We start from the raw sequence: 113,355 nt of genomic DNA on the forward strand, positions 1-113,355 counted from the left end.
GCTTCTTCCTACCCTGAGGCCTCGTCCGGTCCTTACGAATCTCGAAGTCCATCGCATCCCCTGAACTGGGGTGTTGCAACGACTCCTAGAACCCAAGGTTCCCCTCCCCGCCCCTTCCCGAAACCGGGGCTCCGCCCCAGACCCCGCTCCTCAACCGCCGGAGAGGCTGGAAGCTGGGGCTCCGCCCCGGACCCCGACCGGGCGTCCCGGATCCGCGCGAGTGTCGCCCGGCCATCTGGCTGCGCCGGCGTGCCGCGGGAGGGCGAGCTGTTCGCCCCCCCTTCCCGAAGAAACTGGGGCTCCGCCCCGGACCCCGGCCCCGACCGCGTCCCGGGTGACGCGGTTGGCGCCCGGCCGGGGCGACGGTCCGCCCGTGCCCCCCGGGGGTTCGAGGCGAAGCAGAAGAACCGGGGCTCCGCCCAGGCCCCCGGCCGGACAACCCGGATGCGCGCGGGCGTCCACCGATCACCCGCCGCGCCAGCACCCCGACCGCGCTCAGCCCGCCGGTGCGGGCGTTCACGCCCGCGCCCAGGTTCACCGGCCGGCCGCCACCCGACCACCACGTCGCAGGCGGTGCGGTCGGCTCACCGCCCCGGGGCCCAGGGGCGGAGCCCTGCCACGCAGCGGAGCCGCATATCGATGCTGCGGGAAGGGGCGGGGAGGGGAAAGAGGCCCCCGCGGCCAACCCCGTAGGCTCTTGGGCATGGAGAGCCTGCGGATGATCGAGAACTGGCCGGTTCCGACGGCGGCGGCCGCCGTTGTGCGTGCGGACGGCACCCTTGCCGGATCGTACGGCCCGACGGGCCATCGGTTCCCCCTCGCCTCGGTCACCAAGCCGCTCGCCGCCTACGCCGCGCTGGTCGCCGTCGAGGAGGGCGCGGTGGAGCTGGACGAGCCGGCGGGGCCCGAGGGCTCCACGGTGCGCCATCTGCTCGCGCACACCTCAGGGCTCGCCTTCGACGAGCACCGCTCGGTCGCCGCGCCCGGCAACCGCCGGCTCTACTCCAACGCCGGGTTCGAGGTGCTGGGCGACCACATCGCCAAGGCCACGGACATCCCGTTCCCGGAGTATCTGCGCCAGGCGGTGCTCCAGCCGCTCGGCATGGTCACCACCGACCTGCCCGGCTCGCCCGCCAAGGACGGCGTCTCGACCGTGGACGACCTGGTCCGCTTCGCGGCGGAGTTGCAGGCCCCGCGGCTGCTGGCGGCCGAGACGCTGGCCGGGGCCACCTCCGTGGTGCACCCGGGGCTCACCGGTGTGCTGCCCGGCTACGGACATCAGCGGCCCAACGACTGGGGGCTCGGCTTCGAGATACGCGACGGCAAGTCGCCGCACTGGACCGGTGCCTCCTCCTCGCCCCGCACCTTCGGACACTTCGGTCAGTCCGGGACGTTCCTCTGGGTGGACCCGGACGCGGGCGCCGCCTGTGTGGCCCTGACCGACCGGGCCTTCGGCCCGTGGGCGATCGAGGTCTGGCCCACGTTCACCGACGCGGTCCTGGCGGAGCTGTAGCTCCCGAGAGCTCTCGGGAGCTCGGGACCCCTCAGCCGTAGCCCGGCTCCGCGTGCATCTCCCAGATCAGCAGCTCGGCCGGGCCCTCCGCGCGCGCCTCAAGGCCCTCCGCACCGGAGATCCGGGCCGCGTCGCCGGGGGTGAGGGTCTCGTCGTCGATCCGCGCCGCACCGCGCACCGCGTGCGCGTACACCCAGGGCGCGTCCGGCAGCGCGGTGCGCTCGCCGTCCACCAGCCGCCGCACATGCAGCACCGCCTCGGTGCGCTCCAGTGCGTACGGGGTGCCGTCGGCGATGCCGCGCACCACCTCGTACGCCGGGTCCGTGGCTCTACCTGGGCCCGGCATCAGCCACATCTGGACGAAGGTGAGGGGTTCCGCACCCGCGTTGCGCTCGGTGTGACGCACTCCGCTTCCGGCGCTGAGCCGCTGGACGTCGCCGGGGCGCACGACGGTCCGCGCGCCGGTGGAGTCCTCGTGGGTGAGCTCGCCCTCGACGACCCAGGTGACGATCTCCATATCGCGGTGGGGGTGTTCGGCGAAGCCCGCGCCGGGGACGAGCCGCTCCTCGTTGCAGGCCACGAGCGAGCCGAACCGCACATTGCCGGGGTCGTAGTACCCAGAGAAGGAAAAGGCGTGGCGCGTCTCGATGCCCGCGCCCTCCCCGCCCGGATACCGTGCACCGGACCGCTGTATCCACATCACCCGGTCCACGGTAGTGCGCCCCTGACCGTCCCCTGACCGTCCACCCCCGCCCCCGTCCCTACCCCCGCGTACACCTCCCGCCCCCAGCGCTCACCATCCGATAAGGCAGTCTTGTCCTCGTGCCTGAACCAGCCTCGAACACCCCGCATCCGCACAGTGCCACCCTGCGCCGCCTGGAGAAGTCCTCCGGGAAGCTCGCCGCCAACGCCATCGCGCGCATGGACGAGCAGCTGCCGTGGTACCGGGCGATGCCGCCCGAGAACCGCTCCTGGATCGGGCTGGTGGCGCAGGCGGGCATCGCGGCCTTCACCGAATGGTTTCGCCACCCCGAGGCACCCCAGGCGATCAGCACCGATGTGTTCGGCACCGCCCCGCGCGAGCTGACCCGGGCGATCACCCTGCGGCAGACCGTGGAGATGGTCCGCACGACCATCGAGGTCATGGAGTCGGCGATCGACGACGTGGCGGCCCCGGGCGATGAGTCGGTGCTGCGCGAGGCGCTGCTGGTGTACGCGCGGGAGATCGCCTTCGCCACCGCCCAGGTGTACGCGCAGGCCGCCGAGGCGCGCGGCGCCTGGGACGCCCGGCTGGAGTCGCTGGTGGTCAACGCGGTGCTGTCCGGCGAGGCGGACGAGGGCGCGCTGTCCCGCGCCGCCGCCCTGGGCTGGAACTCACCCGAACATGTGTGCGTGGTGCTGGGCACCGCCCCGGACGGGGACAGCGAGCTGACCGTCGAGGCGATCCGGCGGGCCGCCCGCCACGCCAAGCTCCAGGTGCTCACCGGGGTGCTGGGCGACCGTCTGGTGGTGGTCGCGGGCGGCTCGGACAATCCGCTCCAGGCGGCGAAGGCGCTGATCGGGCCGTACGCCCCGGGTCCGGTGGTGGCCGGTCCGGTGGTCTCCGACCTGCTGGCCGCGACCCGCTCGGCGGGGGCCGCGGCGGCCGGGCTGAAGGCGTGCACCGCCTGGCCGGACGCGCCCCGTCCGGTGCTCGCCGACGATCTGCTGCCAGAGCGCGCGATGGCCGGAGATCCGGCTGCCCGTGAGCAGTTGGTGGAGGAGATCTACAGACCGCTGGAGGAAGCCGGTTCGGCGCTGCTCGAGACACTGAGTGTGTACCTCGAACAGGCGAGCAGTCTGGAGGGTGCGGCCCGGATGCTCTTCGTTCACCCGAACACCGTCCGCTACCGGCTACGACGTGTGACGGACGTCACCGGATGGTCACCTTCCGACGTCAGGTCGGCGTTTACTCTGCGCATAGCCCTGATCCTGGGACGTCTCGCCGACGCGAACATATTGCCCTGACCGTTTGTTGGACCCCCACAATTCCCCTGTCGGTTCTTCGTCCTTGTCCTCACGGGCGGGCCGGACCGTCCACAAGAGAGAGTGTGAGAGTGCTCGTACTCGTCGCTCCCGGCCAGGGTGCTCAAAAGCCCGGCTTCCTGACCCCCTGGCTCGACCTCCCCGGCGTCACCGAACGTCTGACCTGGTGGTCGGCCGTCTCCGGGCTTGACCTCATCCACTACGGCACCAAGGCCGATGAGGAGGAGATCCGCGACACCGCGGTGGCCCAGCCGCTGCTGGTGGCCGCCGGTCTGGTCGCCGCCCACGCGCTGTTCGGCGAGGGCGTCGAGGGCGCGACCGGTCTCGCGGAGCTGCCGAACCGTATCGGCGCGGTCGCGGGCCACAGCGTCGGCGAGATCACCGCGGCCGTGGCCTCCGGTGTGCTCACCGACGAAGCGGCCATGGTGCTGGTCCGCCGCCGCGGACTCGCCATGGCGGAGGCCGCGAGCCGTACCGAGACCGGAATGGCCGCCATACTGGGTGGTGAGCAGGACGATGTCGTCGCCCACCTCGACAAGCACGGACTGACCCCGGCGAACGTCAACGGCGCCGGGCAGATCGTGGCCGCGGGCACCGCCGAGCAGCTGGCGGCGCTGGCCGAGGACAAGCCGGAGGGGGTGCGCCGCGTCGTACCGCTCAAGGTGGCCGGCGCGTTCCACACCGCCCATATGGCCCCGGCGGTCGCCGCCCTCGAGGCCCTGGTCGCGGGCGTCCCGGTGGCCGATCCGCGCACCCGTTACGTCTCCAACCGGGACGGCGGGGTCGTGGCGACCGGGGCCGGGGTGATCGAGCGGCTGGTCGCCCAGGTGTCCAACCCGGTGCGCTGGGACCTGTGCATGGAGACCTTCCAGGAGCTGGGCGTCACCGGGCTGATCGAGGTGGCCCCGGGCGGCACGCTCACCGGCATCGCCAAGCGCGCGCTGCCGGGCGTCACCAATGTGGCGCTGAAGACTCCGGACGATCTCGACACGGCCCGTGCGCTGATCGCGGAGCACGCCGTTCCCGTCGACACACCGGCCGAAGAGGAGCTCCGAGAAGCATGACCGCGAAGATCAAGCCCAGTAAGGGCGCCCCGTACGCGCGCATTCTCGGCGTCGGTGGCTACCGTCCCACCCGGGTGGTGCCGAACGAGGAGATCCTCAAGCACATCGACTCCTCCGACGAGTGGATCCGCTCCCGTTCGGGCATCGCCACCCGCCACTGGGCCGGTCCGGACGAGACGGTCGCCGCCATGTCCGTGGAGGCCGGAGGCAAGGCCATCGCCGACGCCGGCCTGACGCCGGAGCAGATCGGCGCCGTGATCGTCTCCACGGTCTCGCACCTGAAGCAGACCCCGGCGGTCGCCACCGAGATCGCGCATCTGCTGGGCGCCGGCAAGCCGGCCGCGTTCGACATCTCGGCGGGCTGCGCGGGCTTCGGCTACGGGCTGACCCTCGCCAAGGGCATGATCACCGACGGCACCGCGGAGCATGTGCTGGTCATCGGGGTCGAGCGGCTTTCCGACCTGACCGATCTGGAGGACCGGGCGACGGCCTTCCTGTTCGGCGACGGCGCCGGCGCCGTGGTGGTCGGCCCCTCCAAGGAGCCCGCGATCGGCCCGACCGTCTGGGGCTCGGAGGGCGACAAGTCCGACACCATCACCCAGACGCTGCCCTGGGACGTCTACCGCGAGCAGAACGCCGCCGACGTGCGCTACCCGGCCCTGCGCCAGGAGGGCCAGGCCGTCTTCCGCTGGGCCGTCTACGAGATGGCGAAGGTCGCCCAGCAGGCCCTGGACGAGGCCGGGGTCAGCGCGGACGAGCTCGACGCGTTCATCCCCCACCAGGCCAACATGCGGATCATCGACTCGATGATCAAAACCCTCAAGCTGCCGGAGCACGTCACGGTCGCCCGTGATGTGGAGACCACCGGCAACACCTCGGCCGCCTCCATTCCGCTCGCCATGGAGCGGCTGTTGGCGACGGGGCAGGCGAAGAGCGGCGACACCGCGCTCGTCATCGGATTCGGAGCGGGTCTCGTCTACGCAGCGACGGTCGTTACCCTTCCTTAGGCTCCATAGTCCATATCCACGCAGCTCCGCAGAAGTCGGACGCTGCGCCACCACCGCAACACACCGAAGAAGGAGCGCCGCAATGGCCGCCACTCAGGAAGAGATCCTCGAGGGTCTCGCCGAGATCGTCAACGAGATCGCCGGTATCCCGACCGAGGACGTCCTGCTGGACAAGTCCTTCACCGACGACCTGGACGTCGACTCGCTGTCCATGGTCGAGGTGGTCGTCGCCGCCGAGGAGCGCTTCGACGTGAAGATCCCGGACGACGACGTCAAGAACCTCAAGACCGTCGGCGACGCCGTCGACTACATCCTCAAGCACCAGGGCTGAGCCCGTATCAAGACCGGTCGTCGCCGCCCGTGCGGTGGCAGGTCCAGCACCTTCTACACGTGGAGTAGGAATTCCTGTGAACTCGACCAATCGCACCGTGGTCGTCACCGGTGTTGGTGCCACGACGCCGCTGGGTGGCGACGCCCCGTCGACCTGGGAGGCCATGCTGGCCGGCCGGTCCGGCGTCCGCCTCCTGGAGGAGGAATGGGCGGCCGAGTTGCCGGTCCGCATCGCCGCGAAGATCGCGGTGGAGCCGGGCACGATCATTCCGCGTCCGCAGGCCCGCAAGCTCGACCGTTCCGCGCAGTTCGCGCTGATCGCGGCTCGTGAGGCGTGGGCGGACGCGGGCTTCACCGCCAAGGCGGGCGAGGACTCCTCGATCGACCCCGACCGGCTGGGCGCGGTCGTGGCCTCCGGTATCGGTGGGGTCACCACCCTGCTCGACCAGTACGACGTGCTGCGCGAGAAGGGCGTCCGCAAGGTCTCCCCGCACACCGTGCCGATGCTGATGCCCAACAGCCCGGCGGCGAACGTCAGCATCGACCTCAACGCCCGTGCGGGCGCGCACACCCCGGTGAGCGCGTGCGCCTCCGGCGCCGAGGCCATCGGCTACGCCATCGAGATGATCCGCACCGGCCGCGCCGATGTGGTCGTCGCGGGCGGCACCGAGGCGTCCATCCACCCGCTGCCCATGGTCGCCTTCGGCAACATGATGGCGATGTCCAAGAGCAACGACGACCCGCAGGGCGCCTCGCGCCCGTTCGACGTCGACCGCAACGGCTTCGTGATGGGCGAGGGCTCGGGCGCCATCGTCCTGGAGTCGGCGGAGCACGCCGCGGCGCGCGGCGCCCGGGTGTACGCGCGCGCCATCGGCCAGGGCATCTCGGCCGACGCCCACCACATCACCCAGCCGGAGCCGTCCGGCAACGGCATCGGGAACGCGCTCCAGAACCTGGTGGAGAACACCGGTATCAGCGGTTCCGAGGTCGCGCACGTCAACGCGCACGCGACCTCGACCCCGCAGGGCGACCTGGCGGAGATCAAGGCGCTGCGCAAGGTGTTCGGCGACGACGTGGACCACATGGCGGTCTCCGCCACCAAGTCCATGACGGGCCATCTGCTCGGCGGCGCGGGCGGTGTGGAGACGGTGGCCAGCGTGCTCGCGCTGTACCACCGGCTGGCCCCGCCGACGATCAACATCGGCTCGCTGGACCCGGAGGCGGACGCGGACATCGTGACCGGCGAAGCGCGGGCGCTCCCGGCCGAGGGCCCGGTCGTGGCGCTGAACGACTCGTTCGGCTTCGGCGGCCACAATGTGGTGCTGGCCTTCAGCACGGTCTGACCGCTCGGCGCCGTGAGGCGCTGAAATGTGGGGGTGGCCCGCCTCCGGCTCCGGCCGGGGGCGGGCCATCGGTGTGTCAGGGCCGCTGCCGCCTCGGGGCCGCTGCCACCTCAAGGCCGCTGCCACCTCAAGGCCGCTGCCACCTCAAGGCCGCTGCCGCCTCAGGGCCGCTGCCGCCTCAGGGGGCTTCGCCGTCGAAGCTGGCGAAGTACGAGGCCACCATGTCCTCGTCGCCGTGGCCCGCCTCGATCGCGCGGCGGAACCGCTCCGCGCCCGCGGCCGCCAGGTCCAGCCGCACTCCGGCGCGCTCTCCCGCCTCCACGATCAGCCGGGCATCCTTCTCCGCGGTCTTGGAGGCGAAGCTGGGCTCGAGGTCGCCCCGGAGCAACTGGGCCGATTTGACCCGCATATAGCCGTTGTCCAGCGGGCCGCCCTCGACCGCGTCCAGGAAGCCCTGCCAGTCCACGCCCAGCCCCTTGGCGAGGGCGGCCGCCTCCGCGGTGGCGTGGGTGACGTTGAGGACCCAGCTGTTGAGCACCAGCTTGAGCCGGGTGGCGGCGGCGCCCTCCGCGGTGTCGCCGACCCACACCGTACGGCTGCCGATGGCGTCGAAAACCGGCCAGACCACCGGGCGGACGGGGTTGGGCCCGGCGGCCAGCACCAGCAGCTGTCCGCTCTCCGCGGGCTGCTTGGTGCCGAGCACGGGCGAGTCGATGAGGGCGAGGTCCTTCTCATGGGCGAACGCGGCGAGCGATTCCAGCGCCTCCAACCCCGCCGTGGTGGCCTGGGCCCACGCGGTTCCGGGGCGCAGCGCGGGGGCGGCCTGCCGCATCGTCTCGAGCGCCACGGCGCCGTCGTAGAGGATGGTCAGGACGACATCGGCGCCGTCCACGGCCTCGGCCGGGGTGTCGGTGACGCGTACGCCGTCCTCGGCGAGCGGTTCGGCCTTGGATCGGGTGCGGTTCCACGCACGGACCTCGAGCCCGGAGCGGGCGAGGTTACGGGCCATTCCGGAGCCCATGATGCCGGTGCCGAGGACCGCGACGGACGTTGCCGGGTGTTGTTCGGTCATGCCGCCACGCTAAAACCCGAAGGGGGCTTCCGGCCAAAGGGACGGCGGCGCGTCAGGCGCTCAGACGACCTGGTGCAGCCAGCGGACCGGGGCGCCCTCACCCGCGTAGCGGAACGGCTCCAGCTCGTCGTCCCAGGGCTTGCCGAGCAGCTTGGCGATCTCCGCCTCGAGGTCGCTCTCGCCGCGGGTGGAGCGGGCGAGGGCGGCGCGCAGCCGGTCCTCGGGGATCAGGATGTCGCCGTGCATTCCGGTGACGGCGTGGAAGATGCCGAGCTCGGGGGTGGAGCTGTAGCGCTCGCCCTCGGCGGTGGCGCAGGGCTCGGCGGTCACCTCGAAGCGGAGCAGATGCCAGCCGCGGAGCGCGGAGGCCAGTTTGGAGGCCGTGCCGACCTCGCCCTGCCAGGAGAACTCGGCACGCCAGGTGCCGTTCGCCGCCGGCTGCTTGATCCAGTCGAGGGTGACACGCACGCCGAGGACGCCCGCGACGGCCCATTCGACGTGCGGGCACAGCGCGCGCGGAGCGGAGTGCACATACAGAACTCCACGGGTCGTCACCGGTGCCTCCTGTGCGGTTCGAGGTGCGCCTTCCCCAGCGGCCTCGCGCCCGTACCGGTCCCGCCCGGGACATCGGATCACATTCTGCCCTAGTGATCACTCCCACACCAGTCTCGACGTCACCTTCAGTGAAATTTATCGTGCAGAATTCTCTAGAAAGCGGACAGGATGTGACGGGGCGTAATGTGTTGGTACCGCATAGCGCGCCATGTCGCCGGGACGACGCTCATCTGGCACAAGAAAAACGTACCGTGCGGGTCGACCGGAGGAGTGACGTACCGTCGGTCCGGATAGATATCACCCAACAGCCGGAGGGGGAACAGCCATGCGGGTCAGCGCGACACGCCGGAAGCGATCGGCGGCCGCTTCCTCGACCACGCGTACGATCGTGCGCCCGTCCCCGCGCACCACGCGCCGCACCGCCGGACGCACCGTCGGGCGCACCGGCATGGTGCTGTTCACCACCGCCGCCGTGCTGAGCTCCGCGGGCTGTTTCGGCAGCTCGGACGACCCCTCCCGGCACGGGCCGACGCGCGCGGGGAAGACGCCGGGCGCCAAGCGGTCCATCGTCTGGAACACCCGGCCGACCTCGATCGCCTCCCTGGGCGACTCCATCACCCGTGGCTTCGACGCCTGTTCGGTGCTCTCCGACTGCCCCGAGGTGTCGTGGTCCACCGGCACCGATGTGCGGAGCCTCGCCCAGCGGCTGCTGCCCTCCGCCACCGCCGACGCGGGGACCCACGCCTGGAACTTCGCCAAGACCGGCGCGGTCGTGGCCGACCTCCCCGGCCAGATCGAGGCGGCCGCGGCCCGCAAGCCGAAGCTGATCACCGTGATGATCGGCGCCAATGACGCGTGCCGGGACTCGGTGGACGACATGACCTCCCCCGAGCAGTTCCGCACCACCTTCACCTCGGCGCTCACCCGGCTGCGCCGCGATCTGCCGAAGACGCAGGTGTACGTGGCCAGCGTGCCGGATCTGAAGCGGCTGTGGTCGGAGGGGCGGAAGAACGTCTTCGGCCGGCAGATCTGGAAGCTGGGCATCTGCCCGTCGATGCTGAAGGACTCCCAGGACCTGGACGCGGCCTCCAACGACCGCCGACAGCGGGTGGCGGACCGGGTGACCGAGTACAACAAGGTGCTGAAGGACGTGTGCGGGCGGGATGTGCTGTGCCGGTTCGACCCGGCGGTGCACGAATACCGCTTCACCACGCATGAGCTGAGCAAGTGGGACTGGTTCCACCCCAGCAAGGCGGGCCAGGCGCAACTGGCCGACATGGCCTACCGCCGCATCACCGCTTCCGCGCCCTGACCCCTGCCCCGTCCCGCGCCCGGTTCCCGGCCAGGCGCCGGGAACCGGGCGCGAGACGGGGGGCGCCCCTCCCTCTATGCGGCTCCGCCGCACGGCAGGGGCTTCGCCCCTGACCCCGGACGCCTGGGGCGCAACACCGGCCCTCCCGGGCCTGGGGCGCAGCCCCGGTCCGCCGGGGTCTGGGGCGCAGCCCCAGGTGCAGGAACGGGCGGGAAGGGGAACAGCCCGCCGCAGGCGCCCCCCTCCACCGGGGCCTGGGGCGCAGCCCCGGTCCTCCGGGGTCTGGGGCAGAGCCCCAGGTTCGGGAAGGGGCGGGGAGGGGAACAGCCCGCCGCAGGCGCCCCCTCCCCCCCGGGGCCTGGGGCGCAACACCGGCCCTCCCGGGACTGGGCCACAGCACCCGCCCCCGGGTCTGGACCACAGCACCCGCTCCCCCGGGCCTGGAGCACGGCACCCGGCCCCCTGGGGACCTGGGGCAGAGCCCCAGGTGCAGGGAACGGGCGGGAAGGGGAACAGCCCGCCGCAGGCGCCCCCTCCCCCCGGGGCCTGGGGCGCAGCCCCGGTCCTCCGGGGTCTGGGGCAGAGCCCCAGGTTCGGGAAGGGGCGGGGAGGGGAACAGCGCGCCGCAGGCGTCGCGATGGGTCGGCCCCCTCTGGCCGGCGGACGCGAGCAGCCCCGCCGCGCGCCGGACCGCGTAACTCAGGCGGTCGGCTGCACGGGCACCGGGACCGACATGCGGCGGTCGGCCACGCTGCGGCCCGCTTCCGCCGTGTAAGTGCCCGGGATCAGGTGCCAGGCGCCCTTCGTCTCGTCCCAGATCTCCGCCGCCCGGCGGGGCACGGGGATGGTCGCCTCGGCCGTCTCCCCCGGGGCCGCGTCCACCGATGCGAAGCCCGCGAGGCGGCGCACCGGCCGCTCCGCCGCGTCGTCCTCGGGCACGGCGAGATAGATCTGCACGACCTCACGGCCCGCCCTGGCACCCGCGTTGCGGACCCGCACGGTCACCGTGCCCAGCGCCTCGCCGTCGTCCTCCGCGGGGGTGAACTCCATCGCCTGATACGCCCAGTCCGTGTAGCCGAGGCCATGCCCGAACCAGTACGCCGGAGCGGCTCCCTCCCGCCGCTCCCACGCGCGATAGCCGATGAACACCCCCTCGTCGTAGACCAGTCGGCCCTCGCTGGGCGTGACCGTGCTGACCGGGGCGTCCTCGAGCCGCTGGGGCCAGGTCGTGGGCAGACGGCCGCCGGGCTCCTCCGCGCCCAGCAGGACGTCGGCGAGCGCGGCCCCCGCCTCCTGGCCCGGGAACCAACTCAGCAGCACCGCGGCGACCTCGTCCCGCCAGGCCATCTCGACCGGGGAGCCCGCGTTGACCACCACCACGGTGGGGGTGCCGGTGGCGGCGACCCGGCGCACCAGCTCGTCCTGACGGCCCGGCAGCCGCAGGTGCCCGCGGTCGAACCCCTCGCTCTCGACCCGCTCGGTGGTGGCGACCACCACCACGGCCGCCTCGGCCGCCGAGGCCGCGGCGACGGCCTCCTGGATCAGCTCCTCGGCGTCCCGCTCCGGGGCCCGGTGCAGCAGGCTGAAGCAGACGGCGTCGAGCAGGGCGTCCTCGGGCCGCGCCACCGCGCAGGTGAGGCTGACCGCCACCGGTTCGCCCGCCGTGAGCTCCACCTGGCCCCGGGGCACCGGTGAGCCCATGAACGCCTCGAAGGGGTCGCCGACGTCCGCCGGGTGCTCCTCCCCCTCGAAGAGCACCTCGCCGCCCACGGCCAGCCGGAGGCCGCCCAGCCCCCTGGTGCCGAAGGAGTGGGCGCCGCTCTCGCGCGGGGTGAAGGTGCCGACGGTCTCGACGCTGTGCAGCTCCTCGAAGCTCACCCCGTCGGGGAAGTCACTGATCCACTGCACCTGCCCACTGGCCAGCCGGGACTCGCCGAGCACCCGCCCGTCGGCGGCCCGGACCACGGCGCGCAGCTCGAACCCCTGGGCGGCGGGGGCGAGTTCATCGGTGGGGTCGGCGCCCACGGCGTAGCTGAGCTCGACGCCCGGCGGGAGGGCGGCCCGCAGCCCGTCGAGCGGTGAGACCACATGGTCGGGGAAGACCACCGCCGAGCCACCGCCCAGCACCCGGGCATCGCGCGCCGCGGCGCCGATCAGGGCCAGCGACGGCACCCCGCCGGGGGCGCCGGGGGCGAGGGGCAGCACGGCCTCCCGGCCGCCCGCGCCCTCGTTCCGCAGCAGCACGAAGGACCGCCGGGCGATCTCGCGGGCCAGCGCCTCCCCGTCGATCGGGCCGGGCCGGTCGACGGGGGCGACGGCCGGGGCCGCGCCGTCCAGGACGCCGACCCGGGCGGCCAGGGTGAGCAGCCGCCGCACCGCCTCGTCCAGCTCCGCCTCGCTCACCCGGCCGTCGCGCACCGCGGCGGCCAGCGCCTCGCCGTAGACGGTCCGCGGGCCGGGCATCGCGACATCCAGCCCGCCCTTGAGCCCCCGCACGGTGTCACGGGCCGCCATCCAGTCGGAGACGATGAAGCCGTCGAAGCCCCATTCGCCGCGCAGCACACCCTGCTGGAGCTCGCGGTGCTCGGTCATGGTCGAGCCGTTGACCCCGTTGTAGGCGGCCATGACGCCCCAGGGGCGGGCCCGCTTGACGATGGCTTCGAAGGGCGCGAGATACAGCTCGCGCAGCGCCCGCGCCGCGATCCGGTTGTCGACGGTGAACCGCTCGGTCTCGGCGTCGTTGGCCACGAAGTGCTTGACGGTGGTGCCCACTCCGCCGTCCTGCACACCCGTCACATAGCCGGTGCCGATCTCGCCGGTGAGATACGGATCCTCGCTGTACGCCTCGAAGTGGCGGCCGCCCAGCGGGGAGCGGTGCAGATTGACCGTGGGCGCGAGCAGCACATGGACGCCCTTGCGCCGCGCCTCCTGCGCGAGCAGCCGCCCCGCCCGCCGGGCGAGCTCCGGGTCCCAGGTCGCGGCGAGCGCGGTGGGGCTGGGCAGGGCGATGGAGGGGTCGTCGGCGGTCCAGTGGACGCCACGGACGCCGATCGGGCCGTCCGACATCACCAGGGAGCGCAGCCCGATCTCCGGCACGGCGGGCAGGCTCCACATGTCCTGCCCGGACAGCAGCCGCGCCTTGGTGTCCAGATCCAGCAGGCCGAGGGCCTTCTCCACCACGGCTTCCGCCGCGCCGCCCCCGTTACCCTCGCCGCCCTCGCCGCCCTCGCCGATCGCGTCCGCCATCGCTCGCCCCTCCCGGTGCGGGTCCCGTCCGGTCCTCGTCCGGGGCCATCGTGGACCCGATACCCTGTCAGCAGGTAGGTACCGTTATCGATTCGTTATCAAACATGCTCTACGGTACGAGCATGGAGAGGGCGACCGAACGCGGTACCAGACGTGGTGAGGAACGACGGGCGGAGATCGTCCGCCGCGCGCTCGAAGTGATCGCCGAGCGTGGCTACCGGGGCGCGACCCTCGGCGCGGTCGCCGAGCGGGTGGGCCTCACCCAACAGGGGCTGCTCCACTACTTCCCCACCAAGGACTCGCTCCTCATCGCCGTGCTCGAGGAGCGCGACCAGTGGGACACCGGCTCCGCGCGGCGCGCCGGGGGGCACATATGGCCGCTGGACCTGCTGGCCTCGCTGGTGGACTACAACGCGATGCGCCCCGGCATCGTCCAGACCTTCTCCGCGCTCCTCGGCGAGAGCGTCACCGACGACCACCCCGCGCGCGGCTTCTTCACCCAGCGCTACGACAGGGTGCGCGCCGACATGGCGGCCATCCTGCGCGGCGAGTTCGGCGACCGGCTCCCCGGCGGGCTCACCCCGGAGGCCGCCGCGCCGCTGCTGGTGGCGGTGATGGACGGGCTCCAGTTCCAGTGGCTGCACGACCGGGACGCGGTGGACATGCCCGCCCTCTTCCGGGCCTTCGTCTCCCTGCTGGGGCAGGGAGACGAAGCGGCCAAGGGGTGACGGCCCGGGTGGGCGGACCGTCTCGTGACGATCGGCTCAGGCGTCGTCGCCCACCAGCCTGATCCCCCGCTCGACTCCGGCCGCGTTCCTCGGCATCGGCAAGAAGGAGCCACCGGTGTCGAACCGCAACAGCGTGACCTCGGCGTCCGCCGGTCCCGGCTCGTACCGCGCCACGTCCACCGCGTCGATCAGCCAGCGGTGCCGCTGTCCGTCGCAGACCGCGTCATAGCCGCCGAGGCCGTGGCGCTCCCGGCCCTGGGCGAGGGTGACGAGCACGCTCGCCCGCGTGTACTCCATCCCTTCCCGGACGCAGCGGTAGCTGCCGTACAGCGTGACGGATCCGTCCGGGGTGACGTCCCCGGTGCGGTCGATGGTCAGATCGTCGGTCCAGGGCAGGGGCAGACGCGGCCGGTCGGGCATGTCGTGCCCGGCGGGCGCGGCGTGGGCGGCCGGCGCCGCCATGAGAAGAACGGTAAGGGCGCCGAGGGCGCGGCGGCGGTTGCGCATGGACGTACATACCTCCAGGGGCGGGGAGCGGATTCCCGCTGCGGGATTCCCGCCGGGGTTCCGCCGCGTCCTCCGAGCGGAGCCGCCGAACGGACGCCCTGAGCGGGAGTTCAGTTGCCCGTACAGCTACCGGGCGCCCGAACCCGTCCGGGGGAACCTCACCCCCTTGCGGCGTGTCCGGCACCGCCCAACGGGTGGCCGCCGAGCGCCCGGTTGACCCCGGCGCACCGCCCACGGCCACCCCCGGTGACGCCCTTACGGTGCTCACCCTCGCCTTACGGTGCTCACCCTCGCCTTACGGTGCCCGCCCTCGTCCTTACGGTGCCCGCCCCTCCCTGGCCGTCTCCTCGACCGTCCCCTCCGCCGGGGCCACATGAGGCCGACGCGCACCGGGATCGCCCCGCAGCCCAGGGGCCAGGGCCAGGGTGACGGCCACGGAGACCGCCGCCAGCGTGGCCATCGCCACCGCCGGTGCGGTGCGCTGGGCCAGCGCGCCCGCGAGGGCGGCGGACACGCCCTGCATGGTGAGCATGCCGGAGGAGTGCAGCCCCAGGGCCTGGCCGCTCATCTCGTCCGGCGTCAGGGCCATCAGCCGCTGCTGGAGCGCCAGCGTGGCCGAGAAGCCGATCGAGGCGAGGGCGACGGCGGCCAGCGCGAGCGGCAGCGGCGGACGCAGGGCGAAGACCAGATACGGCGCGGCGAGCAGCAGCCGCAGGGGCGCCGCGAGCCGCTCCCGCCGGTGCGGCGGCAGCAGCCGCCCGGTGAGCAGGTCCCCCGCCAGCATGCCGAGGGAGCCCACGGCGAAGAGCAGTCCGGCGTGCCGGGGCGCGTAGGGCACGAAGAGGGACTCACAGCCGACGATCAGCCCGTTGGGCACCCAGAGCGCGTAGTAGACACGGCGGCGGGGCGCGGAGGACCACAGCCGCGCGTTGACGCGCCAGGTCTCGGCCACCGAGGGCCGTCCCCCCGCCCGTGCCGGGCGCCCGCTCAGCCCGAACCGGGCGGTCGCCCCTGCCAGCACGTACAGCGCGGCGGCGGTGAGCAGGGTGCCGCGCGCCGAGAGGGCGGTCACGAGGAGGCCGCCGGCCGCGTATCCGCCGATCTGCATGGTGCCGCCCGACATGTTGAGCACCGAACGGCCCAGCAGATAGCCGTCCTTGGGCAGGATCTCGGTGAGCAGCCCGTAGCGGACGGCGCCGCCCAGGGAGGCCGCCGCGCCAAGACCGAACACGATGGCGAGGACGGCCGCCACGGGCAGCCCGGGGAGGGCCAGCGCGGCGGTCCCCAGGGCGAAGAGGGCCGACAGCCCGGACAGCGCGGCGCGCGGCGGCAGCCGGTCGGCCGCCGACAACAGCGCCAGCGCGCCCGCCACCTGGGCGAGCGAGGGTCCGAACATGCTGAGCGCGGAGAGCAGCGGTGAGCCGGTCGCGGCGTAGACCAGGGTGCCGAGGGCGAGGCCGCTCGCCGTCGAGGCGGCCACCTGTGCGGCGGAGACCAGGAACAGCGGGGTGAACTCCGGGACCCGGAACACTTCTCGATAAGTGCGCATGGCGTTCAGGCTCGGGAGTCGCCGCGCGGCGGCGTTAATGTTTCGCGCGGACGCGAAACGACGCGAAATGACGCGGGACGACACACGACGACACGGGACGACACACCGACGACGCGCGACGACGCGGGACGGCACAAGACCACGGGGTGGCGGCGGGAGGCGGCCGGATGGGGCTGTGGCTGGTGGACGCGGATACGCTCGCGGGCGGCCGGTTCGTCCGCTCCGCCCTGGCCGAGACCACCGCCGCCCTGATCACCCTGGAGCGGGCGAGCGCCGCACACCCGGGCGAGCGGGCCTGGCTGGACGCCCATCTGCCCGCCTACCGGGCGCGGTTGGCCGACGACCCGGTGACCGCGCTGCTCGTCCGGGCCGCGCTCGGCCGGACCTGGCTCGCGGACTTCCTCACCCAGGCGCCGCCCGGCGAGGGCGAGCCGTCCTTCGAGGAGGAGCTGGCCCGGATCCGTACGACGGCCCCCGCAGCCGCCCGCTCCGACCTCACGGTCTCCCTGGGCCGCGCCCCGCTCCCGGCCGCGCTGTGCCGCGACGATCTGCCGTGGCTCCTCGCGGAGCTGCTGGAGTGGGTGTGGACGGAGGCCGTACGGCCCACCTGGCCGCGCCGCCGCCGGATCATCGAGGCCGATGTGGTGGCGCGCACCGGCCAGGTGAGCCAGGGCGGCTGGGCGGCCGTCCTGGACGGTATGCGGCCGGGGATGCGCTGGCTGGGCGGCAGCCGGCTCCAGATCAACGCCCATGACAACCCGCCCCGCGCGATCCACGGCGCCCAGCTGCTCTTCGTCCCCGTAACCCCCGCCACCGGATGGGTCTCCTGGGACGCGCCACACCGCTACGCCGTGGTCTACCCCTGCGCCGGTGCCCTCGCCGGGTCCGACTCGCGACCGGCCGCCGGCCCGCTCGGCCGCCTGCTCGGCCCGGCCCGCGCGAGCGTACTGCTCCTCCTCGACACCCCGAAGAGCACCACCCACCTGGTGGCCCTCACCGGCCAGACCCTGGGCTCGGTCGGCCGCCATCTGCGCGTGCTGCGCGAGGCCCAGCTGGTCCGCAGGCGCCGGGCGGGGCGATCGGTTCTGTACGACCGGACGACGGCGGGCGAGGTCCTGGTGAAGGCGCAGCGCGGCGCCGGATAGTGCGGGCTTCGCAAAGAACATCCCGATAGCCATGTTGTCCAGCGAGATGATCGGTCATGATGGTTCTTGATCGGTCATGATGGGTTGTCACGTTCGAACGTCATTCGACGCACAACCATTGACACCTCTGACGGGCACTTACTACCGTCACGTCAACATTTCGAACGAGTGACGAAATCTCGAACACCGTGAAGGGTCGATTGCTGTGCGCATCACCGGTATCAGTACGCATGTCGTCGGCACCCCCTGGCGCAATCTCACCTATGTGCAGGTCCATACGGACGAGGGGATCACCGGCGTCGGCGAGACCCGCATGCTCGGGCGGACCGATGCGCTGCTGGGCTATCTGCGTGAGGCCGAGACCAATCACCTGGCCGGGTCGGACCCGTTCGCGGTGGAGGACCTGGTCCGGCGGATGAAGTACGGCGACTACGGCCGGGCGGGCGAGATCGTGATGTCCGGCATCGCCTGTGTGGAAATGGCCTGCTGGGACATCAAGGGCAAGGCGCTCGGGGTGCCCGTCTGGCAGCTGCTCGGCGGAAAGGTGACGGACCGGGTCAAGGCGTACGCCAACGGCTGGTACACCGTGGAGCGCACGCCCGAGGCGTTCCACAAGGCGGCCTCCACGGTGGTCGAGCGCGGCTACCGGGCCCTGAAGCTGGACCCGTTCGGCACCGGCCACTTCGAGCTGGATCACGCCGAGACCCTGCACTCGCTCTCCCTCGTGGAGGCCGTGCGGGACGCGATCGGCCCGGAGACCGAGCTGCTGGTGGAGATGCACGGGCGGTTCAGCCCGGCGACGGCCGTAAGGATCGCGGGCGAGCTGGAGCGGTTCCACCCGTCGTGGCTGGAGGAGCCGGTGCCGCCGGAGAACCTCAAGGCGCTCGCGAAGGTCGCGGAGAAGACGCGGCTGCCGATCGCCACGGGCGAGCGCATCCACGACCGGATCGAGTTCCGCGAGCTCTTCGAGTCGCAGGCCGCCGACATCATCCAGCCCGACGTCGGCCACATCGGCGGCATCGGCGAGGCGCGCAAGCTGGCCGCCACGGCCGAGACCCACTACGTCCTGATCGCCCCGCACAACGTGGGCGGCTCGGTGCTGACCGCCGCGTCGCTCCAGCTCGCGGGCTGCACCCCGAACTTCAAGATCCTTGAGCACTTCAACGACTTCGCCGACGCGGAGATCAAGAAGGTGGTCAAGGGCGCCCCGCAGGTCGTGGACGGCTACTTCCAGCTCTCCCACGAGCCCGGTCTCGGCGTGGAGCTCGACACCGACGCGGCGGCCGAATTCCCCCAGCAGCAGGCCCACTTCGACCTGTGGGCCGAGGGCTGGGAGAAGCGGGATCCCTCCGGGGGACGTGGCGAATGAGCGCCGTGGGACGTCCCGCCGTCGTCACGGCCGGGCTCGTCACGACCGGGCTCGTCACGACCGGGCTCGTGACGGCCCGGCCCGTCACGGCCGGGCCTGCCCCGGCCCGGGCCGTCGGCATGGTTCCCCCGGCGGGCCGGGTAGCGACGAAACGAACGGAGCAGACATGAGCCGCATGGACGACGCGCTCGTCCTCGAAGGACCCGGCAGCCACCGGCTGGAGACCCGTACCGTGACGGAGCCCGGGCCGGGCGAAGCGAGGGTGCGGGTGTTCGCCTCCGGGATCTGCGGCAGCGATCGCGAGCTGTACCAGGGCAACCGGCCCGAGGGCTATGTCCGCTACCCCGTCATCCCCGGCCATGAGTGGTCCGGGACGGTCGAGGCGGTCGGCGCGGGCGTCCCGGAGGCGCTCGTCGGCCGCAAGGTCGTCGGCGAGGGGTTCCGCAACTGCCAGGTGTGCGACCGCTGCCACGCCGGGGACACCACCTTGTGCACGGCCGGGTACGAGGAGACCGGCTTCACCCAGCCCGGGGCGATGGCCGACACCCTGACCCTGCCGGCCCGGCTGCTGCACCCGCTGTCCAACGACGCCGACCTGGGCGCGGCCGCGCTGCTCGAGCCCGCCGCGTGCGTCGCCGCCGCCGCGCTCAAGGCCCGGACCCAGCCCGGTGAGCGGGTCGCGGTGGTCGGCACCGGCACGCTCGGCATGATCGCCGTGCAGTTCCTCGCCGCCGTCTCCCCCGCGCGGCTGCTGGTGGTGGGCACCCGCCCGGACCGGGAGCAGTTGTCGCTCTCCTTCGGCGGCACCGAGTTCCGCACCCGGGACCAGCTGTCCGACCAGCTCTCGGGCTATGACGTGGTGATCGAGACCGCCGGTTCGGCCTCCGCCGCCCGTACCTCCGCCTCCCTGCTGCGCCGGGGCGGCCGGCTGGTGCTCACCGGCATCCCGGCGGCGGGCGCGGAGGGTCTTGACCCCACCGACCTGGTGGTACGCCAGATCGAGGTGCAGACCGTCTTCGGGGCCCCGCCCGCCGCCTGGTCGCACACCGTACGGGTCTTCGACGCGGGGCTGCTGAGCCTGCGGCCGCTGATCACCCATGAGCTGCCGCTGGCCGACTTCGCCTCCGCGATCGAGCTGGTCGGCAGCGGCGATCCGGCCGTCGGCAAGGTGCTGCTGCGTCCGCAGGGCCTCGGCTAGCGATGGGTGAGACCGCGCCGTGTCAAGTCTCCCGCTCCCAACTCCAGTCGCCCCACCAGCCCTTGGGGCCCGACTCCAGTCGTCCCACCAGTACTCCCGACCGTCTCTAGTCATCACCCCAGCCCCACTAGGACAACGATGTCCTGGGCAGCACCAGCCGGACGCCGAACCACCGGCCATCACTCCACAGGGAGCACCGTGACCGCCGCCTCACCCGCCTCTTCCGGCCCCCGTCGCCCCGCCGACGCGGCCCTCGCGTCGCTCGGCCACGCCGCGCCCGCCCCCGACCCCGCCGACACCTCCGCGCACACCTTCCCCGACGGCGGCACCTGGCGCACCGAGATCCCCTCCGTCGAGGGCCCGGAGGCGCTGGCCACCGTGTTCAAGGAGGCCGGGCGGCTGGATGTGCCGATCCACCGGATCAGCCAGGGCAGCGGCGTCTGGATGCTCACCGATGCCGAGATCACCGAGATGGTGGAGTCCTGCGCCGAGCGGAACGCCGAGCTGTGCCTGTTCACCGGCCCCCGCGGCACCTGGGACATCGGCGCCGCCACCCGCTCCGACTCCGGCGGCGGGGGGCTGCGCGCCCGTGGCCATGACGCGGTGGCCGGCTGTGTGGAGGACGCGCTGCGCGCGGTCTCGCTGGGCGTGAAGTGCCTGCTGGTGGCCGACGAGGGCGTGCTGTGGCTGCTGAACCGGCTGCGGGCGAGCGGCGAGCTGCCCGCGGACACCACCTTCAAGCTGTCCGCGCTGGTCGGTCCGGTCAACCCGGCCTCGTTCGCGGTGTACGAGCAGCTCGGGGCCGACTCCATCAACATTCCGTCGGACCTGACGCTGGAGCACCTCACCGAGATCCGCCGGGTCTCCCGCGCCCCGATGGACTTCTACGTCGAGGCCCCGGACGACCTCGGCGGCTATGTGCGGCTCTATGACGCGGCGGAGCTGATCCGGCGCGGTGCCCCCATCTATCTGAAGTTCGGGCTCAGCAAATCCCCGGGGATCTACCCGTACGGCGCCCAGCTGCGCGACGTGGCGCTGGGCAGCGCCCGCGAGCGGGTGCGCCGCGGGCGGCTCGTGCTCGACCTGCTCACCCGGCTGGGCGCGGACGGCGGGATGTCCCCGCTCGGCTCCCGGCTGCCGGGTCCGCTGCGGCGTTTCACCGCCGACGCGGACCTCCCCAGTTCCTGAAGCAACGACGCCCCAGGGAAGGACCCCAACACCATGCGCACGGTAAGAGGAGCACGAGCCGCGGCGATAGGCGCCGGCCTCCTCGCGCTCTCGCTGACCGCCACGGCCTGTGGCCAGGAGGCGGTCGGCGGCAGCCGGTACAAGAGCAAGGAAAAGGGAGGCACGATCGGCATCGCGATGCCGACCAAGTCCTCCGAACGGTGGATCACCGACGGCCGCAATGTGGCCAAGCAGTTCCAGGCGGCGGGCTACAAGACGGACTTGCAGTTCGGCGAGGACGACGTCCGCACCCAGGTGGCCCAGCTCGAAAACATGATCACCAAGGGCCACCGGCTGCTGGTGATCGCGCCGATCAACGGCGGGGCGCTCAACGACGTCCTGAAGCAGGCCCATGACGCCAACATTCCGGTGATCTCCTACGACCGGCTGCTGCTGGGCACGCCGAACGTCGACTACTACGCGACCTTCGACAACGAGAAGGTCGGCAGGCTCCAGGGCCAGTACATCGTCGACAAGCTGGGGCTGGCCAAGGGCCGCAAGGGCCCGTTCTCCATCGAGCTGTTCGCCGGCTCGTCGGACGACAACAACACCCGGTACTTCTACAACGGCGCGATGAGCGTGCTCAAGCCGTACATGGACAAGGGTGAGCTGATCGTCCGCTCCAAGCAGACGAGCCTCAACCAGCTCTACACCGAGAAGTGGAGCGGCAGCGCGGCGCAGGACCGCATGGAGGACCTGCTCAACAAGTCGTACAGCACCGAGGACGTCGACGCCGTCCTCTCGCCGTACGACGGCATGTCCATCGGCATCCTCTCGGCGCTCAAGAGCGCCGGCTACGGCACGAAGGCCAAGCCGTTCCCCGTGGTCACCGGCCAGGACGCGGAGCTGGCCTCCGTGAAGTCCATCATCCGGGGCCAGCAGACGCAGACCATCTACAAGGACCTGCGCAAGCTGGCGAAGGCGACCGTGCGGATAGCCAAGGCGGAGCTGACCGGCGGCAAGGCCCCGATCAACGACACCAAGTCGTACGACAACGGCAAGAAGGTCGTGCCGACCTATCTGCTCAATCCGGTCAGCATCGACAAATCCAACACCCAGGTGCTGGTGGACCAGGGTTACTACACCGCGTCGCAGCTCAAGTAGGGCGGTACCGGGCCATGAGCACCATTCTCGAATTGCGTTCCATCACCAAGACGTTCCCCGGTGTCAAGGCGCTCTCCAATGTCAATCTCCAGATCCGCCAGGGCGAGATCCACGCCCTCTGCGGGGAGAACGGCGCGGGAAAGTCCACCCTGATGAAGGTGGTCAGCGGGGTCCATCCGCACGGCAGCTACGACGGCGAGATCCTCTTCGACGGCGAGGCGTGCGCCTTCAAGGACATCCGCGCCAGCGAGCAGCGCGGCATCGTCATCATCCACCAGGAACTGGCGCTGATCCCCTATCTGTCCATCGCCGAGAACATCTTCCTCGGCAATGAGCACTCCCGGCGCGGCCTGATCAGCTGGAACGAAACCCTCAGACACGCCACCGCGCTGCTCAAGCGGGTCGGTCTGACGGATTCGCCGCAGACCCGCGTCACCGATATCGGCGTGGGCAAACAGCAGCTGGTGGAAATCGCCAAGGCGCTCTCCAAGGAGGTGAAGCTGCTCATCCTGGACGAGCCGACCGCGGCGCTCAACGACGAGGACAGCGGAAAGCTCCTGGATCTGCTGCTGGAATTCAAGGCGCAGGGCATTTCCTGCATTCTGATCTCCCACAAGCTCAATGAGATCCGCCGGGTCGCCGACTCCGTCACCATCCTGCGCGACGGCCAGACCATCGAAACCCTGACCGTCCGGGAGACCCCCGAGGCCAGCCCCGAGATCTCCGAGGACCGCATCATCCGCGGCATGGTCGGCCGCGACCTCGACCACCGCTTCCCCGACCGCACCCCGTACGAGGGCGAGGACGCCTCCGAGGTGGCCCTGGCCGTCGAGGACTGGACCGTCCACCACCCCATCGACCAGCAGCGCAAGGTCGTGGACGGGGTGTCGCTGAACGTACGGCGAGGGGAGATCGTCGGCATCGCCGGGCTGATGGGCGCCGGCCGCACCGAGCTCGCCATGAGCGTCTTCGGGCGGGCGTACGGGCGGTACGCGGGCGGCCGGGTGTTCCGGGACGGCCAGGAGGTCCGTACCCGCACCGTGCCGGAGGCCATCGACCACGGCATCGCGTACGTCACCGAGGACCGCAAGCACTACGGGCTGAACCTCGAGGACACCATCAGCCGCAACGTCTCGCTCTCCTCGCTCGGCAAGGTGGCGCGCCGCGGTCTGGTCAACGAGCACGAGGAGTCCCGGGTCGCCGAGCGGTTCCGCAAGACGATGAACATCAAGGCACCCACGGTCTTCGAGCGGGTCGGCCGGCTCAGCGGCGGCAACCAGCAGAAGGTCGTGCTCAGTAAGTGGATCTTCGCAGGTCCGGAGGTGCTGATCCTCGACGAGCCGACCCGCGGCATCGACGTCGGGGCCAAGTACGAGATCTACACGGTCATCAACGATCTGGCGGCCCAGGGCAAGGCCGTCATCTTCATCTCCTCCGAGCTGGGCGAGCTGCTGGGGATGTGCGACCGGATCTACACGATGGCGGCCGGGCGGCTGACCGGGGAGGTTCCCCGGGACGAGGCGAACCAGGAAGTCCTGATGCGCCATATGACAAGGGACAGAGGAGACGAAGGATGAGCACGGCCACCCAGAAGACCGAGAGCCCGGCCCCACCGCCGGCCGAGGGCTCGCCCAGCATCGGGACGTTGCTGCTCCAGGGCCTGCGGTCCAATATGCGGCAGTACGGAATGCTGGTCGCGCTCGCCCTGATCATCGTCATCTTCCAGATCTGGTCCGACGACATCCTGCTGCGGCCCGGCAACGTCACCAGCTTGGTGCAGCAGAACGGCTACATCCTCATCCTCGCGATCGGCATGATGATCGTGATCATCGCGGGGCACATCGACCTGTCGGTCGGATCGCTCGTCGCCTTCGTCGGCGCGGCCGCCGGCGCGATGATGATCAAACACGATATGCCGTGGGGCCTCGCGGTCGTCCTCTGTCTGCTGCTCGGCGCGGTGGCCGGGGCCTGGCAGGGGTTCTGGATCGCGTACATAGGCATTCCGTCCTTCATCGTCACCCTGGCCGGAATGCTGGCCTTCCGCGGCGGCACCCAGATCCTGCTGGACGGCCAGTCCCTGTCGCCGTTCCCCGACAGCTTCGAGAAGCTGAGCACCGGCTTCATCCCGGAGATGGGCCCGTACACGCAGTACCACAACCCCACCATGGTGATCGGCCTCATCGTCTGTGCCGCCGCCGTCTGGCAGGAGTGGCGGGGCAGGCAGCAGCGGGCGGCCTATGAGCTGGACGTGGCGCCGATCGGGCTGTTCTTCGTCAAGTGCGCCGCGATCGTCGCCGCCGTGATGGCCTTCACCATGACGCTGTCCAGCTGGCACGGCGCGCCGTACGGGCTGCTGATCCTCGCCGGTCTCTTCGTGATCTTCAGCTTCGTGATGCGCAACACCGTCATCGGGCGCCATGTGTACGCCCTCGGCGGCAACCAGCCGGCGGCCAAGCTGTCGGGTGTCCGGGACAAGCGCGTCACCTTCCTGGTCTTCGTCAACATGGGTGTGCTGGCCGCCCTCGCCGGTCTGGTCTTCGCCGCCCGGCTGGGCTCCGCCACCCCCAGTGCGGGCCTCAACTTCGAGCTCGAGGCCATCGCCGCCGCGTTCATCGGCGGCGCCTCGGCCAGCGGCGGTGTGGGCACGGTGCTCGGCGCGATCATCGGTGGTCTGGTGCTCGGCGTGCTCAACAACGGTATGTCGCTGGTCGGCATCGGTACCGACTACCAGCAGGTGATCAAGGGTCTGGTGCTGCTGGCCGCGGTCGGCTTCGATGTCTGGAACAAGCGCAAGGTCGGGTCGTAACCCATCAGCTGTCCCCCATGGATCTAGCCTTATGGAGCCGCATATGACCACGAGCAGACGCACGGTGATCACGGCGGCGGCGGCCGGACTGGCGGCGGCGGCCGCCACGACCGGCACCGCCCACGCGAACAGCGGAGGGGACTCCGCGGGCAAGGGAGGCGCGGTGAAGGAGCACTTCGGCACGCTCGCGGACGGCACCGAGGTCGACCGCTGGACGATCGAGAACGCCCGCACCCGGCTGCGCGTGCTCAGCTACGGCGGCATCGTGCAGGCCCTGGAGATCCCCGACCGCCACGGCCGCCGCGCCAATGTGTCGCTCGGCTTCGACGACCTGGACTCCTATGTGGCGGACAGCCCGTACTTCGGCGCCCTCATCGGCCGCTACGGCAACCGCATCGCACGCGGCACCTTCACGCTGGACGGCAAGAAGTACCAGCTGCCGATCAACGACGGGCCGAACAGCCTGCACGGCGGCGACAAGGGCTTCGACAAGCGCGTCTGGTCCGTGGAGCCGTTCCGCAAGGGTGCGGACGTGGGGCTCACCCTCCGCCGGGTGAGCCCCGACGGCGAGATGGGCTACCCCGGCACGCTCACCGTGCGGGTGGACTACACGCTCACGGCGGCGGGCGACTTCCGCATCGACTACGAGGCCACGACCGACAAGGCGACGGTCGTGAACCTCACCAACCACACGTACTACAACCTGGCCGGGGAGGGCAGCGGCTCCGTCTACGACCACCGTCTCGAGATCGCCGCCAGCCGCTACACCCCGGTCGACAAGACCCTCATCCCCACCGGTGAGCTCGCCAAGGTGGCCGGGACCCCGTTCGACTTCCGCCGCGCCAAGGAGATCGGCCGGGACATCCGGGAGGCGCACCAGCAGGTGCTCTACGGGCAGGGGATCGACCACAACTTCGTGCTGGACAAGGACATCACCAGCCGTCCGGAGCACTTCCTGACGGTGACCGAGCCGGAGTCCGGCCGGGTGATGCGGATCGCCACGACCGAGCCCGGTGTGCAGTTCTACACCGGCAACTTCCTGACCGGCACGTTCGCGGGCACATCGGGCCGGGTCTACCGGCAGGGCGACGCCTTCGCCCTGGAGACCCAGCACTTCCCGGACTCGCCGAACCAGCCGTCGTTCCCCTCGACGGTGCTGCGGCCGGGGCAGACGTACCGGTCGACGACGGTGCACTCGTTCTCGACGCGCTGAGCGGCTCCGCCGCGCGCGGCCCGTAGTTCCTCGGTTCCCCTCCCGTCCCGAGCTCAAGAGCTCGGGACGGGAGGGGTTGTCTTTTCCCCCGACCCCGGCCTCGACCCGGCCCCCGTCATCCGACACTCCTCACCCGAGAGGACCCCGCATGAGACCGATACGCCCCCGGCTAGCCCTGCTCGGCGCCGCCCTGCTCACCGCCGCTCCCCTGGCCCTCGCCGTGCCGACGACGGCCGCAGCCGACACCACCGCCACCCCCACCGTCGAGGAGCGGCGCCTCGACCAGGCCGCGCCCCAGGAGATCCTGCGCCGCAGCGGTTTCGACGACGTGGCACCGGACTTCGCCCGCGCCCTGGCGGGCGTACGGTCCCCTGCCGAGGCCGAGCGGGTGGTCACCCGCGAGGGCCGGGCGCTGTGGAAGCGGGCCGTGGACCGCGTCCAGGGCCGGGGGCCCGCGGGCGGGGACCTCAGCCGGGACGACGACCGGCCGCTGTACTGGGCGCGGCTCGGGATGACCCGCGCGCTCGGCCAGTGGCAGCCGGGCTTCCCGCTCACCGACGCCCGCCGCGCGGCGCTCCTCGACACGCTGGAGCGCACCTCGCGCGGGCAGGACTCACTCGACCTCCCCGCCGGTCAGCACATCAAGCGCATCGTGGTCACCGGCTTCGACCCGTTCCAGCTGGACGCCGACGTCCGCCGCTCCAACCCCTCCGGCGCGGCCGCGCTCGCGCTGGACGGGACGACGATCCGTACGGACAGCGGCCCGGCACGCGTCGAGACGGCCGTCTTCCCGGTCCGCTGGGCCGACTTCGCGGACGGCACGGTCGAGCGGACCCTGCTGCCCGCCTTCCGGTCGGGCCCGCGCCGGGTGGACGCCTTTATGACCGTGAGCCAGGGCCGGGTGGGCCGGTTCGACGTCGAGCGCACCAACGGCGCCTGGCGGGGCGGCTACCCCGACAACGCGAACGTCTCCCGCACCGAGACCGTACCCATCCCGGCCGGTGTGCCGACCCCGCACCCGCAGCCGCAGTGGACGACGACCACCCTCCCCCACGAGAAGATCGTCGCGGCGGACACCGGCCCCACCCCCGTCTACGACCACACCGAGGTCACCGAGATCCCGGCGGGCGCCACGACCCCCGTGGTCCGCCCGAACGGCCCGACCCCCGGCTCGACGGCCCGCGCGGGCGGTGGCGGCGACTACCTCTCCAACGAGATCGCCTACCGCGCCACGCTGTTGCGCGACGCGGTCGACCTGAAGGTCCCGGGCGGTCATCTCCACACCCCGGTCCTCCAGTTCGGCCCGGACAACACCGACCCCGCCACGGGCGAGATCACCGACCCCAACTTCGTCCACAACCGCGAGGCCATCACCGCCCAGGTCCGCTCGATCCTCACCGTGGTCGCGACCACGACCCGTTGACGCCCCGAGCCTCACGCTCAGCAAGCAGCAGCGCCAAGGGCCCGGCCGGAAGCAGAAAGCGACCCTGCGCGACCGCGTCGATCGCGTCGCCCATCGACCACCACGAAAGCTTGAAGTCCCGTTCGGTGGGGGTGAGTTCCTGAGGCCCGACGGTCAGCCGTCGGGCCTCGAAAAGATCCACGCGAGCCGTGGAGCCGAGGGTCATCGCGTACGACCCCAGCGAACGCCACGTCTCGGCCACGACCCCGGCCTCCTCCCGCAACTCCCGCCGCGCACACTCCTCCGCCGTTTCCCCCGCCTCCCTGCGCCCGCCGGGCAGGAACAGGTACTCACCGCCATGGCGGGGGAAATCCGCGCTCAACACGGCCACCAGCCCATCGGCGGCGCGGGCCACCACGACAGAGGCGTCACGGACGGGTCCATGACCCTGAATATCGTCGCTCATGGCCGGCGAGCGTAGCGGCCATCACCGCACCATCGCCGCGTACGGCACGGTATGCGCCTGGGCACGTTCGTCTGCGCGCACAGCCCGCCGGGAGGCGGGAGGTCAGGAGATGAGGCGGCTGGTGAAGCCGTCGCGGATGAGAGTTTCGAAGGCGGCATGCACGTCCTCCGGGACGTCCTGCTCGATGGCGAACCCGAGCTTCGGATACTCGATCAGCCGCTGGAGGTCGTCGGTGACGAGTTTCTCGTCGCCGATGCTCTTGAGGTAGTCGTCGAACTCCAGTGGCTCCGACGCGCAGATCACTTCGGCCTCGGGCCACATTTTGCGGGCAGTGGCAAAGGAGCGTCGCTCCATGTAGGGCATGGAGACCAGCAGCACTCTCTCCGGCATCATCCCGGTGGCGGCCAGGACCTCCCGGGAGAAGGTGATGTTCTGGCCGGTGTTGCGGGCCTTGGGCTCCAGCAGGATCGCTTGCTCGGGAACGCCGAGTGCGATGGCGTGCTCGCGGAAGTGGACCGCCTCACCGCGGGGGAACCGCTCCGGCGCGGTGGGGTTGGGCCCACCGGTGAAGACCAGGGCTGGAAAGAGCCCGGCGCGATACAGCCGAGCACAGAAGGCGGGCACGCCGAGGTCGTGGCTGCCCAGGCCGATCGCAACATCGCATGGTCCCACCTGATGGTGCATCTGGTGGTAGTCCCAGATCAGCTTGGCCTGCTGGCGCTGGTCTTCGGTGATGGCCCGCTGATTGCCTGTCACTCGTCTGTCTCCCTGGTCACCGTCGTTTGGAGGCCGGATACCCCCTCGGTCGAAATCCTGATGCCCTCGATGCTGCGGAGCTGGTGGCTCAGGCCGAGCCGGGGCCGTCCGCCCTGGTCCGCCCACGAGAGTCGGAGGCGAGGGACGGAGCGGACGGCGGTCTCAGGACCGAATGAAGCGGTCGGGGTTGTTGTGGTCCCGGTGGCGGGGACACTGGCACGGCGGCCACGCCTGCCCCAACGGGTAGGCGTCGCTCTTCTCCCCCGCGAGGACGGCCACGATCGCGCGCCGGGTGATGCCGATCCCGTCACGCGCCACGGTGTAGACGCGCATCGTCATCTTCGGCCGCTCGTTCCGGTCCGGCCGGCTGTCGGCCATCAGCGGCCGCCCTTCTCAACCGGTGCGAGGAGCTGGAGCACGGTGCGCAGGCTCCGCTTCACCGCGCCGAGGTGGTAGGCCAATTCTTCCGGCGCGGCGTCGGCCAGGCTCAGCGCCTCTGCGGCCGCAAGACTCTGCCCGGCGACGATGACGACGGCCTGCTCCAGGCCGTCACGGGTAGGCTTTCCGGCCTTGATGCACGCCGGGCACGGGCCCAGACACGGCTCGGCAGGGTTGTGGGGCCCGAAGTCGCCCGGAGCAGCGCACAGAGCGCACCCAGGGGACGGGACGGGTGTGGTCCAGGGGCCGACGGTCAACGGACCACCACCATCCAGTGCGACGCACGCACCAGCCGCGCTCGCGAGCGGCTCTCATGCCATCCCCCTGCGGAGCCGTCGTCGGCCGCCTCGGCCGCCCGATGACGACCGGACAACGGCAGCCACAGCCGTAGCAGCACTTCGAAGATCCACGCGACAGCGTGGGCCATGTCGTCAACCTCCAAGGGGTTGAGGGCCACGCCCCCGGGCCGTCGCCACGGTCGCGGGGGTTTGTACGCCTCCACATTTCCGCTCCCGGGGGGTACTGGTGAACGAAGCACTACGCCGTGCCATGCTTCAAGCTCACACGACAGCCCGGCAGTTGGCGGAGAGCTGTGGCGCCGATATCAAGACTGTCGGCCGATGGGTCACCGAGACGGGACGGGTTCCCCGTGCCCGTCACCGATGGGCCGTCTGCGAAGCACTCGGAGAGGACGAGGCGGTGTTATGGCCAGCAGCCGTAAAGAAAGCGATCAAGGTTGGTCCGGACCGTGAGGTCGTTTCCGTTTATCCGTACCGGTCCGGCTGTCCGGCCTCTCTATGGCGCTCGCTGATCACCAAAGCTGAGCGGGAGCTGACCTTTGCGGGCTACACCAACTACTTCCTATGGCTCGAACATGCCCGATTCGGTACCGCGCTGCGACGCAAGGCCGCCCAAGGATGCCGAGTGCGCTTCCTGCTTGGCGACCCCGACAGTGATCTCACACGGTCGCGCGAGCAGGATGAAGACGTCGCACTCACGCTGTCCACGCGCATCCGCGTGACGCTGGCCGAACTGGAGAAGATCAGAAGCCAGCCGGGCATCGATGTGCGGTACAGCGAGGGACACGCGTATCTATCCGTGTTCCGCTTCGATGACGACATGATCGTTACGCCTTTGCTGACTCATCGCGTGGGACACGATGCGCCCACGCTGCATCTGCGCCGTTACCAGGACGACGGCATGTTTGATCGCTTCGCTTCCCACGTTGAGGAACTGTGGAGACGAGGCAGTCCGGTATGGGAAGGGGAAGATGATGGGTAGGCGGGACTACGAGGACGACCCGAGTGCCCCGGCCGCGAACAGCCTGGTTCCCGCTGCCTCCGCCGTCGTCGTTGACGATGCCGGGCGCACCCTGCTTCAGCGCCGGCGGGACAACGACATGTGGGCGCTTCCCGGTGGTGCCATGCACATCGGAGAGTCGTTGCCGGACTGCGCGATTCGGGAGACGCGCGAAGAGACCGGGGTCGATGTTGAGATCGTCGGCATCGTCGGCACCTACACCAACCCCCGTCACGTCTTTGCCTACGACGATGGCGAGGTGCGCCAAGAGTTCTCCGTCTGCTTCGTGGCACGTCCTGTGGCTGGGCAACTGGCGGTCTCCGAGGAGTCCACCGATGTCCATTGGTTCGACCCCGCAGAGGTTGACGCGCTCCCCATGGTCCCCAGCATCCGGAAGCGGGTGAACGACTGGCGCGACGGCAACATGCCCGCGGCCCGGTAGTCGCCCCGCGGCCTGTTTGGTCCGCCGGGCAAGGCCCCGGCGGACCAAACAGGCCGTCACTCGGGCGTCTGTCGCTACGAGCCGTTGAAGGCGCCCGCCGGGCCCGCCGCCGTTTCGCCCTGCGGCGCCGCGTCCTCGTCCTCGCCCGTCAGGTCGCGTACGAGCAGTGTCGCGCCCGCGACCGCGCCCGGCATCAGGAAGACGGCCACCAGCGGGATCAGGAAGAGGACGGACAGCGGGACGCCGAAGCCGAGGGAGAGCAGGCGGCGGGAGCGGAGCATGCGGCGGCGCTCCTTCAGCAGGATGCCGCGGCGCAGCAGGGCGATCGACGTCAGTTCCTCGGTGAGGAAGAAGGCGGTCACGCAGAAGGCCAGGACGGGGATCACGGTCTGGCCGACCCCCGGGATGAAGCCGAGCGCGAAGAACAGCACGCTCCAGAGGGTGACGCGGATGAGCAGGGCGATGGCCTCGCGCAGCCCTATCCACAGCTCCGTCCAGGTGGACAGCCCGGACTCGGGGACCGCGCCGCCCTCGGAGCGGTCGACCTGCTCGGAGAGCGACTCGTAGAAGGGCTGGCCGACCAGCAGCGTGACCGCCGTGAAGGTGATGATGGCGAGGAAGAGGCAGGTGGCGGCGAAGAGGATCGAGAGCGCGCCGCGGAAGACGCCGAGCCAGGGTGAGGACCAGTCGTCGGCGAAGGGCGTGGCCCATGCGATGACGTCATCGGTCCAGAAGAAGAGGGCGACGAGGGCCGCCGCGTAGCCGACGAGGGTGATCAGGGCGGGAATCATCCCGAACCCCCACCATCTCCCGTGCCGGGCCGCCCAGCGCTGCCCCTTCATCAGATAACCGAAGCCACTCACAAGATCACGCATGGGCCGAAGCCTACTGGGCTAGCGTGGCGCGCCAGGAACGCCGGGTTTGCCGGTCTGCCAGGTGAAGTCGACGGTGTGCGGATAGTGGTCGGACAGCGGTTTGCCGTCGGCGTCGAGGAAGGCCGTGTGCGCGTTGTGGTAGCGGGTGGCGGCGAGGGAGAGCCCCGGGCCGGAGCGGTAGAGGACCTTGTCCACGACCTCGCAGGTGTCGGTGACGTTGTCCGGGTCGCAGACGAGGGCGTCGGATCCGGCGGGCGGGGCCGAGCCGCCGCGCACCAGGTCCACCCAGGCGTCGGTGAGGCCGTTGCGGGTGGCGAGGTCACGGATGTTGTCGGCGGTGCGGGTGTAGCGGGTGTTGGTGTCGCCCATGACGAGCACCGCGTTGTCGGCGGAGTGGGCGGCGATGTAGTCGGAGAGCTGGGTGATGTTGGCGCGGCGGGCGGCGAGGTCGGCGTCCGTCGTCCCCGCGTTGGGATGCAGGTTGTACAGGTCGAGGTAGGCGCCCTCGGCCAGCCGCACCCGGGCGAAGGTGAAGCCCTTCGGGGTGAGGCAGTCGGTGCCGTTGCACCGCTTCCACTTCACCCGCTGGAAGCCGTCGTACGGCAGGTCGGAGAGGGTGTTCAGACCGTCGCCAAAGACGGCGGGGCCGCTGGTGGGGGTGCGGTACGGGTGGTCGTCACCGGCGTAGAGCGCGGCGTGGTAGTTGAAGTCCTCCTGGACATTGACGATGTCGTACGCGCCGAGCCGGGGGGAGATCAGCGGGGTGTTCTTGGCAGGGTGGCTGGACGACAGGCCCTCGGGGAGCCCCGCCACGTTGTAGGTCAGGACGTTGAACGTGCCCGTCCCGGTGTCAGCCACAGCGGGCGTGGCGCCGGATGTCGTGACGGTCGCGCAGAGGGTGAGCGCCGCCGCGGCGGCGACGGCTAAGCGTGCGATGAGTCTCAAGGAGGTGTCCTCTCGGCTGATGAACCACTGACGATGGGCTGCTGGGCGCGGGGCTCGGCGCCGTGAACGTGCTGGACGGCGGCACCGCGCGCGCCATCGCGGCGAACGGCGACGCGGACCCGTGGCGCGATCTGTGGTTCTACGCCAACCCCATGTGGGTGCTGCCCTCCTGACGACCGCCGGGGGCCGGTACCGGCGCGTTTCAGAGCTTGCCCGTCCCCGCCTGGGCGGTGACGGTGGCCACGACGGAGGACGCCGGTTCCGCCGTGTACGCGTACGGCGGGGTGGTGAAGCTGCCCGTCCGGGAGATCTCGGTGGCCGCGCCGCCCAGGTCGTTGCCGCGCAGCACCGCATAGCCGTCGACATCGCTGTCCCGGCTGGTGGTGACGGCCACCTCGGTGTCGCGGAAGACGTTGTTCTCGACCAGCGTCTGCGCACCCATCCGTGAGTGCACACCGGTCTCCGCGCCCTGGACGTAGTTGTCGTAGAAGTGGCCGGTGCCGAAGCGCAGGCTGGGGATGCGGGAGTAGACGTTGGTGAACCAGTTGTGGTGGTACGTCACCTTGAGGTGACCGGTGTCCTCGCTCGCGTTGTTGTCGCTGTGGCCGACCAGGCTGCCCTTGAAGTGGTCGGCGAACTTGTTCCAGGAGACGGTGATGTCGTCCGAGCCGTGGTTGATGTCCAGCAGACCGTCGTAGTAGTCCTTGTCGTGGTCGCGGTCGGCCGAGAAGGTGTTGTGGTCGATCCACACCTTGGTGGACTTCTGCACGGTGATGCCGTCGGACGGCTTCCGGGGCTTGCTGATGGCGAGGTTGCGGACGATGACGTTCGTCGACTCCTTCAGCCGCAGTCCGCCACCGGTGAAGCCGGAGCCCGAACCCACGCCCAGCACAGTGGTGTTGGAGCCGATGTCCACCTGGCCGGTGAGCGAGATCAGCCCGGAGACCCTGACCACCTTGGCCCTGTCGCCGGTGACGGCGGCCTTGAAGGCGTCCAGGGAGGTCACGGTGGTGGCGGTGGCGTTCCCGCCGCCGGTGGTACCGGCGCCGAAGCCGATGGGAGTGGTCTCGGATCGTGCGGAGTCGGCCGAGTCCGCGCCATGGGCGGAGACCGTGGAGAGGCCGCCGAGGGCGAGCGCCGCGGTGACGCCCGCAGCGACCGCGGTCAGCCGGCGCCGGTCGCGGGCGGTGACGCGGGCGACGTCAATGACATCGCCGTCGTCCGTGGTGCCGTGGTCGTGCGTCGAGCGCATGGGGGAGTCCTCTCATCCGGAGGATCTCCACACGGGAGGGGTAATCGCTTGCGGGATGAACGAGGGTGAGCGGCAAGCACGCTGATCACAAAGGCCGGTGGAGATCGCCAAAGGTTGCGGCTCTGACGGTGCGGGGCCCTGGCGCCGGGCGATGTGGTCGGGATCGCCCCGGCGGACAGCGGCCATCCCGGAAGAAGCTAGTAAGCGCTTGCGTCGCTGTCAACACCCGTATGAGGCAGGGGAGTTGGCCGTATCGGGCGTTGACGCGCGGGGACTTTGCCGAACCCACAGGCGCCCCACAGGAAACGCCCCTACCTTTCCATGCTCATGACAGACTTATCCTCCGCCCCCATGGGGCGCCGAAGAGTACTGCTCGCCGGAAGCGCCGCCGCGGCGGCCATCGGGATCGGCGCGGGCACGGCGGCCACCCGCCCGGAGTCGGCCGCGGCGGCCGATACGGCCGTCGGCGCCCGCGACACCGCCGCCATCTGCACACTCACCAAGGAGCTCACCGAGGGCCCGTACTACCTCGACCACGCCCTCGTACGCGCGGACGTCACCGAGGACAAGAAGGGAGTCCCGCTCGAGCTCGTCCTCACCGTCGTGGACACCGCCACCTGCGCGCCCATCAACAAGGCGCTGGTGGAGATCTGGTACTGCGACGCGCTCGGCGAGTACTCCGGCTTCGTCGGCAACAACGGCCACCAGGAGCCGGACAACGGCAAGTTCCTCCGCGGCGGCGTGCTGACCGGCACCGACGGGGTGGCCAAGCTCACCGGGATCTACCCCGGCTGGTACCGGGGCCGCTGCATCCACGTCCACCTCAAGGTGCACACGGGCGTCACGCTCACCCCGGACGGCTCGTTCACCGGCGGCAACGAGATCCACACCGGTCAGCTCTTCTTCGACGAGAAGATCACCCAAGCGGTGGCCAGGCTCTCCCCGTACTCCACCAACACCGTCCCCCGCACTCCCCTGTCCGCCGACGGCATCTACGGCAACGGCGGCACCGCCGCCGGGCTGCTCGCCGTGACGGCGCTGGGCAGCACCCCGTCCGCCGGCTACCGCGGCACGCTCACGGTCGGCGTCGACCCGGACGCCTGACCGACCGCCGCGCCCCGTCCCCCGTTCCATCCCCCGTCCCGTCCACGCCCCGCCCGGCACCCCGGGCGGGGCCTTCGCGCCCGGGGTGCTCAGGCCAGCCGGATGACGTTCCAGGACATCGGCTCCAGCGTGGTGCGCAGGGCGCCGTCCACGAGCTCGGTGCCCGCGCCGGGACGCGGGGTGACGCGCTCGGGGTCGGTGAGGGTGTTACGGGCCTCGGGGTCGGCGTCGGCGAGGACGGTGTGCTCGACCACGCGGGTCACGGGGAGGGCGGGCAGGGCGATCTCCAGCGGGAGCGGCCGGTGCTGGTCGCGGTTGACCGCGAAGACCGTCACCGCGCCGGTGGACTCGTCGAGGACGGCGGTGGCGTGCAGCAGCGGCACCTCGCCGTAGACGGGGGTCTCGTACGTCGGGCCGTCCACCTCGACCCGCAGCACCCGCCCGCGCCCGTGCGCCGACGCCTGCGCGAAGGGGTAGAAGGTGGTCTGCCGCCAGGCGGGGCCACCCGGTTCGGTCATGATCGGGGCGATCACGTTGACCAGCTGGGCGAGGCAGGCGACGGTGACGCGGTCGGCGTGGCGGAGCAGGGCGATCAGCAGCGAGCCGACCACGACGGCGTCGGTGACGGAGTAGCTGTCCTCCAGGAGGCGCGGAGCCTCCTCCCAGTTGGGCGGCTCGGCGTTGTGGTAGTGGGTCTGGTACCAGACGTTCCACTCGTCGAAGGACAGGTTGATCTTCTTCTTCGACTTCAGCCGGGCGCCGATGTGATCGCAGGTGGCGACGACGTTCTCGATGAAGGACTCCATGTCCACGGCCGAGGCCAGGAAGGAGTCGCGGTCGCCGTCGCGCTCCTCGTAGTAGGCGTGCAGGGAGATGTGGTCCACGAGGTCGTAGGTCTCGTGGAGGACCGTGGCCTCCCAGGTGGCGAACGTCGGCATCGACTGGTTGGAGCTGCCGCAGGCCACCAGCTCCACGTCCGGGTCGATCTGCCGCATCGCGCGGGCGGTCTCGGCGGCGAGCCGTCCGTACTCCTCGGCCGTCTTGTGGCCGGTCTGCCAGGGGCCGTCCATCTCATTGCCCAGACACCACAGCCCGATGCCGTGCGGATCCTTGTCGCCGTGGCCGATCCGGAGGTCGGCGAGGGCGGTGCCGGACGGGTGGTTGGCGTACTCCTGGAGCTCGAGGGCCTCGGCGACGCCCCGGGTGCCGAGGTTGAGCGCCATCATGGGCTCGCCGTCGACCTTACGGACGAAGTCGATGTACTCGGAGAGCCCGAACCGGTTGGTCTCGGTGGACCGCCAGGCCAGATCGAGCCGGCGCGGCCGCTCCTCGACCGGCCCGACGCCGTCCTCCCACTTGTGGCCGGAGACGAAGTTGCCGCCCGGATACCGGATGACGGTGACGCCCAACTCACGGATCAGCGCCAGGACATCGGTACGCAGCCCGGCCTCGTCGGCGGCCGGGTGGCCCGGCTCATGGATACCGGTGTAGACGCAACGTCCGAGGTGTTCGACGAACGAGCCGAAGAGGCGGGGGTTGACGTCGCCGACGGTGAAGGCGGGGTCGAGGGTGAACCGGGCGGAATCGGTCTGCGGCATGACGGCCCATCTCTTCGGGTGCCGCGACCGCGCGTAAGCGGGAGGGCGCGACTATTCGACATATCGACCAGCGCTCGTTTCTTCGAACGCGACCGTAAGATCTCGTCACGGCGTGCGTCAATGGCGGGACGGCGTCGGGTTGTCCGCGCCGGGCGGCCCGGGCTAAGCGCTCCGCTGGAAGTGCCGCGATGCGTCGTTGGCCATCTGCGGCGCCGTCGTGGCTGGTCGCGCCCGCGCGGCGGAGCCGCACATCGACACAGCCCCGCGCCCCCTTCGGGGCGCCACCGAACCGCAGCCGACTTCCGCCGATCCGCTGAGGACCCCGCGCCGGGGGTACCCCCGTTCCGATCAGCCGTACTCGGTCAGCCGTACTCGGTCAGCCGGTGTGGAGGATCCGAAAGCGATCGGGTTCCGCCGGATCCCGGTCGACTACCTGGATCGGCGGCCAGGTCCATTGCCACACGCTGATGCCCGGCGTACGGGAGAACCGGATCCGCCCGCGGGTGCCCTCGACCGCGACGCCCGGCCAGGACGCGGCGACGCCCGCCCGGTCCGTGCCCTGGGCACGCAGCACCTCGGCGAGGACGGCGCCCGTGTCGTAGCCCTCGAAGGCGACGAAGGAGGGCGCCGCGGCCAGCCGCTCGCGGAGGGCCGACTCGACCCGTGCGCCCAGTGGGCTGAGGCGGTCGGGCAGATAGCGCAGGAACGGGATCGCGGCGCCGTCCTCGCCCAGCGACGTCGCCCACTCGGCGAACTCCGGCTGCCCGGCCGGAGCCCCGATCATGATCTCGGCGAGGCGCTGGTCACGGCGGACGGACCGCACGATCGACACGGCCGGCTCCGGGTGGCCGACCAGAAGCAGGAGGGCGGTCGCGCGATGGGCGACGAGTTCGTCGCACACGGCCGCGGGGGTGAGCGCGCGCATGTCGAGTTCGATGACGGTGCCACCGCGTGGCGCGAGATGGTCCCGCAGGACGCCGGTCCCGGATGCCCAGTAGACACTCGGCTCGGCCGCCACGGCGATGCGGCTGTGGCCCGCGCCGAGGAGGAAGTCCGCGTAGATCCGCCAGCCGTGGGACTGCGCCGGGGCGAGCCGCGCGACCCAGTCCGTCGACCGTTCGGTGAGCGCGTCGAGAACCGCCGACGAGCAGAGGAACGGCAGGCCGAGGGCGTCGGCCCGGGCGGCGGCGGCACGAGCGACGACGCTGTGGTACTCCCCCGCCACGGCGACCACGCCCAGGCCGTCCAGTTCGTCCACGGCCGCCGCGGCCTTCGGCGGGTCGGCCGCGGTGTCCCGGACCACCAGCTCGAGTGGGCTTCCGGCGATCCCGCCGCCGTCATTGACATCGCGTATGGCCAGCTCGAGGCCCGCGAGCAGATGGTGACCCGCCTCGGCCCAGCCGGGCCGGGTCAGCGGAACGAGAGCTCCGATCAGAACGGGTGATCCGTCTCGCCGTGGCGGGCGCGCCTGGGTGACCATGCCGGACATTGCATCCGCCACCGTCGCCGACAGGCAACCGATTATGCGTTCGCCGCCCCGGCGGGCGCCTCACCCCGGCGGGCGCCTCACCCCGGCGGGCGCCTCACCCCGGCGGGCACCTCGCCCCGGCGGGCACCTCACCCCGCTCGGCCACGCCCGCTACGCCGGGCGGATGCCGGTGTTGGACAGCCTCAGCCGGAGCTCACGCTCCTGGTCGCCCGCCACCGCGCCCTGCTCGCGCACCTCGAAGGCGCGGGCCAGGACGTCCGCCATCTGCCGCACCTGGAGGGGGCCGCCCTGGAGGTCGGCGGTGACGGGGGCCGTCAGGGAGGCCGGGCGCGGCTCCGCGCGCGGGTCGGCCACCTCGAAGACGGACGTCCACACCGTGGGCCGCCCCTCCCCCGCGTCCTGCGGAAGTTCCGCCGTCGCCTGGTCGGACGCGTAAGCCGTGCGCAGCACACCGAAGACGGCATCGGCGTCGTCCCGCGAGATTCCGCTCACCGCCACCAGCACCTGCGCGGCGGACCGAGGCTGTTCCGGACCGGCCGTCGTGGACATGGGGCCACCTTTCCCGTCGTCTTCCGTCGTTTTCCGTCGTTCCGAGCTCCTTCGGCTCCCCGGGTACCCGCCCGCCCCCGACCCATCACCTCGTGAGCGATCCCTTGACCCGACTCACCGCCGCCTCTAGCGTGCGGCCGACGTTACGGAAACGTTCCGGAACTTTTCGGAGCCGGGAAGGGAAGTTTTCGTGATCACTTCGGTCCGCACCGCCCTCGTCGGCGCGCTCGCCGCCGCACTGCTCCCGCTCATCACACCGTCCGCCGCCGCGGAACCACTCCGCGGCGGCACCGTGGATTTCGGAATCCACCTCCAGCCCATCGACGGTTTCGGCTTCTCTCAGGCGTTCCAGCGCGCCGATCTGATGCACGGCGCACAGGGCCTGACCCCGGAACACCAGCGCGAGGTGCTGGATCTGCTGCTGAACCGCGCCACGGGCGCCGGGTTGAGCATCCTGCGGCTCGGCATCGGCTCGTCCTCCGACGAGGTCTACGACCATATGAAGTCCATCCAGCCCACCGACCCGGGCGGCCCGGACGCGCCCCCGCGCTATGAGTGGGACGGCGACGACGGCGGCCAGGTGTGGCTGGCCAAGGAGGCGCGGCGGTACGGCGTCAAGCGCTTCTACGCCGACGCCTGGAGCGCGCCGGGCTATATGAAGACGAACGGGACGGACGCAGGCGGCGGCACGCTGAAGGCGGAGTGGCGACGGGCGTACGCCGACTATCTGGTGCGGTACGCGAAGTTCTACCGCCAGGAGGGCGTACGCATCACCGACCTCGGCTTCACCAATGAGCCGGACCTCACCACGTCCTACGCCTCGATGCGGTTCACCCCGGAGGAGGCGGTCGAGGTGGTCAAGGCGATCGGCCCCACGGTGCGGCGGGCCGGGATCAACCTGCTGTGCTGCGACGCGGCCGGATGGGACGAGCAGGCGGCGTTCTCCGCCGCGATCGAGGCCGACAGCGCCGCCGCGGCCCAGGTCGCGGTGCACACGGGCCATCCCTATGTCACCCCCTCCGACCAGCCCCTGCCGACGAGCCGCCGCACCTGGATGTCGGAGTGGAGCCCCAACGGGACGACGTGGAACGAGGCGTGGGATGACGGCAGCGCCTATGACGGCTTGGCGGTGGCGGAGGCGATCCACACGACGCTCGCGGACGCGGGGGCGAGCGGGTACGTGTACTGGTTCGGCGCGTCGGTGGGCGCCACCAGGGGGCTGATCCAGCTGGACGGCCCGGACTACCACGTCTCCAAGCGGCTGTGGGCCCTGGCCGCGTACAGCCGTTTCATCCGGCCCGGCGCGGTACGGGTCGCGGCGGACTCCGGGGCGGACTCCGGGGTGGACGGCGTGAAGACGACGGTGAAGACGACGGCCTACCGGAACCGGGACGGGCGGCGAGTCCTGGAGATCCTCAACACCGGTGCGGAGCCGGTGCGCACGGACTACGCGCTACGGGGCGGATCGAATGACGGCGGAGACGCGCGGGGCGCGGTCTACCGGACGGACGAGACGCATGCGGTCAGCCGCGTCGGAACCGCACGGGTGCGCGACGGACGGCTGGCGGTCGAGCTGCCGGGGCGTTCGCTGACGACGGTGGTGCTGCGATAGCCGGGACCGCCCCTGCCACACGGGTGGCGGGGGCGGTCGAACCATCGGTTCGGTTCCCTGAGCCGTCAGTCCTCGAAGGCGACGATCATCTTGCCGGTGTTCTCCCCGCGGAGCATCCCGAGGAATGCCTCCACGGCGTTGCCCACACCCTTGATGACCGTCTCGCTGTAGTGCAGCTTGCCCTCGCGGATCCAGCCGCCGACCTCCTGGAAGAACTGCTCCTGAAGGTGCTGGTGGTCCCCGACCAGCATGCCCTGGATCCGCAGCCGCTTGCCGATGACCATCGCGAGGTTGCGCGGAGCGGGGGTCGGCTCGGTGGCGTTGTACTGCGAGATCATGCCGCAGACGGTGACCCGGCCGTGCACCTTGAGGCGGCCGATGGCGGCCTCGAGGTGCTCACCGCCGACGTTGTCGAAGTAGACGTCGATCCCGTCCGGCGCGGCCTCCTTCAGCTGGTCGGCGACCGGGCCGCTCTTGTAGTTGAACGCCGCGTCGAAGCCGTACTCGTCGAGCAGCACCCGGACCTTATCGTCCGAACCGGCGCTGCCGATCACCCGCGAGGCGCCCTTGAGCTTGGCGATCTGGCCGACCTCGCTGCCGACCGCGCCCGCCGCGCCCGAGACGAAGACCGCGTCGCCCTCCTTGAAGGAGGCGACCTCCAGCAGCCCCGCGTAGGCGGTGAGGCCCGGCATGCCGAGCACCCCGAGGTAGGCGGTGAGGGGGGCGATCTCGGGGTCGACCTTGACGGCGCTCTTGGCTTCCACCGTCGCGTACTCACGCCAGCCGCCGAAGTGCAGTACGTGGTCGCCGACGGAGATGCCCTCCGCATTGGAGGCGACGACCTTGCCGACCGCGCCGCCTTCCATCGGCCGGTCCAGCTTGAACGGCGGCGTGTACGACTTCACGTCGTTCATGCGGCCGCGCATGTACGGGTCCACCGACATGTAGAGATTGCGGACCAGCGCCTGTCCGGGACCCGGCTCGGAGACCGGGGCCTCGCGCAGCGCGAAGTCCTCCGGCTTCGGCCACCCCTGGGGGCGGGCGACCAGGTGCCATTCACGGCCGGTGGTGGGGATGACGGACATGGAAGGGGCCTCTCATACGTTTCAGCAGATGAAACAATCATGCTGCTGGATATTTCATGTTGTCAAGTAAATGGGTACCCTGGTGGTCATGACGTCCCGCATCGACCCGCTGACCCTCGAGGTCGTCGAGCTCATCGGCACCATCGTGGCCCGTTATCACGAGGAATACGAGGAGGCCGCGGCCAAGCACTCCCTGACCGGGGCACAGGCCCGGGTGCTGGGCCTGCTGACCGGCGGGCCCACGCCGATGCGACGGCTCGCCCAGCAGCTGAAGTGCGAGCCGTCGAACGTCACGGGGATCGTGGACCGCCTGGAGTCGCGCGGCCTCGCCGAGCGCCGCCTGGACCCGGCCGACCGCCGCGTCAAACTGGCCGCCGCCACCGAGGCGGGCCGGGAGACCTCCGAACGGCTCCGGGGCTCGCTCGACTTCGCGCGCGAGCCGCTGGCGGAGCTTTCGGAGGAGGAGCGGATGGTGCTGCGCGACCTGCTCAAGCGGATGCTGGGCACCGCGCCGTAGAGCCGGGCCGCGGGGCCCGCGCGCCGCGGGGACGCCCGGTTACGGGTCCAGCGGGTCTTTCCCCTCCCCGCCCCTTCCCGATACCAGGGGCTCCGCCCCTGGACCCCGGAATCTGGGGCGGGGCCCCACGGGGGCCTGGGGCGAAGCACCAGTTTCGGGGGTCTGGGGCCGAAGCCCCGAACCGAAGCCAGCGACGGAACCCCCGCCCGGGGAGCTGGGGCGAAGCCCCGGTTCGGGGGTCTGGGGCGAAGCCCCGGTTTCGGGAAGGGGCGGGGAGGGGACAGCTCGCCGCAGGCGGTGTGGGGCGGCGTGCGCCTCCTAGGTGCACCACCACAGGAACCGCTGGCAGGTCTCCGTGGGCGTCGGGGTCGGCGTCGGTGCGACGGTCGCCGGGGAGGTGGCCCCGGGTTTCGGCGGCGTCGTGGGCCGATGGGTCGCGCCGGAGCCGCCCGGGGCCGAGGGGGAGTCGTCCGACGGGTCGGAGGACGAGGCGTCGTCCGGATCGGCCGAGGTGTCGCCCTTCTCGCCCTTGGACTTTCCGCCGTCCTTGTCCCCGTTCTTGTCCTTGCCCTTGTCCTTGGACGACTCTTCGTCCTCGCCATCCGCCGTCGAGGGTCCCGCGTTCGGACCGGTCGTGTCCTGGACGATCGTCTCGGCGGATTCCGTCACCCCGCCGTCGCGGTCGGCCACCGGCTCCTGCCGCCTGGGGGCCGGAGAGGACTCCCGCCAGTGGCCCTCGGTGGCCAGCTCGGCCACGAACACCGCGACCAGCACCGGGCCGAGCACCGACGCCAGGATCGCCACCCGGCGTCCCCGCCCCCGGCGGGCCCTACGGGCGCGGCGGCCGAAGAGTCCCCGGGGCTTGGGCTTCCGCCGCGAGGCTCGGGAAGCCTGGGCCGTACGGCGGCCCGCGCCCGCCCGCCGTTCCGCCCGCGTGGCGGGCGCCTCGGCCCCGCCGCCGCCCTCGTCCGACGCGTCCGACGCGGCAGCGGGCAGCCCGAGGTCCTCGACGGGCGTCCCGCATCCAGGGCAGGAGACGGCACCGTTGAGATGGCGGCGACAAGGAGAGCAGTAATCCATTTCGCCGGGCAGGTTATGTGACCAACGGGTAGGTCAGCAGGACGCGAGGTGTGAGGATCCTGTGCAAAGAACCGCACGAAAGCCCTCCTCAGGACCTGCCTTCCGGCGGATCTTCGGGAGAACCGGCGTCGGCCGGGGCCCGCCCGGCCCCGCTCAGCCGCCGAACGCGGGCTGCGCCAGCCCCTGCCCCGCACCCTCAATGACCAGCAACGACCCGGCGAGCGGCGGCGCGGCGGCGCCGAGTCCGACGCGTGCCGAGGTCAGATACAGGTCGGTGAGGTCCGCACCGCCGAAGGCACACGCGGTCGGGCGCGGGAACGGCAGCTCCACCACCCGATCGAGTGTCCCGTCAGGGGCATAGCGGCGGATCGCGGCACCGTCCCACAGGGCGACCCACACCGCGCCGTCGGCGTCCACACACAGCCCGTCCGGGAACCCCGCGCCCTCCTCGACCTCGGCGAACGGCCTCCGGCCTGAGACCACCGAACCATCGGGGTCCTCGACGTCGAAGACGTCGAAGACGTCGATACGGCGGGTGGGGGTGTCGATGTAGTACATCAGGCGGCCGTCCGGGCTCCAGCCGATGCCGTTGCTGACCGTCACCTCCGGCAGGAACTCCACGTGGGAGCCGTCGGACCCGATCCGGGAGAGCGTGCCGCCGCCGACTCCCTCGTCGTAGCGCATGGTGCCCGCCCACAGCGAGCCGTCGGGCGCGACGGCGGCGTCGTTGCCCCGGCGGCCGGGGACCGCCTCGCGCAGCAGCCAGTCGAAGCCGCCGTCCGCCCCGTACACCCCGATGCCGTCGCGGAGGTTGACCACCAGGCCGCCGCCCGCGCGGGGCTTGGCCGCGCCGACGTGCTGCTCGGTGCCCAGCGTGGTGCGGCGGCCGGTGGCGGGGTCATAGGTGTGGACGCGGGAGGAGAGGATGTCCACCCAGATCAGCCGCTGGGCGGCGGCGTCCCAGGTGGGCCCCTCACCGAGCACGGCGCTCGCGCGCACCGCGATCTCGAGCGCCGGCCGTGTGCTCATATGTCCCGCCTCCGATGTCCCAGCCGCACCGACAGTTCGCCCGCGCCCTTGGCCGCCAGCTCCTCCAGCTCGGCCTGGCGCTCATCGCTCCAGCGGATCGTCGGCACCGAGATGGACAGCGCCGCGACGACCTTTCCCGTGGTGTCCCGTACGGGAGCCGCCACGCAGTTCACATCCGGGTTGGACTCCCGCTGCTCGACCGCGATACCCCGCTCGCGCACGGCGGCGAGGTGGCGGCGCAGTTCGGCGGGGTCGGTGATGCTGTTGTCCGTCATCGCGGCCAGCGGCTGATCTCCGGACAGCCGCGCGGCCAGGGCCTCCTCCGGGAGGGAGGCGAGCAGCATCTTGCCGACCGAGGTGCAGTGGGCGGGCAGCCGGCGGCCCGCGGCGGAGACCATGCGGACGGCGTGGGTGGAGTCGACCTTGGCGATGTAGATGACGTCCATGCCCTCGAGGATCGCGACATGCACGGTCTCGTCGCAGGTCTCCGCGACGCTCCGGGCCACCTGCTGGCCCTCGGCGGCCAGGTCGAGCTGCTCGGCGTAGCGACTGCCCAGTTGGTACGGCCGGACCCCGAGCCGGTAGCGGCCGGGCTGGTCCGGAACCTGGACCAGATAGGAGCGGGCGGCCAAAGTGGTCACCAGCTCATGGACCGTCGTACGGGGCAGCCCGAGCCGACGGGTGATCTCGGGTGCGGAGAGCGTGCCGTCCCCGTCCAGGAAGAGCTCGAGTATGTCCAGAGCCCGTGTCACCGCGGGCACCAGGCGTCCCATAGTGCTCGCCCTCCCCTTCTGGTTCAGATGGCAAGCGTTCGAGATTCCGGCCGGTGGCCGGTATCGCGAACACAGGTTATGCGGAGGGGACTTCCCCCGGCAATGGTCCCGCCAAGGCACGATGCGTTGTGATGGGAAGCGCTTGCCCCACCGTACGGGGACGCCCCCGTACGCCATGCCGAACGGCGAGCCCGTACCCCACCGGCATGGCGAGCCCGTACCCTACGGCACCGCGAGCCCGTACCCCACGGCACCGCGAGCCCGTACGCCACGATAGGAGCCATGGATTCCGCGCCCGGCTCATTCGCTCAGCCCGACTCGTTCCCGACCCCCTTCCCCTTCGTCCTCGTACTGCTGCGCCGGATGGCCGACCATCAGCCGGGGCTGGTCGAGGACGCGCTGCGCGAGCTGGGCTTCGGACGTGCGGTGATGCGCGAGGCCAACCGCCGCTGGCAGGCCATGCAGCGCTCGCCGCGGCGGCGCTCGGCGGTGGCCCGCTACCGCTCCGTGCTGGGCCCGCCCGAGTCCACCGCCACCCGCCGGATCGGCGATCTGACCTGCGAGGCGCTGAGCTGGTCCGTACCGCTGTGGCCGGATCTGCGGTTCGAGGTGCTCACCGCGCCGAACGGGGCGGTGTGGAACGAGTGGCTGGTGCGCGCTCCGGGCGCGCCCGGGCCCCGGCTGCGTACGGCCGCCGATCTGCTGCCCTGGTCCTGCACGGTGGACGAGGTGGCGCGCGCCTTCGCGCCCGCGCGGCCCATGGAGGGCTCGGCGCCCACCCGCTGGCGGCTCGCCTTCGACGCGCCGGAGGCGGAGGACGGTGAACTCCGCCACTATGTGGCGGAGTTCACCTGGGGACTGCTCCAGCGTATGGAGGACGTCAGGCCAGCTTCGCCGACAGCGTGATCTCCGTACCGGCGAGCGCCTGGCTCACCGGGCAGTTCTTCTTGGCACCCTCGGCCGCCTCGATGAACGCGGCCTCGTCCAGGCCCTCCACCGTGCCCTCGACGGTGAGGTGGATACCGGTGATCCCGGTGCCGGGCTGGAAGGTGACCTCGGCCTGGGTGGTCAGCTGGGTGGGCGGGTTGCCCGCCTGGGTGAGGCCGTGCGAGAGCGCCATCGAGAAGCAGCTGGAGTGGGCCGCCGCGATCAGCTCCTCGGGGCTGGTCTTGCCGTTGGCCTGCTCGGCGCGGGACGGCCAGGAGACCGGCTGCTCGCCGATGCCGGAGGAGTCGAAGGTGACGGTCCCCTTGCCCTCGGCCAGATTGCCCTGCCAGACGGTGTGCGCGGTACGCGTCGTAGCCATGCTCGCTGTTCCCTGCTTCCTGTCGGACGTGCGGTATGCGTATACGGTCGGAGACGATCACCCGGCCGGGGCGCCACCGCTCGCGGTCGCGCCCTGTCCGGAGATCGCCTCCGAGCCTACGTTCCAGGCGACCATGGCCGGGCGACCATGCTCACTTCCCAGTCGACTGACGGTCGCGGTGTCCAGCCGGAAGAGGGCGCCGGCGGACGGGGGCAGGCCCAGCCGCCGGGCGGTGAGCACCCGTAGGACATGGGCATGTGCCACCAGCACCACATCGGCGCCGTCCGCCACCGCCAGCTCGGGGGCGATCCGGGCGAGCACCCGGTCCACCCGGGCCCCGATCCGCTCGGGCGACTCCCCGGGGTGGTCGGGTCCGGCCGGTGGCGCGCCGTCGGTCCACAGGTTCCAGTCCGGGCGGGTGCGGTGGATCTCGTCGGTGGTGATGCCCTCGTAGCCGCCGTAGTCCCATTCGCGCAGGTCGGGCTCGATGGTCAGGTCCTCGAGCCCGGCGAGCCGCGCGGTCCGCACGGCCCGGTCCATCGGGCTGACCAGGATCAGCCCGATCTTCCGCGCGGCGAGCGGCCCGCGCAGGGCGCGCGCCTGCTCCTCACCGCGCGGGGTCAGGGGCAGATCGGTCCGGCTGGTGTGCCGGTGCGACCGGCTCCACTCGGTTTCGCCGTGCCGGACCAGCAGCAGCTCAGCCACGGTCGCCGGACGCCTTCTCCTCGCCCGCGACGCCCTGCTCCTTCTCCTCGTCGATGGCGTGCTTCTCGTTCGCCGCGGCGGCTATGGAGGCGCGCACCGTGTCCATGTCCAGGTCGCGGGCCTGGCCGATGAGGTCCTCCAGGGCCGGCTCGGGGAGGGCACCGGGCTGGGCGAAGACCGCGATGTTCTCCCGCACGATCATCAGCGTGGGGATGGACTGGATGTCGAAGGCGGCGGCCAGCTCGGGCTGGGCCTCGGTGTCCACCTTGGCGAACAGCAGATCCTGGTGGCGCCCGGCGGCCTTCTCGTAGATGGGCGCGAACATCCGGCACGGCCCGCACCAGGAGGCCCAGAAATCAATCAGTACGAATTCGCTCCCGGACACGATCTCGTCGAAGTTGTCCTTGGTGAGCTCGACGGTGCTAGTGCTCATGCCTGCGTTACCCGCTTCCGTACGTCGGCAGATGCCTCATGCACGGTAACCCGGCCACCGCCCGCCGTTATTCCGGGCCGGTGGCGGGTCGGGCGGGCCGGCACCGCCTCGAGGGGCTACCCCGTCCGGAAACGTATGCCCAGGTCGGCGGGGGTGAAGTGGCGTACGTCCCGGGTGGAGAGCCCATGGCCGGTCCCCCGGAAGACCCAGAAGCCGCCCGTCCTGCCGTGGCCGTAGCCGGGCGCGGCGGCGATCACGTCGTCGTGTCCGTCCGCGTCGACGTCGAGGAGCGGGGGCTGCGGGGCGAAGGCGTCGAAGCCGTAGGGGGTGTGCCGACCGGGCACGCCCGGGGTGTCCAGGTCCAGGGACTGGACCCGGCCGTGCCCCCGATGCGGGTTCCGCGGGCTCTGCGGGCTCTGCGGGTTCTGCGGGCTCTGCGGGCTCTGCGGGCTCTGCGGGTTCCGCGGGCTCTGCGGGCTCTTGGCCGGGTCGGGGGCGTACTCGCCGCCGCGCCCGTGCCGTGAGCCGGGCAGCACGGTGAGTCGGCCGTTGCCGTTGTGCTTCTCCGGGGTGGCCACGACGAGGTCGGGTCGGCCGTCGCCGGTGATGTCGCCGACGGCCGGGGAGCCGCCGAAGCCGTCGCCGCGCCGGGCGTCGCCGGGCATGCCCGGGCCGGACTGGTCGACGGTGAGATCCGCACGCCCCCGGCCCAGACCGGACTTGGCCCCGTGGACGACGGTCAGCCGCCCGGAGCCGCGGTGGCGGCCGGGGCCGAGGGTGCCCTGGCCGGGCGCGAGCAGATCATCGACCCCGTCGTGGTCGGCGTCCCCGGCCGCGGGCTCGCGCGGGCCGTCCTCCGTGCCGAGGGCGTGGGCCAGGCGCGCCTCGGGCCGCCGGTCCCGCACCAGGCCCTTGGGTCCGCCGCGGTAGTGGGCGACGGGGGTGTCGAGGGGGGCGGTGTCTCCGGGGTCCGACTGGTCCGACTGGTCCGCCTGGCCGATGCCGTAGCGGTAGGTCAGCACGACATCGGTGCGGTGGTCGCCGTTGAAGTCCCCGGCGGTGGCGGTGGCGGGTGCGCCGCGGCGGGGCCGGTCGGTGGGGCCGCTGGGGAGCGGGGCGGTACGGGCGGGGTGGGCCTTGGCGCCGAACGGCCCGTACAGCACGCGTACGATGCCCCGGCCGTCACCGTGGCCGTCGCCCCGGCCGTCGCCCCGGCCGTCACCGTGGCCGTCGCCCCGGCCGTCGCCCCGGCCGTCACCGTGGCCGTCGCCCCGGCCGTCGCCCCGGCCGTCGCCCTGGGCATCGCCCTGGCCGTCCGCCGCCGAGGTCAGCAGGTCGGCCGCGCCGTCCCCGTCGAAGTCCCCCACGGCCAGCGCCAGGTATCCGGTCGCGCCGCCGCCGAGCGGGCGCGGCGCAGCCAGCCCTCGGGGGCCGCCGCGCAGCACCACCGTCTCCCCCGTCCGCTCGGCCCGCGGCGAACCGCCGTACCGGAAGCGGGCCGTCACCAGGTCGGTGAATCCGTCCCGGTCGAGATCGGTGCGCAGTAGGGGTCCCACGTAGTCGTCCTCGGCGCCGTCCACCACGAGGCGGTGCCGCGGGTCGAGACCGTGCGCCCCGCCGTAGACCACCGCGAGCCGGGCGGGCAGCGGTCCCCGGGAGGCGCTGGTGGGGCGGATGGCGGTGGCGAAGTCGTCGTAACCGTCGCCGTTGAAGTCCCCGAGCGAGGCACCTGCGGCCCCCTTGGTGGCCCCGTCCACCGGCCTCCGCCCCTCGTGGCCGCCCTCGCTGCACCCGGCGAGCAGCAGCACGGACACGGCCACGGCGGCGACGGGAACGGACGAACGCACGGCGACACCTCGCAAGGCGGAACGAGCGGACACGGACGGACACGGACGGCGGACGGCGGACGGCGGACAGCTGGCGCAGAGGTACGAACACGGATACGAACGAGGGCTTCACCGCTCAAGGACTCCAAGGAGCGCGCTCGGGTTGCCTCGCGGCCGCCCCCGCCAAATACACGCGACAGCGGGGGCCGAGCTTGCGATCATGACGTCTGACCTCTGCCCTGCCCCCTGCCCCCGACCCCTGCCCCCGACCCCTGACCCCGACTGACCCCCGACGAGAAAGGGCGATGCGCGATGCCGGCCATACCCGCCGACCCGACCGTGCTGCACCCGATGCCCGAGCAGCCACGGGTGGTGCTGCTCAAGCCGCTGATCACCTCGCCGCTGATCGAGATCGGGGAGTTCTCGTACTACGACGACCCGGATGAGCCCACCGCCTTCGAGACCCGCAATGTGCTGTACCACTACGGGCCGGAGCGGCTGGTCATCGGGAAGTTCTGCGCGCTGGGCGAAGGGGTGCGGTTCATCATGAACGGCGCCAACCACCGCATGGACGGCCCGTCCACGTTCCCTTTCCCCATCATGGGCGGCTCGTGGGCCGACCACTTCGACCTGATCACGGGCCTGCCGGGCCGGGGCGACACCGTGGTGGGCCATGACGTCTGGTTCGGATACCGGTCGATGGTGATGCCCGGCGTGCGTATCGGGCACGGCGCGGTCATCGCCTCCGGGTCCGTGGTGGTGGACGACGTTCCCGACTACGGGATCGTCGGCGGCAATCCGGCCAGGCTCATCCGCCGCCGTTACGGCGACGAGGATGTCGCCCGGCTGTTGGCGCTGGCCTGGTGGGACTGGCCGATCGAGCATCTCACCGGCCATATCCGCACGGTCATGTCCGGCAGCGTGGACGAGTTGGAGGCGGCGGCCCCGCGGTAGGCGTTGCCGACGGGGCTTGACGCCTGCGGCGGGCTGTTCCCCTCCCCGCCCCTTCCCGAAACCGGGGCTCCGCCCCAGCCCCCGGCCACTCCCCTACCCGCCCTTTCCCGACACCTGACGATATGCGGCTCCGCCCCGCGCACGGCTCCGCCGGATGCGGGGCTCCGCCACGTGCGGGCCTCCGCTACGAGCGGGGCACCACCGCGTACGGGACTCCGCCACGTACGGGGCCCGCCGGGTGCGGGACTCCGCACGTGGCAGAGCCCCGCCCCCGGCCCCGGGACCCAGGGGCGGGGCCCCTGGTGGCGGGAAGGGGCGGGGCGGGGAAACCCCCTGCCTCAGCCCTCCAGACTCATGTACAGCCGAGTCCCACGCGGCTCAAAACCCACCCGCTCGTAGACCCGGCGCGAGCCCTCGCCCGAGTACTCCAGCCAGACCGACCGGGCTCCTCGGGCGAACATCGTCTCGGTCAGCGCGGCGGTGACCGCCGCGGCGATGCCCCGGCCGCGGAAGGCGGGCCGGGTGCCCACGCCCGCCAGTTCGGCGGTGCCCACGGCGGGAGCCGAGCAGATGGCCCCACCGGCGCAGCCCCCGTCGGGTGCCCGGACGAACCGGACCGCGCCGCCGTCCTCCTGGACGCGGCGCAGCCGGGCCGCGCCCTCCTCGGAGGCGGCGAACTCACTGGCGAACGCCTCGGACAGCGCGGCGTCGATCGCCCGGTAGTCCTCGTCCGCGGCCGGAACCGCCACCGGAACGGCCGCCCTGCCCCGCGGCACGGCGAGCCGTTCCGGGGTACACACCAGATACGCCTGCGTGGCCTCCACGCCGAACCCCGCCTCCCGCAGCGCGGGTTCCACCTCGGGCGCGGCGTCCGGCGCGAACTCGAGCCGGGGCTTGAGTTCACGTACCCGGAACGCCTCGATCAGCTCCAGGACGTCCCGGGCGGTGGGCCGGGCACCGGGAAGCGGGGTGGCGTAGTTGATGTACGGGCTGGTGGTGCCGGGGTCGAACCCCGCCACAAAGCCCCCGGCCTCGACAAGCACGGGGCGGCGGCGGAGGTTGGCTACGGCAAAACTCTGGACGTCAGTGCCCATGGTGAAGTGACCTCACGGATCAACGCGACGAAGGGCGCCGCGGAAGGAAGCGGTGTACGGATACGTGGGGCCGCCGTGAGGAGACGGGTGGTTGGCACCGATCGCTCAGTGCCGACGGCGGCCGCTGGGGGACGCCGAGTCCATGGGCTTCAGTCCTTTGATGACAGTGGCATGGCAGTGGGATGGCAGTGGGTGGAACCGCCACGCGGAACATAGCGCACGGCGCGGCCGGGTGACACATGGTTTTCGCGAGCCGGAGCGAAAGCCCGGCACCGCATCGCACCCCGCCCCCACCCCATCCACCGAACTCGCCCGGAGGATTGACGCGGACACACCACGACTCTACCGTCTCGTCACATCTCGGCGTTCACAACGAAACACCAACTTCATATACATGGACCGCGGTCCATACCAACCCCCCACGGGAAGGCAATTCCCATGCGCATCCGTACGCTGCTCACCGCGCTGGCGACCGTGACCACCGCCGTCGGTGGCCTGGCCCTCGCGGGCCCCGCCGGCGCCTCGCCCACGGCCGCTTCCCCCACGGCCGCCTCCCCCACGGCCGCGTTCGCCGACCCGTCGAAGGCGCCGGGCGGCAACTTCGACCTCTCGGTGTGGCAACTCCAGGAGCCGGTCGGCTCCCCCGGCAAGCCGACCACCATCCCCTCGTCCCGGCTCCAGGGGGCGAGCGGATTCCAGGACGACTACTTCTACACCGACAAGCGCGACGGGGCGATGACGTTCTGGGCGCCCGAAAAGGGCGTCACCACCCCGAACTCCAACTACGCCCGCTCCGAGCTGCGCGAGATGAACCGCAACGGCGGCGCCGCGGACTGGTCGCTCGGCGGCTCGCACAAGCTTCGGGCGACGCTGCGCGTGGTGTCCGTGACGAAGAACGTCTGCGTCGGCCAGATCCACCTCGGCTCGGGCGGCTCCTCCACGAAACCGCTGGTGGAGCTGTACTACCGCGCCAACGGCGACATCGTCCTCGGCACCGAGAACTCCCCCGACGGCGGCCAGACGCTGCACAACGTGGGCCATGTGTCGGTCGGCAAGACATGGAACTACACGATCGGCGTCTCCGGCGGCGACACCATCGACCTGACGGTCAACGGCAGCACGACGCACTACGACATCCCGTCGTCCTTCTTCCCGTACAAGCAGTACTTCAAGGCGGGCTCGTACAACCAGTCGTCCTCGAGCAGCACGACGAACGGAGCACGCGTCGGCTTCTACGGGCTGACCGTCTCCCACGGGTGAACCCGCGACGCCCGGCGGCCGGGGCGGCCGGCCGCCGGGCCCGCTCGCCGCTAGGACGTCCGGCCGCCGAAGACCTCGGCCACTTCGGGGATGCGGTCGATATAACCGTCGAGCAGCTTGCGGCCGACGGCCACCGAGTCGACCAGCGGGTGCAGGGCGAACGCCTTGGCGGCATCGGTCCGGGAGCCGGTGACAGCGGCGCTGATGGTGAGCCGCTCGACCGCCTTGACCTGCTGCATCAGACCGGTCTGGTGGAGGTCGGGCTGGGTGATGGTGAGCGGGTGGACGCCGTTCGCGTCAACGGTCACCGGCACCTCGACGACGGCGTCGTGCGGGAGGCCGGAGACGGTGGTCCCGTTGCGCACGTTGAGGATCATCGTGGCGCGCTCATTGCGGCTGATCGCGGCCATCACCGCGAGGGCGACCCCGGCATACCCCTGGTGCGCGGGGTCCGGCCGGAAGTCCTCGTCCGGTCGGGCCTCCCCCTGGACGGCGCCCTTGGCCTCGGCCATGTAGTTGGCGCTGCGGTCGGCGATGGTCTTCCGCCACAGCGACACGGCCGAGCCCGCGGCGGCCTCCGTCACCCGCTGGTAGAACTCCCGCTGCTGGCGGGCGAGGAACTCACCGCGGGTCTGCGGAGCGTCGAGGATGGACCGTACGGCCTCCCGGTTGAAGTAGTAGTAGTACAGATACTCGTTGGGGATCACGCCGAGGTCGCGCAGCCACTCGCGCCCGAAGACCACGCCCTCCTCCAGGTCGCCGAGGCGCTGCTCGTCGGCGAGCAGCCGGGGCAGGATGTCCTCGCCGTCGTGCAGAACACGGCGCATCCAGCCGAGGTGGTTGAGCCCGACGTAGTCGAACTGGGCCCGGGACGGGTCGAGGCCGAGGGTCGTGGCGATGCGGCGGCCCAGACCCGACGGTGTGTCGCAGATGCCGAGGACCCGATCGCCGAGGACGCTCTGCATCGCCTCGGTGATCATGCCCGCCGGGTTGGTGAAGTTGATGACGTAGGCGTGCGGGGCCAGCCGCCGTACCCGGTGCGCGATGTCGAGCATGACGGGGATGGTGCGCAGCCCATAGGCCAGACCGCCCGGGCCGGTGGTCTCCTGGCCGAGGACGTCGAGGTCGAGGCCGACCCGCTCGTCGCACATCCGTCCCGTCAGCCCGCCCACGCGGATGGCGGCGAACACGAAGTCGCTGCCCTCCAGGGCGTCGTCGAGCGATGTGCTGACCGTCACCCTGGGCGCTTCGGCATGGCCTTCGGCGAACTGGGCGAGCACTTCGGCCATGGCCTTGAGCCGGGCCGGGTCGGTGTCGTAGAGCCACACATCGTCGATGCGGGGGGAGCCCTGGTCGTGCAGCAGGGCCTGGTAGACGTAGGGCACGCGGAACCCGCCGCCGCCGAGGACGGTCAACTTCATGCGAGTATCACCTTTCCGTCCGCCTCGCGGCAGAGCTGGAGCGTGTTGGGGTCGGCACCACTGGTGGTGATCAGAACGTCGAGATCGGAGAGCGAGCACACGCGCAGCGATCCGGTGCCGGGGAACTTGGTCTCGACGGCGACCAGGACGACCTTTCCGGCGGTCTCGATCATGGCCTGTTTCAGGGGGGCCTCGACAGCCATGTTGTCCACCACATGGCCGTTGGGCCGCACCCCGGTGCAGCTCAGGAAGAGCAGGTCGGCGCTGATCTGGCGGAGTGCCTGCTCGGTGAGCGAGCCGACCAGGGACTGGTAGTTGCGGCGCAGCACCCCGCCGAGCATCACCAGCCGTACGGCCTCGTCGTCGCGGAGTACGTCGAGCACCGGCAGGCTGCTGGTGATGACGGTGACCGGGCGGCCCCGCAGTCGTCGAGCGATGGCCAGCGGGGTGGTTCCGATATCGAGGACGATCACGCTGTCGTCCTCGACCAGCTTCACGGCCTCCTCGGCGATCGCGCTCTTCAGCGCCTCGTCACGCGAGACGACCTGGTCGAACGGGGTCTCGCGCTCGACCTCCGCACCGGCGGCCTCCGCGACCCCGTGCGGCGACAGGGCCGCTCCGCCGTAGGTGCGGAGCAGCTCGCCGTTGCGGTCGAGGAGGGTCAGGTCCCGGCGAATCGTGGACTCGCTGACCTGGAGGTTCTCGGCGAGCTCGCGTACCGAGGCCACTCCGGTCGACCGGAGTGACTCGACGATCTTCGCATGTCGTTTGCGTGAAGTCACGCATTGACCCTAGCACCACATGACTGAAGTCAGTCATGACGACAAGAGACATTCTCGTTGCTGATCGACTCTTGTCATTCCGTAGGGGCGATGCTCATAGTTGAGCACTTCATCGTGGTCGCACCGGAAAGAGGCGGTCCCCGTGCTCGACGTGCTCTTCGCCGGCGAGGTCTTCTGCGACCTCGTCTTCGGCGGCATCCCCCATCTGCCCACTCCGGGAACCGAGGTGTACGCCGACCGGTTCGCCGTCTCCCCCGGGGGAACCGCCAACCGCGCCGTCGCCACCGCCCGCCTCGGACTGCGGACCGGGATCCTGGGGGTGCTCGGCACCGACCTCTTCGGCGAGCACCTCGCCGCCCGGCTCGCGGCCGAGCAGAACCTGGACCCGACCTGGCTGCGCCGCGATCCCGCCGTGCACACCCCGGTCACGGTCGCGGTGACCCAGGAACACGACCGCGCCTTCCTCACCTACGAGGAGAAGGGGGCCCTGCGCCCCGAGGTGTGGGAGGGCGAGCTGCCCGCCGTCCGCTTTCTGCACCTCGGGATCGGACGGCCGCTGCCCGGCTGGGCGGCCGAATTCCGCGCCCGCGGCACCCGTGTGGTGGGCGGCGTCGGCTGGGACCCCACCGGCCAGTGGTCACGGGAGCTGCTCACCCGGCTCGCCGAGGTCGACGTATTCGTCTGCAACGCCGTCGAGGCGACGAGCTACACCCGCACCGACACGGTCGAGGAGGCCGTGAAGGTCCTCGCCGACCATGTGCCCGACGTCGTCGTGACCGATGGCGGGAGCGGCGCGGTCGCGGTGGACGGCGCCACGGGCGAGCTGGTCCGGGTCGCCGTCCCCCGGGTGCCGGCCGTCGACCCCACCGGCGCCGGTGATGTGTTCACCGCTGGACTGATCACCGGCCTGAACCACGACTGGCCCCTCGCCACCCGGCTCCGCTTCGCCGGGCTGTGCGCCGCCCTGTCGGTACAGAGCCTGGGCGGCGCGAACAGCGCACCGCGGTGGGAGGCGATCGACGCCTTCCTCGAACGCACCCCCGGGATCCCGGCCGCGGACCTCGTCCGCATCCGTGCGATCAAGCCCTAGCTCCCGCGCCCCGGCCCGAGCCGGACGACCGCCACCCGCTACATCCAACAGCCGCCGCCCCGGCCCCGGGCGGCCGTACCCCGGGCACCAACCGCACCCCAGGCACCAACCGCACCCCCAGCACCAGGAGGACCGCCCCATGGCCGAGAGAACCCCACGACGCCCCCGTCGGCGCCTCATCGCCGCGGCGGCGCTCGCCACCGGTGTCCTGACCGGTGTCGCGGCCTGCTCCCCCGGCCCGAGCGGCGGATCGGCCACCAGCGCCAAGACCTCCGGCCCGGTCGCCACCGACCCCGCCAAGGCCGGCAAGGTCACCCTCACCGTGTGGGACCAGAACACCGACCCGGGCGCCAACGCCTCGACCGAGGCGCTCAACAAGGCGTTCATGGCGAAGTACCCGAACGTCACCATCAAGCGCGTCTCCCGGTCCTTCGCCGACCTCAAGACCACGCTGAAGCTCGCGCTGTCCTCCGCCAACCCGCCCGACGTCGTCCAGGCGAACCAGGGCTACCCCGACATGGGCGCCTTCGTGAAGGCCCAGCTGCTCCAGCCGGTGGACCGCTACGCCAAGGCCTACGGCTGGGACACCGCCTTCCCGTCCCAGCTGCTCGACCTCAACCGCTTCTCCCACGACGGCAAGACCTGGGAGACCGGCAATCTGTACGGCGTCTCGCAGACCGGCGAGATCATCGGCGTCTACTACAACAAGGCCAAGCTGAAGTCGCTCGGCCTGCCCCCGCCCAGCACGCTGGGCGGCTTCGAGACCGCCCTGGCCAAGGCCAAGGCTTCGGGTCTGCAACCCCTTTCGTACGGCGACGCCGACAAGAGCCCCGGTATCCATGTCTTCGGCGTCGTCCAGGCCCTCGCCGCCGGCAAGCCGGAGGTCCGCAAGCTCGTCTTCGACGAGGGCGACGCCAAGTGGACGGACTCCGGCACCCTCAAGGCCGCGACCACGCTGCGCCGCTGGGCCGACAAGGGGTATCTGGGCTCCGGATTCAACGGCAAGAGCAAGGACCAGGCCGTCGCCTCGTTCGCCCAGGGCAAGTCCCCGTTCCTCGTCGAGGGCACCTGGCAGTCGGCCGTCCTCGCCCCGAAGATGAAGGAGAACGTCGGCTTCACCGCGCTCAGCCCCGCCACCGGGCAGCCCCCGCTCACCCAGGGCGGCGAGGGCCTGGCGTGGTCCGTGACCTCCAAGTCCAAGCACCCGGACGTCGCCGCCGCGTACATCGACTTCCTCGTCAACAAGAACGGCATGAAGGTCGCCGCCTCCCACGGGAACCTGCCGGCCCTTCCCCCGGCCGACTACAAGCCGACGCCCGGCAGCGTCGACGCGGACATCCTCACCGGGTGGAAGGCCGTGAGCGAGAAGGACGGGCTGCTGCCCTACCTCGACTACACCACCCCGACCTTCTACGACACCCTCACCGCCGCCGTCCAGGAGCTGACCGCCGGACACCTCACCCCCAAGGCGTTCACCAGCCGGCTCCAGTCCGACTACTCCTCCTTCCAGAACAGCAGGTAGACCCCCACCTCATGGCCGCCACCGCACACCGCCCGACGGCACGCAAGCGCCCGGCCGGCGCCCCCACCCGGGAGCCGGTCCGGCGCCGCGGCCGCGTCGTCCAGTGGAAGGGCTACCTCTACGCCCTTCCCGCCCTGATCGTCCTCACGGTCTTCCTGCTGGTCCCGCTCGGCCAGCTGGTCCAGATCTCCCTCTTCCACTGGGACGGGATCTCCGTCTCCACCTGGGCGGGGTTCGACAACTACACCGAGATCGCCCGCGACCCGCGGCTCCGCGCGGGCTTCCTCCACTCCTTCGTCCTGATCCTGTTCTTCTCCGTCATCCCGATCGCCCTCGCCCTGGTGCTCGCCGCGGTCACCACGCGGGCCGGCCGGCTGCGCGGCGTCTCCGTCTTCCGCGCGATGATCTTCCTGCCGCAGGTGGTCGCCATGGTCGTGACCGCCACCGCCTGGACGGCGATCTACGCTCCCGACGGCGTGCTCAACACCGCGCTGCGCGCCATCGGTCTCGAAGCGGTCGCCCGCCCCTGGCTCGGCGACTTCTCCACCGCCCTGCCCGCCGTCGGACTCATCGGCACCTGGCTGGAGATCGGCCTGTGCCTGGTGCTGTTCATCGCCGGCATCGGGCAGATCCCGGCGGAGCTGTACGAGGCGGCGAAGCTGGACGGGGCGGGCCCGGTGCGGGAGTTCCTCGCCGTCACCCTGCCCGGGCTGCGCGGGCAGATCACCGTCGCGCTCACCCTCACCGTGATCGCCGCGCTGCGCACCTTCGACCTGGTGTACGTCGCCACCCACGGCGGCCCGGGCAACGCCACCAGCCTGCCCGCCTACGAGGTCTACAACCGGGCCTTCGGCACCGGCCAGGTCGGTTCGGCCTGCGCCATCGCCGTCACCCTGACCGTGGTGATCCTCCTTCTCACCTTCCTGATCACCAAGGTCCAGCCACAGGAGGACGAGACGTGATCTCAGGCCGCGAACGGGCGCTCAACTACGTCATCCTCACCCTCTTCGCCGCGCTGGCCCTGCTGCCGCTGATCGGCGTGGTGTCGTCCGCGCTGACCCCCGCCGCGGAGTCCGGGCCCTCCTTCACCTGGCCCCACCACCTGGACCTCGGCAACTTCTCCACCGCCTGGCGCCAGGGCCACTTCGCCACCTATCTGACCTCCAGTCTGCTGGTCGCGGTCTCGGTGGTGCTCCTGACGGCCGTCCTGGCCATCCTGGCGGGCTTCTCCTTCGCGCACTTCGACTACCCCGGCCGATCGGTCCTCTTCTACGTCACCCTCATCGGGCTGATGGTGCCGCCCGAGGCGTTCGTCATCCCGCTCTACTTCAACCTGCGCGACACCGGACTCACCGACTCCTACTGGTCGCTGATCCTCCCGCAGACCGCCCAGTCCCTCGCCTTCGGCGTCTTCTGGATGCGCAACTTCTTCCGCTCGGTGCCGGTCAGCGTCATCGAGGCGGCGCGCCTGGACGGGGCGTCCGACTGGCGGCTGCTGTGGCGGATCCTGGTGCCCACCAGCCGTCCGGCGCTGCTGACGATGGCGATGCTGGTGTTCATGTGGACCTGGAACGAGTTCCTGCTCCCGCTGGTCATGATCACCGACGAGAGCAAGCGCACCGCCCCGCTCGGCCTGGCCTTCTTCCAGAGCGAGCACACCACCCAGTACTCCGTGCTGGCGGCCGCGTCCATCATCGTCGCCCTGCCGGTCGTCGCCTCGTATGTCTTCCTCCAGCGGCACTTCATCTCCGGGATGCTGTCCGGCGCGGTGAAGGGCTGAACGGACCATGGAACCGAACGGGAGACCGGGGCCCGCCGCGGCGGTCCCGGTTCTTCCGTCCTCGCGGGTACCACCTACCCGTCGGACTCGGACCACACGGTCGCCTCGGCCGTGACGCCGGTGGTGAAGCTGTCGCTGATCGAGGTGATGGTGAGGACGGCCGTACGGTCTTCCATCGTGTTCACACACACCACCGCTCCGACCTTGGCCTCGACCTGCCGGACACCCTGGGCGGACACGAGCTCGGAGCACTCCTGCCTGGTGGGCATTCCCCGCTCCGGCCAGATGGCGAGGTCCGGCTGCCAAGCGGTGAGCCGGGGCGGGTTGACCAGGCCCAGATCGAGGTCGCCGGAGCCCGCGTCGATCTTCGGCGGAACCTTGTCGAGCCTCGGTCCGTGCTCGGCGATCCGCACCTTCCCCCGCCACTGAATGGTGCTGGTCGGTGTGGACAGCGACGCCGAGGGCGCCGGGGCCTCCGCACCCTCGGCCGCCCGGGACGGCGGTGCCGGACTCGGCGACTTGCTGGGCGAAGGGCCCGAGGACTCCGCGGAGCCGTTGTCTCCGGAACTGGTCACCACCCAGGCGACCACGCCGACCAGGCCCAGCACGCACAGCGCGACCACGGCGATCGCCACCCACCGCCGACCGCCTCGCGGTGGTCCGCCGAAGAAGTTGATCTGGGTGTTGTGGGAACCGCCCTGCGCGCCGCCGTGCCCACGGAAGTCGTTGCCGGACACCCCGCCCGTGCGTCCGCCCCCGGTCATGCCCCTGACCCGAAGTGGTTCGTCTGCTGGTTGCCGGTGCCGGTCTGAACGGCGGTGGGACCGCTGAAGGTGTTGTTCCGGACCCCGCCGCCGTCGCGCCGCGCGGGTTCGCCGTACGGCTCCACCAGCGCATGGAGTTCGGCGACCACCCGCCCGCGCTCACTTTCGTCGAGACCTTCCAGGAACCTCCGGAAGCGGACCTGCCAGGTCTGACGGAACAGTGTCCGCTCTTCCTCGCTCAGCTCGGGGTCCTCCAGCTCCGACGTCGTCCGATCGAGGCGCTCCAGCTCCGCCCGCTCCCGCCCCGCGTCGCCACGGCCCAGCAGCCGGGCGATCCGGTCACGCATCGCCGCCCACGCGTCGGACCCGGCCGCCTGCACCATCGCCGCCGCCACCTGGCCTGCCACATCGTCCACCATGCGCCTCCCCTCCAGACATGCATGCGGTTCCTCACCGTAGCGCGCCCGGAACCACAAGTGACGGAAAGAACACGGGCCTTGAGAGAAGTCCGTGACGCGTCGTCGTTCCGGCCGGAGGCGTCTCCACGTCAGCCGGCCGGAGGCGTCTCCACATCAGCCGGCCGGAAAGCGGGCCACCCAACGCCGTTGCCAAGGCGTCTCGACGGCCCGGGGGTGATGGTGGGTGCGCGTCCAGGCCACGGCGTCGGCCGGGGCCACGCCCGCCAGGACGGCCAGGCAGGCGATGACGGTCCCGGTCCGGCCGACGCCGCCCCCGCAGGCGACCTCCACGGGCGTGCCCGCCCGGGCCCGCTGGTGCAGTGCGCGGATCTGCCGTACGGCCAGGTCGCGGTCGCGGGGCAGCAGAAAGTCGGGCCACTCGACCCAGGCGCGCTCCCACTCCAGCTCCCCGTCATGCCGCTCGCGCAACCGGGTGGACCCCAGATACAGCCCGAACCCGGGCAGCGGCCCCTCCGGCCGCGGATGCCGCAGACCGCGCCCCCGGACCCATGAGCCGTCCGGCAGCCGCAGGGCACCCGCCAGCGGTGCGTCACTCATCGCGTCCCCGCCCCCGCCCCGATCCGAAGCGCCCGGCCACGGTCGGCACGGCGTCGATGTCCTTACACATCCGTTCACTCTGGCCGCGCTTCGCGCTTTCCGCAAAGGAGTTGAGCCGTGTGAGGATGTGGCGATGGTGTGGCTGGGGGGACGCGGGAGGCGGCCGGCCGGGCTCATGGCGGCCGCGGCAAGTGCGGCGCTGGCGCTGACCGCCTGCGGCCCGGGCGTGCGCAGGCCCGACCCGCGCGACCGCCGCGCACGCCAGGTCCTGCTCACCGGCACCGGACGCACCCGGCTCAAGCAGGTGCGCCGCAGCCTCGCTGCCGCCGAGGCCCGCCTCCTCACCGACCTCGGGGACCAGGACGCCGAGCAGTTGCGCACCCTCCTCGCCCGCGTCGCACGGACCGCCCCAGCGAGAGTTGATCACTCCGGAAGAAGCCGAGTGCTGAAGCGTCCCCGCGCTGACTTCCCTGGGGCCGCCGTCGTGCCGGCCGGGGGCACTGGGCGAAGGACGTCTGGGCCCCCGCGACGGCGGGGAGGACGCGCCGGAGTCAAGCCGAGCCGGAAGTGAGCCCCCACCCCCTGGGTGGGGGCTCACTGATGCCTACCGCTGTGACCAACAGCAGCGTCACCAGGCAGTTCAAGGTTTGCGCAAGGTATTGAGCAACGTCGACCACGCATGGTGTTGCTGCGGCGGCCCGCCGGAGTCGGGCAGCAGGGCCGCTACGCCAAAGCCAAGGACCCAAAGGGTGGCCCGTCGGCGGATGACGCGGCCGCATCCAGGAGTCCACAACGGGGGGAACCGATGAGCAGAACAGCCCGCGGCGCGGCCAAGCTCACCGCGAAGGCCGGGGTAGCAGCATCACTGACGATCGCGGCATTGACCACGCCCGCGCACGCCGAGCCCGCTGACGAGCCGACCGCGCAGGCCAAGCCCGCCATCGACCTACCCGCGACCGTGATCCCGAACCGGGTCATGTCCTGGAACTCCAACGGCAAAAGCTCAGCACACCGGACGACATCGTCGACCACATCAAGAGGTTCCGGCCGCAACTGGTTCTCCTTCAGGAATCGAGCAGAGGTACACGGTCGACGAAGGCCCGTGGGAAACCCGCCCCTCCACGGCGTTCACCACCCGCCTCGCGGGACGGCAGGAATCCTGCACCGAGGCGTGAACTCCCGGAATCGCATCCTGCGAACGGTCAACGAAGACCACCGAGTCGTGATCAGCGACGTCACTCGAGCCCAGGGCCCTCGGGCCGCCTGCTCCGCGAGCTGAACACGCGCCATCGAGCCGCCGCGCCGACGCGGCGGCGAGTTCTGCCATGCCTCACCTCACCTTCTACCTCTGACAAGGAGCCCGCACATGCGTTTACGTAGCGCCCTCGTGACTGCCGTCCTCGGCGGCACACTCGCCCTGACCGCGATGGCCGCGCCCGCCCAGGCAGCACCAGCCGCCCCGTCCACATCGGCCGCGACCCGCGCCGCCAGCACCACGTGGGCACCGGGGCACGCGAAGTACTACAGCACGTACTCGAGCCAGGCGGCGTGCGAGAACGCGGGAGTCACCGGAGACATCCACGGACGGTGGTCGTCGTGGAGCTGCACCAGGACCCTCCGCGGATGGGAGCTCTGGGTCGTCTACTTCTGATCCGGTGACCGACCGGCTGAACCAGTGGTCGGCGAATGGCCAAGCCCCCACCCAAGCGGGTGGGGGCGTCCTGGATGGCTGGGGGCGTCCTGGACGGCTGGACGCCGCTGATGGGGACGCCGCCGGGGGCGTCCCCGACCGCCCGCCGAGCTCCGAACGGGCGTCGGAAGGCAAGGGGACGGCCCTCCGTCCACTGAACCGGCTCCGTGTCCCCTGTGTGTCCCCTGGATCTTCGTCTGAACGGATGAACGGGAGCCCCCGCGTCGGCGCGGCGACTCCCGTTCCTATGTCTGCGCAGGTCAGGATGGGTCTGCCCGCGTAGTGCCCTGGTGGGGCGGGTGGGACTCGAACCCACGGCCGACGGATTATGAGTCCGCTGCTCTAACCGGCTGAGCTACCGCCCCGTAACGGCGCGTCGTACACATCTGCGCGCGCCGTCTGCCGCAGCATAGCCGCTCATACGATCTGCTGCTTCGAAGGGCCGACGCGGAGAGGCCCCCTGGCTGCGATCATGACGTAGATCACGTCCGGAGGGGGCCGGAAATGAAAAAGGACCCCGCAAGGGGCCCTCCTCACTGCTCCCCCGACTGGACTCGAACCAGTAACCCTCCGGTTAACAGCCGAATGCTCTGCCAATTGAGCTACAGGGGACCGAGCTCCCCCGACTGGACTCGAACCAGTAACCTGCCGGTTAACAGCCGGCTGCTCTGCCAATTGAGCTACAGGGGATTGCTCCGCGTGCCGCGACCGTGGCCCCGCCCTGGTCTCCCGGACGGCGTGCGCTCGCTGCGACACATACATTAGCGCAAGCAGGGGGGTGCTCCGCCAATCGGTTCGCCGCGTCCGCCCCCGGGCGAACCTCCGCCGTTCCAGGGATGATCTTCTGGATGATCGTGGGTGATCTGCGGCACGGGCGGGTAGACGTGCGGCACGACCCCGGGGTCCAGTTGTGAAGGACAGCGAGAAGGGCAGGTCGATGCGCTACCGGCTGACGTTCATCACCGGGATGGCTGTGGGTTACGTACTGGGCACGCGAGCCGGCCGCCAGCGATACGAGCAGTTGCGCGCGTGCGCGCAGAAGTTCGCACGGAACCCGGCCGTCCGCAATACCGCCGAATCGGCCGCGCAAGGGGGCCGGCATGCCGCCGTGCGGGCGCTGGACAAGGTCCGGCCGCTGCGCGAGAAGATCGGGCAGCGCGACCCCCGCGCGGTGGGCGAGGACGACTGGGGCACCAGCAACACCTAGACCCGGCGGTGGCATGATCTGATCCATGGGGATAGTCGCCGGGTTGGACAGTTCGTCCGAGAGCACACGAATCGTCGTCTGTGACACCGATACGGGTGCCGTGATCAAACAGGGGTACGCCCCGCACCCGGTCGGCGGCAGCGGCGATGTGGACCCGCAGGCGTGGCTGATGTCCCTCGGCGAGGCCGCCGAGGGCGGACTGCTCGAAGGGGTCCAGGCCATCGGCGTCTCGGCGCAGCAGCACGGGCTGCTGGCGCTGGACGCGGGCGGGGTGCTGGTGCGCCCCGCGCTGGTGGGCAACGACAAGCGCGCCCAGTCGGCGGCCGCCGACCTCACCGAGGCGCTCGGCGGCCGCACGGCCTGGGCCCAGGCGGTCGGCGCGGTGCCGACCGCCGCGCAGCCGGTGGCCAAGCTGCGCTGGCTGACGCGGAACGAGCCGGACGCGGCGCACCGCGTGGCCGAGCTGATGCAGCCGCACGACTGGCTGGTGTGGCAGCTGCTGGGGCGGCCCGTGCGGCGTACGACCGACCGCGGTACGGCCTCCAGCAGCGGCTACTGGTCGGCGGCGAACGGTTCCTGGCGCCCCGACCTGGTCCAGCTGGCCCTCGGTCACCAGGTGCGGCTGCCGGAGGTCATCGGCCCGGCCGAGGCCGCCGGGCACACCCCCGAGGGGCTGCTGATCTCCGCCGGTACCGGCGAGACCATGGCCGCCGCCTTCGGACTCGGCGTCGGGGTCGGCGACGCGGTGATCTCCCTGGGCGCCTCCGGCTCGGTCTTCTCCGTCCACCATGAGGCGCTGGCCGATCCGACCGGCACGATCCTGTCGTACGCAGACGCCACCGGCATGCATCTACCGGTGGTCCATACGCTCAACGCGGTACGGGCGCTACGCGGTACGGCGGAATTGCTCGGCACGGATCTCGAGGGGCTCTCCGAGCTCGCGATGAAGTCCACCCCGGGTTCGTACGGGCTGGTGCTGCTGCCGTATCTGGAGGGCGAGCGGACCCCGCATCTGCCGCATACGGCCGGGACGCTGACCGGGCTGCGGCGCGAGTCGATGAAGCCCGAGCATCTGGCGCGGGCCGCGTTCGAGGGGATGCTGTGCGGGCTCGCGGACGCGCTGGACGTGCTGCGCGGGCGCGGCGTCCAGGTGCGGCGCGTCTTCCTGCTCGGGCCCGCGGCCGATCTCCAGGCCGTCCGCGCGATCGCGCCCGCGGTGCTGGGCGCGCAGGTCGTGGTGGTCCAGCCCGCCGACTACGCCGCGCTGGGCGCGGCCCGGCAGGCCGCCTGGGCGCTGGGCGTCTCGCACGGCACCCACTCGCCGCATGAGCCGCCGCGCTGGCCGGCCGCGGCGAGCCAGGTCTTCGAGCCGGGCGAGGACCTGCCGGTGGGGCAGTCGGTGCGGCAGCAGTACGTGGCGGTGCGGGAGCAGATCCACCCCGGGGCCTTTGAGCCGGAGGCTCTTGGGTCCGGGGGCGTCGAGGCGGGCCCCCCGGAGACCGCGGGCCAGGGGACGGCCGACGGGTACGGGGCCGGTGGGTACGGGGCCGGTGAGTACGGGGCCGGTGAGTACGGGGCCATGTGAGGCCGTGGGATTCCGGCCGGGCGGGTCTCGGTCCGGCCTGGCAGCGCCCCGAAGGGGCGCGGGGCCGTGTCGATGTGCGGCTCCGCCGCGGCTGGGTCGCTATGCGGCTCCGCCGCGCGGGCGACCAGCCACGACGGCGCCGCGGTCGGCCGACGACGCATCGCGACACCTCCGGCGGAGCGCTCAGTCCAGATAGCCCCGCAGCTGATCGGCGAAGGCGTGGTCGCGGAGCTTGTTGAGCGTCTTCGACTCGATCTGGCGGATCCGCTCCCGCGTCACCCCGAAGATCCGGCCGATCTCCTCCAGCGTGCGGGGGCGGCCGTCGGCCAGTCCGTACCGCAGCTGCACCACCTTGCGTTCGCGCTCGCCAAGCGTCGACAGCACGGCCTCCAGATGCTCGCGGAGCAGCAGGAAGGCCGCGGACTCCACGGGTGAGGCCGCGTCGCCGTCCTCGATGAGGTCGCCGAGGGCGACATCGTCCTCCTCGCCCACCGGCGCGTGGAGCGACACCGGCTCCTGGGCCAGCCGCAGCACCTCGCTCACCCGCTCCGGGAGCAGGTCGAGATGGGCGGCTACCTCCTCGGGAGTGGGTTCGTAGCCGCGCTCCTGGAGCATCCGGCGCTGGACCCGGACCACCCGGTTGATCAGCTCGACGACATGCACCGGGACCCGGATCGTCCGGGCCTGGTCGGCCAGGGCGCGGGACATGGCCTGGCGGATCCACCAGGTGGCGTACGTCGAGAACTTGTAGCCCCGGGCGTAGTCGAACTTCTCGACCGCGCGGATCAGGCCGAGGTTGCCCTCCTGGACCAGGTCGAGCATGGTCAGGCCGCGGCCGACATAGCGCTTGGCGACGGAGACCACGAGGCGGAGGTTGGCCTCGATCAGCCGCCGCTTGGCCATCCGGCCCAGAACCACCAACCGGTCCAGGTCCAGGGCGAGTTGGGTGTCGAGGTCGGGGGTGTTGCCGAGCTTCTCCTCGGCGAAGAGGCCCGCCTCGACCCGGCGGGCCAGCTCGACCTCCTCGACCGCGGAGAGCAGCGGAATCCGCCCGATCTCGCGGAGGTACTGGCGGAAGAGGTCGGCGGAGGGACCGCTGGTGTCGGCGCGGGCGGGCGGCTCGATCGGTTCGACGGGCTCCACGGCCTCGATCGGTTCGACGGGCTCGGCGGGCTCGGCGGGCTCCACGGACTCGACGGGCTCCACGGACTCGACGGCCTCAACGGGCTCGGCGGCGGGCTCCGCTTCGGGGGCGGCGCCGTCGGGCGCGGGGGCCGGGGCGGCGCCGGGGGCGAGCTCGGCCATGGGGTCCGGTGCGGCGTCCCGGCCGGTATCCGGTACGCCTTCCGGGGCGAGGTCCGCCGAGTCCTCGGGCATGGCCGGCGCTACGGCTGTGGCGCGGGGTGAGTGGGGGGACAGGGGGTGCGCCGCGATGGCCGCGTCGGTGAGGGTCTGGGTCTGCACGGGGGCGACCTCCAGGGTGATCGCTGCTGAGGGGGCAGAACGATCGGGTACGGCACGGCGGCCGCGCCGCCGTCCGTCCCGTACATCTTGAGCGACTCTGCGGGGGATTCCGGCCCTACCCGGCCAAGACCGCCGCGCTCCGAGGACTCAGGCACCGCATCCCAGTGTGGAGTACGACACAGGCCCGCCACGAGGGGCGTGCGGGCACTTTTTGCTCAGCGGCCCGTGACCGTGCGACTACCCGGCGACTACGGCGAGCCCTCCGGCCCGCCCGCCGGACCACGAACGCGCTGGCCGGAACCCATCCGCCGGACCCTCGTCGGCCCCCGCCGCCCCCGGCCGCCGCCGCCTCGCTGAGCGCCCGCTCGTTCTACAGCGCCGCCGCGCCCCGGTCCCGGAGGGACTGGCCGTACTGCTGCAACACCCACAGCTCGTTCTGCACGGCGGCGAGGTGGGCGGGGTCGGCGTGCTGCCCCAGGCGCTGGAGGGTGCCCCGCACCTCGGTCACGCGGTGGTTCACCGCGGCCAGCCGGACGGCCACCAGCTGCACGCCCGCGTACACCTCGTCCGGGTCGCGGCGGGTGTGCGGCGGCTCGACGGCGAGCTCGGTGACCATCGCCCGGACCGTGTCGTCGGGCGCCGCTTCCCGGACCCGGGCGAGATAGTCGTCGTCCGCGGCGGCCGCGCCGCCCGCGTCCTCGATGGCGCGGCGCACCGCCGCGTACGGCGGGGCGGTGAACTCGTCGATGCCGTAGGCGTCGAAGGCCGGGGAGACCAGATGGGGGTGTTGCAGAGCCAGCTTGAGCAGCTCGCGCTCGACGCGATGCGCCGGGCTGCGCAGATTCAGCGCCGGTCCGCGCGGGACCGGCGGCGCACCCGCGGCGCCGGGGCCCCCGTTCGGGCCGCCGGGCCCGCCAGGACCGCCGGGGCCCCCGCCGCGCTGGTCGCCCCGGCCGCCGTACCGGGCCGCGCCCGGGCCGCCGTCGCCGCGCTGATCGCCGCGGCCCCCGTGCTCCGGGCCGCCCGGGCCGCCGTTCTGCCTGCTGCGGGCCAGCCCGCGCACCCGGCGGATGATCGACTGCTCCTCCGCCTGGGTGGCGATGCCGACCATCCCGATCAGCCGGATCGCATAGCGGTCCCGCAGCCCGGGGTTCTTGATCGCCGCGACGACCGGCACCGCCTCGTCGACCGCGGCGATACGGCCCTCCTCGGTGTCCAGGTTGTAGCGGGAGACGATCGACTTCAGCGCGAACGCGAACAGCGGGGTGCGGCTCTCGACCAGGTCCGCCACGGCCTCGTCGCCACGGGCCAGCCGGAGTTCACACGGGTCCATCCCGTCGGGCGTGATCGCGATGGAGGTCTCGGCGGCGAACCGCTGATCGTCCTCGAAGGCGCGCAGGGCCGCCTTCTGTCCGGCCGCGTCGCCGTCGAAGGTGAAGACCACCTCCGCGCCCGAGTTGTCCATCAGCAGCCGTCGGAGGATCTTGATGTGGTCGCCGCCGAAGGAGGTGCCGCAGGTGGCGATGGCGGTGGTGACCCCCGCGAGATGGCAGGCCATGACGTCCGTGTAGCCCTCGACCACCACGGCCCGGCTGGACTTGGCGATGTCCTTCTTCGCGAGGTCGATGCCGTAGAGGACCTGGGACTTGCGGTAGAGCGGGGTTTCGGGCGTGTTGAGGTACTTCGGGCCGTTGTCGTCGTCGCGGAGCTTCCGGGCGCCGAAGCCGACGACCTCACCGGAGATGTCCCGGATCGGCCACATCAGCCGGCCCCGGAAGCGGTCGATCGGACCGCGGCGGCCCTCCTGGGCGAGCCCGGAGACGATCAGCTCCTTGTCGGTGAAGCCACGGCCGCGCAGGAAGCGGACGAGGTGGTCCCAGCCGGCCGGGCTGTAGCCGACGCCGAAGTGCTGCGCCGCGGCCTGGTCGAAGCCGCGCTGGGCCAGGAAGGTGCGGCCGATCTCCGCCTCGGGGCGGTCCAGCTGCTCCACGTAGAACTGCGCGGCGGCCTTGTGGGCCTCGACCAGCCGGGTGCGCTCGCCCTGCTGGCGGCCGGGGGTGTAGCCCCCCTCCTCGTAGCGCAGGGTGATCCCGGACTGGGAGGCCAGCCGCTCGATGGTCTCGGCGAAGGAGAGGTGGTCGATCTTCATGATGAAGTCGACCGTGTCGCCGCCCTCCTGGCAGCCGAAGCAGTAGTAGAGCCCCTTGCTGGGGCTGACCTGGAAGGACGGGGTCTTCTCGTCATGGAAGGGGCACAGGCCCTTGAGGTTGCCACCCCCCGCGTTCCGCAGCTGGAGGTATTCGGCTACGACGGCGTCGATCGGGACCGCTGCCCGTACCGCCTTCACGTCGTCATCGTTGATCCTGCCTGCCACGCCCGAATTCTACGGCCGGGGTCCGACATGGCCATCCGCCGCCTGCCGGACCCCGGTGTTCCGAGGAGCCCGAGGGCCTACGGGAGGAGCGAGGTGAGCGGGACGGCCGGGTCGGCCAGGGTCGTCGGGTCGAGCCGCTGACCGCCGCGGATGAGCCGTTGGATCGATTCGGTGACGTCCCAGACGTTGACGTTCATGCCCGCGAGCAGGCGGCCGTCGTTCAGCCAGAAGGCGATGAACTGCCGCTTGCCGACGTCGCCGCGGACCAGCACCTGGTCGTAACTGCCGGGCGGGGCGTAGCCGGAGTACTCCAGGCCGACGTCGTACTGGTCGGAGAAGAAGTACGGCACCCGGTCGTACGCGACGTCCTGGCCGAGCATGGCGCGGGCCGCCGCCGGGCCGCCGTTCAGGGCGTTGGCCCAGTGCTCGACGCGCAGCCGGGCGCTGGGCGGGAGCGCCGCCCGTACGGGGGTGCCCTCGAGGAACGCGAGCGGGGCGGAGGCCACGTCGCCCGCCGCGAAGATGTCCGGGTCGCTGGTGCGCAGCGAGGCGTCGACCGCGATACCGCCGCCCGCCGCGCGGTCCACCACCTCGAGCCCCGCGGCCTCGGCGAGGGCGGTGCGCGGGGCGGCGCCGATGGCTGCCAGCACGCTGTGGGCGGGGTGCTCCTCGCCGTCGTCGGTGAGGGCGGCCAGCACCATGCCGTCCTGGCCGGTGATCTCGGTGAGGCGGGCGCCGAAGTGGAAGCGGACGCCGTGCTCGCCGTGGAGGTCGGCGAAGAGGGCGCCCAGCTCGGGGCCGAGGACGGGGTGGAGCGGGGTGGGCTCGGGCTCGACGATGGTCACCTCGGCGCCGTAGCCACGGGCGGCGGCCGCGACCTCGAGACCGATCCAGCCCGCGCCCGCGATGACCAGCTGGCCGTTGTCCCGGCCGAGGGTGGACAGGACGCCCTTGAGCCGCTCGGCGTGGGCGAGCCGGCGCAGATGGTGGACCCCGGCCAGATCGGTGCCGGGGATGTCGAGGCGGCGCGGCTCGGCGCCGGTGGCCAGCAGCAGCCGGTCGTAGTGGACCCGGGTACCGTCGCCCAGGGTCACGGCCTTGGCGGCGCGGTCCAGGTGGACGGCGGGCAGGCCGAGGTGGAGCTCGATATCGGACTGGGCGTACCAGGCGGGCTCGTGGACGAAGACGCTGTCGCGCTCCTGGCTGCCGGTGAGGAAGCCCTTGGAGAGCGGGGGCCGTTCATAGGGGTGGTCGCGTTCGTCACCGATGAGGATCACCCGCCCGGTGAAACCCTCCGCTCGAAGGGTTTCCGCGGCTTTCGCCCCGGCCAGGCCCCCTCCGACGATGACGAATGTCTGGTGTGCGTCCACCACTTGTGTCCTCCTCGCTGCCGAGCGGTGCCGAGCAGTTCCGCTATGAGTGCCTTACCCCGGTCGTGTCAGGTCGTGCGCTCCGAAGGCCGTCCTCATCGCTGTGTCGGGAAGATGTACCGGGAATGCCGTGCCGGGGAGATGTGCCGATAGCTGTGTCACAGGGGAGCCTCCCGCACCGCGCGTGCGTCCGGAAGGGCCGGTAGGCCGTATGTGTGCGCGGATGTGTGCGCGGATGTGTCCGCGGAAGCCGTGTCCGGCGGGCGGCGTCCCGCGTCAACCGGTGAGCCGGGCGTGCAGCCCCCGGGCCGAGGTGTCGGTCAGGGAGGCGATCTGGTCGACGATCGCCCGCAGCCGGCCCCGGTCGTCCCCGGCCGCGTCGAAGAGCGCGCGGAACTGGGGGTCCAGGCCGTCGGGGGCGCGGGCGATCAGGGCCTCGCCCAGCTCGGCGATGACCACGCGCTGATCGGCCCGCACCAGTTCCTGGTCGGCGCGCTGGATCACATACCGGTCGGCGACCGCCTTGAGGACCGCGCACTCCAGGCGGATGGCCCGGGGCACGACCAGCTCGGCGTGGTAGCGGGTGAAGCGGCCCGTGCCGTACGCCGCGCGGGTGGCGCCCTCGGCGGCCAGACAGAAGCGGCCGATGAGCTGGCTGGTGGCGTCCTTGAGGCGGGCCTGGGCGACGGACGAGCCGTCGTAGCCGTGCGGCCACCACTCCTGGCCCAGCAGCCGGTCCAGCGCCTCGGCCAGCTCGTCGGGCTCGGCCCCCGGGGCGTAGCGGTCGGCGGCGACGGCGAAGACCTCGCGGCGCTCGGGCTCGGCGAGCAGGCTCGCGGGGTTCAGATGGCCCGCGTGCAGCCCGTCCTCGACGTCGTGGACGGAGTAGGCGACATCGTCGGACCAGTCCATGACCTGGGCCTCGAAGGTCGTACGGCCCTCGGGGGCGCCCTGCCGGTACCACTCGAAGACCGGGACGTCGTCCTCGTAGACCCCGAACTTCGGGGAGCGGGGGCCGTGCGGATGGCCGCCGCGCGGCCAGGGGTATTTGGTGGCGGCGTCCAGCGCGGCGCGGGTGAGGTTGAGCCCGACGCTCAGCGGCTCGCCGGTGACCCGGTCGGGCACGAACCGCTTCGGCTCCAGCCGGGCCAGCAGCCGCAGCGACTGCGCGTTCCCCTCGAAGCCGCCGCAGGGCTCGGCGATCTCGTTGAGCACCCGCTCGCCGTTGTGCCCGAACGGCGGATGGCCGAGGTCATGGGCGAGACAGGCCATCTCCACCAGATCCGGGTCGCAGCCGAGCGCGGCGCCCAGCTCACGGCCCACCTGGGCGCACTCCAGGGAGTGGGTCAGCCGGGTGCGGGGCGTGGCGTCGAAGGCCGGGGCGCGCCCGGCGGGGCCCGGGGCGGCGGCCGGTGCGGCGGGCACCACCTGGGTCTTCCCGGCCAGCCTGCGCAGCGCGGCGGAGTGCAGCACCCGCGCCCGGTCCCGCTGGAAGGCGGTCCGGCCGGGCCGCTTGTCGGGCTCGGGCGCCCAGCGCTCGAGGTCCGCCGCGGCATAGCCGGGGACGCGGCGGGGGCCGGCCTCGGCCTCGGGGGCACCGGTGGAGGCGGCGCCGGTCGAGGGGACACCGGCCGAAGGGACCCCGGCCGAGTCGGCCGCATCCGGTTCGGGTTCAGGGGGTGCGCTGGGGCTCATACCCCGACGGTAGCCGCCGGGTGTGACAAGGGCGCAGAGGTCAGCGCCTGTTCGTAACGGCGCAGTACGAGACGCGCCACCGCCGGATGGGCGCCGAGCGGGGCGGCCGCGGGGCCGGGGACGGCGCTCGCGCACTGGGTCGCGAAGCGGCCCGGCGCGGTGAAGTAGGAGGCGACCGCGATCCGGTCGTGGCCGAGCGCGGCCAGGGCGCGTACCGCCTCGGGCACGGTGCGGCCGGAGCCGGAGGCGTGGCCGGGCAGCACGGGCACCCCGCCGAGCCGGGCGCTGAGCAGGGCGGCGGTACGGGCCGTGTCGACCGCCGCGTCCGGGTCGCGGGAGCCCGCGGCGGCGAGGACGACGCCGGGCCCGGCCGAACCCCCGGCCCGCAGGCCCGCCTCCGTCAGCCGGGCGTGCAGTGCCTCGGCGAGCAGCGGGTCCGGACCGAGCGGGGCGGCGATCCGGGCGGTGAGGTGGGGCGCGGCGGCCACGGCCTCCGGGATGTCCTGTTTGATGTGGTGGCCGCGGCTCAGCAGCAGCGGGACGAGCACCACCTCACCGCGCAGCGCGGCCAGTGTGTCGGTCAGCAGCGGCCGGTTGAGCTCGATGTGGCCGAGGCGTACGGGCAGTCCGGGGCGGAGCGCGCGGACGCCGTCCAGGAGGGCGTGCGCGGTGCGCAACGCCTCGGGGTCCCGGCTGCCGTGGGCGACGGCGACGAGCGTCGGCGGGCGCTCGCGGCCACCCCGGCGGACGCCGTGGTGACCCAGCCGGTCGAGCTGGGTAGTGAGCTGGGCGGTGAACCGGGCCATGATCCGCTGGGCACTGTCGAAGTCCGCCGTGCCGTCGGGGCCATGAGGGCGATGAGGGCCGGGTGGACCGGGAGGAGCGGGGTGCGGCGTCATGGCGAGAGCCTGGCAGCGGCAGATTGCACCGCCATTGCGTGGCCGTCACAGGTGATTGCGTCGACTTCACCGGCCGTCCGGCACCGTGCTGAGGTCCGCTTCCCGCAGGCGTAATGCGAGGTGACTCGGGCTGTAACACGGCCGTAGCACACTCCTTCGCATGGCGCACGTTCCGGTTACCGGGGAGCACTCCCCCGCCTCCCCCGCCCCCGTCGACACGCACTGTCCTTACTGTTCGCTTCAGTGCGGGATGGCGCTGCGCCCGGTGCCGCCGGACGGCGGACCCGGTGACGCGCCGGGCGGCCGCCCGGGCGGCGTCGAGGTGGTCGGCGTCGAGGTGGTCGAGCGCACCGCGTTCCCCGTCAACCGTGGCGCGCTGTGCGGTAAGGGCCGCACCGCGCCCGCCGTGCTCTCCTCCCGGGTGCGCCTGACCGAGCCGCTGGTCCGCCGCCCTGACACCGGTCGGCTCGAACCGGCCACCTGGGAGGAGGCCCTCGACCGGATCGCCGAGGGCCTGGAGTCCACCGGCCGGGCGTACGGCCGCGACGCGGTGGGCGTCTTCGGCGGCGGCGGGCTGACGAACGAGAAGGCGTACGCGCTGGGCAAGTTCGCCCGGGTGGTGCTCGGCACCTCGCAGATCGACTACAACGGCCGGTTCTGCATGTCCTCGGCCGCCGCCGCCCATCAGCGGGCCTTCGGCCTTGACCGGGGGCTGCCGTTCCCGCTGGCGGACGTGGCCCGCACCGGATGCGTCGTGCTCGTCGGCTCGAACCTGGCCGAGACCATGCCGCCCGCGCTGCGCTACCTGACCGAGCTGAAGGAGGCGGGCGGCCGACTGATCGTGGTGGATCCCCGCCGGACCCGCACGGCCGAGCAGGCGGATCTGCATCTGGCGCCGCGCCCCGGCACCGATCTCGCGCTCGCGCTGGGGCTGCTGCACCTGGTGGTCGCGGAGGGCCGGGTGGACGAGGAGTTCGTGGAACGGCGCACCAGCGGCTGGCCCGAGGCGCGGGCCGCCGCGATGGCCCACTGGCCGGAGCTGGTGGAGCGGATCACCGGCGTCCCGGTTCCCGAGCTCCGTAAGGCCGTCACGATGTTCTGCGACGCCGAGAGCTCCATGGTGCTGACGGCCCGGGGGCCCGAGCAGCAGTCCAAGGGCACCGACACCGTCGGCGCGTGGATCAACCTGTGCCTGGCCACCGGCCGCGCGGGCCGCCCGCTGTCCGGCTACGGCTGCCTGACCGGCCAGGGCAACGGCCAGGGCGGCCGCGAACACGGCCAGAAGGCCGATCAGCTGCCCGGCTACCGCAAGCTCGACGACCCGGCCGCGCGCGCCCATGTGGCGGCCGTCTGGGGCGTCGAACCCGACGATCTGCCCGGGCCGGGGCGCAGCGCGTACGAACTCCTGGACGCGCTCGGACAGGACGTCCGGGCGCTGCTGCTGATGGGCTCCAACCCGCTGGTCTCCGCCCCGCGCGCGGCCCATGTGGAGTCCCGGCTGCGGTCGCTGGACTTCCTGGCGGTCGCGGATGTCGTGCTCTCGGAGACCGCCGCACTCGCCGATGTGGTGCTGCCGGTGGCCCAGTGGGCGGAGGAGACCGGGACCATGACCAACCTGGAGGGCCGGGTCCTCCTGCGCCGGGCGGCGCTCACCCCGCCGCCTGGCGTCCGGACGGACCTGTGGGTGCTGAGCGGGCTCGCGGCCCGGCTGGGCTGGGAGAAGGGGTTCCCGGCGGACGCGGAGGAGGTCTTCGAGGAGCTGCGGCGGGCCTCGGCCGGGGGCCCGGCGGACTACTCGGGCATCACGTACCGGAGGATCGCGGAGGAGGACGGGGTGTTCTGGCCGTGCCCGGAGCGCGTGGAACGGGACGATCCGGAGGGCGTCGAATCCGTCTCGGCCGAATCACCACTGGTCGACTCACCACCGGCCGACTCACCACCGGCCGACTCACCACTGGTCGACTCACCACCGGCCGACTCCATGAACGCGGGAGCCCATCCGCACCCCGGCACCCCCCGCCTCTTCCTCGACCGCTTCGCCACGGACGACGGCCGGGCCCGCTTCGCACCCGTCAGCCATCGCCCGGCGGCCGAGGAGCCGGACGCGGAGTATCCGGTGCTGCTGACGACGGGCCGGGTGCTGGCCCAGTACCAGTCCGGCGCCCAGACCCGCCGCGTCGGCGAGCTCAACGAGGCCGCGCCCGGCCCCTACGTCCAGCTCCACCCGCTGCTCGCCGAGCGGCTGGGGGTGGACGAGGGGGCGCCGGTCGCGGTGGTCTCCCGGCGCGGCCGCGCCGTGGCCCCGGCCCGGATCAGCCGGGACATCCGGCCGGACACGGTGTTCATGCCGTTCCACTGGGCGGGGCCGGGCCGGGCCAACACGGTGACGAATCCGGCGCTGGACCCGGTGTCGCGGATGCCGGAGTTCAAGGTGTGCGCGGTGCGGCTGGAGCAGGCCGAGGGCTGACCGCCTCCGGTCAGCCCCGGCTCCAGCCCTCGACCTCCTTCAGGTACGCCGCCCGCGTCTCCTCGTCGAGGAAGGCGGCCTGGAAGGAGTTGCGGGCCAGGGTGCGCAGGGTGGCCTCGTCGAGGCCGAGCGCGTCCCGTACGGCGGTGTAGTTGTCGCCGACGTAGCCCCCGAAGTAGGCGGGGTCGTCGGAGTTGACCGTCACCAGCAGACCGGCGTCCAGCATCGCGGGCAGCGGATGGTCCTGGATGCGGTCCACGACGCGCAGCCGGACGTTCGACAGGGGGCATACGGTCAGCGGGGTGCGGTCCGCGACCAGCCGGGCCACCAGCGCCTCGTCCTCCAGGCTCCGCACCCCGTGGTCGACGCGGTCCACGCCGAGGACGTCCAGCGCCTCCCACACATACGCGGGCGGCCCCTCCTCCCCCGCGTGCGCCACGCACTTCAGCCCGGCCTGCCGCGCCAGCGCGTACACCTCGCGGAACTTCGACGGCGGGTTCCCGACCTCCGCCGAGTCCAGGCCGACGGCGGCGATCCGGTCCAGATGGGGCCGGGCCGCCTCGAAGGTCGCCAGGGCCGACTCGGCGCTCTCGTCGCGCAGGAAGCACATGATCAGGCGCGTGGTGATGCCGTACGCGCGCGGCGCGGCGTCCAGCGCGCGGCCGATGCCACGGATGACCGTGTCGATCTCCACCCCGCGCACGGTGTGCGCCTGCGGGTCGAAGAAGATCTCCGCATGCCGTACGCCCTGCGCACGGGCGCGGGCCAGATACGCGTTGGTGAGGTCGGCGAAGTCGTCCTCGGTGCGCAGCACGGTCATCAGCGCGTAGTAGAGGTCCAGGAAGTCCTGGAGATCACCGAAGGAGTACGCGGCCCGCAACTCCTCCTCGGTGGCGAACGGCAGCTCGACCCCATTGCGCCCGGCGAGCGCGAAGGCCAGATCGGGCTCCAGGGTGCCCTCGATATGGAGATGGAGCTCTGCGGTGGGAATCGGGGGCATGACGGGGATCACCTGCTGGTTTTCGCTGACGGGGAGGTCACTCAGCCTATCCGGGCGGCAGCCCCGCACCGAGCGATAGGCTCGGCGTCGCCAGCAGTGCACTCAGGGACACAGGAGGCCACCGTGAGCAGTCAGCCGACCGAGGCGAGCGCTCCGCTGATCCCCATGCCGTCGCTGACCCCGGACGCGCTTCGGGCGGCAGTCGCCCAGATCGTTCCGAGTCGCCTCCCAGAGCTGAACGAACATCTGGCGAGTGCGGCAACCAGCGCGCAGCGCACCAGCAGCGTGGGGCCGCTGAGAGCCTTCACCGCACATTGGGGAACCGTCGTCAACATCGAACGCTGGCCACAACGCGCCGCTCGCTTCCACGCCTGTGAGCAACTGGCTGCGGATCCGCTGGCCGACCCGGAAGAGGCTCGCGCGGCGGCGAGCGAGATCGGCCGCATCCTGCGGACTGCGGGCGAGGAGATCGGTGCGTGAGTGATGCGTGGAGGTGGGAGTACGACCCGGACGCGGAACACGTCGTTGGCGGTCTTTCGCCCCATGTCGTCGCTGAAGTGGAACGGCTCGCCCGTGAACTGGCCGTGCTGGGGAGAGACGCCGCCGAGGTGGGCGCCGGTCACCAGCTGCGCAATCTGCCCTTCCTGGATGTGGGGCTGCTGTACTTCCTGCCGGTGCCCAGCCAGCAGCTGATCGCCGTGGTACGCGTCACCTGGGCCGGGTGAGGCAACCGCCGCTCCCCTCTTCGGCGTCCCACAGCGCGAGCTGATCGGTGAGGCGGGAGGGGGAGCGGATGCTGGGGTGGGTGCGGGGGCGGTTGCGGTTGCGGTTGCCGCGGACGCGGCGGGGATGGCGGCGGCTGGTGCAGGGGGGCGTCCTGGTGTGTGTCCTGGCCCTGCTTCCCGCGACCTGGCTGCGGCTGAGCACGGACGACCGGATCCATACGGTCGCCGACGTGCCCTCGGCCCCGGTCGGGGTGGTCTTCGGGGCGGGGCTGTGGAACGGGGAGCCGTCGCCGTATCTGGCGCACCGGCTGGACGCCGCCGTACGGCTCTACAAGGCGGGCAGGGTCCATGCGCTGCTGGTCACGGGGGACAACAGCCGCCATGACTACGACGAGCCGGACGCGATGCGCGCGTATCTCGTCAAGCGCGGGGTCCCGGACCGGCGGATCGTGAGCGACTTCGCGGGGTTCGACACCTGGGACTCGTGCAGCCGGGCCCGGCGGGTCTTCGGGGTGCACAAGGCGGTGCTGGTGAGCCAGGGGTTCCATGTCCGCCGGGCGCTGGCGCTGTGCGGGGCGGCCGGGATCGACGCGTACGGGGTCGCGGTCGACGAGCCGCACGATGTGACCTGGTACTTCGGTGGCACGCGGGAGGTCGTGGCGGCGGGCAAGGCGGCGCTGGACTCGGTGTTCGAGCCGGATCCGCACTTCCTCGGGCCGCGGGAGCGGGGGATCGAGGAGGCGCTGGCGGAGCGGGGCGCGGGCGCGCGATGAGCGGTTGCCCCGGATCTCCTTGAGCCCACGCCCCGGCCTCGATCGCTGTCAGCCGGTCAGCCGATGGTCGTCTCCGACACCACCCACGCCAGGTAGTCCTCGCTGCCGTTCACGATGGGCGTCGCGATGACCTCGGGGGTCTCGTAGTCGTGCGCCTCGCGGATATGCGCCTCCAGCTCGTCGTAGCGCGCGGCGGTGGTCTTGAACAGCACCTGCCACTCGGCCGCCGTCTCGACCTCCCCCTCCCACCGGTACACGGATGTCACGGGCTGGCTGATCTGCGCACAGGCCGCCAGCCGGGCCTCGATCGCCCCACGGGCCAGCGCCTCGGCCTTCTCGGGGGTGTCGGTGGTGGTCAGTACGGTCAGGTAGTCGGCCACTGCTGCGGTACCTCTCTCCACGGGGCGGTTGCACGGGGCGGTTGCACGGGGTGGTCGCACGGGTCGGTTGCACGGCGCGGCTGTGAACTGGCGCCCACCACGCTAGCCGGTGAGGATTGAGGGAACCCGCCGACGATCAGACCGGACCGATCGAGGGGCACTCATGGATGACCTCACCACGCTCGCGCGCCACCATCTGGACCAGGCCAAGGCCGACCCGCACGGGCGCAGCGCACATCTGTTCCTGCATGACGGCCCGCTGCGGCAGAGCGTGATCGCCATGGTCTCCGGCTGTGAGCTCGACGAGCACAACGCTCCCCCGGCGGCCAGCCTCCAGGTGCTGCACGGGCACGTACGGCTGACCGGCGGCGGCGACCGGCTGGATCTCATCGCGGGCCAGGTGCAGGAGTTGCCGCACGAACGGCACGGGTTGCGGGCGCTGGAGGACTCGGTGGTGCTGCTGACGGCCGTGACCGCCACGCATGGCTGTCCCACGCCTTACGAGAACGCGGCCACCGCCTGACGACCACCGGGTCCACCGGGGGGCGTCCGGCGGGCCGCGCGGCGGAGCCGCATATCGATGCTTCCCCCTCCCCCTAGTCGCTGCCGCCGCCACCGCCTCCGCCGCCACCGCAGGAGTGGTGGCCGCCGCCATAGTCGCCGCCGTGGCTCCCGCCGTAGTCGCCGCCATGGGCTCCGTGGTCGCCACCATGGCTTCCGCCGCGGTCGTCGCCGTCGCCCCACCCGTGCGCGGCGTAGAAGGACTCATGGTCCACGTACTCGGGGTCGTAGGCGATGAGGAGGTTACGGTCCCAGTAGGCCGGGTCGCCGGTCGGGATCGGTATCGCGTCGCTGACGGCCCTGCGGCGGGCCGGTTCCGGGACCACGACGGGGCCGTGGAAGACGTACGAGGGGAGCGCCCCCTCCCGCAGGGCCGCCTCCACGCGGCGCCTGCCCATGCGGGTGGGGCGGCCCCGGAGCCGGGTGAGCAGGCCGTCGTCGGTGAGCCGGTGCCGGATCTCCGTCAGCTCGGGTCCGCCGAGCAGCGCGGGGACCACACGGTCCACCGGCTTCGAGCGCGGGGAGCGCGGGCACAGCGCGATGAGCGCGCGCTCGAGCGGGTGCTCCGCCCCCCGATGTTCGGCCCCTGGGTACTCGGCCCCCGCCTGCTCCGCCCCTGGGTGCTCCGTCCCTGGGTGTTCCGCCCCCGGGTGCTCGGCCCCCTCCCCCACCATGGCGCGGATCCGGGAGCGCCGCAGGGTGATCACATCCCGCTCCTGGAGTGCTATCAGGAGGGTCTGGATCACCCACGGCCGCCCGCCCACCAGATAGGCGACGTCATAGAGGTCCGGCCGTCTCGCCATGGCACACATCGGAATGCCCCCGTCCATCCGAACTGCTCACGTACCGTCAGTTTTGTCTCTTTGGACCGCGGTGAACCCCGATGAGTGTCATTTCAGAGCAGAATTTGAGCTTTCGCCCCCTTATCCGTTCGACGTCGTGACGGACACATCCGCCGATGGACCAGTGCCCGTGGCGGTCAGGGCCGCGATCGAGAAGGTGTACGCGGTGGCCGGGCGCAGCTTGCCGATCACCCGCAGCATCCCCTTGGCCCGGGGCTGGGAGACCAGGGCGTCGCGGCCGTTCACGGCGATACCCCGGCCGTCGGAGACGGTGATGCGGTAGCCGATGACCGGGGTGTCGCCGGTGGTCTTGGGCGGGGTCCAGGAGAGTGTCGCCGCCGTGGCATCGGCGTTGGCCTTCACCCCGGTGGGGGCGCCCGGCAACGCGCCCGGACCACCCGCCGTGGGCGTGACGGGCGCGGCGGGCAGCGACCGCTCGCTCTGCCCCGCTCCGTTGCGGGCCGTGACGGTCACCGTGTACGGCGTGCCGTTGGTGAGCCCGTCGACCACCGCGTACGCGATCCGCTTGAAGCGCGCCGCCGGGACGGTGGTGGAGACGGCGTGTCCGCCGTCGGAGGGGGTCGCGGTGATGGTGTACGAGGTGACGGGGGACCCACCCTCGACGTACGACGGGTTCCAGGTGACGTACACCGAGCCGTCCGCCGCGAAGTCACCCACGCGGGTGGGTGCTTCGGGCACGGAGTCGGCGGCGAACGTACGGCCGAGCAGCCCCCGGTAGCGGGGTTCGAGACCGGCCGCGGCCACGATGTCGGCCGGGGCCTCGGACGGATCGGCCAGGATGTGGTTGCCGCTGGTCACCACGCCCTTGTCGTTCCCGTCGCGGTCACCCTGTTCCCAGTAGTTGCCGACGATGCGGGTCGGGTCGTTGTTGCCGAGGTCGTCGCGGTAGTCGACGTGTTTGCTGGCCACATTGGCCTGGGCGCCGTAGAGGACGTTGCCCTCGACCGTCACGTAGGTGCAGCCGTTGTCGGTGTAGACGGTCCTGCCCAGCCCCCACCCGTCGTGGATGACATTGCCGGTGATCTTCTCGCCGTTGTCGAGGGAGCTTCCGGTGAGTCCCTGGGTGTAGACGCCGGCGCCGTCGTCGAGCGCCTGCATGTAGTCGAAGATGAGGTTGTTGGACACCCTGTTGTCGCGGGAGACATTGGCGGTGGCCGGTTTGCCGATCTTGTCGGGCCAGCCGCCCCAGCCCATCGAGATCGCCGAGTAGCCGACATGGTCGATCTGGTTGTGGGCGATGGTGTTGTTCCGGGTGTAGCCGTTGAGAATGGCGACGCCGCCGTGGTACTCGCGGGGCAGCGCGTAGAGGTGGTTGTTGGTCACCGACACCGCGCGGGTGAGGTCGGCGTCGCTGCCCGGCCGTGGGGCGTCCACTCCGCCGATCTCCATGCCGTTGCCGGAGATGTCGGTGAAGACATTGCCGCGTACGGTCGCGTTCCGCGTCCCGGTGCCGAGTTCGAGCCCGGCCGCGCCGAGGTGGGTGAAGGAGTCGTCGGAGAACTCGATGTCACGGCCGTGGCTGATGGCCACGTTGCCCGGCATCCTGGTCCAGGAGGCGTACGGGCAGGTGCCGCCCGGGGTGTACTCGCACAGCCCCTGGGTCTTCCAGCCCTCCGCGCCGGTCACCGTATAGCCCGCCTGCACCTCGGAGAAGCCCTCGGACGAGGAGGGGGTGAGCCAGGTGGCGTACGAGAACTCGATACCGCGCAGGGCGATGTCGTGCAGCGGCGCGCGCCCGGTGCCGCGTCCGTCGACGAGCTTCTCCAGGACCGGCGCCTCCACGTCGGCGGTGCGCGGGTTCTCGCCGGAGCGCGGACGGTAGTAGACGGTGCGGGTGTGCCGGTCGAGGTACCACTCCCCGGGCTGGTCCAGGACCTCGAAGGCGTTCTCGACATAGCCGGGCAGCGCGCCGCTGGTGAGCTTGGCGGGGCCGACCATGTTGATGCTGCGGCCGGGGATGTCGGGGAACTCCACGCGCTTGGTGGAGTTGTCCCAGCAGGGCTGGGCCATGGTGACGGTGGTGCCGGTCATCGAGCCGATGGGGCAGCGCGGTTCGGTCCACGGGCCGAGTCCGTACTGCTGGATGTTCCACAGCGCCTCACCGCTGGGGTAGACGAACTCGATGTCCGACGGGTTGCGCCAGCGGGCGAGGGTGCCGGCGGACGCGGTGTAGCCGGTGTCGGTGGCGGTGAGGGCGACCGGGATCGGCCCGCGCGCCCGCTGGGCGCGGACGCCGTTCACATACAGCTGCCGGGTGTTGTCCAGCCCGGCGGGCGCGGGCGCCGACCACAGCCCGGCGTCGCCCTTGACCGGCCGCCAGCCCCGGACCGCCCGCCCGCCGCTGAACACGGTGCCCCTGCCGCCCTGCCAGATGACGCGGTGGCCATTGCCGCCGGAGTCACGGGCATCGAGGACGAGCGGGCGGTCGAGGCGGTACGTGCCCGGCGCGAGGTGCACCGTAAGGTCGGCGCTCTGCCCCGGTACGCGCTTCCGTACGAGGTCGCGGGCGCGCTCGGGGGTGCGGACGGGGGCGGTGCGGGTGCCGGGCGCGCGGTCGTCGCCGTTGGGCGCGACATAGACATCGGCGGTGGGGCGGGGCCCGCGCGCGACGGCGTCGGCGGTGCCGCCGATGGCGGCGCCGAGGGTGGCGAGGGTGGCTAAGACGGCCGCGACGGCGGCGGCTCTCGGGGCCGCCTTACGGGCCTCGCGGACGGTCCGGATGCGTGAGCGTACGTACTCCGACATGTCCCTCCCTGCGGAACCTTGCTGGAACCCTGCTGGAACTCGTGGAGTGGTGGCCCCGGAAAGGTAGGATCTATGAGCGGAACACGTCAATACAGCGCGGACAGAATCGCCTTGCTTTGCCTCCCGTCCGTCAATTCATTGGACCTATCGGTTGCGGTGAGGGGTGTTCGGGGCGTCAGGACACCGTGTCGCCGTCGTACAGCACGACGTACCGGCCGCGGGCCTCGCCGCCCTCCGACAGCCGCCAGCCCGCGCTGACATGGCCCCGGGCCCCGGTGGACTCCGGACCGGACTCCACACCGGATTCCGCACCAGATTCCGCACCGGGCTCCGGGCGCAGAACGCGCGTCACCCGGAGGACGGGACCCCCGTCACCCAGCAGCAGACGGGTGCCGTCCGGCCCGTTCGCGACGGCCGGAGCCCCTGCGGCCCCGGCCGGGACGTCGAGCCCGGATCCAGTCACCTCGGCGGTGACGGACGGGTCGGGGGTGTGGGATTGGCTCTGCGCCTGCGGTTCGGCGCGGCCCTGGAGGAGCGCGATCAACTGGGCCACCAGCACCGGGTCATGCGGCCCGTCGTAGATCCACCGCTGCCCCAGCACCCCGTGCTCGGTCGTGCCGATGAGGGCCCGCTCGGCTCCGTCGAGCGGCGCCGCGCGGTAGGTCATCGGTACGTGGTACCAGGCGGGCCGGTCACCGGCGTCGTCCCGGACCACCATGAACTCGATCCCCACCTCGCCCTCCGGGTCGTCGAGCCGGAAGCCGCCGACCCTGGACAGCTCCGGCGGGCGCCGCGCGGCGGCGTACCACGGCTGCTGGGGCAGCCACGGGGTGAGGAGCTCCAACTTGGTCGGGCTCATCGTGGTCTTGTGAATGATCGACATGCCGTGTGAACACCTTCGCTCGTCGTACGCTTCCCGGGCCCCGACAAGGTCTCACGGCGCGCGGAAAGGCCCGGCGCGCCGTGCGCGCCGGGCCGTTTGACGGCCGGCCCCCCACTTGGCCGGCCGGTGGGTCAGGAGCGGGTCGCGCGGGTCGCCTCGACCGCCGTGGTCTTCGCGTCCGCGGCCGACTTGGTGGCCCGGTGCCCGTCCTTGGGCAGGACGATCACGCAGACCTTGCCCGGCTTCCCCGGCTTACCCGGCTTGGCGGGCGTGGCGGGCTTGCCCGGCTTGGTGGGCGTGGTGGGCTTGCCCGGCTTGGCGGGCGTGGCGGGCTTGCCCGGCTTCGTGGGGAGGGCGGGGCCGGAGTCCGAGTTCCCGGAGCCGCGCTTGATCACCACGACCTCGCAGGTCTTCCCAGGGTGGGTCGGGAAGGCGGGGATGGCGACGCAGGTGTCGTCGCGCCCGTGGGAGCGGTCCTTCGCTATCGCGGCGGCCTTCTTACCTGCCGCCTTGCCGGTGACCCTGCCCGCCTCGGTCAGCTTGACCGTCTTGGCATGGTCAACCACCTTGCCCGGCTTGGTCGGCGCGGTCGGCGTGGCGCTGTCGTCGTCGGCCCGGATCACACAGAGGGCCGGACCGTGGGACGTCTTGCCCTTGGCGGCCGAGGCCGACGCCGAGGCGGACTGGGAGGCCGAGGCCGAGGCGGGGGCCGCGGCCCCCAGCGCCAGGGCGCCCGCCGCCACGGCGAGCACGACACCGCGCCGCTTCGCGGCCGTGGAACGGGGCAGGGTACGAGACATGGGCACAGCTCTCCTTCACTCAGGGGGTCGCACTGGCTGCCGATGAACCCTTGATCCGTCGGCGCACTCACCGTCGCGCACCGATGCTGAGTCCTCGCTGAAGCACCTGAGGCCCCGCTGAATCCGGTGCCGGTTTCAGCGGGGCCTCAGCTTGCCCGTGCCATCCTGACCGCGTGCGCATACTGGTGGTGGAAGATGACGCCCGGCTCCGCGAGCTGCTCACCGAGGGCCTGGAGCAGGAGGGTTTCACCATCGAGACGGCGGCCGACGGGCTGAGCGGCCTGGCGCTCGCCCGGTCCGGCGAGTACGCGGCGATCGTGCTGGATGTGATGCTCCCCGGGTGCTCCGGCTATCAGCTGTGCTCGCGGCTGCGCGAAGAGGGCGACTGGACGCCCATCCTGATGCTCACCGCCAAGGACGGCGAGTACGACGAGGCCGATGGGCTGGACGTGGGCGCGGACGACTATCTGACCAAGCCGTTCTCCTTCGTCGTCCTGATCGCCCGGGTGCGCGCCCTGGTGCGGCGCGGCGGGCTGGACCGGCCCGAGGTGCTGGAGCTGGGCGATCTGCGGCTGGAGCCCGCGGCGCTGGCCTGCGCGCGCGGGACGAACGAGGTCACGCTCACGGCCAAGGAGTTCGCCGTGCTGGAGTACCTCGCCCGGCGCGCCGGGCAGGTGGTCTCCAAGTCCGAGATCGTGCAGAGCGTGTGGGACGCCGCGTACGACGGCGGGGCCAATCTGGTCGAGGTCTACATCCGCAGTCTGCGCCGGAAGATCGATGTGCCGTACGGACGGCGGTCGATCCGCACGATACGGGGCGCGGGCTATCTGCTGGCCCGCGACGGAGGGTGAATCAGTGGGGCAGCACACAGCGGGCACGGAACGTGTCGCGGACGCGGAGCACATGGCGCACGGGCAGCGGGAGCCGCGGGGCACGCGGACCCACCGCCCCCGCCTGACCTCCGGGTTGAGCGTGCGCGCCAAGGCCGTGCTGGCGGCCGCGGGGACCGTGGCCTTCGCGATCGCGCTGTGCATGCTGGCGCTGGTGCTCGCCCTCCAGCACAACCTCCGTGCCAGCGCCGACCTGGACGCCAGGAAGGCCGCCGTGGCGATCAAGGGCCAGCTGGGGAAGACCCGGGCCATGCCGCAGCGGGCGTACATCGTCGCCGCCCCCGGCGCGGTGACGATCAGGGACGCCTCCGGCCGGACAGTCACCCCCACTGCCCCGGCGGATGCCGCCTCGCAGGGGTCGACCGGGCTCCCGGCGCTCCCCGTCGAGCCCACCGAGCCGGTCGAGGCCGGGCAGCCGTACAGCGTGACGGTGAGCCCCTCGACCACCTCCCTCGACAGCGCCACCGGGCTGCTGCTGCGCCAGGTCGCGCCCGCGGCCGCCGGTCTGGTGCTGTTCGTGGCGGGGCTCACCTGGCTGCTGGTGGGCCGCGCGCTGCGCCCGGTCGCCGCGATGCGGCGGGAGTTCACCGAGATCACCGAGCGCGATCTGCACCGCCGGGTGCCAGTGCCCCGGGCGCGGGACGAGATCCACCGGCTGGCCCGGACCATGAACGCCACGCTGGACCGGCTGCACCGGGCCATGACCCGGCAGCGGCAGTTCGTGGCCGACGCCTCGCACGAGCTGCGCAGCCCCATCACGGCCGTACGCGCCCAGCTCGAGCTGGTCCTGACCCGCCCGTCGCGCACCGACTGGCCGGCCGCCGTGCACAAGGCGCTGCGGGACACCGACCGGCTCCAGGCCGTCGCCTCCGATCTGCTGCTGCTCGCCCGGCTCGACGCGCAGGAGGCGCCGCCCAAGTCGGCGGTGGACCTCGGCGCGCTGGCGGCCGAGGAGGTACGGCGCCACCCGGACGCGCTGACGATGGATCAGCCCACGACGGCCGGGGGCCACCTCACGAAGACCGCGGGCCACCTCACCAAGGCCGGGGGTCAGGAGCGGACCGCCGTCGTGACGGGCAGCCGGGTGCAGCTGTCCCGGCTGCTCACCAACCTCGCCGACAACGCCCGCCGCCACACCCGTACCACCGTCTCGATCAGCGTGGCGGCCCGCGGCGGCATGGTCGAACTGGCCGTGGACGACGACGGCCCCGGCATCCCCGAAAGCGACCGCGAGCGCGTTTTCGAGCGGTTCACCCGGTTGGATGACGCCCGGGCCCGCCAGGACGGCGGCACCGGTCTCGGCCTCGCCATCGCCAATGACATCGCTCACGCCCACGGCGGCACTCTTACGGTGCTCACCAGCCCGCGGGGCGGGGCCCGCCTGCTGTTGCGCCTGCCCCGGGCGGCGTAGCCGAACCCCGACCCCGGTGCGGACAGGGCCGCCCAGTCGTGAGAGTTTGGCAACTACCGGACCAGACTGATCAGTTGGTCAGTAGTATCTGCCCTTTCTTGGCCGTGTCCCAGATGGAGGTGTCAAAGGTGCTGTCGGGGACGGGGGCCGTCGTGCTGGCCGCGTCCGCGGTGCTGGTACTGGTGTTATCACTGTGCCTCACCTGGGTGGTCAGACTTCGCCGCGCGCTCGCGGACGCGCGTGGGGCGACCGAGCGAGAACGAGCCGTTTCCGAGCGGGAACGAGCCAAAGCGGCCGAGGAGCGGGCGCTGGCGGCCGAGCGTGGCGAGGAGGTCGCCCGGCTGGCCGCCGTACAGACCGATCTGGACGAGGCGGCGCGCCGGGAGCGGATCCTGCGCGACTCCGTCCAGGCGTCGTTCGAATCCGTGGCCCGCAATATGCACGCCATGTCGATGGTGCAGCAGCAGGTTCTCGACGGCCTGGAGCAGTATGTCGAGGACGCCGGGCTGATGGGCGAGATCATGAAGGCGGACCACGCCGCCGCCCAGATGACCCGTAAGGCCCAGACGCTGCTGGTGATGTGCGGGATCTGGCCCGCCCGGCGGGAGACCCGGCCGGTGTCGCTCTTCGACTGTGTGCGGGGCGCGCAGTCGCGCATCGTGGAGTTCGGCCGGGTGGACGTCCACGGCGGTCAGACCCTCTACGCGGTCGCCCCCGCCGTCGAGGGCCTGATGCACGCGGTGGCCGAACTCCTGGAGAACGCCACCGTCTTCTCCCCCTCCCGCACCCAGGTCGCGGTCACCATCCGCGAGGTCGCGGCGGGCGCGGTCATCGAGATCGACGACGCGGGGCTCGGGATGCCGCCGGACGTGCTGGAGAAGGCCGTGGGCCAGCTGCGGGACGGTCTCGACCTGGCCCAGCTGGGCGCGGTGCCCCGGCTGGGGCTCGCCTGTGTGGGGCGCTGGTCGCGCGAGCTGGGCTTCGGCGTCGAGCTGTCCACCGCGTCGGCGTACGGCGGCACGCGGGTGGTGGTCTTCGTACCGCACCGGCTGCTGACCGAGCAGACGAGCGCCGTACGGGCGGCGGACCACCGGCCGGTGGTCGTGGAGCCCGTGGTCGTCGGCAAGGTGAACCAGGACGCGGGCGGCGCGGGGCTCGGCCCGGCCGCCGCGGATCCCGCCGGGGGCCGCCTGCTGAACGGCGTGTCCGTGGACGACATCCCCGACATCCCCGACATCCCCGACGCGCCCGGCACCTCCGCGCCCCTCGGCACCGGGCTGCCCCGGCGCCGCAACCGCCGCCGCCCGGCCTCCGGGGCCGCCCCGGCGTCCCGGGCCTCCACCACCGACGTGGTCGATGGTGCCGATGGGACCGATGGGACCGACGCGATGGACGCGGCCGACGCGGTCGACCTCACCACCGCCCCGGCCCGCGCCGCACCCACCCCACCGCCCGCGGCGGCCCCCTGGACACCCGAGGCCGCCCGCGCCTCCATCACCAGCGTCGTCTCCGGCACCCGCCGCGGACGCGCGGAAGCGGAGGCCGCACCGCCCCAGGCGGAGGCCGCACCGCCCGAGGATGAGCCGAGTCCGGACCGAGAAGACCGAGAGGGAGGCCGGTAGTGGCCGGAACCATATCCAGGTTGCCCGACGTTGGATGGATGCTGCGTCCGCTGACCGGGATCCCCGGGGTGCGGCATGCCGTCGTCGTCTCGGAGGACGGTCTGCGCATGGGCCACGACTCCGCGGAGGGGCTGACCGGCGAGGTGTCCCGGCTCGGGGTGGCCGAGGCCGAGTCGCTGGCCGCCGCCTGTGCCGCGCTGACGGTCACCAGCCAGTCCACGGTGTCGCTGCTGTTCGGCGACGAGGCCGGGGTGCGGCAGCTGATGATCGAGTCCGACAGCGGCTTCGTGCTGTTCACCTCGGCCGGTCAGGGCGCCTCGCTCGGGGTGGCCACCGACACGGAGGCGGATGTCGGCCTGGTCGCTCAGCAGATGCAGTTACTGGTCGCGAAGATCGGTGCCCATCTGAGCAGCCAGCCGCGGGAGCCGATGGGCCGCCCGACGTCATGAGCCGACCCGGTGAGGAACGCACCACGGCCGCGGTGCGCCCCTATGTGATCACAAGGGGGCGTGCCGGTTCCTCACGGGATGCTCTGCCGCTGGAAACGCTCGTCGTGGCGTCCGGGAGCGCGCTGCCGCCGCATCTCCAGCCCGAGTACCGGCGAATCGCCGACTTCTGCCAGGGGCTGCTTTCGGTGGCGGAGGTCGCCGCCCACCTCGGTCAGCCGCCGGCCGTGGTGCAGGTGCTGCTCGCGGATCTCATCGACTGGGGGCACATCGTGGCGCGTCCGCCGATCCGGGTGGTCAAGCGAAAACGTGCCGATTTGGACTTGCTGAGGAAGGTGCTCGATGGGCTTGAGAGCAAGCTCTGAGATCTCGATGGCCGGTACGGACGGCACAACCAGGACCGACCACCGCACGGCCCACCCGGGCCACGCGGACCGCATGACCCGCACAGACCACACCAACGAGACAGGCGATACGGACGAGACGGGCGATACGGACGACATGGATGACATGGACGACACCCCCGTCATGTACGTGGAGTCCAGCGTGGCCGGGGCGGCCAAGATCCTGGTGGTCGGCCCGATGGGCGTCGGCAAGACCACGCTGATCGGCACGGTGTCGGAGATCAAGCCGCTCTCCACCGAGGCGACGATGAGCCAGGCCGGGGCGCGGCTCGACACCAAGGTGCGGCCGTCGAAGACCACGACGACCGTCGCGCTGGACTTCGGGCGGATCACCCTGGGCGGCGAGCTGGTGCTGTACCTCTTCGGCACCCCCGGCCAGCAGCGGTTCCTCCCCGCCTGGAAGGACCTGGCGCGGGGTGCGCTGGGCGCGCTCGCACTGGTCGACACCCGCGATCTGGAGGCGTCCTTCGACGCGATCGGGCATCTGGAGGACCTGGATGTGCCGTTCTCCGTCGCCGTCAACGCCTTCCCGGACAGCACTCCGCACAACGAGGACGATCTGCGCTCCGCGCTCGATCTGCTTCCGCACACCCCCCTGGTCATCTGTGACGCCCGGGAGCACAAGTCCTCGGTGCAGGCGCTGATCTCGCTCGTCTCGCATCTGATCGAGACGCTCACGGAGGCGTCATGACCGCCAGGGCCGCCTCCCGGGTGCCGCTGTACGGGACCGCGCTCGACGGTCCGCTCACCGACCTGTACGAGCGGATGCGGCGCGACCACGGTCCGGTGGTCCCGGTGGAGATCGCGCCCCGGGTCGAGGCATGGCTGGTCATCGGCCACCGTGAGCTGCTCCATCTCACCCGCGACGAGCAGTACTTCTCGCATGACCCGCGCCGCTGGACCCCGCTGCGCGAGGGCCGGGTGGCGGCCGACTCGCCGCTGATGCCGCTGGTGGGCTGGCGCCCGGCGCTGCTGTTCGCCGACGGCGCGGCGCACCGCCGGATGCGCTCGGCGGTGGCCGACGCGCTGGGGCGGGTCAACGGCCATGAGCTGATCCGCAGGGTGCGGGCCACCGCGGAGCGGCTGGTCGCCGGGTTCGCCGACCAGCACGCGGCGGATCTGGTCGAGCAGTACGCGCGCCTCCTGCCGCTCCAGGTCGTCACCGAACTGCTGGGCCTCGACGAGGAGAACGGGGCGCGGCTGGTCGAGACGCTCACCACGATCGTCGCCCCGACCGTGGCCGCGACCGGCGCCAACAAGCGGATGGGCCAGATCCTGCTCCAGCTGATCGCCGGGAAGAAGCGGCGGCCGGGCGCGGATCTGACGTCCTGGCTGCTGGAGCACCCCGTCGGGCTGAGCGACGAGGAGGTGCTGCACAACCTTGTGGTGATCATCGTCGCGGGCAACAACACCACCGTGAACTGGATCGCCTCCACGCTCCAGATCCTGCTCACCGACCCCGCGTTCCGCTCCTCGCTGGCCCGTGGCCACCTCACCGTGGACGACGCGCTGGACCTGGTGCTGTGGCGCCAGCCGCCCACCCAGAACTTCCCCGGCCGCTACGCCACCCGCGACCTGCGCTTCGGCGGCCAGGACATCCGCGCCGGGGACATGCTCATCCTGGGCCTCGCGGGCGCCAACGCGGACCCGGAGGTGCTGCCCGAGGACGGGCGTCCGGTGGTCGGCAACCGATCGTACCTCGCCTTCGGGGCGGGTCCGCACGGCTGCCCGGCACGGGATCCGGCCCGGCTGATCACCCGTACCGCCGTGGACACCCTGCGCCACCGGCTGCCCGACATGGAGATCGCGGTGCCGGAGGAGCAGCTTCCGTGGATCACCTCGCCGTGGTCCAAGGGCCTGGCCAAGCTGCCGGTGCGGTTCTCCGCGCCGCAGCTCGCCGCCGATGCCGCGGCTTCGAGTTCGAGTTCGGGTCCGGGTCCGGGTCCGGGTCCGGCCCGGGCCCCGGGCTCGGCGGCCCCGACCCCCGACTGACCGGCCCCGCCCCCGACTCCCCCGCAGGAGACCGCAGATGACCGACGGCCGATGCCCCGTGCCGCACGCCGACCCCGCCGCACCGCACCGCCTGGACCCCACCGGGGCGCGCCAGCACGCGGTGAACGAAGAGCTGCGCGCCCGCGGGGCCGCGGTCCCGGTCCTGCTGCCCGGCGACGTACCGGCGTACGCCATCACCCGGCACGAGGAGCTGAAGGACTTCGTCACCCACCCCGACGTGGCCAAGAACGCCTGCCACTTCGCCGCGCTCCAGAACGACGAGCTCCCGCCCGGCTGGCCGATGCGGACCTTCGCCACCGTGCGCGGCATGATCACGGCGGATGGCGAGGACCACAAGCGGCTGCGGTCCCTGGTGACCCGGGCGTTCACCCCGCGCCGGGTGGAGGCGCTGCGCCCGGTGGTCCACGAGCTGACCGGCACGTTGCTGGAGCGGCTGGGCGAGGCCGCCGCGGCCGATCCGGACGGGGTGGCCGATCTGCGCCGCCACTTCGCGCTGCCGCTGCCGATGAGCGTGATCTGCCAGCTGCTGGGCGTGGACGACCACTACCAGGACCGGCTGCACGAGCTGTCCAACGAGATCGTCTCCACCCAGACCTCGCCCGAGCGGGTCCCGGCCGCCAACCGCGAGATGGTGGCGATCCTCGGCCAGGTGGCCGCCGCCCGGCTGAAGGACCCCGGGGACGATCTGACCAGCGCGCTGATCGCGGCCCGTGAGGAGGACGGCGACCGGCTCAGCGAGGAGGAGCTGATCGGCACGCTGATGCTGACGATCATCGCCGGGCACGAGACCACGCTCAATCTGATCACCAACGCGGTACGGGCGCTGTGCAACCACCGCGATCAGCTGGAGCTGGTCCGGTCCGGGGCCGCGAGCTGGGCCGATGTGGTCGAGGAGACGCTGCGGTACGACAGCCCGGTGTCCTTCTTCCCGTTCCGCTACACCACGAGGGACCTCCCGGTCGGGGACGCGGTCATCCCGAAGGGCGCGCCCGTGCTCATCTCGTACACCGCCGCCGGGCGCGACGAGCGGGCGTACGGCCCGGACGCCGGCCGCTTCGACGTCACCCGGGGCGCGCGCCATCTGTCCTTCGGCCACGGCGCCCACTTCTGTCTGGGCGCGCCGCTGGCCCGCATGGAGGCCGTGATCGCCCTCGAGGCCCTCTTCACCCGCTTCCCCGCGCTGGATCTGGCGGTCCCCGACGAGGAGCTGGTCCCCCACCCCAGCTTCGTCGGCAACAGCCCGCGGCTGCTGCCCATCCGGCTGGGGCGCGCGGGGTGACCGGGGTGCCCGGGGGCGCTCACAGCGGCTGAGGGGGCGCGCTGAGGGCAGCGTTGCCTACGGGAAACGGCGGGGATGCGGCCGGGTAACAGGCACCCCGCAGGCTTTCTGGCATGGAGTCGTACAGGGAGCCGACGAGCCCGCACCACCGCCGCGTGGTGATCGTCGGCGGCGGCATGGCGGGCACGAGGCTGGCGCAGCAGCTTGCCGTGGGCGCGGGTGCGGGTGCGGGTGCGGGTTCGGGTTCGGGTTCGGGTTCGGGTTCGGGTTCGGGTTCGGGTTCGGTCGAGGTAACGATCATCGGCGAGGAGCCGCACCCCGCGTACAACCGGGTGCTGCTCGCCGAGGTGCTCGCCGGGCGGTACCCGCCGGAGGTCATCGCGCTCCCCGCCCCCGCCGCCGGGGTGCGGCGGCTCGGCGGGGTGCGGGTGGTGCGCCTCGACCGCCCCACGGCCGAGGTGGTGTGCGACGACGGCCGCCGCGTGCCGTACGACGCGCTGGTGCTGGCCACCGGCTCCAACCCGGTGCTGCCGCCGCTGCGCGGCCTGTTCGAACCGGACGCCCACGAGCTTCCGGACGGCGTCCACGCCTTCCGCACCATGGACGACTGCCTGGCCCTCGGCACCGCCGTACGCCCCGGGGCGCGGGCCGTCGTCATCGGCGGCGGGCTCCTCGGCGTCTCCGCCGCGCGTGCGCTGGCCCAGCGCGGCGCCCAGGTGGTCCTGGCGCACCAGGGCGAGCACCTGATGGAGCGCCAGCTGGACCCGGGCGCGTCGGGGGTGCTGCGGCGGCACATGGCTTCGCTGGGCGTGGAGGTCCACACGGAGTGCCGCGTCCGCGGCCTGCGCACGCGCGCGGTGAACGGTGGTCGCTCGGTGCGGGCCGTCGAACTGGCCGACGGATACGCCCTGGAGGCGGACCTGGTCGTGCTGGCGTGCGGAGTCCGGCCACGGGTCGGGCTGGCGCGGGCCGCTGGGCTGGAGGTGGCGCGGGGGGTCGTGATCGACGACGAGCTGCGGACGAGTGATCCGCGGGTGTTCGCGGTCGGGGACTGCGCGGAGCATGCGGGGGTCGTCTACGGCTTGGCGGGCGCGGCGCAGGAGCAGGCGGACGTGCTGGCGCGCCTGCTGCTCCCCGAAACTATGGGGCTCCGCCCCCTAGACCCCCACGAGGGCCCCGCCCTCAAACCCACCCAGGCCCCCGCCCCGGAGGCCGCACCTGGGGACCGGTTTGTGGGCAATCGTCCCGCGGAGGGGGCACCTCCCAGCGGTAGCTGGGCGAGGGACGGGTGGGCACAAACCGGCCACCGGGCCGCACCCGGCGACGAAACCCCGACCCGGCACACGGACGCCGCACCCGCCGACCACGCTGCGTGGGTACAAACCGGCCACCGGGCCGCACCCGGCGACGAAACCCCGACCCGGCACACGGACGCCGCACCCGGCGGCGAGACCCTGCCCCGGTACCACGGCACCCGTACGCTCACCCGGCTGACGCTCACCTCAGCGTCGACCCCCGGCCCCCTCGACCTCGCCGCCTTCGGCAACCCCACCCCCGCCCCCGGCGACGACGTCATCCACCTCACCGACGCCACCCGCAACACGTACCGCAAAGTCGTGGTCCGTGGTGACCGCCTGCTCGGGGGCATTCTTCTCGGCGATCTCGGCACCGTCGGCGCGCTCGCCCGCACCTGGGAGAGCGACGAGCCGCTCCCCGCCGCCCCCCTGCTCCACCTGTTGACCAACGATGGAGGGTCCTGACGATGACGATGAGCGCATCGAACTCCCGAACCGCCGAAAACGCCGCGCACGCCGAAAACGCCACAAACACCGCCCCCACCATCGTGCTCATCGGCCACGGCATGGTCGGCCAGCGGTTTCTCGAAGCGCTGGCCGAACGGAAGGTCACGGAGACCGCCCGCGTCGTCGTGTTCTGCGAGGAGCCCCGCCCCGCCTACGACCGCGTCCAGCTGACCTCGTACTTCTCCGGGCGCACCCCGGACGAGCTCTCCCTCGTCGAGGACGGCTTCATGGCGCGGCACGGTATCGAGTTGCGCCTGAGCGACCCGGTCCAGGTCATCGACCGCGACGCCCGCACCGTGACCGCCCAGTCCGGGCTGACCGTCGCCTACGACACGCTCGTGCTGGCCACCGGCTCGTATCCGTTCGTCCCGCCCGTGCCCGGCAAGGACAGCGACGGCTGCTTCGTCTACCGGACCATCGAGGATCTGCTCGCGATCGAGGAGTACGCCGCGAACCGCTCGTCCGGCATCGTCGTCGGCGGCGGGCTGCTCGGCCTCGAGGCCGCCGGCGCGCTCAAGGGGCTCGGGCTCACCACCCACATCGTGGAGTTCAACCCGCGCCTGATGGCCATCCAGGTGGACGAGGGCGGCGGCGCCGCGCTGCGCCGCACGGTCGAGGACATGGGCCTGATCGTGCACACCGGCGTCGGCGGCAAGGAGATCACGGCGGACGGCGACGGCGCCGTCACCGCCATGACGCTGTCCGACGGCTCGTCCATCGACACCGACCTCGTCATCTTCTCGGCGGGCGTACGTCCCCGCGATCAACTGGCCCGCGACTGCGGCCTGGACGTCGGCGAGCGCGGCGGCATCGCGGTGGACGAGACCTGCCGCACCAGCGATCCCGCGGTGTACGCGATCGGCGAGTGCGCGCTGGCCGCCGACGGCCGGGTGTACGGGCTGGTCGCGCCCGGCTACGAGATGGCCGAGGTGGCGGCCCGCGAGATCGCCGATACGCCGGACGGCGAGGGCTTCACCGGCGCCGACACCTCCACCAAGCTCAAGCTCCTCGGCGTCGACGTGGCCAGCTTCGGCGACGCCCACGGCACCGCCGACGGCTGTCTGGACGTCGTCTACTCCGACTCCCGTACGGGCGTCTACAAGAAGCTCGTGGTGGGCGCCGACGGCGCCCTCCTCGGCGGGGTGCTGGTCGGCGACGCCGAGGCGTACGGCATGCTGCGCCCCCTCACCGGCTCGGTGCCGCCCGTGGCGCCCGAGCAGCTCGTCCTCCCGGCGGGGCTCGGCGCGCCCGCCGCGCTCGGCCCCTCCGCGCTGCCGGACGAGGCGGTCATCTGCAATTGCCACAACGTCACCAAGGGCGCGATCCGTTCGGCCGTCACCGACCACCACTGCGCCTCCGTCCCCGAGGTGAAGAAGTGCACCAAGGCGGGTACCGGCTGCGGCAGTTGCGTCAAGGCGCTCACCTCGCTCGTCAACGACGAGCTGGAGGCGAGCGGGGTCAGCGTGGACAAGGGGCTGTGCGGCTGCTTCGCGTACACCCGCGCCGAGCTGTACGAGATCGTCCGCACCCTGCGCATCACCACCTACGCCCAGCTGCTGGACAGCCACGGCCGGGCGGAGGCCCGGGAGGGCGACGGCTGTGAGGTGTGCAAGCCCGCCGTGGCCTCGATCATCGCCTCGCTGGCCCCCACTCTGGGCGCGAGCGGCTATGTGCTGGACGGCGAGCAGGCGGCCCTCCAGGACACCAACGACCACTTCCTGGCCAATCTCCAGCGCAACGGGTCGTATTCGATCGTCCCCCGGATCCCCGGCGGGGAGATCACGCCGGAGAAGCTGATCGTGATCGGCGAGGTGGCCCGGGACTTCGGGCTCTATACGAAGATCACCGGAGGTCAGCGGATCGATCTCTTCGGCGCCCGGGTGGACCAGCTCCCGCTGATCTGGACGCGGCTGGTGGAGGCCGGTTTCGAGTCGGGCCACGCGTACGGCAAGGCGCTGCGCACCGTGAAGTCGTGCGTGGGCCAGACCTGGTGCCGCTACGGAGTGCAGGACTCGGTCCGGATGGCCATCGACCTGGAGCTGCGCTACCGGGGGCTGCGCTCACCGCACAAGCTCAAGTCGGCCGTCTCCGGCTGTGCCCGCGAATGCGCCGAGGCACGCGGCAAGGACTTTGGCGTGATCGCCACGTCCAACGGCTGGAACCTCTACGTGGGCGGCAACGGCGGGGCCGACCCGCGCCACGCCGATCTGCTCGCCCAGGACCTGGACGACAAGGAGCTGATCCGGCTCATCGACCGGTTCCTGATGTTCTACATCCGCACCGCGGACCGGCTGGAGCGCACCTCGGCCTGGCTGGAGCGGATCGAGGGCGGCCTGGACCACGTCCGCGAGGTGGTGGTCGAGGACTCGCTCGGGCTGGGCGCCGAGCTCGAGGCGATGATGGCCGACCACGTGACCGGCTACCGCGACGAGTGGGCCGAGACCCTGGGCGACCCGGAGCGGCTGCGGCGCTTCGTCTCCTTCGTCAACGCGCCGGGCGCGCCGGACCCCACGGTGAAGTTCGTGCCCGAGCGCGACCAGGTCAAGCCGGACCTGACGATCCTGTCAGGACCCACCCTCCCCGTCCGTACTCTCGAAGGGACTGCCAGCCGATGACCATGGCACCCATGACGCCCATGGCACCCGTGACGCCCACGGCGGCCGAGCGGACCGCGGTCCGCGTGGAACTCCTCGCCGACCAGCGGTGGTTCACCGTCTGCGAGCTGACCGACCTCATCCCCGGGCGCGGGGTGGCCGCCCTGCTGCCGGACGGCTCCCAGGTGGCGGTCTTCCTGGACCGCTCGGGGCGCGTGTACGCGATCGCCAACCGCGACCCGTTCACCGGGGCGTACGTCCTCTCCCGGGGCCTGCTGGGCTCGGCGGGCGGACGGCCGTTCGTCGCCTCCCCGCTGCTGAAGCAGCGCTTCGACCTGGAGTCGGGGCGTTGCCTGGACGACGAGGGGGTCGTCGTCCAGGCGTACGCGACCCGTACCCGGGCGGGCACGGGCGCGGTGTCAGCCCAGGTCGCGTGAGACCAGCACCCCGCACTGGACGGGGTCGCTCGCGCAGCCGGCCGTCCCCGCGGCGAGCACGCCCCTCGTCCCGGGGACGCCCGCGACGCCGAGCACCGTGGACATCTCGCTGTGCTCGGTGACGTCGGCGGGCAGTTCCTCGGTCGCCCACGCCGTACCGGTCCAACGGGCCAGTACGGCGTGGGGGCTGCCCGGGGCCCAGCCGGCGATCCACGGCCGTCCGGCGCCGTCCGCGCCCGCGGCGTTCGCCTCGCCGACGGGAAGCGCGGGGAGCGACTGCCAGCGGCTGCCGGTCCAGCGGGCGGCCATGGTGGCCGTGGGCGACTGCGGGTCGTTGGTCTTCCCGACGACGTAGACCGAGTTACGGCCGGTGGCCACCGCGTGGTTGGCCACCCAGCCGGTCGGGTGCGCACCGGGGGCCGGCACCTCGCGGACCGTCCAGCCGCCGCCGTTCCAGTGGTACAGCAGCGGTACGGACACCTCGCCGGTCATGGCGCTCGCGGTGACCCATACGTCGTCCGGGCCGGTGCCGGTGATGTCCCAGGGCTGTACCTCGCCACCGCCGGGGGCGGCGGGCAGGGACACCGTCTGCCACGCGGAGCCGGTCCAGCGCTCCAGCCGGGAGACCTGGGTGCCGCCGTTCGGGTCCCAGTCGAAACTGGTCAGCCAGGCCGCCTTCGCACCGAACGCGGCCAGGTCGCCGACGAAGCTCAGCGACCCCTCCGCGGGGGCCGCGTGGCCGACCTTCGTCCACTTCACGCCGTCCCAGTGCTGCAACACGACCGGCGCGGAGGTGTTGTCGGCCAGGGTGCCGGCCGCCCAGGCGTCGCCGGGCGCGGCGGCGGCGACCTTCTCCAGCTGGGCGGCCTTGCCGTCGGTGGAGGCGGCGGGTACGTCCGTCCACGCGCTGCCGTTCCAGTGCCTGATCAGGGGGGTGGGTCCATCGGCGCCGTCCGTCCTGCGGCCCACCGCCCAGGCGTCCTTGGCGCCGGTCGCGGCGACCTCCCAGAACTCCCGCGAGGCGGTCTCGCTCAGTGGCGTCCGCAGCTTCCACGGGGTGTCGGCGCGGGCCGCCCGGTCGGACGAGACGCTGGTCGCGGTGGCGGGCGCGGTGCCGGGCATGGTGCCGGGCGTGGTGCCGGACGAGGCGCCGGGCGCGGCGTTCGCGGGGGTGCCGAGGGTGGCGAGCGTGCCGAGTGCGACCGCGCACACCGCGGCCGCTGTGCGCAGCCGCGTCCGGCGGGTTCCGGGCCGTCCTGTGGTTCTGTGCATGACGCTCCTTCTGCTCGGGTGGGGCTCTCAGAAGGAAATGGCCGCCGCCCGGCCGTTCTTACAGCGCGCCGCGACCGGTCATTCAGGAGTCTTCAGCTGCCGGTCGGTCCACTCCGAGCTCACCGTGGCGGTGTAGTTCACCACCGTGCCCGCCGTGAGCCCCGCCTCGGCGGCCTTCGCGTCCGGCTTGGTCAGCACCTCCTGGTCGGACAGCAGGGCCCCGGTCGCCGGGTCCACGATCAGCTCCGACCGCGCGGTCCCGTAGTCGGGCCGGGCGGTCGCGGGCAGGGCGAAGCCGACCCCCTTACGGCCCAGCGGGTCGGTCACCTCGCCGAGCGACCGGATGCCCGGCAGATCCGCGATGACCCGGTACGCGGCGGCCCGGACCCCGGTCCTGACCGGAAGGCCGATCAGCCCGGCCGCCTGCCGCCACATCCACTCGGTGCGGCCGGAGATCTCGCTTCCGCGGTCCTCCTCGTACAGGTCCGCCAGCACCTTCTTCAGCTTCGCGCTGTCGCCGGGGAGTTTCCGCAGCTCCGCGTAGCTCACATTGCGTGCGCCAAGGGCGGCGATCTTGTCGCCGCTGTTGATCCGGGTCACCGTGGGCCGCTTCCTCACCCCCGGCTCCAGCCGCAGCCCGAGCTTGCCGCCCGACCCGGAGGCGGCGAGCGTCAGGTTCTTCGGCGATCCGACGGCGCGCCAGCGCGCCGTGTCGCGCTCGGTGCGGAGCTCGGTGGTGGCGTCGATCCCCGAGACCCACAGGCTCCGGGTGCCGGGCCGCACCCCGAAGGACCACCGTGAGGTCTCGGCGGAGACCACCGCGAAGGCCGACCCGGCCGCGGAGGCCACGTCGATCCGGGACGACCGCGTGGTCGTCTGCCAGTACGTGCCCTCGTCGGCCGTGCGGTCCACCCGGGCGGCCACGTTGAGCAGCGCCAGGCGGCCGCTCTCGGGCGTGTGCCGGGGGCCGTCCGTGGTGGGTCCCGCGGTGGCGCGGGAGCCGCGGGCGCCCTGGGTGCCGGGGCCGCCCTCCGGGAGGGTGGCGACGAGCACCCCGGCCGCGGCCGCCGCCGCGGCGACGGGCAGCGCCCACCGCCAGCTGAACGGCTTGGCGGACCACCAGGTGTACGGGCGACCGGACCGCCAGGTGAACGGGCGGGCGGACCGCCAGGTGGCCTGCCGGGCGGACCGGGACGCCTGCCGCTCCTCCGGCGCGCCGGCCAGGATGGCGATCAGGTCGTGCCGGGCGCGTTCCGAACCGGCCAGGCGCTCCGGGTCGAGCTCCGGGGGCCGGGCGTCCGCCAGCGTCTTCATGACATCGGGCCGCTTACGTGCCATGTCAGTGCTCCTTCACGGTCGTCTTCGGGCGGGAGTCGCGAGGGTCGCGAGAGGGTCCGACGGCTTCCACGGCCCGCTCCAGCCGCCGTCTGGCCCGGTGCAGCCGCACCGAGAACGTGGCGGTGGAGCAGCCCAGGACGCGTGCCGCCTGTCTCGGGCCGAGCCCGTGCCAGGCGACCAGCGTCAGCAGTTCGCGGTCGGCGGCGGACAGCCCCGCCAGCGCCTCCAGCGCCATCGCACGCTCGGTCACCCCCGCGGCCACGTCCTCGACCTGGGCGCCGGAGGTGATGATGCGCTGGGCCTCCTGAGCGGCCAGGGCGTACTGCCTGCCGTCGCGGCGCCACAGCTCGCGGGTCAGGTTGCGGGCCACGCCGAGCAGCCACGGCAGCGGTGGCGCGGGGATGTCCCGCAGCCGCCGCCAGGCGACCGTGAAGGTCTCGCTCGTGATGTCCTCACCCACCTGCCGGCCCACCAGGCCGGTCGCGTAGGCCAGCACACGGGGATGACACTCCTCGTAAAGGTCCCGAAAGCGTTGGGCGTCGGTCACGCCGTCTCCTCATCTCGGCTCTCTCACCATGCAGTGGTCGAGGGCCGCGCTTTCTTACCCCGGGGAGAGGGGATTCCGGGGTGCGGCGCTGCGTAAGCTCAGGAGCTTGATGGGGACGTCCCTCTCACGTCTCTTCACGTCTGATCGGGTTTTCCGGAAGACTTCTGCAAGGTTCCGAGGGCGCGTCCCCGGGAAGCAAGAGGCGGGGGTGGCTCCCGTCAACGGAGGAGGCGGACATGGCTACGGAGAGCAGGGGCACCGAGGGCGGCACCCGGCCCAAGGTGACGATCACGGCCATCGCCCAGGAGGCCGGGGTGTCGGTGCCCACGGTCTCCCGGGTGGTCAACGGCCGTTCGGATGTCTCGCCCGAGACCCGGGCCCGGGTCGAGGACCTGCTGCGGCTCCACGGCTACCGCCGCCGCCAGAGCGCGCCCGGCGACCGCGCCGCCCTGGTGGACCTGGTCTTCAACGACCTGGACAGCCCCTGGGCGGTGGAGATCATCCGGGGCGTGGAGGACGTCGCCCACCAGGACGGGGTGGGCACGGTGGTCTCGGCGATCCACGGCCGCGCGGGCTCGGCCCGGCAGTGGCTGAAGAACCTGCGGGCCCGCGCCTCGGACGGGGTGATCCTGGTGACGTCCGTACTGGAGCCGGTGGTCCACGAGGAGCTGCGGCGGCTGAACGTGCCGATCGTGGTCGTCGACCCGGCCGGCTCCCCGGCGCTGGACGCCCCCACCGTGGGCGCCACCAACTGGGCGGGCGGCATGGCCGCCACCGAACATCTGCTGAGCCTCGGCCACCGCCGGATCGGCCTGATCGCCGGTCCGCCGCGACTGCTGTGCAGCCGGGCGCGGCTGGACGGCCATCGCGCGGCGCTGGAGGCGGTCGGGGTGCCGTTCGACCAGGCCCTGGTCGCGCAGGGCGACTTCTACCACGAGTCCGGTTTCCACGGCTGCGACCAGCTGATGTCCGGCCCCACCCCGCCGACCGCCATCTTCGCGTCCAGCGACCAGATGGCGCTGGGTGCGATCGAGGCGCTGCGGCGGCGGGGGCTGCGGGTCCCGGAGGACGTGAGCATCATCGGCTTCGACGACCTTCCCGAGGTCCGCTGGTCGGCGCCCCCGCTGACGACTGTGCGCCAACCGCTGGCGGATATGGGGAAGTTGGCCGCCCGTACGGTGTTGCGGCAGGCGCGGGGTGAGGAGATCGAGTCCCCGAGGGTCGAGCTGGCCACGCAGCTGATCGTCCGCGCAAGCACGGCCCCGCCCACCGGGGGCTGACCCCCGGGCGCCACCGTCCGGCGCCGGGCCCTCAAGCCCCCGCCCGTGCGGGGCTGCCCCCGGCGCCGTCAGCCGAGAACGGGCCCCACACGCCCCGCTCGCCGAAGCCTGATCGCTCCAGGCCCCGCCCACCCGCCGGGGGCTGATCCCCCACCCCGCCCCTTCCCGTAACTGGGGCTCCGCCCCAGGCCCCGGGCCCGCCTCGGGCGCGCCCTCAATCTCCCCCAGCTACCGCTGGGCGGTGCCCCCTGCCGGGCTGGAAAATCCAGCCCGCCAGGCGATCGAGGACCGGGATCCGGGGGCGGAGCCCCGACGGGGGCGTGGCGGCGCAGCCCCATCCGCGCAACCCCGACGGAGGCGTGGCGGCGCAGCCCCGCCCGGGGTTCGGGGCGCAGCCCCACCCGGGGGTTTGGGGGCGGAGCCCCCGCAGTGGGGGGGGCCGGGGGTGGCCCCCGGTTCGGGGAGGGGCGGGGTGGGGACAAAAGCCATCCGCCGCCGCACCCCTTGACACCGCATCAGCACCCCCATACCTTCCACGCAACCACTTCCGAGAATTATCGGGCTACTTCCGGAAGGCACACGATGCGCATACCTCGGTCAAGGTCCACCCTTCGTGCGTCCACCCTGGCAGCAGCCGCGCTGCTGGTCGGAACGGCACTCGCCGGCTGCGGAAGCGGCGGGCCCGGGGGTTCGGATGACGGCTCCCTCGACGTCTGGGTCTACCAGGACGCCTCGACCAAGGTGCAGCGCGAGGTCGTCGAGCGGTTCAACAAGACCTCCGACATCAAGGTGAAGCTCACCCAGGTGCCCGGCGAGGGCTACTCGGACAAGATGCGCACCTCGATGGGCACGCCCAATGCCCCCGACGTCTTCTTCAACTGGGGCGGCGGCAGCATCAGCGACTTCGTCAAGAAGGACATGCTGCTCGACCTGGATCCGGCGATGGCCAAGGACCCGGAGCTTAAGAAGGCGTTCATCCCCACGATCCTCGACGCGGGCGCGGTCGACGGAAAGCACTACGGGATCCCCATGCGCGGGATGCAGCCGGTGATCCTCTTCTACAACAAGGACGTCTTCGAGGACGCCGGGGCGCAGCCCCCGAAGTCCTGGGGCGATCTGCTGAAGCTCATCGACACGTTCAAGGACAAGGGCGTCACCCCGTTCGCGCTGGCCGGCACCGACGCCTGGACCGAGCTGATGTGGGTGGAGTACCTGGTGGACCGCTACGGCGGGGCCGGGGTGTTCCAGAAGATCCAGAGCGAGGGCATGGCGGCGTGGGACGACCCGGCGGTGCTCAAGGCCGCGCAGACCGTCAGGGACCTGGTCGGCCGGGGCGCGTTCGGCAAGAACTACAAGTCGGTCAACTACACCGCCGACGGGGCCTCCACGCTCTTCGCCAAGGGCAAGGCGGCCATGCATCTGATGGGCAGCTGGGAGTACGCCAACCAGAAGGCCAACCAGCCCGCATTCGCCAAGTCGGGGCTGGGCTGGACCACCTTCCCGGCGGTCCCCGGCGGCAGCGGTGACCCCAAGAGCGTCGTCGGCAACCCCACCAACTACTGGTCGGTCAACGCCAAGGTGAAGGGCGACAAGCAGAAGGCGGCGATCGAGTTCATGAAGTTCGCGGCGAAACAGGACTACTCCAAGGACCTGATCGCCAACGGGGACGTCCCCACCACCTCCGACGCCACCTCCCTGCTCGCCGAGCACGAGAACCCCGACTACGCGCGGTTCCAGTACGACCTGGTCAAGCAGGCCCCGGACTTCACGCTCTCCTGGGACCAGGCGCTGCCCGCCAAGTACACCCCGCCGCTGCACACCGCCGTGCAGAAGCTGTTCAACGGGCAGCTCAGCCCGGCCGGGTTCATCGACGCCCTGAAGGGCATGTGATGGCGGACGCCGCGACGACCCGCGAGCGGCGCCCGGCGCGCGAGCCACGCCCGCCGCGCGAGCCACGCCAGAGCGTCGGCCGGGCGAGCGTCGGCCGGGCCGGGGTCGGCCGGCCCGGCGTCGTCTGGGCGCTCCCCGGCGCGCTGTTCTTCGTCTTCTTCGCGGTGGCGCCGATGGTCCTGGTCGGCGCCCTCGCCTTCACCGACTGGGACGGCATCGGCACCCCGAGCTGGACCGGGATGAGCAACTGGTCCCGGCTGTGGGACGACCCGGAGACCCACCAGGCCATCTGGCTCAGCCTGGTGCTGACCGTGCTGACCTGGGTGTTCCAGACCCCGCTCGCCCTGCTGCTGGGCGTATGGGCGGCCGGTCGGCAGCGCAACCGGGCCGTGCTGTCGGCCATCTTCTTCCTGCCGCTGCTCGGCTCCTCCGTGGCGCTCGCGCTGGTCTGGAAGTCGCTGCTGGACCCCAACTTCGGCCTGATCGCCGACATCGGGCCCGCCCTGGGCTTCGCCGACGGCGATCTGCTCGGCAGCTCCAGGGGCGCCTTCGGGGCGATCCTCTTCGTCACCGCCTGGCAGTTCATCCCGCTGCACACGCTGATCTACCAGGGCGGCGCCCGCGCCATCCCGCGCTCGCTCTACGACGCGGCGGCGATCGACGGCGCCGGGACCGTACGGCAGTTCTTCTCGATCACCCTGCCCCAGCTGCGCAACACCATCGTCACCTCCTCGGTGATCATGGTGGTGGGCGCGCTGACCTTCTTCGACACCGTCCTGATCCTCACCAAGGGCGGACCGGGCACGGACACCACGATCGTGCCGTATCTGATGTACAAGAACGGCTTCCAGGCGTTCGACCTCGGCTACGCCAGCGCGGTCGCCACCATCCTCGTCGTCGTCGCCACCACCGTCTCGCTGCTGCTGGTGCGGCTCACCGGCTTCGCCGCGATGCGCAGCACCCGGGAGGGGATGTGACCGACGTCCTGCACGACCACCCGAATCCCCACCCGAACCGCCCCCTGAACGGCGTCCGTACGCCGAACAAGACCCCGGCGGCCCCTCGCCCCCGCCTCCGCCGCCGGGGTCTGCCCCGCGCCAACTACCCGGCCGGACTCGGCTCCCTGATCTGGCTCGGCATCGTCGGACTGCCGCTGTACGTCCTGGTGGCCGCCACCTTCCAGACCCGCGACGGCTATATCGACGACGGTCCGCTGGCCCTGCCCGACCATCCGACGCTCGCCAACTACCGGCGGGTGCTGCGCTCCGACTTCCTCTCCTACCTCCTCAACACCGCGCTGGTCACGGCCGTGTGCGCGACGATCGTGATCACGCTGTCGGTGACCGTCGGCTACACCGTCGTCCGCGCCCGTGGCCGCGCCTCCCGCCGGATCTTCCAGATCTTCCTGCTGGGTCTCGCGATCCCCTCCCAAGCGGTGGTGATCCCGGTCTATCTGGTCATCACCAAGCTCCATCTGTACGACACCCTGCTCGCGGTGATCCTGCCGACGGCCGCCTTCTCCCTGCCGGTCAGCGTGCTGATCCTGGTCGGCACGATGCGCGACATCGACGAGGAGCTGTACGAGTCGATGGCGCTGGACGGGGCGAGCCCGACCCGGGTGCTGCTCCAGCTCGTGGTGCCGCTGTCGCGGTCCGGGATCTCCACGGTCGGGGTGATGTCGGCCCTGCACGCCTGGAACGGCTTCCTCTTCCCGCTGCTGCTCACCCAGTCCAAGAGCAACCGGATGCTGACCCTGGGGCTGTACGACTACGTGGGCGAGTTCCGGGTGGACACCCCGGCGCTGCTCACCGCCGTGGTCCTCTCCATCGTCCCGATCTTCCTGGTCTATCTCTTCGCCCGCCGTCAGCTGATCAGTGGGCTGATGGGCGTGGGCGGCAAATAGGCCGCCCACGCGCGGCCCCCACGCCGTTTCCGGACACGCGAGCCGTTCTCCCACCCCGCCGTCCTCCCCCGACAAGGAGCTTCATGCCTCAGCCCTGGCAGGACACCTCCCTCTCCGCAGAGGACCGCGCGGCGGCCCTGCTCTCCTCGATGACACTGGAGGAGAAGCTCGCCCAACTCGTCGGCGTATGGCCCGGATCCGAGGCCGAGGAGGGCGAGGACGTCGCCCCGCTCCAGCACGAGGTGTCCGAGGCCGTGGACCTCGACGGCCTCCTCCCCCACGGCATCGGCCAGCTGACCCGCCCCTTCGGCACCGCCCCCGTCGAACCGGCCGAGGGCGCCGCCGCGCTGGCCCGCCTCCAGGCCCGGATCGCCGCCGGGAACCGCTTCGGGATCCCGGCGCTGGCCCATGAGGAGTGTCTGACCGGCTTCTTCGCCTGGCGCGCCACCGTCTTCCCCACCCCGCTCGCCTGGGGTGCGTCCTTCGACCCGGCGCTGGTGGGACGGGCGGCCGGGCTGATCGGCGGTTCGCTGCGGGCGGCCGGTATCCACCAGGGGCTCGCCCCGGTGCTGGACGTGGTGCGGGACGCGCGCTGGGGCCGTACGGAGGAGTCCATCGGCGAGGACCCGTATCTGGTCGCGACCATCGGCACCGCGTACGTCCACGGCCTGGAGTCCGCCGGGATCGTCGCCACCCTCAAGCACTTCGCGGGCTACGCCGCCTCCCGGGGCGGCCGCAACCACGCACCGGTCTCCATCGGGCCCCGGGAACTCGCCGATGTCATCCTGCCGCCCTTCGAACTGGCGGTACGGGACGGGGGCGCGCGGTCGGTGATGCACTCCTACAACGACCTCGACGGTGTGCCCTCGGCCGCCAACCCCTGGCTGCTCACCGAATTGCTCCGCGACACCTGGGGCTTCACCGGCACCGTCGTCGCCGACTACTTCGGGGTGTCCTTCCTGGAGCTGGCCCACCGGGTGGCCGACTCACGGGGCGGTGCGGCCGGACTCGCCCTGGCGGCGGGGGTGGACGTGGAGCTGCCCGCGGTGCGCTGCTTCGGCACCCCGCTGCGGGACGCGGTGCGGGCCGGGGAGGTGGACGAGGCGCTGGTGGACCGGGCGGCGCTGCGGGTGCTGCGGCAGAAGTGCGAGCTGGGGCTGCTGGACGCGGACTGGTCGCCGATGCCGTCGGCGCTCGCGGGGGGTGTGGACGCCGCGGGCTCTGCCGACCTCGACCTCGACCTCGACCTCGACCTCGATCTCGATCTCGATCCCCCGGAGATGCGGGCCGTCGCGCGGGAGCTCGCCGAGGAGTCGGTGGTGCTGCTCGCCGACGACGGCGATGTGCTGCCGCTCGCACCGGACGCCCGGATCGCGGTGGTCGGCCCGCTCGCCGACGACCCCGCCGCCATGCTCGGCTGCTACACCTTCCCCCGCCATGTCGGGGTGGAACACCCCGGACTGCCCCTGGGCATCGAGGTGCCGACCCTCTTCGCCGCGCTGCGCGCCGAGCTGCCCGGTGCGCGGATCGCCCATGCCGAGGGATGCGCCGCGCCCGGCCCCGCCGGGTCCGCCGGGGACGCCGGGGGCGCGGCCTCGGCCGGTGCGGCGGCGCTCACCGCCGAGAGCCGGTTGGCGCAGGCGGCCCGGACGGCGGCGGACGCGGATGTGTGCGTCGCGGTGCTGGGCGACCGCTCGGGTCTGTTCGGCCGGGGCACCTCGGGCGAGGGCTGCGACGCCGCCGACCTCGAACTCCCGGGTGAGCAGGGCGCGTTGCTGGACACGCTGGTGGCCACCGGCACGCCCGTGGTGCTGGTGCTGTTCACCGGCCGGCCGTACGCCCTCGGCCGCTGGTCGCGCCTGCTGGCCGCCGCCGTGCAGGCGTTCTTCCCCGGTGAGGAGGGCGGCCCGGCGGTCGCCGGGGTGCTGAGCGGCCGCGTCAACCCCTCGGGCCGGCTGCCGGTGAGCGTTCCGTACGCGCCCGGCGGCCAGCCCTGGACGTACGCTCAGCCGCCGCTCGGGCTGCGTGGCGACGCCAGCTCGATCGACCCGACCCCGCTGTTCCCCTTCGGCCATGGGCTGTCCTACACCTCGTTCGCCTGGGAGCGCCCGGAGGCCGACGCGGCCGAGGTGCCGACCGACGGGGAGACCACGGTCCGGCTGACCGTGCGCAACACCGGTGACCGGGCCGGGACGGAGGTCGTACAGCTCTATCTGCACGATCCGGTGGCCCGGATCGCCCGGCCGGTGTCCCGGCTGATCGGCTACGCACGGGTGCCGCTGCGGCCGGGCGAGTCCGCCGAGGTCCACTTCGCCTTCCACGCCGATCTCGCCTCGTATCCGCTGGGCGCCGATGGCACGCGGGTGGTGGAACCGGGCGCGCTGGAGCTGCGGCTGGCCTCCTCCAGCGCCGACTCCGGCGTACGGCACACCGTGCCGCTGACGCTGACCGGGCCGGAGCGCACGGTGGACCACCGGCGGCGGATGGTGTGCGAGGTGCGGGTGAAGTAGCGGCGCGCGTAAGGGCGCCCCGGGGCCGGTTCGGAGCACGAGGCGGAGGGCCGGTTCAGACCGGCCCCTCGCCCTTCTCCACCAGCGACCAGGCATGGGCGAACAGTTCGGGCAGGGTGCGGGTGGGCAGCGGCAGCGGATGCTCCAACCGCCGGTTGTAGGAGCGCCGCAACCCGATCAGCTCCGCCTTCCACGCCTCCATGGGCTGGTACGGCTTCTTGGCGTGGATCCACTCGCCCGGCAGGAAGAGCCGACGGCCCGCCCGGGGACGCTTGTCCTCGATGACGAGACCGCGCTCGACCAGCGCGGCGGCGGCCTTCTGATGCCGGGCGGTCTGCCATCCGTTCCAGGTGCGGACGTTGCGGTCGGTCGGCGCGGGCAGGGCCAGCAGCTGGAGGTGGAGCGTCGCCGCGTCCTCGTCGAGGCCGAGCGCGCCTGCGACGCGCGCCACCAGGTCGGGCGCGGAGGCCGCCGGGTTGGACTCGTACGCCCCGACCGGCAGCGACGCGCCCTCGACCCGCTCGGCGATGCGTGCGCAGACCGGGCCGCGCACCCACTCGACCAGGGGGAGGTCCTCCCGGCCGAAGTCGGAGGTGAGGGCCGCCAGGGCCCGGGAGCGCTCGTCGTCGCCGTAGAACGCGGGGCGGAAGTACACCCTGGGCGGGGAGCGGTGTCCCCTGCGGTCGACCGTGCCGTCCGTGATGACGGTGAGCCCGTCGTCGATGCTGGCCACGTCCAGCCGGTCCGGGCCCGCGTACGGCCGGAACCCGAACCGCTCCTGGAGGTCGGCGACCGTACGCCCCGAACCGGCGGCGGGGTGCCCGGCGCTCAGCAGCAGCCCCGGGTGGTCCAGGCGCTCGAGGAGCAGCCGCACCAGTCCCGGCAGCCCCTCGCGGACCGGGTCACCTGCGGGGAGCTCGGCGTAGACCCAGGCCAGGCGCGGCACGAGGGAGTGCAGGCGGTCCTCGAACCGCATGATGTCCCACCGGGCGTCGGTGACCAGCGGGCCGTGCTCGCTGTTCTTGATCCAGGTGTCGAGGGGGGCGCCGAGCCCGGGTTCGGCGACGGGGTTGGTGAACGCCGCGCAGAACTCGGCCGCCGAGAGCCGGAGCAGCTGGAGCTCCACGACCGCCTTGAGGGTGCGCTCGGGCACCACGACCCGTTGGCCGCGCCGCGCCTGCCACGCCTCGGCGAGCCGCTCGGCCACTCCGCGCATCCCGTCCGGCTCCCACAGCTCGGCCGGATCCTCGGGCAGCACGTCCGCGAGCAGTTCCAGCCGCTCCGGCGCGGTCAGCCGGGCCAGCTCTGACGCGCCGTCCTCGGCCTCGGCCACCTTCAGCCGCAGCGTCGCCCGCTCGTCGGCGTCCAGGAACGGGACGTACATCCGCTCCAGGAACCCGGCGAGCGCGAGGGACGCGGCGGGGCGCCCCATGCCCGTGCGCTCCCGCAGCAGGGCCACGGCCTCCCGGTCCCACGGGGCCGGGCCCCGCTCGCGGACCAGCGCCACCAGCCGCCGCAGCTGCTCCGGGCTCCCCCAGCCGCGCGGCACGTCCCGGGCCTCCTCGATCTCCCCCAGGCTCGGCGGCTCCGCGTCCCCCGTCCGCAGCTCGACGAACCGGCGCCGCCCCTCCCGGCTCCACCCGACGCTGACCGCCGCCCCGCGCTCGTCGCGCACCGCCAACCGCTCGGTGACCACGATCCCGGTGCGCAGCCGGGCGGCCGGGTCGGCGAACGGGCTCTCCGCCCACATCTCCAGCAGCGCCAGCTGCCGCTCGCGCCGCTCGGGGCGCGTGGACGCGACGGCGGCCCGGAGCGCCACGGCCCCGATCCGCCCGATGAACCGCGTCCACGATCCCTCCCCGGCGATCCCGGGCCCGTCCTCGCCCTCGGGGCCGGGCGGGTCCCATGCCCCGGTCAGGAACCCGCCCGTACGGTCCATGCAGGCCAGCGTCCCGGTCCGCCACATCCCCGTGCCCTCGATGAGCCCGCTCAGCGCGGGCACCACGCGCCGGTCATCCACAGCCGCCCAGGCACCGGTCGTCATCGGACGTCCCCCGTATCCCCCGTCGCATACGCCATGGGCAGATCATCGCTCATGGGTCCGACAGCGGCCCCGCCGCCTACGGAGTGAGCGGGGCTACTGCGCTCGGTCGGGCGCCGCTTTCGTCTCGCGCCTTCGGGCCGATTGAGCAGCGGGGCAGGGGGGTGGGCGGCGCGGCACCGTCGCCGGGTGCCGGGTCGGCGGGCGTGAGCGCCGGTGGCGGATTCCGTGGCCCGGGGGCCAAAGCCCCTCCGGACTGCAAGCCGGTGGGCCCCGGGGCAGCCCCTCCGGGTACCCCTTCTAAAAAACGCTTGATCTGAAGCAACTAATTTGTCAAACGTTTTCGAGAGAGGGTACCCCGACCCCCGCAGCGCGGCACCGACCTCAGCCCCCGAGCGCCAGAGCCGCCACCGGCGCCCGCCCCCACCGGCCCGGCGGTCGGCGACGCGGCCCGCGCCGGGCGCCCCCTGCCCCGTTGCTCAATTGCGCCGAAGGCGCGAGACGGCGCCGCACCCGACCGACCCGAGCAGCCCCGGCACGCGCGTCGCCCTTCCCGCCCTGGGTCTACGGGACGAGGTGGCGGGCGAGGACCGCGAGGGCATCGGCCACCTCGCGCAGACGGTGCGGGTCGTCAGTACCGAGGGCAGCCGCCAGGGCGGCATCGACGGTAGTGGCGCGGACCTGCTCGACGCGGGCGGATGGCTCCGCGGCGGGACTGATGAGAACGCGACGGCGATCAGTGGGGTCGGGGGCAACGGTGATCGCCCCCGCCTCCTTCAGGCGGGCGACGGCGGTGGAGATCTGACTTTGCGGCAGCCCGGTGCGGCCCGCGATGTCGCCCACGGTGGTGCCGGGGTGCGCGGCAACGTCGCTGGCCGCGATCAACACCAGGCGCGTGCTGCCCTTATGGCGGTCGGTTCCACCGGGAGGCTCGGGCATGGCGTCCTCGCCGATCTTCATCAGCGTGCGCCCCAGAAGGAAGAGTTCAACTCCGTTCACACCCTGACCATATTCGATCCATCAGATTAGATGCATCTAATCCGATGGATTAGCGTCACGCGTGACCGTCACGACCGAGGCGAGGGGGAGCCCATGACGAACGACACCACTCACACAGGCACTGTCCACGCGCCCGGGGCCACACTCCACTACCAACTGCGCGGGCACGGACCCACATTGCTCATCGGGCAGAGCGGCGAGGGGGACGCCGACCGCACTGTCGACCTCGTCGCGCGCCTCGCGGACACGCACACGGTGATCACTTACGACCGGCGGGGCCTGTCCCGGAGCCGACTCGACAACCCGTCACGCGGGGCGACGCTGGCCGAGCACGCGGACGACGCGGCACTCCTGCTCGCGACCGTGACATCCAAACCGGCCGCGATGCTCGGGTGCAGCCTCGGCGCCGTCATCGGCCTGCACCTCGCGGTGCGGCACCCGGGCCGGATCCACACGCTGATCGCCCACGAGCCCGTCGCACCGCGGCTGCTGCCGACCGCCGAACGGGCTCGCCATGAACAAGAACTCACCGACCTACGGCGGCTCTACGCACGTTCCGGCCTCGCCGCGGCCCTACCGGAGATCGCCCGCGTCCTCGGCATCAGCGGACGCGACGCCGAACCCGGTCTGACCCCGCAGCCGATCAACGACCTGCGCCGCGCCAACTTCGACTACTTCATCCGTCACGACTTCACCGCGGTGCTCGAAGACACGCTCGATGTGACCGCCCTCGCGGCCACGCCCACCCGCATCGTCCCCGCCGTCGGCCGCGCCACCCCCAAAGGCGTCTTCGACCGCCGCTGCGCCTACGCCCTCGCGGACGCGCTCGGCACCGACGTCATGGAAATGCCCGGCGGCCACAACGGCAACACCAGCCACCCGTCCGCCTACGCGGCGAGTCTGCGCGACCTGCTGGCGACTCAGCCATGACCGGGACGAGGCCGATGCCGAACGGCAGGGGTAGGGGTGCCTTCTGGAAATCGGTTGATGCATTAGTTGCATCAGATCAAGCGTTTTTCGGAGGGGGTGCCGGGAGGGACGGGATCGAGCGCGGCCTTACCGGGATCTCCTCCCACCGCCCGCAGTCCGGCGGAACCCCGCCGCCGAGTACGGAAGCCGCCCACCCGCCTGGCCACCAGCGGCCGGTGGACGGCGATGGCGCCGCGCCCCCGTCCTCCCGCGCCGTTGCTCAATTGCGCCGAAGGCGCGAGACGGCGCCGCACCCGACCGACCCGAGCAGCCCCGGCAGAGGCTGTTAACCGCCGAACTCGCCGTCTCGGACGGCATCCACGAACGCCTGCCAGGCGGACGGCTCGAAGAGCAGCGCGCCGCGCTCGCGGTCCTTGGTGTCGCGGACGGCCTGACGGCCGGTGGGGAGGATGCCGTGTTCGACGCAGTTGTTCGCGCTGCCGCTGTAGCTGCTCTGTGTCCCGGAGCACCGGACCTTGGTTGCTCCACCAATCGACCTTGTGGATTTCCTTCGCCAGCCGCCGCAGGCTCGCGCACTGGCGCTCGTCCTCAACCCCGTACAGCTTGAACAGCACCGTCAGACCCAGCGGCCGGATGCCGCGCTTGCCGTTCTCGATCTGGCTGATCTTCGGGTGCCCGCACTCCAACGCGTCAGCGGCGTCCTGGACTTTCAGCGCCGCCTCGATGCGCAGTCGACGCAGCTCATTGCCGAGCCGACGACTGCGCATGGTGGGCGTATTGCTCTGTGCCATGGGCGCATGCTGTCGACCATAAAAACCCAAGTCACAACCTTCGACTGCAACACGTGCCCAATAGAGGGAATCCAGGACGAACAATTTGCCTCGGCGACGATGTACCGGCTGGACGGCGCTGCCCACGCCCAGCGGCAAGGACGTCTGGTTCGAGTGCAGGCCCGTACACCTCGCGCCTTCGGCACCCCGCCCTTAGGCTGTCGCCGGACGCAGGGGGCTACTGGCGCGTAGCGCAGGCCGTGACAGACGCGGCAGACCGCGAAGGAGCGGGTGATGAAGGGCTGGACCTCGAGCGACATCCCTGATCAGACCGGCCGCACCGCCGTCGTGACCGGTGCCAACAGCGGGCTCGGCTTCGTCACCGCCCGGGAGTTGGCGCGCCGCGGTGCGCGGGTGGTGCTCGGGTGCCGCAGCGAGCGGCGTGGGGCCGAGGCCGCTGAGCGGATCGGGGCGCAGGCGCCGGGTGCGCGGGTGGAGGTCGCGCCGCTCGATCTCGCC

102 protein-coding genes, 3 tRNA genes and 1 pseudogene (1 of these 106 only partly in view) are annotated in these 113,355 nt (G+C 72.1%); 55 read left to right on the plus strand and 51 right to left on the minus strand.

Annotated elements, in window-relative coordinates:
- Positions 1-703: 703 nt before the first annotated feature.
- Positions 704-1,513, plus strand: a complete 810-nt coding sequence (locus tag ABD329_RS11825; protein ID WP_198282335.1) for a serine hydrolase domain-containing protein — start codon at positions 704-706, stop codon at positions 1,511-1,513.
- A gap of 31 nt (positions 1,514-1,544) precedes the next feature.
- Here ABD329_RS11825 and ABD329_RS11830 read toward each other — a convergent pair whose 3' ends face one another.
- Complete coding sequence (locus ABD329_RS11830; RefSeq protein WP_198282336.1) at positions 1,545-2,213, minus strand: pirin family protein; 669 nt, start codon at positions 2,211-2,213, stop codon at positions 1,545-1,547.
- 122 nt (positions 2,214-2,335) lie between these two features.
- On the opposite strand from ABD329_RS11830, the gene ABD329_RS11835 reads away from it, so the two are divergent.
- From ABD329_RS11835 to ABD329_RS11855, 5 genes are all read left to right on the plus strand, one after another.
- Entirely contained in the window at positions 2,336-3,520 is a 1,185-nt protein-coding gene (locus tag ABD329_RS11835) for a PucR family transcriptional regulator (protein ID WP_020871571.1), read from the plus strand.
- 89 nt (positions 3,521-3,609) lie between these two features.
- Entirely contained in the window at positions 3,610-4,602 is a 993-nt protein-coding gene (locus tag ABD329_RS11840) for an ACP S-malonyltransferase (protein WP_344316361.1), read from the plus strand.
- A complete protein-coding gene (locus ABD329_RS11845) occupies positions 4,599-5,609 on the plus strand; it encodes a ketoacyl-ACP synthase III (protein WP_037959499.1) in 1,011 nt (336 codons plus the stop codon). The genes ABD329_RS11840 and ABD329_RS11845 overlap by 4 nt, the downstream gene beginning before the upstream one ends.
- 82 nt (positions 5,610-5,691) lie before the next feature.
- Positions 5,692-5,940, plus strand: a complete 249-nt coding sequence (locus tag ABD329_RS11850) for an acyl carrier protein (protein ID WP_020871568.1) — start codon at positions 5,692-5,694, stop codon at positions 5,938-5,940.
- Positions 5,941-6,016: 76 nt separating this feature from the next.
- The gene (locus ABD329_RS11855) at positions 6,017-7,282 is read left to right on the plus strand and encodes a beta-ketoacyl-[acyl-carrier-protein] synthase family protein (RefSeq protein WP_344316321.1); all 1,266 of its coding nucleotides are present in this window, start codon (positions 6,017-6,019) and stop codon (positions 7,280-7,282) included.
- A gap of 178 nt (positions 7,283-7,460) precedes the next feature.
- Here the strand turns inward: ABD329_RS11855 and ABD329_RS11860 are convergent, their stop codons facing one another.
- Both ABD329_RS11860 and ABD329_RS11865 read right to left on the minus strand, forming a co-directional pair.
- On the minus strand, positions 7,461-8,354 hold the full coding sequence (locus tag ABD329_RS11860; protein ID WP_344316322.1) for an NAD(P)-dependent oxidoreductase: 894 nt from the start codon (positions 8,352-8,354) through the stop codon (positions 7,461-7,463).
- Between the two features lie 60 nt (positions 8,355-8,414).
- Positions 8,415-8,909, minus strand: coding sequence for a DUF3145 domain-containing protein (locus tag ABD329_RS11865; RefSeq protein ID WP_344316323.1), 495 nt, complete (start codon positions 8,907-8,909; stop codon positions 8,415-8,417).
- A 325-nt stretch (positions 8,910-9,234) separates the two neighbouring features.
- On the opposite strand from ABD329_RS11865, the gene ABD329_RS11870 reads away from it, so the two are divergent.
- Positions 9,235-10,221, plus strand: a complete 987-nt coding sequence (locus ABD329_RS11870; protein ID WP_344316324.1) for an SGNH/GDSL hydrolase family protein — start codon at positions 9,235-9,237, stop codon at positions 10,219-10,221.
- A 699-nt stretch (positions 10,222-10,920) separates the two neighbouring features.
- Here ABD329_RS11870 and ABD329_RS11875 read toward each other — a convergent pair.
- A complete protein-coding gene (locus tag ABD329_RS11875; protein WP_198281617.1) occupies positions 10,921-13,467 on the minus strand; it encodes a glycoside hydrolase family 3 protein in 2,547 nt (848 codons plus the stop codon).
- A gap of 122 nt (positions 13,468-13,589) precedes the next feature.
- Here ABD329_RS11875 and ABD329_RS11880 point away from each other — a divergent pair, with 122 nt between their 5' ends.
- Positions 13,590-14,195 carry a TetR/AcrR family transcriptional regulator gene (locus ABD329_RS11880; RefSeq protein ID WP_198281618.1) on the plus strand — a complete coding sequence of 202 codons (606 nt, stop codon included), beginning with the start codon at positions 13,590-13,592 and terminating at the stop codon, positions 14,193-14,195.
- Positions 14,196-14,231: 36 nt separating this feature from the next.
- Here ABD329_RS11880 and ABD329_RS11885 read toward each other — a convergent pair whose 3' ends face one another.
- Both ABD329_RS11885 and ABD329_RS11890 read right to left on the minus strand, forming a co-directional pair.
- A complete protein-coding gene (locus tag ABD329_RS11885; protein WP_198281619.1) occupies positions 14,232-14,657 on the minus strand; it encodes a DUF6299 family protein in 426 nt (141 codons plus the stop codon).
- 361 nt (positions 14,658-15,018) lie between these two features.
- Positions 15,019-16,251 carry an MFS transporter gene (locus tag ABD329_RS11890; protein ID WP_198281228.1) on the minus strand — a complete coding sequence of 411 codons (1,233 nt, stop codon included), beginning with the start codon at positions 16,249-16,251 and terminating at the stop codon, positions 15,019-15,021.
- A gap of 167 nt (positions 16,252-16,418) precedes the next feature.
- On the opposite strand from ABD329_RS11890, the gene ABD329_RS11895 reads away from it, so the two are divergent.
- The 9 genes from ABD329_RS11895 (at position 16,419) to ABD329_RS11935 (ending at position 27,736) form a co-directional block, all read left to right on the plus strand.
- Positions 16,419-17,396, plus strand: coding sequence for an ArsR/SmtB family transcription factor (locus ABD329_RS11895; RefSeq protein WP_198281229.1), 978 nt, complete (start codon positions 16,419-16,421; stop codon positions 17,394-17,396).
- A 205-nt stretch (positions 17,397-17,601) separates the two neighbouring features.
- Positions 17,602-18,765 carry a mandelate racemase/muconate lactonizing enzyme family protein gene (locus tag ABD329_RS11900; RefSeq protein WP_198281230.1) on the plus strand — a complete coding sequence of 388 codons (1,164 nt, stop codon included), beginning with the start codon at positions 17,602-17,604 and terminating at the stop codon, positions 18,763-18,765.
- Positions 18,766-18,940: 175 nt separating this feature from the next.
- Positions 18,941-19,963 (plus strand): zinc-dependent alcohol dehydrogenase, encoded by a 1,023-nt coding sequence (locus ABD329_RS11905; RefSeq protein ID WP_198281231.1) that lies wholly within the window; start codon positions 18,941-18,943, stop codon positions 19,961-19,963.
- A 198-nt stretch (positions 19,964-20,161) separates the two neighbouring features.
- Positions 20,162-21,151: a hypothetical protein gene (locus ABD329_RS11910; RefSeq protein ID WP_344316326.1), complete on the plus strand. Its 990-nt coding sequence runs from the start codon at positions 20,162-20,164 to the stop codon at positions 21,149-21,151.
- Between the two features lie 33 nt (positions 21,152-21,184).
- Positions 21,185-22,294 carry a multiple monosaccharide ABC transporter substrate-binding protein gene (chvE, locus tag ABD329_RS11915; RefSeq protein WP_198278285.1) on the plus strand — a complete coding sequence of 370 codons (1,110 nt, stop codon included), beginning with the start codon at positions 21,185-21,187 and terminating at the stop codon, positions 22,292-22,294.
- 14 nt (positions 22,295-22,308) lie between these two features.
- Positions 22,309-23,871: a multiple monosaccharide ABC transporter ATP-binding protein gene (mmsA, locus tag ABD329_RS11920; RefSeq protein ID WP_198278284.1), complete on the plus strand. Its 1,563-nt coding sequence runs from the start codon at positions 22,309-22,311 to the stop codon at positions 23,869-23,871.
- Positions 23,868-25,100, plus strand: coding sequence for a multiple monosaccharide ABC transporter permease (gene mmsB / locus ABD329_RS11925; protein ID WP_020871552.1), 1,233 nt, complete (start codon positions 23,868-23,870; stop codon positions 25,098-25,100). Before mmsA ends, mmsB begins: the two co-directional genes overlap by 4 nt.
- Positions 25,101-25,143: 43 nt before the next feature.
- On the plus strand, positions 25,144-26,313 hold the full coding sequence (locus tag ABD329_RS11930; RefSeq protein ID WP_198278283.1) for an aldose epimerase family protein: 1,170 nt from the start codon (positions 25,144-25,146) through the stop codon (positions 26,311-26,313).
- A 148-nt stretch (positions 26,314-26,461) separates the two neighbouring features.
- Entirely contained in the window at positions 26,462-27,736 is a 1,275-nt protein-coding gene (locus ABD329_RS11935; protein WP_198278282.1) for a pyroglutamyl-peptidase I, read from the plus strand.
- Here ABD329_RS11935 and ABD329_RS11940 read toward each other — a convergent pair.
- The 5 genes from ABD329_RS11940 to ABD329_RS11960 all read right to left on the minus strand — a co-directional run bounded on the left by ABD329_RS11940 (position 27,708) and on the right by ABD329_RS11960 (position 29,802).
- The gene (locus ABD329_RS11940) at positions 27,708-28,181 is read right to left on the minus strand and encodes an NUDIX hydrolase (protein WP_198278281.1); all 474 of its coding nucleotides are present in this window, start codon (positions 28,179-28,181) and stop codon (positions 27,708-27,710) included. The two genes, ABD329_RS11935 and ABD329_RS11940, sit on opposite strands and share 29 nt — an antisense overlap.
- A 102-nt stretch (positions 28,182-28,283) precedes the next feature.
- Positions 28,284-28,937 (minus strand): YdcF family protein, encoded by a 654-nt coding sequence (locus tag ABD329_RS11945; protein ID WP_198278280.1) that lies wholly within the window; start codon positions 28,935-28,937, stop codon positions 28,284-28,286.
- Positions 28,938-29,099: 162 nt separating this feature from the next.
- Positions 29,100-29,315, minus strand: a complete 216-nt coding sequence (locus ABD329_RS11950; protein WP_198278279.1) for a hypothetical protein — start codon at positions 29,313-29,315, stop codon at positions 29,100-29,102.
- Positions 29,315-29,632 carry a hypothetical protein gene (locus ABD329_RS11955; RefSeq protein ID WP_198278278.1) on the minus strand — a complete coding sequence of 106 codons (318 nt, stop codon included), beginning with the start codon at positions 29,630-29,632 and terminating at the stop codon, positions 29,315-29,317. The genes ABD329_RS11950 and ABD329_RS11955 overlap by 1 nt, the downstream gene beginning before the upstream one ends.
- Entirely contained in the window at positions 29,629-29,802 is a 174-nt protein-coding gene (locus ABD329_RS11960) for a hypothetical protein (protein ID WP_198278288.1), read from the minus strand. Before ABD329_RS11960 ends, ABD329_RS11955 begins: the two co-directional genes overlap by 4 nt.
- Before the next feature lie 98 nt (positions 29,803-29,900).
- Here ABD329_RS11960 and ABD329_RS11965 point away from each other — a divergent pair, with 98 nt between their 5' ends.
- Together ABD329_RS11965 and ABD329_RS11970 are read left to right on the plus strand one after the other, a co-directional pair.
- The gene (locus ABD329_RS11965; RefSeq protein ID WP_198278277.1) at positions 29,901-30,656 is read left to right on the plus strand and encodes a DUF5919 domain-containing protein; all 756 of its coding nucleotides are present in this window, start codon (positions 29,901-29,903) and stop codon (positions 30,654-30,656) included.
- Positions 30,649-31,116, plus strand: a complete 468-nt coding sequence (locus tag ABD329_RS11970) for an NUDIX hydrolase (RefSeq protein ID WP_198278287.1) — start codon at positions 30,649-30,651, stop codon at positions 31,114-31,116. Before ABD329_RS11965 ends, ABD329_RS11970 begins: the two co-directional genes overlap by 8 nt.
- Positions 31,117-31,190: 74 nt before the next feature.
- Here ABD329_RS11970 and ABD329_RS11975 read toward each other — a convergent pair whose 3' ends face one another.
- The 3 genes and pseudogenes from ABD329_RS11975 to ABD329_RS11985 all read right to left on the minus strand — a co-directional run bounded on the left by ABD329_RS11975 (position 31,191) and on the right by ABD329_RS11985 (position 34,188).
- A complete protein-coding gene (locus ABD329_RS11975) occupies positions 31,191-31,991 on the minus strand; it encodes an EI24 domain-containing protein (RefSeq protein WP_198278276.1) in 801 nt (266 codons plus the stop codon).
- Between the two features lie 57 nt (positions 31,992-32,048).
- Positions 32,049-32,936, minus strand: a pseudogene (locus tag ABD329_RS11980) (exonuclease/endonuclease/phosphatase family protein); the annotation flags it as partial.
- A 202-nt stretch (positions 32,937-33,138) separates the two neighbouring features.
- A complete protein-coding gene (locus tag ABD329_RS11985) occupies positions 33,139-34,188 on the minus strand; it encodes a pectate lyase family protein (RefSeq protein ID WP_198278275.1) in 1,050 nt (349 codons plus the stop codon).
- A gap of 321 nt (positions 34,189-34,509) precedes the next feature.
- Here ABD329_RS11985 and ABD329_RS11990 point away from each other — a divergent pair, with 321 nt between their 5' ends.
- Entirely contained in the window at positions 34,510-35,292 is a 783-nt protein-coding gene (locus ABD329_RS11990; protein ID WP_425574319.1) for an intradiol ring-cleavage dioxygenase, read from the plus strand.
- A gap of 89 nt (positions 35,293-35,381) precedes the next feature.
- Here ABD329_RS11990 and arfA read toward each other — a convergent pair whose 3' ends face one another.
- From arfA to ABD329_RS12005, 3 genes are all read right to left on the minus strand, one after another.
- The gene (gene arfA, locus ABD329_RS11995; protein ID WP_344316328.1) at positions 35,382-36,890 is read right to left on the minus strand and encodes an arabinosylfuranosidase ArfA; all 1,509 of its coding nucleotides are present in this window, start codon (positions 36,888-36,890) and stop codon (positions 35,382-35,384) included.
- Between the two features lie 376 nt (positions 36,891-37,266).
- Positions 37,267-38,379 (minus strand): ABC transporter substrate-binding protein, encoded by a 1,113-nt coding sequence (locus tag ABD329_RS12000; protein WP_198281892.1) that lies wholly within the window; start codon positions 38,377-38,379, stop codon positions 37,267-37,269.
- 150 nt (positions 38,380-38,529) lie between these two features.
- Positions 38,530-38,928 (minus strand): hypothetical protein, encoded by a 399-nt coding sequence (locus ABD329_RS12005; RefSeq protein ID WP_198281893.1) that lies wholly within the window; start codon positions 38,926-38,928, stop codon positions 38,530-38,532.
- A gap of 190 nt (positions 38,929-39,118) precedes the next feature.
- On the opposite strand from ABD329_RS12005, the gene ABD329_RS12010 reads away from it, so the two are divergent.
- Entirely contained in the window at positions 39,119-40,540 is a 1,422-nt protein-coding gene (locus ABD329_RS12010; protein WP_198281944.1) for a glycoside hydrolase, read from the plus strand.
- Positions 40,541-40,605: 65 nt separating this feature from the next.
- Here ABD329_RS12010 and ABD329_RS12015 read toward each other — a convergent pair whose 3' ends face one another.
- Positions 40,606-41,625, minus strand: a complete 1,020-nt coding sequence (locus ABD329_RS12015; RefSeq protein WP_198281943.1) for an NADP-dependent oxidoreductase — start codon at positions 41,623-41,625, stop codon at positions 40,606-40,608.
- A gap of 88 nt (positions 41,626-41,713) precedes the next feature.
- Between ABD329_RS12015 and ABD329_RS12020 the strand changes: the two genes are divergently transcribed.
- On the plus strand, positions 41,714-42,142 hold the full coding sequence (locus ABD329_RS12020; RefSeq protein ID WP_198281942.1) for a MarR family winged helix-turn-helix transcriptional regulator: 429 nt from the start codon (positions 41,714-41,716) through the stop codon (positions 42,140-42,142).
- Positions 42,143-42,460: 318 nt separating this feature from the next.
- Here ABD329_RS12020 and ABD329_RS12025 read toward each other — a convergent pair whose 3' ends face one another.
- The 3 genes from ABD329_RS12025 to ABD329_RS12035 all read right to left on the minus strand — a co-directional run bounded on the left by ABD329_RS12025 (position 42,461) and on the right by ABD329_RS12035 (position 45,024).
- The gene (locus ABD329_RS12025; RefSeq protein WP_198280988.1) at positions 42,461-43,222 is read right to left on the minus strand and encodes an SCO2400 family protein; all 762 of its coding nucleotides are present in this window, start codon (positions 43,220-43,222) and stop codon (positions 42,461-42,463) included.
- A gap of 153 nt (positions 43,223-43,375) precedes the next feature.
- Positions 43,376-44,251 (minus strand): SMP-30/gluconolactonase/LRE family protein, encoded by an 876-nt coding sequence (locus tag ABD329_RS12030; RefSeq protein ID WP_198280987.1) that lies wholly within the window; start codon positions 44,249-44,251, stop codon positions 43,376-43,378.
- Positions 44,248-45,024 carry an IclR family transcriptional regulator gene (locus ABD329_RS12035; protein WP_198280986.1) on the minus strand — a complete coding sequence of 259 codons (777 nt, stop codon included), beginning with the start codon at positions 45,022-45,024 and terminating at the stop codon, positions 44,248-44,250. The genes ABD329_RS12030 and ABD329_RS12035 overlap by 4 nt, the downstream gene beginning before the upstream one ends.
- A 282-nt stretch (positions 45,025-45,306) precedes the next feature.
- Here ABD329_RS12035 and ABD329_RS12040 point away from each other — a divergent pair, with 282 nt between their 5' ends.
- Positions 45,307-45,930 carry a hypothetical protein gene (locus tag ABD329_RS12040; RefSeq protein ID WP_198280985.1) on the plus strand — a complete coding sequence of 208 codons (624 nt, stop codon included), beginning with the start codon at positions 45,307-45,309 and terminating at the stop codon, positions 45,928-45,930.
- Here the strand turns inward: ABD329_RS12040 and ABD329_RS12045 are convergent.
- The 4 genes from ABD329_RS12045 to ABD329_RS12060 all read right to left on the minus strand — a co-directional run bounded on the left by ABD329_RS12045 (position 45,905) and on the right by ABD329_RS12060 (position 49,315).
- Positions 45,905-46,330, minus strand: coding sequence for an OsmC family protein (locus tag ABD329_RS12045; protein WP_164429010.1), 426 nt, complete (start codon positions 46,328-46,330; stop codon positions 45,905-45,907). The genes ABD329_RS12040 and ABD329_RS12045 overlap by 26 nt on opposite strands.
- Positions 46,331-46,387: 57 nt before the next feature.
- Positions 46,388-47,035, minus strand: a complete 648-nt coding sequence (locus ABD329_RS12050; RefSeq protein WP_198280984.1) for a histidine phosphatase family protein — start codon at positions 47,033-47,035, stop codon at positions 46,388-46,390.
- A complete protein-coding gene (gene trxA / locus ABD329_RS12055; protein WP_198280983.1) occupies positions 47,028-47,468 on the minus strand; it encodes a thioredoxin in 441 nt (146 codons plus the stop codon). Before trxA ends, ABD329_RS12050 begins: the two co-directional genes overlap by 8 nt.
- 116 nt (positions 47,469-47,584) lie before the next feature.
- A complete protein-coding gene (locus ABD329_RS12060; RefSeq protein WP_344316329.1) occupies positions 47,585-49,315 on the minus strand; it encodes an FG-GAP and VCBS repeat-containing protein in 1,731 nt (576 codons plus the stop codon).
- A 291-nt stretch (positions 49,316-49,606) separates the two neighbouring features.
- Between ABD329_RS12060 and ABD329_RS12065 the strand changes: the two genes are divergently transcribed.
- Entirely contained in the window at positions 49,607-50,248 is a 642-nt protein-coding gene (locus ABD329_RS12065) for a CatB-related O-acetyltransferase (RefSeq protein WP_344316330.1), read from the plus strand.
- Positions 50,249-50,586: 338 nt separating this feature from the next.
- On the opposite strand, the gene ABD329_RS12070 is transcribed toward ABD329_RS12065, so the two are convergent.
- Positions 50,587-51,342, minus strand: a complete 756-nt coding sequence (locus tag ABD329_RS12070; protein ID WP_198278063.1) for a GNAT family N-acetyltransferase — start codon at positions 51,340-51,342, stop codon at positions 50,587-50,589.
- 438 nt (positions 51,343-51,780) lie between these two features.
- Between ABD329_RS12070 and ABD329_RS12075 the strand changes: the two genes are divergently transcribed.
- Positions 51,781-52,602 carry a polysaccharide lyase family 7 protein gene (locus ABD329_RS12075; RefSeq protein WP_198278064.1) on the plus strand — a complete coding sequence of 274 codons (822 nt, stop codon included), beginning with the start codon at positions 51,781-51,783 and terminating at the stop codon, positions 52,600-52,602.
- 50 nt (positions 52,603-52,652) lie between these two features.
- Here ABD329_RS12075 and ABD329_RS12080 read toward each other — a convergent pair whose 3' ends face one another.
- Complete coding sequence (locus ABD329_RS12080) at positions 52,653-54,023, minus strand: 6-phospho-beta-glucosidase (RefSeq protein ID WP_198278065.1); 1,371 nt, start codon at positions 54,021-54,023, stop codon at positions 52,653-52,655.
- Positions 54,020-54,805, minus strand: coding sequence for a DeoR/GlpR family DNA-binding transcription regulator (locus ABD329_RS12085; RefSeq protein ID WP_198278066.1), 786 nt, complete (start codon positions 54,803-54,805; stop codon positions 54,020-54,022). Before ABD329_RS12085 ends, ABD329_RS12080 begins: the two co-directional genes overlap by 4 nt.
- Before the next feature lie 142 nt (positions 54,806-54,947).
- On the opposite strand from ABD329_RS12085, the gene ABD329_RS12090 reads away from it, so the two are divergent.
- From ABD329_RS12090 to ABD329_RS12105, 4 genes are all read left to right on the plus strand, one after another.
- A complete protein-coding gene (locus ABD329_RS12090) occupies positions 54,948-55,895 on the plus strand; it encodes a PfkB family carbohydrate kinase (protein WP_198278067.1) in 948 nt (315 codons plus the stop codon).
- Between the two features lie 139 nt (positions 55,896-56,034).
- Positions 56,035-57,417, plus strand: coding sequence for an extracellular solute-binding protein (locus ABD329_RS12095; RefSeq protein ID WP_198278068.1), 1,383 nt, complete (start codon positions 56,035-56,037; stop codon positions 57,415-57,417).
- Positions 57,418-57,428: 11 nt separating this feature from the next.
- On the plus strand, positions 57,429-58,379 hold the full coding sequence (locus ABD329_RS12100; protein ID WP_198278069.1) for a carbohydrate ABC transporter permease: 951 nt from the start codon (positions 57,429-57,431) through the stop codon (positions 58,377-58,379).
- Positions 58,376-59,197 carry a carbohydrate ABC transporter permease gene (locus tag ABD329_RS12105; RefSeq protein ID WP_198278070.1) on the plus strand — a complete coding sequence of 274 codons (822 nt, stop codon included), beginning with the start codon at positions 58,376-58,378 and terminating at the stop codon, positions 59,195-59,197. Before ABD329_RS12100 ends, ABD329_RS12105 begins: the two co-directional genes overlap by 4 nt.
- Before the next feature lie 74 nt (positions 59,198-59,271).
- On the opposite strand, the gene ABD329_RS12110 is transcribed toward ABD329_RS12105, so the two are convergent.
- The 3 genes from ABD329_RS12110 to ABD329_RS12120 form a co-directional block, all read right to left on the minus strand.
- A complete protein-coding gene (locus ABD329_RS12110) occupies positions 59,272-59,961 on the minus strand; it encodes a hypothetical protein (protein ID WP_198278071.1) in 690 nt (229 codons plus the stop codon).
- A complete protein-coding gene (locus ABD329_RS12115) occupies positions 59,958-60,380 on the minus strand; it encodes a hypothetical protein (RefSeq protein WP_198278072.1) in 423 nt (140 codons plus the stop codon). Before ABD329_RS12115 ends, ABD329_RS12110 begins: the two co-directional genes overlap by 4 nt.
- Before the next feature lie 153 nt (positions 60,381-60,533).
- The gene (locus ABD329_RS12120; protein ID WP_198278073.1) at positions 60,534-60,977 is read right to left on the minus strand and encodes a protein-tyrosine phosphatase family protein; all 444 of its coding nucleotides are present in this window, start codon (positions 60,975-60,977) and stop codon (positions 60,534-60,536) included.
- A 1,366-nt stretch (positions 60,978-62,343) separates the two neighbouring features.
- Here ABD329_RS12120 and ABD329_RS12125 point away from each other — a divergent pair.
- On the plus strand, positions 62,344-62,628 hold the full coding sequence (locus tag ABD329_RS12125) for a hypothetical protein (RefSeq protein WP_198278074.1): 285 nt from the start codon (positions 62,344-62,346) through the stop codon (positions 62,626-62,628).
- A 327-nt stretch (positions 62,629-62,955) separates the two neighbouring features.
- Here the strand turns inward: ABD329_RS12125 and ABD329_RS12130 are convergent.
- The 3 genes from ABD329_RS12130 to ABD329_RS12140 form a co-directional block, all read right to left on the minus strand.
- Positions 62,956-63,032: transfer RNA gene (locus ABD329_RS12130), tRNA-Ile, on the minus strand.
- A 174-nt stretch (positions 63,033-63,206) separates the two neighbouring features.
- A tRNA-Asn gene (locus ABD329_RS12135) sits at positions 63,207-63,279 on the minus strand.
- A 5-nt stretch (positions 63,280-63,284) separates the two neighbouring features.
- A tRNA-Asn gene (locus ABD329_RS12140) sits at positions 63,285-63,357 on the minus strand.
- A gap of 247 nt (positions 63,358-63,604) precedes the next feature.
- Here ABD329_RS12140 and ABD329_RS12145 point away from each other — a divergent pair.
- Both ABD329_RS12145 and ABD329_RS12150 read left to right on the plus strand, forming a co-directional pair.
- Complete coding sequence (locus ABD329_RS12145; protein ID WP_020871515.1) at positions 63,605-63,874, plus strand: hypothetical protein; 270 nt, start codon at positions 63,605-63,607, stop codon at positions 63,872-63,874.
- Between the two features lie 25 nt (positions 63,875-63,899).
- Positions 63,900-65,459 (plus strand): FGGY family carbohydrate kinase, encoded by a 1,560-nt coding sequence (locus tag ABD329_RS12150; RefSeq protein ID WP_198278075.1) that lies wholly within the window; start codon positions 63,900-63,902, stop codon positions 65,457-65,459.
- Between the two features lie 183 nt (positions 65,460-65,642).
- Here the strand turns inward: ABD329_RS12150 and ABD329_RS12155 are convergent, their stop codons facing one another.
- From ABD329_RS12155 to ABD329_RS12175, 5 genes are all read right to left on the minus strand, one after another.
- Positions 65,643-66,923, minus strand: coding sequence for an RNA polymerase sigma factor (locus tag ABD329_RS12155; protein ID WP_344316331.1), 1,281 nt, complete (start codon positions 66,921-66,923; stop codon positions 65,643-65,645).
- Between the two features lie 370 nt (positions 66,924-67,293).
- Positions 67,294-69,297 carry a DNA primase gene (dnaG, locus tag ABD329_RS12160; protein ID WP_344316332.1) on the minus strand — a complete coding sequence of 668 codons (2,004 nt, stop codon included), beginning with the start codon at positions 69,295-69,297 and terminating at the stop codon, positions 67,294-67,296.
- Positions 69,298-69,374: 77 nt separating this feature from the next.
- Entirely contained in the window at positions 69,375-70,670 is a 1,296-nt protein-coding gene (locus ABD329_RS12165; RefSeq protein WP_198281425.1) for an NAD(P)/FAD-dependent oxidoreductase, read from the minus strand.
- Between the two features lie 273 nt (positions 70,671-70,943).
- Entirely contained in the window at positions 70,944-72,362 is a 1,419-nt protein-coding gene (locus ABD329_RS12170) for a deoxyguanosinetriphosphate triphosphohydrolase (protein WP_344316333.1), read from the minus strand.
- Positions 72,359-73,261, minus strand: coding sequence for a sirohydrochlorin chelatase (locus ABD329_RS12175; protein WP_425574320.1), 903 nt, complete (start codon positions 73,259-73,261; stop codon positions 72,359-72,361). Before ABD329_RS12175 ends, ABD329_RS12170 begins: the two co-directional genes overlap by 4 nt.
- A 160-nt stretch (positions 73,262-73,421) precedes the next feature.
- On the opposite strand from ABD329_RS12175, the gene ABD329_RS12180 reads away from it, so the two are divergent.
- Positions 73,422-75,728 (plus strand): molybdopterin oxidoreductase family protein, encoded by a 2,307-nt coding sequence (locus ABD329_RS12180; RefSeq protein WP_198281154.1) that lies wholly within the window; start codon positions 73,422-73,424, stop codon positions 75,726-75,728.
- A gap of 10 nt (positions 75,729-75,738) precedes the next feature.
- Here the strand turns inward: ABD329_RS12180 and ABD329_RS12185 are convergent, their stop codons facing one another.
- On the minus strand, positions 75,739-76,728 hold the full coding sequence (locus tag ABD329_RS12185) for an adenosine deaminase (protein ID WP_198281153.1): 990 nt from the start codon (positions 76,726-76,728) through the stop codon (positions 75,739-75,741).
- Positions 76,729-76,851: 123 nt separating this feature from the next.
- Between ABD329_RS12185 and ABD329_RS12190 the strand changes: the two genes are divergently transcribed.
- The 3 genes from ABD329_RS12190 (at position 76,852) to ABD329_RS12200 (ending at position 78,226) form a co-directional block, all read left to right on the plus strand.
- On the plus strand, positions 76,852-77,208 hold the full coding sequence (locus ABD329_RS12190; protein WP_037946210.1) for a hypothetical protein: 357 nt from the start codon (positions 76,852-76,854) through the stop codon (positions 77,206-77,208).
- Positions 77,205-77,453 carry a hypothetical protein gene (locus ABD329_RS12195; RefSeq protein WP_198281152.1) on the plus strand — a complete coding sequence of 83 codons (249 nt, stop codon included), beginning with the start codon at positions 77,205-77,207 and terminating at the stop codon, positions 77,451-77,453. Before ABD329_RS12190 ends, ABD329_RS12195 begins: the two co-directional genes overlap by 4 nt.
- Before the next feature lie 68 nt (positions 77,454-77,521).
- A complete protein-coding gene (locus tag ABD329_RS12200; protein ID WP_344316334.1) occupies positions 77,522-78,226 on the plus strand; it encodes a SanA/YdcF family protein in 705 nt (234 codons plus the stop codon).
- 56 nt (positions 78,227-78,282) lie between these two features.
- Here the strand turns inward: ABD329_RS12200 and cutA are convergent, their stop codons facing one another.
- Positions 78,283-78,606: a divalent-cation tolerance protein CutA gene (cutA, locus tag ABD329_RS12205; RefSeq protein ID WP_020871507.1), complete on the minus strand. Its 324-nt coding sequence runs from the start codon at positions 78,604-78,606 to the stop codon at positions 78,283-78,285.
- 163 nt (positions 78,607-78,769) lie between these two features.
- On the opposite strand from cutA, the gene ABD329_RS12210 reads away from it, so the two are divergent.
- Entirely contained in the window at positions 78,770-79,129 is a 360-nt protein-coding gene (locus ABD329_RS12210) for a cupin domain-containing protein (protein WP_037946203.1), read from the plus strand.
- A 73-nt stretch (positions 79,130-79,202) separates the two neighbouring features.
- Here the strand turns inward: ABD329_RS12210 and ABD329_RS12215 are convergent, their stop codons facing one another.
- The 4 genes from ABD329_RS12215 to ABD329_RS12230 form a co-directional block, all read right to left on the minus strand.
- Positions 79,203-79,970 (minus strand): TIGR04222 domain-containing membrane protein, encoded by a 768-nt coding sequence (locus tag ABD329_RS12215; RefSeq protein WP_344316335.1) that lies wholly within the window; start codon positions 79,968-79,970, stop codon positions 79,203-79,205.
- A 120-nt stretch (positions 79,971-80,090) separates the two neighbouring features.
- A complete protein-coding gene (locus ABD329_RS12220) occupies positions 80,091-82,775 on the minus strand; it encodes a fibronectin type III domain-containing protein (protein WP_344316336.1) in 2,685 nt (894 codons plus the stop codon).
- Positions 82,776-82,950: 175 nt separating this feature from the next.
- Complete coding sequence (locus ABD329_RS12225; RefSeq protein ID WP_198281127.1) at positions 82,951-83,658, minus strand: maltokinase N-terminal cap-like domain-containing protein; 708 nt, start codon at positions 83,656-83,658, stop codon at positions 82,951-82,953.
- A 131-nt stretch (positions 83,659-83,789) separates the two neighbouring features.
- Positions 83,790-84,458, minus strand: coding sequence for a hypothetical protein (locus ABD329_RS12230; protein WP_214665594.1), 669 nt, complete (start codon positions 84,456-84,458; stop codon positions 83,790-83,792).
- A gap of 173 nt (positions 84,459-84,631) precedes the next feature.
- Between ABD329_RS12230 and ABD329_RS12235 the strand changes: the two genes are divergently transcribed.
- The 11 genes from ABD329_RS12235 to nirD all read left to right on the plus strand — a co-directional run bounded on the left by ABD329_RS12235 (position 84,632) and on the right by nirD (position 97,356).
- Positions 84,632-85,309: a response regulator transcription factor gene (locus ABD329_RS12235; protein WP_198281125.1), complete on the plus strand. Its 678-nt coding sequence runs from the start codon at positions 84,632-84,634 to the stop codon at positions 85,307-85,309.
- 4 nt (positions 85,310-85,313) lie between these two features.
- A complete protein-coding gene (locus tag ABD329_RS12240; RefSeq protein ID WP_309142914.1) occupies positions 85,314-86,759 on the plus strand; it encodes a sensor histidine kinase in 1,446 nt (481 codons plus the stop codon).
- A gap of 113 nt (positions 86,760-86,872) precedes the next feature.
- On the plus strand, positions 86,873-88,381 hold the full coding sequence (locus tag ABD329_RS12245) for an ATP-binding protein (RefSeq protein WP_344316338.1): 1,509 nt from the start codon (positions 86,873-86,875) through the stop codon (positions 88,379-88,381).
- Entirely contained in the window at positions 88,381-88,830 is a 450-nt protein-coding gene (locus tag ABD329_RS12250) for a roadblock/LC7 domain-containing protein (RefSeq protein ID WP_121824213.1), read from the plus strand. Before ABD329_RS12245 ends, ABD329_RS12250 begins: the two co-directional genes overlap by 1 nt.
- Complete coding sequence (locus tag ABD329_RS12255) at positions 88,827-89,192, plus strand: DUF742 domain-containing protein (RefSeq protein WP_037946190.1); 366 nt, start codon at positions 88,827-88,829, stop codon at positions 89,190-89,192. Before ABD329_RS12250 ends, ABD329_RS12255 begins: the two co-directional genes overlap by 4 nt.
- A 7-nt stretch (positions 89,193-89,199) precedes the next feature.
- Entirely contained in the window at positions 89,200-89,922 is a 723-nt protein-coding gene (locus ABD329_RS12260; protein ID WP_425574322.1) for a GTP-binding protein, read from the plus strand.
- Positions 89,919-91,223, plus strand: a complete 1,305-nt coding sequence (locus ABD329_RS12265) for a cytochrome P450 (protein WP_344316340.1) — start codon at positions 89,919-89,921, stop codon at positions 91,221-91,223. The genes ABD329_RS12260 and ABD329_RS12265 overlap by 4 nt, the downstream gene beginning before the upstream one ends.
- A gap of 37 nt (positions 91,224-91,260) precedes the next feature.
- Entirely contained in the window at positions 91,261-92,523 is a 1,263-nt protein-coding gene (locus tag ABD329_RS12270; RefSeq protein ID WP_344316342.1) for a cytochrome P450 family protein, read from the plus strand.
- A 155-nt stretch (positions 92,524-92,678) separates the two neighbouring features.
- On the plus strand, positions 92,679-94,283 hold the full coding sequence (locus tag ABD329_RS12275; RefSeq protein ID WP_425574323.1) for an NAD(P)/FAD-dependent oxidoreductase: 1,605 nt from the start codon (positions 92,679-92,681) through the stop codon (positions 94,281-94,283).
- 101 nt (positions 94,284-94,384) lie between these two features.
- Positions 94,385-96,940, plus strand: a complete 2,556-nt coding sequence (nirB, locus tag ABD329_RS12280; protein WP_246618932.1) for a nitrite reductase large subunit NirB — start codon at positions 94,385-94,387, stop codon at positions 96,938-96,940.
- A 20-nt stretch (positions 96,941-96,960) separates the two neighbouring features.
- Positions 96,961-97,356, plus strand: a complete 396-nt coding sequence (gene nirD / locus ABD329_RS12285) for a nitrite reductase small subunit NirD (RefSeq protein WP_198280394.1) — start codon at positions 96,961-96,963, stop codon at positions 97,354-97,356.
- On the opposite strand, the gene ABD329_RS12290 is transcribed toward nirD, so the two are convergent.
- The 3 genes from ABD329_RS12290 to ABD329_RS12300 all read right to left on the minus strand — a co-directional run bounded on the left by ABD329_RS12290 (position 97,339) and on the right by ABD329_RS12300 (position 100,513).
- Positions 97,339-98,628, minus strand: a complete 1,290-nt coding sequence (locus tag ABD329_RS12290; RefSeq protein ID WP_246618931.1) for a hypothetical protein — start codon at positions 98,626-98,628, stop codon at positions 97,339-97,341. The genes nirD and ABD329_RS12290 overlap by 18 nt on opposite strands.
- Positions 98,629-98,706: 78 nt before the next feature.
- Complete coding sequence (locus ABD329_RS12295; protein ID WP_198280390.1) at positions 98,707-99,966, minus strand: CU044_5270 family protein; 1,260 nt, start codon at positions 99,964-99,966, stop codon at positions 98,707-98,709.
- Position 99,967: 1 nt separating this feature from the next.
- The gene (locus ABD329_RS12300) at positions 99,968-100,513 is read right to left on the minus strand and encodes an RNA polymerase sigma factor (protein ID WP_198280391.1); all 546 of its coding nucleotides are present in this window, start codon (positions 100,511-100,513) and stop codon (positions 99,968-99,970) included.
- Between the two features lie 236 nt (positions 100,514-100,749).
- Between ABD329_RS12300 and ABD329_RS12305 the strand changes: the two genes are divergently transcribed.
- From ABD329_RS12305 to ABD329_RS12325, 5 genes are all read left to right on the plus strand, one after another.
- Complete coding sequence (locus ABD329_RS12305; protein ID WP_198280392.1) at positions 100,750-101,793, plus strand: LacI family DNA-binding transcriptional regulator; 1,044 nt, start codon at positions 100,750-100,752, stop codon at positions 101,791-101,793.
- 582 nt (positions 101,794-102,375) lie between these two features.
- Positions 102,376-103,683, plus strand: coding sequence for an extracellular solute-binding protein (locus tag ABD329_RS12310; protein WP_198282129.1), 1,308 nt, complete (start codon positions 102,376-102,378; stop codon positions 103,681-103,683).
- Entirely contained in the window at positions 103,683-104,660 is a 978-nt protein-coding gene (locus ABD329_RS12315; protein ID WP_246619194.1) for a carbohydrate ABC transporter permease, read from the plus strand. The genes ABD329_RS12310 and ABD329_RS12315 overlap by 1 nt, the downstream gene beginning before the upstream one ends.
- Before the next feature lie 110 nt (positions 104,661-104,770).
- A complete protein-coding gene (locus tag ABD329_RS12320; RefSeq protein WP_198281048.1) occupies positions 104,771-105,586 on the plus strand; it encodes a carbohydrate ABC transporter permease in 816 nt (271 codons plus the stop codon).
- A gap of 83 nt (positions 105,587-105,669) precedes the next feature.
- Positions 105,670-108,096, plus strand: coding sequence for a beta-xylosidase/alpha-l-arabinosidase (locus ABD329_RS12325; RefSeq protein WP_198281047.1), 2,427 nt, complete (start codon positions 105,670-105,672; stop codon positions 108,094-108,096).
- Between the two features lie 55 nt (positions 108,097-108,151).
- Here ABD329_RS12325 and ABD329_RS12330 read toward each other — a convergent pair whose 3' ends face one another.
- Positions 108,152-110,140: a hypothetical protein gene (locus ABD329_RS12330; RefSeq protein ID WP_198281046.1), complete on the minus strand. Its 1,989-nt coding sequence runs from the start codon at positions 110,138-110,140 to the stop codon at positions 108,152-108,154.
- Between the two features lie 561 nt (positions 110,141-110,701).
- Positions 110,702-111,136: a MarR family winged helix-turn-helix transcriptional regulator gene (locus ABD329_RS12335; protein ID WP_309142956.1), complete on the minus strand. Its 435-nt coding sequence runs from the start codon at positions 111,134-111,136 to the stop codon at positions 110,702-110,704.
- Positions 111,137-111,229: 93 nt separating this feature from the next.
- Here ABD329_RS12335 and ABD329_RS12340 point away from each other — a divergent pair, with 93 nt between their 5' ends.
- Complete coding sequence (locus ABD329_RS12340; RefSeq protein ID WP_198281869.1) at positions 111,230-112,066, plus strand: alpha/beta fold hydrolase; 837 nt, start codon at positions 111,230-111,232, stop codon at positions 112,064-112,066.
- 71 nt (positions 112,067-112,137) lie between these two features.
- Here ABD329_RS12340 and ABD329_RS48210 read toward each other — a convergent pair whose 3' ends face one another.
- On the minus strand, positions 112,138-112,857 hold the full coding sequence (locus ABD329_RS48210; protein ID WP_425574321.1) for a helix-turn-helix domain-containing protein: 720 nt from the start codon (positions 112,855-112,857) through the stop codon (positions 112,138-112,140).
- Between the two features lie 273 nt (positions 112,858-113,130).
- Between ABD329_RS48210 and ABD329_RS12355 the strand changes: the two genes are divergently transcribed.
- Positions 113,131-113,355, plus strand: partial view of an oxidoreductase gene (locus tag ABD329_RS12355; protein ID WP_344316345.1) — the 5' end (the start) only. It continues 708 nt past the right edge of the window; only the first 225 of its 933 coding nucleotides appear in the window; the start codon lies at positions 113,131-113,133; the stop codon falls past the right edge of the window.

It is taken from the genome of Streptomyces javensis (assembly GCF_039525925.1).
Classification (GTDB): Bacteria; Actinomycetota; Actinomycetes; order Streptomycetales; family Streptomycetaceae; genus Streptomyces; species Streptomyces asiaticus.

Excerpts from the sequence above, each read along its gene's own strand:
- ABD329_RS11825 (WP_198282335.1), top strand. The coding sequence starts at position 704 with ATGGAGAGCCTGCGGATGATCGAGAACTGGCCGGTTCCGACGGCGGCG.
- ABD329_RS11830 (WP_198282336.1), bottom strand. The coding sequence starts at position 2,213 with ATGTGGATACAGCGGTCCGGTGCACGGTATCCGGGCGGGGAGGGCGCG.
- ABD329_RS11845 (WP_037959499.1), top strand. The coding sequence starts at position 4,599 with ATGACCGCGAAGATCAAGCCCAGTAAGGGCGCCCCGTACGCGCGCATT.
- ABD329_RS11850 (WP_020871568.1), top strand. The coding sequence starts at position 5,692 with ATGGCCGCCACTCAGGAAGAGATCCTCGAGGGTCTCGCCGAGATCGTC.
- ABD329_RS11860 (WP_344316322.1), bottom strand. The coding sequence starts at position 8,354 with ATGACCGAACAACACCCGGCAACGTCCGTCGCGGTCCTCGGCACCGGC.
- ABD329_RS11870 (WP_344316324.1), top strand. The coding sequence starts at position 9,235 with ATGCGGGTCAGCGCGACACGCCGGAAGCGATCGGCGGCCGCTTCCTCG.
- ABD329_RS11875 (WP_198281617.1), bottom strand. The coding sequence starts at position 13,467 with ATGGCGGACGCGATCGGCGAGGGCGGCGAGGGCGGCGAGGGTAACGGG.
- ABD329_RS11880 (WP_198281618.1), top strand. The coding sequence starts at position 13,590 with ATGGAGAGGGCGACCGAACGCGGTACCAGACGTGGTGAGGAACGACGG.
- ABD329_RS11885 (WP_198281619.1), bottom strand. The coding sequence starts at position 14,657 with ATGGCGGCGCCGGCCGCCCACGCCGCGCCCGCCGGGCACGACATGCCC.
- ABD329_RS11890 (WP_198281228.1), bottom strand. The coding sequence starts at position 16,251 with ATGCGCACTTATCGAGAAGTGTTCCGGGTCCCGGAGTTCACCCCGCTG.
- ABD329_RS11895 (WP_198281229.1), top strand. The coding sequence starts at position 16,419 with ATGGGGCTGTGGCTGGTGGACGCGGATACGCTCGCGGGCGGCCGGTTC.
- ABD329_RS11905 (WP_198281231.1), top strand. The coding sequence starts at position 18,941 with ATGGACGACGCGCTCGTCCTCGAAGGACCCGGCAGCCACCGGCTGGAG.
- chvE (WP_198278285.1), top strand. The coding sequence starts at position 21,185 with ATGCGCACGGTAAGAGGAGCACGAGCCGCGGCGATAGGCGCCGGCCTC.
- mmsA (WP_198278284.1), top strand. The coding sequence starts at position 22,309 with ATGAGCACCATTCTCGAATTGCGTTCCATCACCAAGACGTTCCCCGGT.
- mmsB (WP_020871552.1), top strand. The coding sequence starts at position 23,868 with ATGAGCACGGCCACCCAGAAGACCGAGAGCCCGGCCCCACCGCCGGCC.
- ABD329_RS11930 (WP_198278283.1), top strand. The coding sequence starts at position 25,144 with ATGACCACGAGCAGACGCACGGTGATCACGGCGGCGGCGGCCGGACTG.
- ABD329_RS11935 (WP_198278282.1), top strand. The coding sequence starts at position 26,462 with ATGAGACCGATACGCCCCCGGCTAGCCCTGCTCGGCGCCGCCCTGCTC.
- ABD329_RS11940 (WP_198278281.1), bottom strand. The coding sequence starts at position 28,181 with ATGAGCGACGATATTCAGGGTCATGGACCCGTCCGTGACGCCTCTGTC.
- ABD329_RS11950 (WP_198278279.1), bottom strand. The coding sequence starts at position 29,315 with ATGGCCGACAGCCGGCCGGACCGGAACGAGCGGCCGAAGATGACGATG.
- ABD329_RS11960 (WP_198278288.1), bottom strand. The coding sequence starts at position 29,802 with ATGGCCCACGCTGTCGCGTGGATCTTCGAAGTGCTGCTACGGCTGTGG.
- ABD329_RS11970 (WP_198278287.1), top strand. The coding sequence starts at position 30,649 with ATGGGTAGGCGGGACTACGAGGACGACCCGAGTGCCCCGGCCGCGAAC.
- ABD329_RS11975 (WP_198278276.1), bottom strand. The coding sequence starts at position 31,991 with ATGCGTGATCTTGTGAGTGGCTTCGGTTATCTGATGAAGGGGCAGCGC.
- ABD329_RS11985 (WP_198278275.1), bottom strand. The coding sequence starts at position 34,188 with ATGCGCTCGACGCACGACCACGGCACCACGGACGACGGCGATGTCATT.
- ABD329_RS11990 (WP_425574319.1), top strand. The coding sequence starts at position 34,510 with ATGCTCATGACAGACTTATCCTCCGCCCCCATGGGGCGCCGAAGAGTA.
- arfA (WP_344316328.1), bottom strand. The coding sequence starts at position 36,890 with ATGCCGCAGACCGATTCCGCCCGGTTCACCCTCGACCCCGCCTTCACC.
- ABD329_RS12000 (WP_198281892.1), bottom strand. The coding sequence starts at position 38,379 with ATGTCCGGCATGGTCACCCAGGCGCGCCCGCCACGGCGAGACGGATCA.
- ABD329_RS12005 (WP_198281893.1), bottom strand. The coding sequence starts at position 38,928 with ATGTCCACGACGGCCGGTCCGGAACAGCCTCGGTCCGCCGCGCAGGTG.
- ABD329_RS12015 (WP_198281943.1), bottom strand. The coding sequence starts at position 41,625 with ATGTCCGTCATCCCCACCACCGGCCGTGAATGGCACCTGGTCGCCCGC.
- ABD329_RS12020 (WP_198281942.1), top strand. The coding sequence starts at position 41,714 with ATGACGTCCCGCATCGACCCGCTGACCCTCGAGGTCGTCGAGCTCATC.
- ABD329_RS12025 (WP_198280988.1), bottom strand. The coding sequence starts at position 43,222 with ATGGATTACTGCTCTCCTTGTCGCCGCCATCTCAACGGTGCCGTCTCC.
- ABD329_RS12030 (WP_198280987.1), bottom strand. The coding sequence starts at position 44,251 with ATGAGCACACGGCCGGCGCTCGAGATCGCGGTGCGCGCGAGCGCCGTG.
- ABD329_RS12035 (WP_198280986.1), bottom strand. The coding sequence starts at position 45,024 with ATGGGACGCCTGGTGCCCGCGGTGACACGGGCTCTGGACATACTCGAG.
- ABD329_RS12040 (WP_198280985.1), top strand. The coding sequence starts at position 45,307 with ATGGATTCCGCGCCCGGCTCATTCGCTCAGCCCGACTCGTTCCCGACC.
- ABD329_RS12045 (WP_164429010.1), bottom strand. The coding sequence starts at position 46,330 with ATGGCTACGACGCGTACCGCGCACACCGTCTGGCAGGGCAATCTGGCC.
- trxA (WP_198280983.1), bottom strand. The coding sequence starts at position 47,468 with ATGAGCACTAGCACCGTCGAGCTCACCAAGGACAACTTCGACGAGATC.
- ABD329_RS12065 (WP_344316330.1), top strand. The coding sequence starts at position 49,607 with ATGCCGGCCATACCCGCCGACCCGACCGTGCTGCACCCGATGCCCGAG.
- ABD329_RS12070 (WP_198278063.1), bottom strand. The coding sequence starts at position 51,342 with ATGGGCACTGACGTCCAGAGTTTTGCCGTAGCCAACCTCCGCCGCCGC.
- ABD329_RS12075 (WP_198278064.1), top strand. The coding sequence starts at position 51,781 with ATGCGCATCCGTACGCTGCTCACCGCGCTGGCGACCGTGACCACCGCC.
- ABD329_RS12080 (WP_198278065.1), bottom strand. The coding sequence starts at position 54,023 with ATGAAGTTGACCGTCCTCGGCGGCGGCGGGTTCCGCGTGCCCTACGTC.
- ABD329_RS12095 (WP_198278068.1), top strand. The coding sequence starts at position 56,035 with ATGGCCGAGAGAACCCCACGACGCCCCCGTCGGCGCCTCATCGCCGCG.
- ABD329_RS12100 (WP_198278069.1), top strand. The coding sequence starts at position 57,429 with ATGGCCGCCACCGCACACCGCCCGACGGCACGCAAGCGCCCGGCCGGC.
- ABD329_RS12110 (WP_198278071.1), bottom strand. The coding sequence starts at position 59,961 with ATGACCGGGGGCGGACGCACGGGCGGGGTGTCCGGCAACGACTTCCGT.
- ABD329_RS12115 (WP_198278072.1), bottom strand. The coding sequence starts at position 60,380 with ATGGTGGACGATGTGGCAGGCCAGGTGGCGGCGGCGATGGTGCAGGCG.
- ABD329_RS12120 (WP_198278073.1), bottom strand. The coding sequence starts at position 60,977 with ATGAGTGACGCACCGCTGGCGGGTGCCCTGCGGCTGCCGGACGGCTCA.
- ABD329_RS12125 (WP_198278074.1), top strand. The coding sequence starts at position 62,344 with ATGCGTTTACGTAGCGCCCTCGTGACTGCCGTCCTCGGCGGCACACTC.
- ABD329_RS12145 (WP_020871515.1), top strand. The coding sequence starts at position 63,605 with ATGCGCTACCGGCTGACGTTCATCACCGGGATGGCTGTGGGTTACGTA.
- ABD329_RS12150 (WP_198278075.1), top strand. The coding sequence starts at position 63,900 with ATGGGGATAGTCGCCGGGTTGGACAGTTCGTCCGAGAGCACACGAATC.
- ABD329_RS12170 (WP_344316333.1), bottom strand. The coding sequence starts at position 72,362 with ATGAGCCCCAGCGCACCCCCTGAACCCGAACCGGATGCGGCCGACTCG.
- ABD329_RS12175 (WP_425574320.1), bottom strand. The coding sequence starts at position 73,261 with ATGACGCCGCACCCCGCTCCTCCCGGTCCACCCGGCCCTCATCGCCCT.
- ABD329_RS12180 (WP_198281154.1), top strand. The coding sequence starts at position 73,422 with ATGGCGCACGTTCCGGTTACCGGGGAGCACTCCCCCGCCTCCCCCGCC.
- ABD329_RS12185 (WP_198281153.1), bottom strand. The coding sequence starts at position 76,728 with ATGCCCCCGATTCCCACCGCAGAGCTCCATCTCCATATCGAGGGCACC.
- ABD329_RS12200 (WP_344316334.1), top strand. The coding sequence starts at position 77,522 with ATGCTGGGGTGGGTGCGGGGGCGGTTGCGGTTGCGGTTGCCGCGGACG.
- ABD329_RS12210 (WP_037946203.1), top strand. The coding sequence starts at position 78,770 with ATGGATGACCTCACCACGCTCGCGCGCCACCATCTGGACCAGGCCAAG.
- ABD329_RS12215 (WP_344316335.1), bottom strand. The coding sequence starts at position 79,970 with ATGGCGAGACGGCCGGACCTCTATGACGTCGCCTATCTGGTGGGCGGG.
- ABD329_RS12220 (WP_344316336.1), bottom strand. The coding sequence starts at position 82,775 with ATGTCGGAGTACGTACGCTCACGCATCCGGACCGTCCGCGAGGCCCGT.
- ABD329_RS12225 (WP_198281127.1), bottom strand. The coding sequence starts at position 83,658 with ATGTCGATCATTCACAAGACCACGATGAGCCCGACCAAGTTGGAGCTC.
- ABD329_RS12230 (WP_214665594.1), bottom strand. The coding sequence starts at position 84,458 with ATGTCTCGTACCCTGCCCCGTTCCACGGCCGCGAAGCGGCGCGGTGTC.
- ABD329_RS12245 (WP_344316338.1), top strand. The coding sequence starts at position 86,873 with ATGGAGGTGTCAAAGGTGCTGTCGGGGACGGGGGCCGTCGTGCTGGCC.
- ABD329_RS12255 (WP_037946190.1), top strand. The coding sequence starts at position 88,827 with ATGAGCCGACCCGGTGAGGAACGCACCACGGCCGCGGTGCGCCCCTAT.
- ABD329_RS12260 (WP_425574322.1), top strand. The coding sequence starts at position 89,200 with ATGGCCGGTACGGACGGCACAACCAGGACCGACCACCGCACGGCCCAC.
- ABD329_RS12265 (WP_344316340.1), top strand. The coding sequence starts at position 89,919 with ATGACCGCCAGGGCCGCCTCCCGGGTGCCGCTGTACGGGACCGCGCTC.
- ABD329_RS12270 (WP_344316342.1), top strand. The coding sequence starts at position 91,261 with ATGACCGACGGCCGATGCCCCGTGCCGCACGCCGACCCCGCCGCACCG.
- nirB (WP_246618932.1), top strand. The coding sequence starts at position 94,385 with ATGGTCGGCCAGCGGTTTCTCGAAGCGCTGGCCGAACGGAAGGTCACG.
- nirD (WP_198280394.1), top strand. The coding sequence starts at position 96,961 with ATGGCACCCGTGACGCCCACGGCGGCCGAGCGGACCGCGGTCCGCGTG.
- ABD329_RS12290 (WP_246618931.1), bottom strand. The coding sequence starts at position 98,628 with ATGCACAGAACCACAGGACGGCCCGGAACCCGCCGGACGCGGCTGCGC.
- ABD329_RS12295 (WP_198280390.1), bottom strand. The coding sequence starts at position 99,966 with ATGGCACGTAAGCGGCCCGATGTCATGAAGACGCTGGCGGACGCCCGG.
- ABD329_RS12305 (WP_198280392.1), top strand. The coding sequence starts at position 100,750 with ATGGCTACGGAGAGCAGGGGCACCGAGGGCGGCACCCGGCCCAAGGTG.
- ABD329_RS12310 (WP_198282129.1), top strand. The coding sequence starts at position 102,376 with ATGCGCATACCTCGGTCAAGGTCCACCCTTCGTGCGTCCACCCTGGCA.
- ABD329_RS12315 (WP_246619194.1), top strand. The coding sequence starts at position 103,683 with ATGGCGGACGCCGCGACGACCCGCGAGCGGCGCCCGGCGCGCGAGCCA.
- ABD329_RS12325 (WP_198281047.1), top strand. The coding sequence starts at position 105,670 with ATGCCTCAGCCCTGGCAGGACACCTCCCTCTCCGCAGAGGACCGCGCG.
- ABD329_RS12330 (WP_198281046.1), bottom strand. The coding sequence starts at position 110,140 with ATGACGACCGGTGCCTGGGCGGCTGTGGATGACCGGCGCGTGGTGCCC.
- ABD329_RS12340 (WP_198281869.1), top strand. The coding sequence starts at position 111,230 with ATGACGAACGACACCACTCACACAGGCACTGTCCACGCGCCCGGGGCC.
- ABD329_RS48210 (WP_425574321.1), bottom strand. The coding sequence starts at position 112,857 with ATGGCACAGAGCAATACGCCCACCATGCGCAGTCGTCGGCTCGGCAAT.